Raw genomic sequence first — 82,548 nt, 5'->3', positions numbered from 1 at the left:
TTCGAATCCTGTCTGGGGCATTGCTTAAACAGTCGTTGATATACGGCTGTTTTTTTATTATATAGTCGTCAAAAAAGCGATCAGCACTGCTGCCGGTCGCTTTTTAAGCGTGCTGGTCATTGACCACTGACCTTCAGTAAAATCAGATAGCCAAACCAGATAATGCCAAAAACAAAGATTCCTAAAACGATAATCCGCATTGTCTTTTCAAACCATTCAGGCATCTGACCACCACCTTATAGTTTGATCATAACGAATTAATCAGTCATTTTCAACGAAGCCAGGATATTTTATAAGTCCAGGCACAGTTTTTGATCGTGGAGGACTTGAGCAATCTGATCGCGAACCTGAGGCGTGCCATTGAGCTTGGGACCGTTGACCTGATCAGTAAACGTGTCGATGCGTCGATTGGCATCCCGCAGATCATAATAGGTATTTACGATTTGGTCATAGTCTTTTAAGCTGGCCGGATCAATATCTTGATACTCATTTTCAAAAACGATCTTGTCCAATGGCAATCGAGGTTTCAGCTGCGGTTTTTGATCCGGTACGCCCAGCTGCAGCCCCAAGGTTGGAAAAGTATGCTTAGGCAGATGCAGCGTCTTGATGATCTTAGCAGGCTCATTTTGAATCGACCCCAGAATCACACCGCCCAACCCCATGCTTTCCGCGGCATTCAAAACGTTTTGCACGGCTAGGACGGTATCTTCATAGGCCTGCAGAAACATCTCGGTTTTTTCAATGCGACGATCGTCAAGATTTCCTTGATGGTGCCGGATCAGCTCATTACGATGCAGATCAGTGATAAACATCAGCAATTCGCCTTCCGCCCCAACATATGGCTGGGTACTGACGGCACGAATCGCGGCCCGTTTTTGCGGATCGGTTACGCGAATGATCGTCATCTGCTGTAGAAACTCGCTGCTGGAGGTCTGCCGTGCAACTTCAAACAGCGTTGTCAACTGTTCCTCTGTAAGCGGCTGATCTTTGAATTTACGAATCGTGCGGTGATTTAATTGATGATCGATAGTAAAGTTGTGAAGCATGCTTTCGACTTCCTTTTTGTAAGAGATTCTTTATACTTTAACGCCAATCCAGTCATTGTTCAAGCAGCAATTTTCGCCTAACTCAATCACATTTTTAACCTTAACTTATAAAGTCGTAAACTTTTCGCCGCCTTGTTCTTCATCAACATAGAGTTCAGTTCTCATGTTGAATCGCTAATCAGCCTTCTGGATAACATCCCCATGTACCAAAATCATTGGCTAAATTTACTGCTTCTTGCTGACGTAAAGATAGACTGGATAATCCAGCACGCAGATCAGCAGGTCGATACAGCCGCAAGCCAGCCCAATGACCATCTCCTCTGTACTGACGCTTCCATGCATGGTCTTGCTCATGCCAAATCCCATCAACCGTGCCCTAGCAACACCAATCAGCCAGGCTCGCCCACCCCTCAGTCAATCGACTTAGTTCTCGACAAGCGTCATTGACTACAATTATCGACTCGTTTATCATTGTCAGCATTGGCCAACCAACCGTGACTATCAAAACTGGCTAAAACAACTCATTTATTAATCTACAAGGAAGTTTTTCATGCTTAACACGATTATTTCGGCTGTAACTGCCTATCTTTCGACTAACCTGGACTATCTTGGCTTCTTAATGGCTTTTTTTGCGCAAAGCAAGGCGCCTAAAAAATACCGCTATATCCTGATTGGCAATGTGATTGGAATTATCATTTTGGTAAGCTGTTCTTTGATTTTAGGACTAATTCTGCATACCGTACCTGCAGAATGGATGTTGGGCCTTTTAGGCATCATTCCGCTGTATTTTGGCTGCCGACTGCTTTTTTCCAATGAGGACGACGATCAAAACATTCAAGCTGGCTTAACTGGCTTCAAACTAAGCAGTTACGTGGCTCTGCTTACGGTTACGTCATGCAGTGCCGATAATCTTGGTATCTATACACCACTATTTGCTGCCATGACAACTCTTGAAGAAATCTACGTTACCCTACTGATCTTTGCTTTAATGCTGATTATTGTATTTTGCTTTGCGATGAGTTTGGTTCATCTTCCAGTAGTAGCTGACATTTTAGAAAAACATGGCAATCAACTCAGCGCACTGGTCTATCTTGGCCTTGGCGGCTATCTTCTTTATGAATGCGGCACGTTAACTCATTTATTAGCATATTTTAGCTGACTAAAAGGCATGCCCCGATTTGAAATCGGTAGCATGCCTTTCATTTTTAATAGATAACTAGAGCTAAAACATTCGCTGCTGCATGCGTTCTTTCAAGCGCTGAATCTGTCCTTCCAGATAGTTTGCCTGACGATGCATGGATGCTGGTGTTGCATCCGGATCATTAAGTACCTCAAAGGCGCGATTGCGGTAGCGGCGGTGTTTTTCAAACTGCATTACGCCGATTTCTTCTGCGCTGGCCACCAGACCATCGTAACGCTTCAGCATAGTCTGCAGCTGTTTTTTAGCGCTGGTTTTTGTATCTATATTGGCATTCACTGGCCGCTGTTTTTTAGACTTGGTGCGCATTTTTGACCAATTTTTTTCATGTGGTCTTGTAGTCATGGGCTGCTGCTTTTTCGACTTGGCGCGCTGATGCTGCTTAGCTGAACCAGAAACTGGATTTGAAAGCGGCTGGTGATTGATCACAGCCGTCAGATTCTGAATATCTTCAGTTAAAAGCGGCAGCTGTGCCTGTTGACAAGCTACGATGCGCTGATAGTGAGGAATTGATTTACCAGCCTTGAGCGCCCGTTGGTACAGTTCTGCCGGGAAACCGATCCCGCGCTGATGCTTTGCTAAAATAATGGCCTGCTCGCTTGCCGAATAAAATGTCTGCCAGTTGTTCATAAAATTCTTCCTTAACTAGATTTGATTCTTTTAGCTTAACATAAAAATGCACCGTCATTTTCGACGATGCATTTTTCATTGCAGACTTCATTAAAGCATTATTTCGTGTAATCGACATTCTTGGTTTCTGGCGTTAATACCCAGGCAACTACCGAAACTACTGCCAAGACAAACATGTACATCCCAGCATAGTGCAGGCCAAACGCAGCAATTAGCCAAGTCGTGATCGTTGGTGCTACGGCTGCCCCAACCACAGCGGCCAGATTGTAGGTGATGCCGGCACCGGAATAGCGAACCTTAGTTGGGAAAAGCTCTGGCAAAACCGCGCCAACCGGGCCATACAGCGTGCCCATTACTACAAAGCCCAAGCCTAAGAACAGCAGCATGCCGACCATGTTGTGCTGACCTTCCAAAAAGTATGGGAAGACCAATGAGAAGACGACCAATGCGACCGAAGCCGTCATCAAAACTTTCTTGCGTCCAACCTTGTCCGCCAGAACCGAGGTTGTCATGATCAATACGGCAAATTCAACGATAGCTGCCATCAACAGCAGTAAGAACTCAGAATGACTAAAGCCCAGTGCCGTCGTGGCAAATGAAAGTGACCAGGTCGTCAGCGTAAAGAACATTGCGTAGGTGGCACCCATCAAGAAGGTCCCTTTTAAGATCTCACGCCAGTTTTCCTTAAAGACTACTTTTAAAGGCGAACGCGTCGTGTTGTCGCGTTCCTGGGCCAGCTTAAACAATGGCGTTTCCTGCAGACGATGCCGAACGTAAAGACCGATTACGACCAAGACGGACGAGGCCCAGAAAGGTACCCGCCAGCCAAAGCTCATCATCTGGGCTGGGGTCAGCATTTTTTCCAAGACATAGAACAAACCATTGCAGATAAAGAAACCGATTGGTGCTCCGACTTCAGGGAAAGCTCCATAAAGTGCCCGTTTGTCAGCCGGCGCGTTTTCCGTAGCAACCAAAACGGCACCGGACCATTCGCCGCCCAGGCCGATTCCTTGAACAAAGCGGCAAAGGCAAAGCAGCAACGCGCCGCCAACCCCGATGCTTTGATAGCCGGGAATAAAGCCGATCGCCACCGTGGCAACCCCCATTACCAAAAGCGATACGACCAGCGTCTTTTTACGACCCAGCCGATCACCAAAATGACCAAAGACAAATGAGCCAACCGGACGCGCGACAAAGGCAACCCCAAACGTCAAGAGACTCAGCAGCGTGGCTAATAATGGCGTCATCTGGGGAAAGAATACCTTAGGAAAATAGGCTGCCGAAGCCGTCCCGTATGCATAAAAGTCAAAAAATTCAATAGCTGTCCCCATCATAGATGCCAAAATTACCGTTTTAACCGGGTCGCGTTCCAGTTTTTCGTTATTCACTGTCATTCGTTCTGTTGCGTTTTCCATAGCCATCCTCCTGTGTTTTTAATTTGTAAGATCGTATTTCTGCAGCTTGGCTTCTTAATGTCGCTAATGTCGCTTTCCATAAAAATCACCCCTAAATAAAAGCAGCCGACTGTTTCATGAACAGTCAGCTGCTGGCAGACAACCATTTGCTGAACCGTTCGCATCATCGAGGGCGGTGATGCGAACACGTCAAAAGATCCGCATCACCTAGCTAATAATGCGAATAATAATAATATTGGACAATTGACTGGTCTTTTCAGCAAACATCATTTTCTGCCTCCTCTGTTTTGATGTTCTAAATTTACCATGCACTTTATTAGATGTCAATTATAAAATTAAAAAATAATGTGATAGTTTTAATCTAAACTCCGGCAAAATAAAAAACCGACTGATTTCTCATGCCGGCCTTCAGATTCAACTTCAATATGGATACGCATTGCGATAGCGCCGACTCAAACCAGTAATCACCAGTACCGTCAGCAAGCCATAGACGGCAGCCACGTAGCCAACGCTTCCTAAAGACAGATAATGCACCGTTTCGGCAGCCGTAAACGATCCCAGCGAGATGCCGATATTGGCAAAGATCGAGTTTAAAGAAGATGCCAGATCAAGCGACTGTGGATAGTCTTTTTCGGCAATGTCTAAAAACATCAGCTGCGTTGACGATCCATAACAGGCCACCATCACGCAAAGCATGGCAATCAGAGCCACGCCCAGCCAGCGATACTGAAAACTTGGTGCCAACCCTGCCAGACAAAGCGTCATTAAAACATAGATCTTAGGTAATGACTGGATGCCACGATGATCAGCCAAGTAGCCGCCAAACTTGTTGCCAAACATAAAGAAGATCCCCATACCAAATAAAAGCCAGTTCAGCCAAGTATTATCAAAGTCCATCATATTGGTAAACAGCGGTCGTACATAGGTGTAAAAAGTATAGTCAGCAGCACATACCAAAACGATAAACGCAACTCCCATCAAAACCCGCGAATCGCGAAACAGACTGAACTGTGAGCGCAGACTGCCTCGAACCTGTGGCGTATCGCGAGGGGCCAGCCAAGCCAGCATAACAAAGGTCAGAATCGTCAGCCAGGTAATCATCCAAAAACTGTCATGCCACGAAAAAGTCGTGCTGATCGTCGTTCCAATCGGCACCCCGATAATCGAAGCAATGCTAAAACCAGCAAATACCCACGAGACCAGGCTGGCCCGTTTATCGCGCGGTGCAATATAGTTGGCCATGACCAGTACTAACGAGATAATAGCCCCTGCTACCGTCGCCGTAAGCACTCTCGAACCCATCAATGACCAGAATCCCGTTGCCAGCGCCGTCCAGGTATTGCCGATAAAAAAGATCAGCAGTAAGACCAAGAGCACATGATAGCGATTAAAGCGGCTCGCTAATGTCGTGACGATTGGTGTCGAGATGGCATAGATCAGTGCAAACAGAGTAACGGTATAGCCAAGTGATGAAAGCGAGGCATGAAATTCTTTTGCAATATCGGGCAAGACCCCCACAATCATATATTCATTACAGCCCAGCATAAATGCTACAAAGACAAACAGCAGCGATTGTAAGCGATATTTAGTCATTTGACCCCCTTCACCGACTTCGGTATTCTAAAAAACACAGCAATGGCTAGTTTACTTGCTTTCATAATGATTTTCAAGAACTGTTTTCAAAAAAGCCAACTATATTTTGCATCAGGATAATTTTAATAAAATCAAGGCCTTGAACGCAGCCGCTCTGCTTCGTTGACTGCTAAGGTTCACATGATGATGGGTCCTATCGAATCAGCTGGCGGATCTTGTGAAGAAAATTAAGTTGACCGATTTTTACCTACTATGCATCGCTTTTTTGCTAAAAGTAGGTAATGAGTTTTTTTTCAAATATTTTATTCAGCTTTTTATGAATAGTGCTTCCCGTTGAGCACTTTGCCGCATGGTGGTTCAGCAATCCCCCACCAAAAATCAGCCGACCATTTTTCACCGAAATTGCGGTTGGCTGATCTGCGCATCGGTCCCAGTGACTTGCTAAAACAACCGATATTTAACTCCAACCAAAAAGGCCCGCCTCTTAATTGAGACGAGCCACTTTGGGAAGGAATCTGCTACTTTGCGCCAAGCATATAATTTTCATACTTAACTTAAACACATTTTTGATTCAATCTTCCGCAAAGCTGCATTATTTTTATTTAGTACTGGCGCACGCTGGTAACCACACAATTACAATCCGATGCTTCTGGTCACTCTTACGCTGCTTCTAGGCCTACTCGATGACTTCAGCCACCAGCTTCAGTCGAAACCGCATCACGCGCTTCGCTGAATATATCTCTTATCCTTCCACGCCTATAATATACCACATTCTGTAAGCGGTTGCAAGGATTCGCTGAAAATAATTTTATCTGCCGATTATAATCAAACTGCTATTTGATCACCGCTGGCAGAATTAAAAGGATGGACACCAGATTATTGATTAGATGAATCCCGATTGAATTGGTCAGATTACCCGTAGAGCGGTAAACGTAAGCCAGTACGCAGCCCATATAAAAATAGATCAGATAACTGATAATGTTGCTGCTGGCATGGACCAGCGTAAAAACCAGCCCTGACAGCAGAATCGGCAGCCAAAAATCGCGAGCGTTAAAAAACAGATTCATAAACAGACCGCGAAAAATCAGTTCTTCGGCAAACGGCGTCAAGCACACGGCTGAAAAACAGACCAGGACACTGACGATCGGGCTGCCGCTCATGGTGTCAATGATGGCTTGATTATTGGCTGTCTGCACTTGATGATAGATCAGCCGGTTGAGATTACCCAAAACGATCTCACCAGCTACAATTGCCATATAGCCGCCAAGAATCGTTTTGGCATGGGCAAAAAAACTTTGCGAGCGATGATTAAAATGGTCATAGCGACGATACAGTCTTTGTCCCCAGACAATAATCAGTCCAAAAAATCCTAGATACAAAATCACCCAAAGAATCGTCAGTCGGGGATGCTCGGTAATATTGCGCGAGGCTTCTGGCGGCATCAGAATCAAAATACAAAACGCCGAAAAAATCAGTAGAGCGCGGGGAAAGCTTGGTCGTCTGTCAGTCGGCATGCTGTCACTTCCTTATTGGTTTTTCAATCGTTGATCAGGGCCTCGATCCCAGCTTGAAAACGGGCAACCGGCTCATCACCGGCTTGCTGGCGCTGCGTGTCGATCAAGCGCTGCATTTCATCGGCCTGCGAGACTGCCTGGACGATCTTAATAGCCATTTTATCAAATTCAGCCGCGGCATAGCGATTTTCATCCGCAATCAGGCGCGGCTCATGCATTGTTTCATTAAATCCCAGAATCAGCATGTTATTTTCAAACGCCGCCCGCACGGCATCCAAGATCTCATCGCCTTGGTTGATATCCAGATAGATATCGCATTTTCTCATCAGATTGCGGGCCGTATCCATCTTAACGACTGGATATAGATAGACGTTTTCGTACTTTTGCATCCCCATTAAGCGATCGGACATCTCAGTTATCGCTGCAATATGAAACTCAAACTGCGGCAAAATCTTTACCAGGTTTTCTAGCTGCATGATCTGGTCTGAATTGGTCAAGATCAGAATCGCGGGCCGCAGCGAGTTTCCCCGTGGATGCGGATAGACGATGCCCAAATAGTCGGTCGCCACATGCTGATTGGTTTTAAAAAGCTTTTGCCGATTCTGCCAGACGCGATAATCCTGAACAATCACATGCCGCGTCCGCGTTTCATTTTGATAGATGTAGTCAAGATTGCCCGGTAGTTTATTTTGCACCGGTTCATGCCAAAACAACGTATCATGACCCGATTTAGGCAGCTTTAGCGTCGTTAGAAAACTGGTGCTTAGCGTATTATAAAAAATCCGGTCCAGATTCAGGCCGCTCTTTTGCAGATAGCTGCTGACAAAATCCGGCAGACTCTTAAAATGACGACGTTCCTGACGAGTATTCAAAAACAGGCTGCCATTGTCCAGGTGCGATTCGATTACTACCTGGCCCTGCTCGTCAAAAAATTGCTTCAGCCAGGCCCGATTATCTGCCCAGCTGGTTTTGGCAAACAAATGACCAAAGCGATCATACTCATCGACCCACTGCAGCTGACCGCTCTCATTTAGCCAGCGTACCTGCTTGACCTGCCGCGTATTGTCATTTTTGGTAAAAACAACGTCCGCGCGTTTATGATTCAGATCATAAATCTGCGCGCCCCTGCTGCTGCCAACGATTCGCCAAAAACGAGGCACCGGAATCTTATCAAAATAAAGCGGCTGACCTTCGTCTGAACGCGGACAATAGTACTGCAGCGGCGATTGAACTTTGCGCGGTAAAAAGCCATCATCATGAATTACCACCGTGGGAAGCTTTAATTGCGCAATCAGCTGGGCCAGTCTGAAATCGCGCGCGGCCTGATCCCATTTATCAAACAGATTTATCATTTTGCCACCTCGTTTACCAGTACGCGCCATTTTTGAGCGATCTTTTCATCCAGATATGGTTGGGCCAGTTCATAAGAGTGCTGACTAAAACCAGCTGCCCGCTGATCATCGCTAAAGAGGCTGACAATCGCGTTCGCCAGTTCCCTTACCTTGCGTTCCTCTGACCAATCTGCTTGATATGGCAGCCGATAGCCGTTTTGATCTGGATCAATAAACGTCTGATTGCCATATGGAACGTCAAAGCCAATCATCGGCAGACCCGATCCCACGGCTTCCATCAAGCTCAAGCCAAATCCCTCGCTGGTTGAAGCCGCAATATAACCAGCATAGTGCTGATAGATCGCGGTTAGATTCTGTTGTCCTTTTAAGTGAACGTATTCATTGGCCTGCAGCTCATCAATCAAGCGCTGCAGACTGGTGTTCTGTGCGCCTTGACCATAAATATCCAAAGAAACGTCTTGAATTGCTCGTTTAGCCTGCACGACAGCCTTGATCAGCCAATCAACATGTTTTTCGCTGGCCAGGCGCGAAGCCGTGATCAACGAATGCCGGCGCCGTTTCTCGTATGGCATCGGCATCAGTTTCGTCAGACTGCCCACCGGAATCGCGGCAATTTGCGGTACTTGATGCTGATACTTTTTCATCTGAGCAGCCAGGACGCGTTTTTGCGCTGGCGTTGAGACGATAAAACAGTCGGTCTGATCGGCATGCGTAAACTGGTACTCGTAATAGTTGTTCCATAAAATATTCGTCTGGTTGGTATAATGCTCATCATAATGCTCGGCATGCACTACAACGCCAAGTTTTGCCGGCGAATGCATCTGATACCACAACTGACCGCTGACCAGTCCGCGCCCGTCTTCACGATCCAAGATAACCAGATCCTGAGCAGTAAGCTTTAAACGGCGAATCATTTCAGCATACAGAGCCGTTTTAGAATAAAAGATCTGGTCTTTCAGCTCAAAGACCTCGTTGGTGCCATTAACATATTGATGATAGGCAATCGAGCCATCCTCATTATAAAAGTCGCGAGCATAGACATGATTGCCGGCGCTGAGGTATTCAGTTACGTATCTTATGTATGAATAAAATTCTCGCCGTACCATCTGGGAGTCAACCACGTATTCGGCGTAGTCAATGGCCTGCGTTGCCAGATCATAGATACGGACATTGATTCTTAGGTTTTCGTCGGGCAGCCAGTAGTGGACTACCTGCTTGCCATCCGCGAAATTCTGTACGGTAGCTTCAACATTGCGCTCCGCAAAATGCTGTGCGCGCTTAAACTCGTTTAGCGGATAGGTCGTGGGCGCGATCTTGATATCGGTAAAAAAATTATAGAGCCAGATTACGTCTTGATCATGAAAACCCAGATTGCGCGTCAACTCAGCAATATTATCAGCTAAAATCAAATCGGAAAAAATAAACTTTGTCGGAATCTGCATGCGGGAAAACACTTTAGATCGGTAGGCCTGTGCGTACTCAACCCCGCTGCTGGCCCAGCCAATCCCCAGATTTACATTATAGACTGTCATTTTTAAGACCTTCTTTTCCAAACGCTTAATAAAAGCGAGATCAAGTCATCAAAGACGTTGATCTCGCTTTTTATCATCGGTAACGCCAAAAAAACTGATTTTTGACTAGTTTTGACTGGCGGCTTCAATTTCTGCCAGCGTTGGGATTGATGGTAAAGCTCCCATCCGCTGAACCGTAATTGAGCTGGCCCGCTGAGCAAAGATCAATGCTTCTTTGATGTTGCTCATGTCAGGCTTTAATTGAGAACTCAAGGCACCAATAAACGTATCGCCAGCTGCCGTCGTGTCAACCGCGTGTACCTTAAAGGCTGGCACAAAGTCATAGCCGTTTTGCGTGCAGTAGAAAGCACCCTTGCTGCCGACCGTAATGATCAGGTTCTTGACCCCCATCTGTGCAAAGTGACCAGCAGCTTCAAGCATTGAAGTCTCGTCTGCAATGATAACGTTGGTCAGCGTGGCACATTCGGTTTCGTTTGGAATAATCAGATCCGTAACCTTCAAGATTTCAGGGTCGATCTTGGCCGCCGGTGCCGGATTCAGAATCGTCTTAACGCCATGCTGCTTAGCCAGTTTGAATGCTTCCAGCGTCGTTTCCTGCGGCGTTTCAAACTGCGCGATCACAAAATCGGCGTTTGCAATGGCAGCTTGGGCATTATCAACATCAGCTGGGGAAACGCACTGGTTAGCCCCGCCATAAACCAAAATACTGTTTTGGCCATTGTCATCGAGCAGAATCGTGGCCGAGCCAGTTCCGGCATGCTCATCTTTGGTAATGTAGCGCGTGTCGATATGATTTTCGCTTAATGAGTCAATCATAAACTGACCTGCTTGATCATTGCCAACCCGGCCAACAAACTTGGTATCTGCACCAGCACGCGCCGCAGCAACTGCCTGATTGGCCCCCTTGCCACCAGCGGCACTGCTCTTGCTTTCGGATGACAGCGTTTCGCCAGGCAATGGCATCCGCTTGATTCGCAGCGTCGTATCAACGTTCAGACTACCAACGACCGTAACTTTATTCGTCATTTCAAAGTCTCCTTTGCGTTTTGATGCACTCAGCAAATTAGTAAATGCTTTTATGTGTGATTAAATCAGTATTTCTTAACTACACTATTTTAGCATATCAGCTTATGTGCAAACAAGTCTATGCCTGCTTGGTACTATCTCTGACAACCAGCTTAACGCCGAAGTAGGAAGTCTGAATGGCCGTATCTGGGTTTTGAATCCGATTAAACAGCATCTTGGTAGCCTGTTCGCCGATTTCGCGGATCGGCTGCTGAATCGTTGTTAGTTTTGGCGTGACGTATTCAGCCAGGTCAATGTCGTCAAAACCCACTACTGAAATATCGTCTGGCACGCTGACGCCATTTTCGGCCAAGCCACGGTAAAGCCCGATCGCCATTTCATCGTTGGCCGCAAAAACTGCCGTCGGATGCTCTTCCAACACGCCCTTAGTACACGAATAGCCGCCATGCTTGGTCAGCTCGCCATAAATCACGTCGGTCTGCTCGTTAAAATCAACATGGTGCTTACGCAGGCCGTCAATCAAGCCCCGCAGCCGGTGATTCAAGTTGTCAGTCATGTTTTCCGGCATGATGCTGACCACATGCTGATGTCCCAGACCAGCCAGATGCTCAGCTGCCAGATAGCCGCCTTGATAGTCGTCGATCAAAAGTCGGTCCCCACCATTGGCCTCGTTTTGGTCGAACAACAGATACGGAATATCATTTGGCTTTAACAGCTGTTCAATCGTGTCGGTCGTAATCGAAGAACTGGCAATAATCAAGCCATCAACAGCCCGTTCAATCAAGCGGCCAAGATAGTAGCGTTCCAGTTTTTCCTCATGGTTGGCACTAAAAATCAGCGGCATAAACTCGGCTTGACGAGCTGCTTCCTGCACACCGCGAATGAACGTACTAAAAAATGGATTGCCAATGTTAGGTACCAAGACGCCAATCGTTTTAGAAGAGCGCATGATCAGATTGCGCGCATTAAAATCAGGAACGTAATTCATCTGATCGCGCAGTTCCAAGACTCGCTGCTGTGTAGCTTGGCTGAAGCGCTGCCCCTTGCCGTTTAAAATCTGCGATACCGTCGTGACCGAAACCCCAGCAGCCTTTGCCAGATCGCGAATTGTTACTTTGTGTTTCATAATGTGTGCTTTCCTCTTGTTTCATTAGTAAACCTATTTACGGATCAGTTTACCACATATTTACCTGCTGACCTTTAAATAATTGTAATAAACCAATAATTTTTTTAATTTTGGTGAAAAACGCCTTCCATAATCGCCTTGGTCTGCATAGCCTGAAAACCACGTACCCGCAGATAGTCAATCTGGGCCAGTAAAATATCATAGGTCCAAAGCGATGAAAGGTCATGCTCGTTATAATAATGCAGCGTCAAGCCGATGTGCGTCAATTCATGTACCATTCCCTCAAAGTCATCGCGGCCCTTGTATTTTTGCGTACCAATCACCACCGGCAGCTCATGGTCAATGGAATCTTTCAAAAGCGTGTTCAGCAAGTTGACGTGGCTAAAATCATGCTCACGCAAAAAACGCTGCAGGCCAAAAATATCAAAATACCCATATTCTTGAGCTACCTTGCTTTTATAAGAACAGGTCGTCAAATAGTCAGTCTGGCTTCTAACGGCATGAATGCTTTTAATGCGGACCAGCGTCAAGCCATTGATCTTGCAGTCCCAATCCAAAGTCATCAGTAAAACGAACAGCGGATCCATGGCAATCACGAATCCAACGTTAAAGGTATCGTCATCGGCAAAGTTATATACCTCAACTAAGGTTCCCTGCTGCTGGCTGATTGTCAATTGCTCGCGAATCTGTGGCTCATTCATGTGTTCAATCATTTTTAACGTCCTCTCAAAAATTGCTATTTTTATTTTGCCTGTTTCAAATGTAAACGGCAAATTTTTTTTGATGCGCTCAATTGCCCAGATGATGCCTTGTTGACTCGCCTTGTCTGTCAGTTGTCCACAAAATATGGATTTATTTTATGGGCAGGCACTATATTTTGTAGTAAGATGGTCAAGTTGAATTTTTATGTAAAGAGGGGCCAACATGGTGATTATTACAGCAGGAATGATTGGGGTCGGCAAAACAACGCTTACAGCTAAGATTGCCGATCACCTACACACGAAAGCCTTTTTTGAACCGGTGGGCGAAAATCCGGTATTGCCGCTTTACTACAAGGATCCGAAACAGTATGGCTTCCTGTTGCAGATCTACTTTTTAAACAAGCGGTTTTCCATGATCAAGCAGGCATTAAGCGATGACAACAACGTGCTGGATCGCTCAATCTATGAAGACGCGTTGTTTACCAAGGAAAACAACGCGGAAGGCAACATCTCTGATACGGAGCTGGACGTTTACCTAAAGCTGCTTGACAATATGATGAACGATTTGAACAAGCTGCCTAAAAAAGCGCCTGATTTGATGGTTTATTCAGAAACTTCTTTTGAGACCATTCTCTACCGAATCAAAAAACGGGGCCGCGACTATGAACAGATCGACAACAACCCTGAGCTTAAGGACTACTACTACAAAATGTGGAGCGCCTATCAAGACTGGTATCAAGAATACGATGCCAGTCCTAAGATGAAGATCGATCTGGATAAATACGACCTGGAAGATCCGCAAAACGTTGCCACTGTTCTGGGGATGATTGACGAGCGGCTGGCCCAGATTCGCTAAATCAATCGCTGCATTTAAACCGCTGATTGACTTGGCATTACCGATCAGCCAGCAGATTAATGAAACCATCGTTGGAGTCGCCTGACTACACGGTGGTTTTTATTTTAGATACATTCGCCGCAGCACCGCTAAAATGCCGACACTGCCGATCCCGCTGGCAACCGGCAGCCAGGTATGCTGATGAACGGCTTTTTGCGGCTGCTTTTTTTGCGTGGGTCTCCTTGATTCAACCAAGGCAGCCGTTTGATGCTGCTGATGACGTTGATCCGTTCCTGGGCGACTAAGCGACGAATTGGCTGCTTGATTGACTGGACGATCAAAACGCGTCAGCTGATAGGCTTCAATCAGTTGATTCAGCTTTTGGTCATACTTAGGATCCGTAGCATAGCGACCCTTTAAAAAACCGGTTGCCGATCGATAGGTAGGTGCATTGCTGCGATGAGCACCAGCATACATCGGCTGATCCAAAACGGCAGCATAATCGCTTAACGACGCTTTTTCATCGGTATAGCTCTTAAAGGTCCCTGTGACGATGGCTGGCTTACCACTGAGGCATTCCTGCGTCATCATTGAAACGCCATGACCATGCCAGGTTCCCTTGATGCCGAATAGATTATGATGAACTCGGCTTAACTCGCTGGTTCCCCAATTGCTTTCCAAGGCAGCCTGTGCAATCAGAACCGAAGCATAAAGATCATGGTTTTGGCCAACTTTTTGCGCGATTGGTCCCAGATGCGCGATAAACCGAGCCTGATCCCTGGTCGGACAAAGCGGCGCGTAATGCTGATTTGCGCTTGGCACTTCACTGGTTGCCTGATCAGATGACAGCTGAGCATTGTCTTGATCAGCTTCCTGTTCATTGCCTGCTGATTCATTGTTATCAGCACCGTGGTCCGCGGCTGTCTGATCATTCAAGACTGGTACGACATTTTGCTGCGATTCCTGCACGCGCTTTAGCCAATCAGCGTGCTCCAAGGCCAGCTGGCTGCCATCTTTAAAGCCTTGACAATAAGCCGTTTTAATCGGTTCTTGATCAGGCGGCAGCTGCGGCTTGTCGGCCATGGCATCCTGTAATCCCTGCTGATAGGCAGTTTGATATTTTGCCAGCCAGTTGTTTTTAAAGTCATCCCCTATGCTGCCATCACTTGAAGAATTAATGACCGCAGGCAGCTGAGCCTTAAAATCAGCTCCATTCGGCTCATTGCCTACTGCTGTCTGGGCTGCCAAAACCGGTGCCATCAGCTGTAAAACCATCGTCATCGTTACCAGACTCGTCAGCCAGATTTGTTTTTTGATCATAGTTAAATCATCCTTTCTTTTGCTCCTGATATTCCATATGTCAAAAAACACTGATTGGCACTAAAAAACCTGCCTCAATTGCTTGAGCCAGGCTGAAATTAATTAGCAAAATAAAACAACCGCACTGTCTTAGGCTCAGAAAAAGCTTGAGACAGTACGGTTTTTAATTAAATTGACTCCTAAAGTCCGTTATTTTAATTGGACACGGTATCATCAAAGCTAATAAACGATTACCGGTTCATATTGACTCAATGAATCATATGCCGTTCCCGCGTCACTGGTATGCATATTGACACAGCCGTTGGAACCGTTGTTCAGATAAGCCGTGCTTGACCAGTCCGTTCGCCAGCTGGCATCATGAAATCCACAGCCACTATCGGTAAACGGTGCCCAATAGCTGACTGGCGAAGCATAAGCTGAACCGTTGTCGCTGGTACCTCGTAAAGTAGTGTTTCGCTGCTTGTACATAATGTACCAGACTCCCTTAGGCGTATCATCGCCACTGCTATGTTTACCAGTAACCACGCTGGCATCAAAAACGCATTTGCCGTCCTTGTAAAACCAAACGTGCTGGTCGGAAATCGAGACTTCTGCGTAGGTATTACCGATACCATGGTTTGATGTCGTGCCATAACCAATGCCGCCAGTATTATAGCCAACTCCATAGACGTCGTTTTTGGCATTGACGCTGGTCTGATGGTTGATCAAGGCCTTGGTTAAAGTAGCCGCTGCTTTAGTCTCACTAAGCCGCCAGCCATATGAACCGCCCGTCGCTGTTTTGATCTGCTTGCCGCTGTGCGTGGTAAACGTAAAGCTCTTATCCAGAGTCGATTGATTCTTGTTCACCTTTTTGACCAGCTTGTCTAGCGCTGTGGTATCAAATTGATATTGGTGATTCAGATACGTAGCTTTGGTAATAATATCATTGGTCGTTAAAGTGTAGGTCTTGTTTTCGACTTGATAAGTCAGCTTTTGATTAAGCAGTGCCCTTAACTTGACGGCTTCCTGCTTAACCGTTTTGCTGCTGGCTGCCAATGGATGTTGATATTGCTTATGCAGCACGATCTTAACGTTGGCTGCATTTTGATCAAAGTCTTTTAAAAGCGCTTCGGTATCATAACGATTGCCTTTTTGGGCCGGCTTGATCGTGACTTTGCCATTTGCCAAAACCGCTTTGGCATCAACCGGCGCCTTGCGACCAGCATTTTCTTTTTCGATATTGGCCTTTAAAGCTGCCCGCATTGCTGCAATCCGCGTCTTATCGACATGACTTGGGACAACCTTGACATTCTTGGCCTTGCTGGAAGGAAAGAACGTGACTTGTTTTTTTAGGGCCGTTTGGAATTTGCTCAGATCACTCTTGGTAAATCCCGCGCTGCTGGATTGGCCTTGATAGATCACCTTGCCATCCAGCTTTACTTCGTTGGTCAGCTTGGTCTTGGCCACTTTGTCATAAGCCTGCTGCGCGGTTAAGCCCCCTACGGCCACGCCATTGATGGTTGTATTCTTATTAAAATGAGTTCTTTGATGCCAGGTCATCACGCCAATCACGATGACCAGCAGCGTTGCGATAATGCCCAAAGACATTTTCGTGCGCGAGTTCATATTCCTCAACTCCCTTACCCTTAACCTTGTGCAACGCCAATTATATAACATTCCCAAATTGAAAGATATTATAATTTCAGCCAGCCAATCATTCATTGATAAACAGTGGCAACCCCAGTAGTCTAAAACGTCTGGATGCCATCAACCAACAGCCGTCTGTTAATTTTTGCAGTTGCCTAAATAGTGTTTTGATACGATCGGATTCATTAATCCCATCAGTATTCACTACACAGTCACCGAAGCTCACCTGACTATGGCCTGTCAGCTACCAGCAGCTAAAGTCGATGGCTGGTGAGCAAACACCCTGGCACGCTGTTTCCTAAGAAAGCCGCAGTTACTGAGAACCTTATCGCAGCCTGGGCTAGTTCAGTTTTATCATGCAAATAAAAAGGACCTGGCAGATCAGCTGCCAGATCCTAGCTATTTTGAAAAATCAGCTTTCAAATGGTCAGCTATTAGATTTCTGGATAGCTTTCCATTTTAACGTTGAGTTTCTTATTGTTTTCATCGGTCTTAATAACCATGACGTCACAGTCGGCTTGACGAATTACGTAAGCAGCCGTAGAACCAACGATCATCCGACCAATCATGTTCAAGCCCGTGGCCCCAACCAAGATCAGGTCAACATCATGTTCTTTGGCATATCCTTCCGTCAGTTCCATCTTGGCGTTGCCGATCTTGACATCAGTTACGACATCACTGACCCCAGCAGCTTCGGCCTTCTTCTTCATCTCGGCCAGTTCCTTGGTCATTTCATCCGTAGCTTTCTTGTAGATGTCACGATCAACGAATCCATAGCCAACCGTGCTCGTGTTTGGATAGCGTTCACCGTTGACGATGCTCAACAGATGCAGCTTGGCGTTATTGCGCTTAGCAATGTCGATAGCTTTTTGAACCGCCATCTTGGATTGTTCGGAGCCATCAACACCAACTAACAAGTTCTTGTATTCACTCATTATTGCCACCTCCAGAAAACAACCTTATTAAGAAAATCTACATTGGTTTTCCTTGTTATTATTTTACCACGAAAACGGTTTCTTGAACAATATGTTTTCTTTATTCAACTACTAGGTCGTGGATTGCCTGCATATAGATGGCCATTGACTTGATCAGATCATCAACCGGCTGAAATTCATTTGGCTGATGCATCGTGTTTGGCGTATCCGGCATCAAAGCACCAAATGCTACCCCACGACTCATCAAGCGACCGTAAGTACCACCGCCAACGACTTCAGCTTGGGCAGTCTGATCGCCAGTCTGGTCAACGTAGGCCTTGAGGAGCGTGGTAACGATTGGATCATCGGCGTCAACATAATGCGGCACCTCACCTTGAGCGCGTGAAATGGCAAAATTGTGATCAGCTGCGACCGGCTTGATGCGGTTTAAGATCTCGTCAGCCGTGATTCCCTCTGGATAGCGGAAGTTCATATCAATGTGTCCGCCAGCCTGCTGATCAAACTTCAAGATGCCGGCATTCATCGTCATCTCGCCCATTTTATCCGTGGCAAAGGCGGCATTGAAATGATTGACGCGCGTATCCAGATGCAGATAGCTGGCCAAAAAGTCGATAAAGTCGCCAGCATGCCCCCGAATATCAAACTGCTTTAAAAACGTTGCCAGATAGGTCCCGGCATTGATGCCTTTTTCAGGTTCCATTCCATGAGCAGCCTTGCCAACCACGGTTAATTTAATTCCGTCAGCATCGCTTTCAATGCTCCCGGTAATCGGATTCTCATCCAAGAAATCGGTAAACGCAGTCGCCACGGCCTCATTGTCCACGGCTTCAATCGTGGCTTCAGCATCGCGCGGCACCATGTTAAAGCGCAGACCAGAATCAAAGTGCTTTAAGACTACTTCGCCTTCATTGCCGCCATCAATATCCAAGAGCAGTGAAACCTGTCCTTTTTCACCATTGATCAGCGGAAATTCAGCGTCTGGCGAGAAGCCATAGGTCGGCGCCGGCTCCACTTCAAAGTAGCGCTTCATTCCTGTCCAGTCGTTTTCTTCATCGGTACCAACGATAAAGCGTACCTTCTGCTTAAAGACGGCACCATGATCCTTCAAGTACTTTAAGGCATAGTAGGCAGCCATTCCCGGGCCCTTGTCATCGGAAACGCCGCGGCCATACAGATTGCCGTCCTTGATCACTGGGTTAAATGGATCGGTCTCCCAGCCTTTTCCTGCCGGCATGACATCCAGGTGGGCCAGAATTGCCAAGGTCTCGTCGCCTTCACCCCATTCGGCAAAGCCAGCCACGTTATCGATATTTTTAACGCGGAAGCCATCCTGCTCAGCCATTTCCAAGAAAGCTTTCAATGCCTGGGCTGGGGCAGGGCCAAGCGGATATTCCGGTGTGGCTTCATCATCATTGCGCACGCTGGGAATCTTGATCAGCGTGGTCAAATCGTTAAGATATTCTTCTTTTTGAGATTGTGCGGCTTTTAACCAATCCGTCATAAAAAAAACCTCCAATGTTAGTCAAATTCCTAGATTTAATGATAACATTATTTGGGTTGATTTACGGATCAATCGTCAGTGGATTTTATTGGATTAAATAAAGGGAGTATCAAATATGCAAAACTTGGATGAGTCAATTCTGCAAAAAGTCATTAAAGCCCGCCCACAGGAAAGCTTTAAAGGAACTTTTGGCAAGATCGTGCTGGTCGGCGGCAACGAGAATTTCGGTGGTGCCATCATCATGGCCGCAACCGCAGCAGTCTATGGCGGGACTGGTTTGGTTACGGCTGCGACCGACCCAGCCAACTCGGCAGCTCTGCATGCTCAGCTGCCAGAAGCCATGTTTGCCGATTTTAATGACGATCAGCTGGTTGGCGACCTGATCGTAGCGGCCGATACGGTGGTCGTTGGCCCTGGTCTAGGCGATAACGCGCAAAGCCTGCACATTCTTAAAAACGTTTTTGAATACGTGCACGATGGTCAGACCTTGGTAATTGACGGCTCAGCAATCACCTTGATGGCCCGGGAAAATCTGAAACAGCCAGCCTGCCAGATCAGTGTCATCTACACGCCACATCAAATGGAATGGCAGCGGCTTTCAGGAATCAAGATTGCCGATCAGTCCGTTGAAAACAATCAAAAAGCCGTTCAAAAGCTGAATGCGACCGTTGTCTTGAAAAAGCACCATACCGAAATCTATCATGATGACCAGGTCTTTAAGCTGCCAATCGGTTCTGCCGCGCAGGCTGTCGGTGGGATGGGCGATACGCTGGCCGGAATGGTCGGCTCGTTTACGGCTGAATTCAAGGATGCCGGTTTGGACGCGGTATTGGCCGCCGTTTACGCGCATAGTGCCGTGGCTGATCAGATCGCGGAAAATCAATACATCGTTTTGCCTCACCAAATCAGTCATGCCCTGCCTGCCTTTATGAAAAAGGTTGCCGCGCAGGATTCCAAAACGCATATTGGATTTATGGACTAAACAATAAAACCATGACGTCTCCTGAGCGTCATGGTTTTTTGATGGTCGAATTTGATTGCTTAAGCGGCAAATAAGTCATTGACCGCTATACTAATCTGCTTGGGCGTCAGATTATCCTGAACGATCTGACCCTTGGCGCGCAGTTCCAGCTTGGCGTCTTGCGGCTGTTCAGCCAGTTTGGTTAGATCGACTTCATGGTTGTCAGTGTCCGTAACGTCGAAATGAGACTTCTTCATCTGGTTAATCGTAGTTTCTTTGATTTCCATAATAAAATCAGCCTTCCTTTCTTGTTTACGACTACGTTTTAGCACGTCTCAATCATCTTGTTAAATATTTTGACCTTTTTTGACCAACAATCTTGGCAGTAAAAAAGCCCGTCCCAAAACTGAGACGAGCAGATTGATTTAATTCATATGCAGCCGTTCGCGCAAAAGATCAGCCCGCGCGCCCAGCAAATGATCAGCCAGTCGTGACTTCAGTGCCAGATAAGCATAAATAACACCACCAATGGCCACGCCAAGGATCAAAAGGAAGAATGCGGCATAGCGGCCATGCGGATTAACTAGATAGCCCAGGCCGAACATCACCAGCTTGGTAACCACAAACATGACCAGAGAAAAGGCCAGAATCTGATTGGTTGGCTTAGCCATTTCTTCAAAGTGCAGACCAAATTCCATATTAAACGAATGCAAAATCAAGTAGTTCATCACCACCATAGCCAGGGCCGTTGCCAATAGCGGGCCCATGCCTTTTAAAAGCCAGATGCATGGGAACTGCAAAATCAGCTTGATGATCATGCCGACTCCCAAAATTTTCATCATCTTGCGGTTTTCTGAAATCCCCTGCATCATCGCGGCCGCCACACTGTAAAGTCCCATGGCAATCGAAGCAAACGCCGCAAATTCCAAAATTACGATCCCAGCTTGATTATAACGATAAAAAACCGTGTAGACTTGCGGTGCTATGGCAACCAGTCCCAAGGAGGCCGGCACCATGATAAAGTAGAACAGCTCCAGTGCGTTTTCAATCTGCGTACGCATGCCTTCCTGATCATTTTTAGCGCGTGCATGAGCCAGCAGCGGAATCACCGTTGTTGCCATGGCCGTAGCCACCGCAATGATGATCATGTAAAGCTTGTTGGCATTAAAGCTGAACATGGCATAGACCGTATTCATTTGATAGTAGGTAAAGTGGCCAACCAATGGCATCATCTTAAAGAAGGTATATTGGTCAATCAGTTGGAAGATCGTGATCCCTGATTCAATCACGATAAACGGGATGGCTTGATAAACGATCTTGACAATCAACTGTATCGTCGAGATTTCTGGTGTCGCCAGACTGTTTTCCAGCATCGCCTCCATTGGCCGCCGGTAGTGAATCCGCGCCATGATCAAGACCGCGGCTGCTCCCAAGGCCCCGATAAAGGCAGCAAACGTAGACTGGGTAACCGCCAAGACCCAACTCCCTTTTTGGATCTTCATGACCAGATAAGTGGCCCCCAGCATGTAGATGATTCTTAAGAGCTGTTCAATCAGCTGCGAGATGGCAGATGGCGCCATCCAGCTGTACCCCTGCAGATACCCCCGCGAGATGCTGATGCTGGGAATCAAGAGTACGGCCCAGGCCAAAGAACGGATAACTGGAATCTCATTGGGGTCCCCGCCATCCAGCAGTGAAGCGCCAAACATCATGATCAAGGCCGCGATCACTCCAGTTGCCATTGAAACGTACATCCCGGTATGATATAGCTTTTTGCTGATGTTGGTCTGATTGATCCCATTATAATGGGCGACCAGCTTCGACATTGCGGATGGGATCCCCGCCGTAGCGATCACCAAAAACAGGTTGTAGATGTTGTATCCCTTGGCATAAAGCGCGTTGGCCTGATCACTGTAGGCCCCCATCCAAGTTACCCAAGGAATGATATAAAGTGCACCCAGAACTCGCGACAATACACTCCCTGCCGTCATCCAGGCCGACCCACTGAGCATTTTTGCCTTGGCTGCAGCCTGCTTGCTCGGGGCCGTTTTTTGTTGTGCATCCATAATTTGCTGCTTTCCTACCTTTTTAATTGTTAAAATTTCAAAAAATAATCCTAACTATTCTAGCTTGAATTGGCAGTCAGCGCAAATCAATTCACAATTTGTTAAGAAAACCTTAACGGGTCGCTGCTAAAGCCTGTTTGATATCGGCAATCAGATCAGCCGCATCTTCAAGACCAACCGACAGCCGCAACAACTTAGGCGTAATCCCCAATCGCTGCCGCTGCTCGACTGAAACGTCCGCGTGCGTCTGATAGTAGGGAATCGTAATCAGACTTTCGATCCCGCCCAGACTCTCGGCAAAGGTGATTACCTTAACGTGATCAAGCAGTCTTTCAACCTGATCAGCCTCTTTTAGATAAAAGCTGATCATACCGCCTTTACCTGGATAAAGCACTTTTTCGACTTCCGGCGCCTGCTTAAGATACTCAACGACGGCCTGGGCATTTTTAGTGTGCTGAGCCATGCGCACCTTAAGCGTCTTAAGACTTCGCAAAAGCAGCCAAGAGTCAAATGAATCCAAGGTATCGCCAGTCGTAATGTAGTAGTCGTAGTATGCCTGAGTCAGTTTTTCATCCTTAACGACCACGGCCCCGCCCAGCAAATCGTTATGCCCGGACAGATACTTAGTCGCGCTGTGAATAACCACGTCAGCTCCTTTTAGCAGTGGCCGCTGATAGATTGGCGTGTAAAAGGTATTGTCAACGATCACTTTGATTTGCGGATCATATTCATGAACGGCCGCTGCGACTGCTTGAATGTCAATTTCTTTCATGGTTGGATTAGAAGGCGTCTCCAGCCAGACGATTCTGGTTTTTGGCGTCAGCTTGGCAACCAGTTCAGCAATCGACCGGCCATCCCATTGATCAAACTCAATCCCGGCATGCCGATTCAGATAATCAAAGTAGCGAAAGTCGCCGCCATACAGATCATCCAGTGAAATCAAACGATCGCCGGTTTCAAGGATGCTTAATGCGAGCTGAACGGCCGCCATCCCAGAGCTGACTGCAAAAGCTGCCGTCCCGCCCTCCAATTTGGCCAGCGTCTTTTCAACGGCACGGCGATTGGGCGTTGAAAGGCGCGAGTAGGTATAGTCTTTGGTCGCATCAAAATTGATGGCCTCTTTTAAGGTTGGGTGACGATAATTAGACGACAGATAGATCGGCAGGGCCACCGCACCACGCTCATCTTCATGATTACCGGCCTGAGCCGCGATGGTTGCCAGTGACAGTTCAGTTTCCTTATTTTGACATTCACACATAAATAATTCCCTCTTTCTGGTATTTTCTGATTCATTCAACTGGTGATCGACTGTTTTGATCCATGCGTTCTAATGCTGCATGCCAGCGCTATAAAGACCTGCTGAGAATCAAACTGCCTTGGCTAATGCCTGATCAAGGTCCGCGATCAAGTCGCGCTGATCCTCGATGCCAACCGCTAATCTGATCAGCCCCGGCGTAATTCCGGCTTTAAGCTGCTCAGCTGGCGAAAGCTCTGCGTGGCTCATCTTGCTTGGCAGCTCAACCAGACTTTCCACTGAGCCTAGGCTGACTGCCAGTTGAAACAGCTGCAGCGAATCAACGAACCTAACTGCGTCTACATTGTCAGCCAGCTCGATCGAAAGCACGCCGCCCGCACCCTTGGCCTGGCTGCTGAGCGTTTCATAGCCTGGCTGGCCGAACAGACCGGGATAATAGATTTTTTTGACGGCTGGCAGCGGCTGCAGATGAGCAATGATTGCCTTGACATTGGCCTGCTGGCGATCCATTCTGACGCTTAAAGTCTGCAGCCCGCGCCGAACCAGATTGCTATCTTCTGGTGAAAGCACGGCCCCCAGCGCGTTTTGCACAAAGTAGAGCCGGTCGCCTAATTTTTCATCATTGGTAATCACCGCGCCCGCACTGACATCAGAATGCCCAGCCAGGTATTTAGTTGCACTGTGAATTACGATATCGGCACCTAAAGGCAATGGCTGACAAAGATAGGGACTTAAGAAAGTGTTATCGACGATTGTCAGCAAGTCGTGTTTTTTAGCAACCTTAGCTACAGCGGCAATTGAAGTCACCTGCAGCAGCGGATTGGTAACCGGCTCAAAATAAACGGCCTTGGTATTGGGCTGGATCGCGCGTTCAATGGCCGCCGGATCTCTGGTGTCAACCGGTGTTGCACTCAGTCCCCAGCGTTTAAAGAACTGATTGAGCAGCCGAAACGTGCCGCCATAGATCTGATCGCCAACGATAATGTGGTCACCGGCTTTAAAAATCGCCAATGCCGTATGAATCGCCGCCATCCCAGAAGAAAGCGCAAATCCCCGCGTGCCATGTTCCAGAGCCGCTAATTGATCTTCCAGGTACTGGCGCGTTGGATTGCCCGAACGTCCGTAGTCATACTGTACCGGTGCCCCAATTTTAGGATAGCGGTAGGTCGTTGAAGTATAGATCGGTACGTTGACGGCTCCCGTCTGATTGTCATTTTGGGCTGGTCCGTGTACCAGTCTGGTATTAAATTCTGTCATGTCTTTCCCCTTTCTCAAGGCAATAAAAAAGCCCTGAACCTAATTGATAGATTCAGGACGACGCAGCTGATCCGACGTGGTACCACCCGATTTTACCGCTGGATTGCCCACAGCGGCCTCAACAACACCAATTGATGTCTGGGATGGTAACGGATCCTGCCGGGAATTCAGCCAATTTGACCAAACGCCTTGCTCCAAGCTTATCTTCAGCTGCTGGTTCGTGCTGCCCTTTCACTAACGGCAGTCGCTGAAACACTAATAAAGCAGCCTACTCTTCTCTTCAACGCTTTTGTAATTATTATTTAATGTTTTTCTTAATTTTTACTCATTATAGTCACGTAGTTTTCTCATGTCAACTAAATTTTTTACTCTGTACTAAAAATTTAGTAAATCACATTCATCCATCAATCAATTAAAAAACGCCGCGGCAATTAACCGACGACGTTTTTACAGTTCATATTTTAGAGCATTCATCAATGACTATTTTTGATTAGTCAAAATGATGTCGCTAGCCTTAACCTCGGAACCGAAGTAAGGCTTCAACTCTTGATTGTAGTCTTTTTCAAAGAAGTTTTCACCGTTAAGCTTGGTGATTTCCTTGTTGGTCCAGTTCAAAAGTGACTTGTTCCCTTTCTTAACAGCTGGGGCGATGTATGAGCTCTTACCCAACTGCTTGATGCCGACCGTGTACTTAGGATTGTTCTTGACCCAAGCGTACAGGTAAGAGTTATCGTCAGCCAATGCCTTGGCCCGACCATTTTTAAGCGCGTTGAACTGCTGCGTCTTGGAGTCAAACTTCAAAAGACTGGCGCCGGTCTGGTGTTGAGTAAAGTATTGTTCCGCCGTCGTTCCCTTGTTGACGATCAGCTTTTGTCCCTTTAATTGGCTGACCTTAGTAATTGGATCGCTCTTTTTAGAAACGACCCCAACGGAAACCTTCATGTATGGCTTGGCAAAATCAACCGTCTGCTTACGTTCCGGCGTGACCGTAAAGTTGGCCAAAACCAGATCCGCCTTGTTAGAGTTCAGCGTGTCAACTCGGTTGTTGGCGTTAACCTGTACGAACTTGGCCTTGACGCCTAAGTCCTTGGCAATCCGCCGTGCCAGATACAGATCATATCCTACGCGCTTGCCATCCTTGTTGACCCAGCCATATGGCGGCAGGTCGCCAAAGACGGCAATCTTGATATAGCCACGCTTCTTGATTGCCGAAACCGAACTTTGATTATCAGCGGCATGGGCCGTCAACGTACCTGCCAATGGTGCAAATGCCAGCAAAAATGCTCCCAGGGCCAATACCAGCGTTTGAATCAGTTTTTTTAGACTCTGCTTTTTCATAATTAATTCCCCTTTTCTCAAAAACACTTAAAAATCCATACTCTCTAAGAACTTCTGTGCACGCTCGGTCTGCGGCTGCTTAAAGAACTGCTGACCCGGCGTATCCTCTAAAATATGACCATCTTCCAAAAACAGCACCCGATCGGCAATCTGGGCGGCAAAATTCATCTCATGGGTTACGATCAGCATCGTCATGTCTTCTTCGTCACTCAGTTTCTTGATGATCTCCAAGACTCCTCTTACCATCTCAGGATCCAATGAGGCCGTGACCTCATCAAACAGCATCAAGTCCGGATGCATCGCCAGCGCTCTGACGATGGCAATCCGCTGTTTTTGCCCACCTGACAGCTGCCGCGGGTAAGACTGCGCATAATCGCTCAAGCCAACCATGGCCAGCAGTTTTTTGGCTTCAGCTTCTGCCTCCTTTTGTTCCCGGTGCTGAACCTTGGTTGGTGCCAGGACGATGTTTTCTAAAACCGTCATATTTGGAAACAGGTCATAGCTTTGAAAAACCATGCCGATCTTTTGCCGCAGCTCTTGCCAATGCTTTTCATCTGGAATCACGTTTTGGCCTTCAAAAGTGATCTGACCGCTTTGAAAGTCCTCTAAGCCGTTCAACGTGCGAATCGTCGTACTCTTGCCTGATCCAGAAGGCCCCAGCAGTGCCAGCACCTCACCTTTTTTGAGATCAAAGTTAATATCGAACAAGACTTGACGTTTACCGTAAAACTTGTTTAAATGTGCTACTTTTAAAATTTCTTCAGTCAAAAGACATCCCCCTTAATCTGCTTGCTTGGCATCCATCTTTTTTGCCCAGCGCGACAGTGGATAATCCACCAGGAAATAAAACACGAAAATCAAACCATAGACCCAAAAGACCCCTGTTCGATAAAGATGATTATTGGCCTCGATAATCTGCTGACCAATGTTGATGACATCCATCACGCTGATCATCATCAAAAGTGAGGTCGTTTTAATCACCCGCGTTGCCAGATTGATCGTTGCCGGCATCTCCAGGCGAAATGCTTGGGGCAACAAAACATATCTAAACAGCTGGTGGCGGTTCAAGCCCAACGCCATACCCGATTCCCGCTGATGCTTAGGAACCGAGATCAAAGCTCCTCGAACGATATCGCTGAATTCCGCGGCTACCCATAAGGCAAAGGCAACAACGGCCATCAAAGATCCAGGGAGGTTGGCCACATGCATCATTCTTGGCAGGATGTAATAGGCCAAAAACAGCAGCACAACCGTGGGCACGATCCGGAAAAATTCTAGATAAAGCCGTAAAATCAAGCGCAGCAGCCGATTCTTAAACGTCCGCAAGATCCCCAGCAGCGCGCCCAACGCCAACCCAATCAGCAAAGATAATGCTGCGATCCAAACCGTGGTCCACAGCCCGCCTAGCAGTCGGACAAAGTTGTGGCCCTCAAACAAAACGTTAATTCCCGAATGTGCCATAGCGAACCTTCCTTTCCAGCCAAGTCAAAATCAAAGACAATGGGATCAAGATGATTGCATAAGCGATTACCAAAACAAACAAATATTCATTGGAGCGATAATACAGCCCGATCAGATCCAGAGCCGTATTCGTCAGTTCTGGAATAGCAATCACCGAAAAAATCGAGGTTTCTTTAATCAAAAAAATCACGTTGGCAGCCAGAGCAGGTACCGACAGTGCAAATCCCTGCGGAAAGACTACATAACGGGCCAGCTGCCAGCGGCTCATTCCCAGGGCCCTGCCGGATTCAAGCTGCGTCTTGGCCACGCCGTTAAAGCCGCCGCTGAACCCTTCTGCCATGTAGGCGCCCCCTAAAAAGATCAGACCAACGATCCCACAGGTAGCCGCGCTCATTTTCCAGCCAATTACCGGAAAGGCGTAGTACAAAAAGAACAGCTGAATCAAAAGCGGCGTATTGCGGGCCAGCTCAACATAAGCGCCCAGGATACCAGCCAGATACGGGACCTTGAAATACCGCACCAGACTGACGATGATGCCCACGACCATGGCGCCTAGAATTCCAACCAACGACAGCCACAGCGTCAGTCGAAAGCCCTTGGCAAATTCAGGCAGACTCTGCTGAATGATCGTCCAACTCAAAATTTCTCACTCCCCTTTTAGACAAATAATTGCATAATGTCTAATCTAAAAATGCATAAAAAAGGCCTGCTGTCTCTTCCTTCCTCAAACAGCCTTTTGAGTTCCCCAAAAATTCAGGAACCCAAAAAGGCCTCAAATCGATCAATCGACTGAGGATGAATTAACAACAGGCCATCATTGACACAAGGGCAGAAATTTTCCGTGATGCAAACTGATTATTCAACATGAAAATTCCTCCCTTCCGCAATGATTTAATGATTAAAATTCTCTTAAAAAATTAATGATTTTATTATAGCGAGCTGGTTTTCAAATGTCAACCTCTTATCTTTAGTAAGACATTTTACCAAACACATCCCGCTACGTTTAATTCCCGCCATTACGGCAATTAAGCATCTCAATATTTTTCCAGATCAACCTCAACCATGCGCACCTCATGATCAGGAAATGCTTTTTGCACCTGCTCAAGTGGGGTGACTTTTGGCGCCGGTTCAAAATGCCCTAATTTATCGTTGATCACGATTGCCAGACCCAGCTTGGCATTTTCAATGGCCTCATCCATGGTCTGCCCTTGCGTAAAAGCCTCTGGTACATCGGGAAAATCAACTTGAATCTCTTTTGCCGTCGGTGTAAAAACCGCTGCGTAACTGACTAATTCCATTTTTAATTCCTTTCTCAAAAGTAAAAAGGCCAGCTTCGACGATGCCGAATGCCGACCTTTTGATTAATCATCGCTTACTTCACCACGATGTTGACAATGTGGTTTGGTACGACGATAACCTTCTTGATTTCTTTACCTTCAATGAACTTTTGTACGTGTTCGTTGGCTAATGCCTTTGCTTGAGCCGTTTCTTTGTCGGCATCCTTTGGCATTTCGATTCGAGCACGAACCTTGCCGTTAACCTGGACGATCATTTCAACCGTGGCTTCTTCCAAGGCTTTTGGATCGTAAGTTGGCCATGGCTGGTAGGCAATCGTATCGGAAACGTGGAATTGACTCCAAAGTTCTTCGGCAACGTGTGGAATAACTGGTGAGATCATCTTGATCAGACCTTCCATGTATTCAACCGGCAGATCATCAACCTTGTAGGCCTCATTAACAAAGACCATCAGTTGGGAAATCGCCGTGTTGAAGTGCATCCGCTCAAAGTCTTCCGTAACCTTCTTGACGGTCTGGTTGTAGATGTGCGTCAGCTTGCCATCATTAAAGTTGGAAACACGGTCACGCAGATGGTTGTTGTCATCCATCATCAAACGCCATACCCGGTTGATCCACTTGTAGGCACCGTGCAATCCCTTAGTATCCCAAGGCACGGACTCAGTCAAAGGACCCATAAACATTTCGTACAGCCGCAGCGTGTCCGCACCGTATTGTTCTACGATGTCATCTGGGTTAACGACATTGCCCTTGGACTTGGACATTTTTTCGTGGTTGGAGCCCAGAATCATCCCTTGGTTAACCAACTTCATAAATGGCTCTGGCGTTGGCACGTAGCCCAAGTCATAGAGAACCTTGTGCCAGAAACGAGCGTACAGCAGGTGCAAGACGGCGTGTTCGGCCCCACCAACGTACAGATCAACCGGTGACCAGTAGTCCAGTGCCTCTTTGGAAGCAAATTCCTTTTCGTTGTGCGGATCCGTGTAGCGCAGCCAGTACCATGATGAACCGGCCCACTGTGGCATCGTGTTGGTTTCACGCAGACCATGACGACCGTTTTCGTCATAAACGTTGATCCAATCAGTTGCGTTGGCCAGTGGACTCTCACCGGTACCAGATGGCTCAATGTTCTTCATGTCAGGCAGCTTTAATGGCAGCTCGTCTTCTGGAACCAATGAAGTCGTACCGTCATCCCAGTGAATAACCGGAATTGGCTCACCCCAGTAGCGTTGCCGAGAGAAGATCCAGTCGCGCAGCCGGTAGTTGACCTTCTTGTGGCCGGCATCATGTTCTTCCAGCCAGTCAATCATCGCCTTTTTGGCTTCTTCAATCTTCATGCCATCCAAGAAGCCAGAGTTGATGTGCTCACCATCACCAGCATAAGCGGCTTCGGAAATGTCGGCATCCTTGATGATTGGCTTGATTGGCAGATCAAACTTCTTGGCAAAGTCCCAGTCACGCTGGTCACCGGCAGGCACGGCCATTACCGCACCAGTACCGTATGAGGCCAAAACGTAGTCTGAAATCCAGATTGGCAGCTTTTCGCCGTTAACCGGGTTAATGGCGTAAGATCCAGTAAATACACCAGTCTTGTCCTTGTTTAAGTCAGTCCGTTCCAGATCCGAGCGGCGTGACGTTGTTTCTTTGTAGGCTTCAACTTCAGCCTTGTGTTCAGGCGTCGTTAATTCATCGACCAGGTCCAGTTCTGGTGCCAAAACAACGTATGAGGCACCAAACAGCGTGTCAGGACGCGTCGTGAAGACCTCGATCTTGTCATCATGACCATCAATACCAAAGAAGACGGAAGCCCCTTCAGAACGGCCGATCCAGTTGCGCTGCATTTCCTTAACGCTTTCTGGCCAGTCAACCAGGTCCAGATCATCAATCAAACGATCAGCATAGGCCGTGATCTTCAAGACCCATTGCTTCATTGGCTTACGGTAAACTGGGTAGCCGCCACGTTCTGTTTTGCCATCAACGACTTCTTCATTGGAAACAACCGTACCACCCATAAAGTCGGGGGCCCAGTTGACCATGATCTCGTCTTCGTAGGCCAGCCCCTTCTTGTAGAGCTGTTCAAAGATCCATTGCGTCCACTTGTAGTAGTTTGGATCAGTCGTGTTGACTTCACGATCCCAATCGTATGAGAAGCCCAGCGATTGAATCTGATCTCTGAAGTGGTCGATATTTTGGTTGGTAAAGCCTTTTGGATTATGACCAGTCTTTAAGGCATATTGTTCAGCCGGCAGACCAAAGGCATCCCAGCCCATTGGGTGCAGCACGTTGTAGCCTTGCATCCGCTTCATCCGAGAAACCACGTCCGTAGCGGTGTAGCCTTCAGGGTGACCAACATGCAGCCCTTGTCCAGATGGGTATGGGAACATGTCTAAAGCATAGTACTTCTTTTGGTCCTTGTTGATCTCGGCCTTAAAGGTCTTGTTCTTCTTCCAGTAGCGCTGCCATTTCTTTTCAATCGTTTTGTGATCGTAAGCCATTGCTATTGCTCCTTTTAAAATCCTAATTTTCGGTAGGCTTGATCGTATAAAAAAACGCCCTGCAACAAATGCAGGACGAATCTAAAATCCGCGGTACCACCTGAATTCCACGCATTATGCATGGCACTTGAGATTCTTAACGCGAATTTCACGTTGCCGCCTACTATTGATTCAGCAGCAATTTTTTGAGGCCAGTTCACCAAGGTCTGCTCCGGACTTGCACCCCCGTCCGGTCTCTTTAAGCAGAAAAATCGGCTACTAACTCCTCTACGATCAAAGATTACAAACTATTCTAGCAAGGACTGTCAATAAGTGCAAGTCCCTTTTCTAATAATTTTTTAATTTTGCTCGTCGAGTTTCAGCAGCAAAGCGTCCAAAGCCCCATACAGATTGGCATCATTTTTAAACTTGGCAGGTTCGATCTTTGGCTTGACCATTTCTTTTTTGACGATTGGCATTGAGTCAACCAGCTGGTCATATTGATCATTGATGGTCTTGATCAGAACCGGCTGCGCTGAGATTCCGCCACCGATCACGACCTTGTTCAAATCGACGATTGCCTGCATGCTCAAAATCAAGCAGGCAATCTGGTAGCAATATTCGTTAAAGACCTTGGCTGCATCTGGGTTGCCAGCCTCAATCATCCGAAAGGCAGCCTGGCCATCGGCACCTTCTGGCAGGCCAGAAGCTTTGATAACGTCTTGGATCATCTTGACCGATGAGCCGTTAAAGCCGGCCAAGCGATCGGTTCCTTCAGCTTTAAAATTGGTTGGTACAAAATTCAGCATCCCGGCACCAGCATGTGCACCATAGTTTAATTGGCCATTGGTGATAATTCCTGAGCTGATGTCCGTTCCCAAAAGAATGGCCGCGGCATCCGTTTCACCATGCAGGTTGCCCAGCCAGGACTCGGCTAACGCTGCCGCGCGTCCTTCGTTTTCAACGGCAATCGGCAGAATCTTACGGTAATGTTCCTTAAACAGTTTTGGCAGATCCCAGTTCTTCAAAAACGGCAGCGTATCGCTAAAAACGACCACCTGCTTTTGCGGATCAACCTTGCCAGGAACGCAGATCGCCAATCCGCTGATCTGAGCTTGGTACTGATCAATAATTGCATAAAGCGACTTCATAAATTCAGTCAGGCTGCTGGTAGGCGTCGGTACCTTGTCTTTTTTGGTAATCTGACCGGCGTTGTTCAGCAAGGCATACTTAATCGCTGTCCCACCGACATCGATACTTAAGAATGAATGCATGACTCAAGACCCCTTCCTTGATTTAACCTTTACGGGTCCATCTTACTCGTTTTAAATGATTTTTACTAGAGATATTGTGAATATTTTCGCAATTATTTGACAAAAGTCGCGTAAACGAATTCATCGGTGTTTCATCAACTGATTTTAAAAAACTATTTTTAAATTGCTACCTGATTTTTTAGCTATATTTGTTCGATAATTAACTTAATTTTGCTCGTTTCTAAAAGCCCCGCAAGGTTATAATGACATTAATAAACCGCAAGCGTAGAAAGGACGACCTCAATGGAAAACAAAACCCCTCTTTGGTCAAACGATCATCCCCAAATTATCAGCAATCTGGCCCAGCATACCATCTCCAAAAGCTATTATGGTCTTGGCACCAACATCGTTTTAACGGCGTTTGGGAGTGCCGAGCAGCGCGATTTGGACGATGCCTATGCACTGATTGCCCATTATGAAGACATCCTGACCGTCAATCGCGATCATTCAGAGCTGATGGCCGTTAATCAGGCAGCCGGCCAGCATCCCGTACAGGTTTCTCATGCCAGCTACCATCTTGCCAAAAAAGCCATTGCCATCAGCCTGGAAGACAATGGCTTTGATGCCTTGATCGGTCCTTTGGTAAAACTGTGGCACATTGGCTTTGACGATGCTCATGTACCAAGCGAGGCGGAGATTCAAGAACGCCTTAAACTGATCGATCCGCACGACGTTGAGCTAAATGACCACGACATGACGATCTTTTTGAAAAAGCCGGGAATGGAGATTGATCTGGGCGCCATTGCCAAAGGATATATCGCCGATCGCATTCGTGACTTATGGCGCTCGCGTGATCTTCGCGCCGGCATCATTGATCTGGGCGGCAACATTCTGATGCACGGCACGGCACCCAAGCACCAAGACGGCTTATGGCGAATCGGCGTTCAGGATCCTAGTGCCAAGCGTGGTCAATCGATTCTGGTAGCCACTCTGCCGGAATGTTCAGCCGTTACCAGCGGAATCTACGAGCGTCATCTAGAAGAAAATGGGCAAGACTACCACCACATCATCGATCCGGCCACTGGTCACCCTAGAAAAACTGCCCTGGCCGGCGTGACCGTCTTTTCTGGTGAATCGATTACCGGCGAGATCGAAACCGGCCGCCTTTTCTTTGCCGGTCAGCCGCTGCCAAACTGGATCAATGATCATCCTGACGTGATGGGGGCCGTTTTTGTCGATCAGGCACGCCATGTTCAAGTTGTCGGTCTCAAACCAGATCAGGTTCGCATTATTGACCATAGCTACGACGTTCAGTTTATCAATGACTGATTTGAACTGCATCGTGATTTGGCATTAGCGGGCTTGTTTGACTAAGTCTTGATGATCATGAGTCAAAATGCCGGCCAGTCAAATAATCGCCAGCAAAAAAGCCAAGCTGCCGCATCTGGGCACTTGGCTTTTCTTTTGCTTTTTATCCTAAAATGGCTTTCAGTTCGTCAACCTTGTCCAGGTGTTCCCACGGCAGATCGATATCAGTCCGGCCAAAGTGACCATAAGCAGCCGTCTCTTTGTAGATTGGGCGCTTCAAGTCAAGCATCTTAATGATTCCGGCCGGCCGCAGATCAAACGTCTTGCGTACCGCCGCGATCAGTTCAGCTTCCGAACGCGTCCCCGTCCCAAACGTATTGATTGAGATTGAGACTGGCTGAGCCACCCCAATTGCGTAGGCAACCTGAATCTCCAGGCGCTTGGCATAGCCGGCCGCTACCAGGTTCTTGGCAATATAGCGGGCCGCATAGCTGGCAGAACGGTCAACCTTCGTCGCATCCTTGCCAGAGAAGGCGCCCCCGCCATGGTGAGCAGCCCCGCCATAAGTGTCCACGATGATCTTGCGGCCCGTTAACCCGGCATCGCCTTGTGGACCACCAATGACAAAACGGCCGGTTGGATTGATGAAATATTTGGTATCATCATCCAACAGTTCGGCTGGAATCACGGCTTTGATAACTTGCTCAATAACGTCGTGACGAATCTGATCCAAAGCAATCTCTGGGTCATGCTGCGTACTCAAAACAACCGTATCGACACGCAATGGCTTATCATTTTCATCGTATTCGACCGTTACTTCAGCCTTGGCGTCAGGGCGCAGATATGGAATCGTACCATCCTTGCGCAGCTTGGCGATCTTCTGCATCAGCTTGTGACTAAGCATCAGCGTCAGCGGCATATATTCCGGCGTTTCATCAGTAGCATAGCCAAACATCAGCCCTTGGTCGCCAGCACCAATCTTGTCTAATGGATCAACGTTGCCGCCCCGCGTTTCCAGCGAGTCGTCAACCCCTTGCGCGATGTCTGGCGACTGTTCGTCAATCGCTGTAATCACCGCACAGTTGTCGGCATCAAAGCCATATTGGCCATCCGTGTAGCCGATTTCACGAATCGTATCACGAACGATCTGCTGGATATTGACATAAGCCGTCGTCGAGACTTCGCCAAATACCAGCACCAGGCCGGTCGTGACCGAGGTTTCAACCGCTACCCGGGCATCTGGGTCTTGTTCCAGCATGGCATCCAAAATTGCGTCGCTGATCTGGTCAGCAATCTTGTCAGGATGTCCTTCCGAAACCGATTCGGATGTAAATAAGTGTCGTTCAGTCATTTTGTTAATTCCCCCATTTTCTAAACTAAAAAGTTCGGTTATTGCGGTTACAAGGCATCTTCACAATCTGTGAATCCTATCGGGAATTTGCTTTATAACGTTCACCATCCTAACATATTCTCGTGATAATAAGCAATTTTTTATGATGGAATTTGTTACAATAAGGAAAACTTAATTTTTGACCGCTCAGGAGGAATTTTTTTGCAAAACCCGTTATCGCATTTTAAGCTGCAAATCCAAGATATCGACTGGCGCAGTCTGCTGCCCAATGCTTTTTTAATGATGTGCTGCTGGTCTTACGTGCCCTTTGCCTATGCCATTCAGATCAAAACCACCGTCTTTTCTCATGATCTGTACAGTCTGTTTGCCTACCAGATCTGCATTGCCCTAGCCGCCGCCATTATTTTTGACCAGCAAGGCGGCTCGCTGACTTCGATTATTCCGCTGCTGATCAGCTTTTTATTTGCCATCAGCGGTTTTTTGCATGGCAACGTCTTTTTGTTTATCCTGCTTTTGCTGCCGCCTTGCTATCTGCTGATTTTTGAGCTTTATCTGCACGAATTTCAAAATCCAGTTGGTCTGCTGGTTTTCGGCCTTTTAATGACCCTCAGCATTCCAGTGGCGTTTACCTTCATCTCGGTTAAGTTTTTGTCGTGGAGCTATCTGCTCAAACTGATTCCGTTATTGATGATCTACTGTTTTTACTACGCCCCGCTTTTTTTATCTGATGACCCGCGTTTTCCAATGATTGAGGGTGGTCTTGGCGTGATCTTGATTTTAACGATGCTGACGCGGCCAATCAAGGCGACGCTGCTGTTAGCCATCGCATTGGTGATCTTAAGCTGGTGGCTGTTGCAGCGCTCGGTCGCAAACCCGCATAATCAAATTTTTTATACTCTGTTACAGTTGCTGACAACGATTCTGACTTTCTGGGTTTAAATTTTACCAGGCAGAATGCTTTTCTTTTCGCTAAATTAGAATTATTATTATCTAAAAAGAAACATTTTATTTCCTGATGCATTATCGACCTTGACAATGCTATAATAATGACTTGTCTAATCACTCGTCTGTGAAAGGAGGATGATCGTTGCAATGGCCAATTCAGAATATGAACACGCACTGCAGCATCTGCGTGAAAAACACGTCCGGCTCACCCCGCAGCGTAAACTGATTCTGCACTATCTGATCAATCACCACACGCACCCCAGCGTTGAGATGATCTACGCCGATTTAAAACAAGAAGCCGACAACATCAGCATGGCAACGATCTACAACACCATTAATCTCTTGGTTGAAGATCAGCTGGTCATTGAACTGAAAAATGGTGATGGCAGCTCCCATTATGACTACTTTGGGCACCCCCACTACCATGTCGTCTGTGACAACTGCGGTTTGATTCAAGACGTTTTTGATGATCATTTCGCGGCCCTGACCAAGGATCTGCAGCAAATTACCCGCGAAAAGACCAATTTCATGGTAACCCAAAGCGATATTGAAGTTCATGGCATCTGTCCCAACTGTCAAAAAAAGCTGGGCCTCGCATAGTCATAAAAGAGCAAACAAGAATGGGCAATTCATCATGTCCTTAAAAGCACGCGTTTCCCTGCCCTTTCTCAAAAAATCAATCAATCCTCGTCTCAGTCAACTGGGCCGAGGATTTTTATTTAGGCTATTTTTTAAAAATTGACAGGCATCAATTCATAAATTCAGCCGCCACCTTATGCTAGGAAACGAACAATTCAGAGAGGAGCTGAAATTATGTTTTTTTCGCAGCATAAAAAAGGCAGCGTCGTATTAATGACGATGCTACTGATTGCCGCTTATCTTGGCCGATTCAGCGGTCTTGACTGGCTGGATGATCTAAGTATGGTTGCAATCGCGGTTATCGGTGGTCTGCCGCTGATAGTCAGAGCAGCTGGCGCACTGCGATTCAAAATTATTTCAATTGAGCTTTTGGTTTCAATTGCCGTTGTCAGTGCGATTGCAATTGGCGAGTACAGTGAGGCGGGCATCGTCGTCTGGCTGTTTTCAATCGGTGATTTTTTGGAAGCCGTCACGCTCAAAAAAACGCGCAAGTCGATTCAAGAACTGGTCGATCTGGCACCCAAAACTGCACTGAAAATCAATCAGCCTCATGAGCGCGTGTTTTCCGAGGTAGATATTGACGAGATTGAAAAAGGCGACTATCTGCTGGTAAAAACCGGTTCCCAGATTCCAGTCGATGGACGCGTCGTGGATGGCAGCGGCTATGCTGATCAGGCAAGCATTACCGGTGAATCAAAGCCTAGTCGCAAAACTATCGACAGCAGCGTTTTTGCCGGCACGATTCTGACCAGCGGAACCTTGGCCGTGCAAGCAGAAAAAGTCGGCGAAGATACTACTTTTGGCAAGCTGATCGAACTGGTTGAGGAGGCCCAGGACAGTCAGACGAAAACGCAGCGCTTGATCGATCGTTTTTCGAAGTTCTACACGCCTCTAGTCTTGGCAATCGCTGCTGCAGTTGGTCTGATTACCAAAGACCTTAGGCTGGCCATCACGATTCTGGTCTTGGGCTGTCCTGGTGCTTTGGTAATCGGTGTCCCAATCTCAACGGTCGCCGGCATCGGCAGCGCGGCCAAGCAGGGCATGATTGCCAAGGGCAGTGCCGCATTAGACCAGCTGACCAAGATCGATACTCTGGTTTTTGATAAAACCGGTACGTTAACGACGGGACAGCCCAGCGTCGGTAAAGTTATCAACTTTAATGGCTCTTTAGCCGAAAATCTTAAAATTCTGGCCAGCATCGAGCATGAATCCGATCACCCATTGGCTAGGGCCATTCTTGAGTACTATCAAAAATCCGGCCAAAAAGATGCCGTCTATCCGATCAGCAACAGTCAGATTGTGGATGGACGCGGCATCAAAGCCACCGTTAACGGACAGTCGGTGCTGGTCGGCAATGAGCGTCTGCTAAAGGAAGCCGGCATTGCTGCCAATACCTCACAACTATCGGCAACCAGCTCGCATGTCTTGCTGGCCGTTAATGAAGAACTGCGGTTGGCCTTGGAAGTCAGTGATCAGCTGAGGGACGGTGTAAAAGATGCCCTGCACGACTTAAGAAAGCTCAAGGATTATCAACTTGTGCTGCTTTCAGGAGACAATCAAGCCGTTGCCGAAAAAACAGTAGCCGGTTTGGATTTTGACCTGGTCGTCGGCGATCTTTTACCCGTGGATAAGGCTGAATTCATCAAAAAATTGCAGGCAGCTGGACATCAAACTGCCTTTATCGGTGATGGCATCAATGACAGCCCGGCGCTAAGCATTGCCGATCTAGGAATTGCAATGGGCAGCGGAACCGAAGCCGCGATTGAAGTTGCCGATATTATTCTGGTCGATTCCAGCCCAACCCAGCTGCCAATTGCCGTTAAGTACGCCAAAAAAATGATGCACAACATGTATGAAAACATCACGATTGCCTTGCTGACCGTTTTATTGCTTTTTATTGGTCTCTTTACGGGTTATGTCTACATGGCATCAGGAATGCTGGTCCACGAGTTGAGTATTTTAATCGTAATTTTAAATGGAATGCGTTTAATTCGTCATAATTGATCAGCGTCAATTACTTTAGCGTAAATCTAAAATATGATGTCATTAATCAATTATTAAAGGAGCTGAATATCATGAAAAAAGTAGTCTTAAAACTAAACGATCTGTCATGTCCATCCTGCATGAGTAAGATTCAAAAAGCCGTCAGCCAGCAGCCCGGCGTAAAAGATGCCGTAGTAATGTTTAACGCTGGCAAGGTCAAGGCTGAAGTTGACGAAAAGCTGATCGCGCCTGAAAAACTGAGCAGCATCGTCAATCAGCTTGGCTATCAAGTCGAGAAAATCATCGTTAAGGAGGCCTAGATATGAATTCACTCAAAACCAACTCTGCCCAAGCATTTGCCAACGAACAAGAACGCAGCCAGCATGAGCATCACGTCCCAACTGCTGGTGCCATGATTGGTCATATTACCGCTAATCTGGCTGTGCATGCCCTCAAGATCGAACAAGCCATTTTATTTGCCAAGGGTCCCAGTGCACTGTTTTTAAATCAGCATGGCCGAAGCTGGCTTCAAAAAGAACTGACATTTTGGGAGCAGATCAACCGTGCCCTGTATGCCGAAGCTGATTTGGTACCAACTACCAGTCGTGAACTGTTAGAATACAGCATGCTTGAAGAAAACGGTGCTGCCAAATACGACAGCGGTGAGCAGCAGCTTTTTGATCTGATCAAGGATTTTGACACCCAGCTCTTGTTTATTGACCGCGCTATCAAGCTGACTGAAAAAGAAGCCCATGAAGGACAAAATCAGTTGATGAAAGAACTGTATCGCTGGATCAAAGAACAGATCGCATTGGCACAAAGCTTTTTAGGCAACGAGCCAACTAAGGGACTGTCGATTGCTGATGATGACGAAGACGATGACTAAGCCTTGCAGCTAGTTAAATCCCGATTTTCTTCACAAAGCTGACCAGCAGATTCTCGTCAAGATTGCTGCCAAACGTTCCTGCTTTCCAAAACCATCAAAACCAATCAGCGCATTAAAAAACTTCTCGATGATTGAACACCGAGAAGTTTTTTTTAGTTGTATCGATATTGTTTGAAAGTCAATGAAAGAATCGTCATAAATATCAGCCAGACTAACGCGATAATCAAGGCAATTCTGGTGTCAGGGCTGAACATCAAGATCACGCCCACGGCAAACAGGAAAATCAAGACCATCCAATCAGTAACCGGCGTTCCCGGCATCTTAAAGCCACTGCCTTCCGGATGCAGCTTACGGTAGCGCAGGTGAGCCAACACAATCGTTCCCCAGATAAACAGGAAACTGGTCGTGGCGACACTTGAAACCAGAGTAAAGACTTCGGAAGGAATCAAGTAGTTCAGCAGTGACGACATCCCCATCAAGAGAGCTGAGATGACGATCGCCGTAGCTGGAACCGAATTCTTAGAAATGCGGCTGATCTTGCGAATTGAAGGCCGTCGTGAAGTTGAGGTCAATTCGGCCAACATGCGTCCAGTCGTGTACAGGGCGCTGTTGCAAGATGAAGCGGCCGCCGTTAACACTACAAAATTGATGATTGAGGCTGCTGAAGAAATGCCAATATCCTTAAAGACCATGACAAACGGACTCGAATTTGGATCAAGCCGATTCCATGGATAGATGCTCATAATCACAAACAGTGCGCCAATGTAGAACAACAAAATCCGGACTGGAATGTCATTGATGGCCTTGGGAATGACCTTGCGGGGGTTAGCCGTTTCGGCCGCCGTCATCCCAACCATTTCAATTCCGGCAAATGAGAAGATGACCATTTGGAAAGACTTCAAAAAGCCATCCAGGCCGGTTGCGAAAAATCCGCCATATGATATCAGGTTGCTTGGTGAGGTAACGATGCCGTTGGGACTCTTGAAGCGCACCAGCATCATCCCGATCCCGATTGCAATCAGCAGCAGGATCGCAAAAATCTTGATCAGTGCAAACCAAGATTCGACCTCGCCAAATGCACCAACCGTAATCAAGTTGACACATAAGAGCACCGCCAGCGTAATCAAACCGGGTACCCATTGTGGACAATTCGGCAGCCATAATTGAACGTACATGCCGATCGCAGTAATCTCAGCCATTGCGATTGCGACCCAGCAGAGCCAGTACGTCCAACCAGTGATAAATGCAGCCCGTGAGCCTAAGTAGTCACGAATCGCATCCACAAATGAATTGTAATGCAAGTCAGCCAGCAAGAGTTCGCCCAGCGCCCGCATCAACAAGAAGCACATGATCCCCGTAATCAGATATGCCAGCAGAATGGAAGGACCAGCAACGTGAATGGATTTCCCGGAACCCAAGAACAGCCCCGTACCGATCGCACCACCAAGGGCAATCAGCTGTACGTGGCGATCCTTTAAGCCCCGCGACAGTGTTTGCTGATCCGGTTGCTTTTCCGCCATATTTAATTTCCTCCTTCTCTTAACCTGCCCAACATTTTTTGCTAGACTGGAGGGTAAAACCTAGAATCTTTATTGTACCACGTTTTTAAATTTTCGTTAGAGTTATTGGGGAGATTTTTAATTTTGCGTTCTTGGATTCCATTTATAATACTATTAATCATCTGGAGCACCATGTTTAACCGAGCTTTGCGTCTTCCGCTTCATGGCTGGCAATGGTTTACGATGCTGAGCGCCTTGATCTATACTTTGGCCATTGCCTATCTCTGCTTTACGCCAACCCAGTATAATTGGGGCGGCCCGCACAAGATTTTTTATCACGTCTTAGGTGTTCCCTGCAACGCCATTCCATTTCAAGCCTTGTCGCCTGATTTTTTCTTAAATATCGTTATGACGGTTCCGGCTGGCATCTACTGGTATCTGCTGAGTGCGCGGCATGATCTCAAGTCGGTATTGCTGTTTGGCATCTTACTGGGAATCTCAATCGAAACCACGCAATTTTTATGCGATCTGTTTTTCCATGTTGAACGCTTCGTCGATATTGATGACGTCATCACGAATGCAGCTGGCGTCTTAGCCGGTTTTTATGTCATGGTGCTTTTAAAAGCGACTGCCTTGGCTGATTGGATCGCGCAACTATCGATAAAATTTGTTAAACTGTAGTAATGAGGTGAATAATATGATCAGTAATGAACAACGCGCGCATGACATTGCCATCGCGCTGCTTCAGGCAAATGGCAAGGATCGCAAGCCAATCGAAGCATATCATGAATACATCAACACCTTGCTGCCCATCTTAAAGGAAATCGATAAAGACTTCCCTAACGGCATCAAGGAACACATCTAAACCGGTTTGAAACCGTAAAAAAAGCAGCCGCGAGTTCTCGCAGCTGCTCTTTTTATTCAATCATCAGTCCACACATAACCGCTTGACTGCCTCGGCAAAGATATCCATTGCCTTAAACATGTCTTGAAGCGGCCATTGTTCATTAGCCTGGTGCATAAAGTCAGGCGTAGTTGGCAGCATCGCCCCAAAGGCCACGCAGTTATGCATCGTCCGCGCAAAAGTTGCTCCGCCGCTGACCTGTGGCTGAGAAGCAACGTCACCGGTTTGATCCTGATAGACTGTCATCAAGGTCTTAACCAATTCAGTATCTTTAGGAACGTACAATGGCGCTACGTAGTCAAAATGCTTATATTGCAGATCGTATTTGGCGACGTTTTGGCTCAGTTTTTCAAGCAGCGCATCACGATCAATGGTAACCGGGATTCGCAGATCAATCTGCATCCGCGTTTCTTTCGGCGTGATCTTGAGGCTGGAAATGTTAAACGTTAAGTGGCCGGATGCTTCGTCCTTAACGTCACCCAGCAGATTGGTTCCCGTCGCATCCTCTTTAAAGCACTGACCGATAAAGTCCAGCGGCCCAAAGCCTTTAAAGACGTCATCCAAAGCAATTGCCAGTCTTAAGACCGCGTTGACGCCTTGAGGAGCCAGCATGGCATGAATCGCCTTGCCTTCCACGACCAGCTTGCCGGCTTCTTCATGATACTTGAAGCCGTGCTTTTCAAGAGCAGCCTTGACCTCATCTTGCTTTGGACCAGCATATTCTGCCCGATCTGGGACCGCGTTGAATGCACCGCCAGTTTCAACGTTCAGCAGCTCGGTTCCCGGCCCAACCAGGTATGACTGCTGCAGCCCTTTTTCAGCATAGGTAACCGGGAATTCAGCGTCTGGCGAAAATCCCAAATCAATCGGCGCTTCTTTTTGATTGTACTTGGCAATCCCGCGCCACAGCGTTTCTTCATCAGTACCGAAGATAAAGCGGATCTTTTTGTTGAAATGATAGCCGCGATTCTCCAACGCCTTGACCGCGAACAGAGCCGCAATCACGGGACCTTTGTCGTCTTGTACGCCGCGCCCATAGACCACATCGCCAAAAGTCTCGCCACAATATGGATCATGTTCCCAAGTACTCAAATCGCCAGCCGGCACCGTATCAACATGGCCAATAATGCCAAACGTCTCGCTGCCGGTTCCAGTTTCAGCATAGCCATAGTAGCCATCTGGATCCTCATAGGTTTGATAGCCCAGCTCATCACAGATCCGCATCAGCTCATCTAGGGCCTGACGAATCTTGGGTCCAAACGGCGCGCCTGGTGCTGGAGCCTCATTATACGATGGCTTGGCAACCAAACGCTTTAAAGCTGCCAATGCTTGTTGACGCTCATTTTCTTGAACCAATTCTGCTGCCATATTAATTCCCCCTGATATGATTGAAAAAGCTAAAGTACCGCGGCAATGCCCAAGAAGACGCAGGTAACCAGGAACAGGATTACCATGAACTTGGCCATCCACTTCCACCAGATACTGATGTTGACGTGCGCAATTGCCAAGGCCCCCATTACGATTCCGGAAGTTGGCGTAATCAGGTTGATCCAGCCAGAAGCTGCTTGGTAAGCCGTAATAACTAGACTGCCGGAAACATGACAGAAGTGTCCCAGTGGTCCCATGATTCCCATCGTAGCGGCAGCCAAGCCGGAAGTTGATGGAATCAGGAATGACATTGGAATGTAGAAGATGTAGGTCAAAATGATGAAGGCACTGCGCGACAGGCCGCCCAGTCCGACTTCACCCCAATGCAAAACGGTCGCCGTAATCATACCATTGTTCATGATAACCTGAATCCCACGCGCAACGGCCACGATAATCGCAACGCTGAGCAGATCGCCCATTCCCTTTAAGAAGGCATCGATAAATTCGCTTTCCTTCATATGAGCGACAAACATAATTACTACCGACATAAAGATGAACAGCAGCGTAATTTCGTTAAAGTACCAAGTCCCCAAGGCTGGAATGTCTTTACCGATCAAAACGCCCAGGAACGGAATGCCATGCAGCCAGTTGGTAAACGTGTCAAAGGCCGTCCAGTGCTTGTTCAGATCAGTCCATGGCACCAGCCCCATGATCATAATGATAAACGTGATCCCAAACAGCCACAGTACGCGTTTTTGTACCTTGGTTAATGGCTGCGTGTCCTGCGTCTTTTCAGAAATATCAAACCGTTTTTCGTCTTCAGCCCGCTGAGCGTAGACTAATGACTTGGTTGGATCTTTTTTGACCTGGTCGGCATAGTGCATCGTGTACCAGATACCAAGCGCCGTGACGATCACCAACAGGATCAGCCGTGGAATCAAGCCTTCACCTGGCGAGATCTTCAATGTAGCTGAGGCAACCCCAGTGGCAAATGGGTTGACCGTTGATGCCAGACACCCCAGCTGCGTACCGACCAAAGCCACGGCAACCGCGACGATTGAGTCAAAGCCGCAGCCGATCATGACTGGAATCAGCAATGGGTAAAAGGCCAGCGTTTCTTCACCCATGCCATAGGTCGTACCACCCAGAGCAAACAGAATCATCAAAATTGGAATCAAAGTCCGTTCGCGTCCCTCATAACGACGAACAACGGCGGAAATCCCATTGTTTAAAGCCCCGGTTTTGTTAACGACGCCTAAAAACCCACCGATTACCAGGATAAACAGCGCGATCTGAATTGCCCCTTCAGTCTTGCTGTCACCGATCATCCCAATAACCATTGCCATGAAGACATCCCAAATACCTTGTGGATGCGGCGAAACGGTATGGTAAGTATGAGCAATAATGTTGCCGGCTGAATCAGTAGCGTACTTACCGGCTGGAATAAACCAAGTTAAGACTGCCAAGACGACGATAATGAAGAATAAAATCGTAAACGCGGATGGCATCTTAAAACGGTGCTTTTTGGTTGGCTTTGCGTTTTCCAAAACGTTCCCTCCTTTAGCTATTAAGACAATAAAATAATTGCAAAGTTGTTAGATTGCACAAATTAAGTATATCAAATTCGTGAAAGCATTTACATAGACAAAATAAAAAATGAGTAGCAATTTAAAACTGCTACTCATTTAAAAACTATTTGTCAATTAAATTATTCGATTTCGATGTGAGTACCAGTGCCGGCTTCTGGTGCCAGCTTAGGCAGCGTCAGAACCAGAACCCCATCGCTGTAGTGAGCAACGGCCTTCTTCAGGTCAACTTCTGGCAGACGGAATGAACGGCTCATTTGACCATAGTTGCGTTCACTGTGCAAAATGTTGCCATCCTTGTCAGAAAGGTCGTCAAACGTGTCACGGCGACCCGTGATCGTCAGGATGTTGTTCTCATAGTTGATGTGGATGTCCTTCTTGTCAAAGCCAGGCATGTCGACTTTAACGACATAGTTCTTATCGGTTTCTGCAATGTCGGTCTTCATGTGATCTGCCTTAGCGTTGAAGCCAGAGAAGAAATTGTCGTTCAGCAAGTTGCGCATGCCCGCGCTCATTACGTCGTCAAACATGTTGTTATGACGTTGAATTTCATTAGCCATATCCAAAACTTCCTTTCCTATAATAACTCATATCATTTGTACACTTTCATCTTAGTTTGTATATTAAAAAATACAACCCTTCACTTTGCGAAATTCTCTGCTCCTCGGCAAAAATTATTTGACCTTTGCTGACCTTAACGATTGAACTCCTACTCTAGTAAGGGCTTTCATCGTTGGAACAATCACGTTTAAACGTCTTGTCAAATAAAATATTTTTGTATTATATGATTTTTCTTTCATTTGATAAGTCAGTATCATTCGAAAAAACGCCGTTATCTGTCACCAGACCAGGCCGGCAGATTGAGTTGGCCACGACACCAAAAATCCGTCAAACCAGTTTGGGATTGACGGATTTTATTTATGCGGTAGCGGTCGCCGATTCAACTGCATTCAGCGCTTTTTTGATCTCATCGACACCAGCCAGCAGCTCGTCTTGACTGGCAATCAATGGTGGCAAAAGACGCAGCGTATTGTCACGAGCCGAAAGTGCCAGAACATGCTGAGAATGGAGCTGAGCCAAGACCTGACCCACGGAAACGGCTTGATTAAGATGAATGCCGATCATCAAACCCAGGCCACTGATTGAATCAACCATATCCATTGGCAGCAGCTCTTTTTCCATAGCTTGATGCATTGCCGCGGCTTTTTGCTGAACCGCGCTCAAAAATTCTTGATCCAGCGTCTTTAATACCTGCTGAGCGGCCGCCATTGCCAGCGGATTGCCCGCAAACGTCGAACCGTGGCTGCCGGGACCAAAGTATTGACCAAGCTCCTTTTTGCCGATCATCGCGCCAACCGGAATCCCATTGGCCAGCCCCTTAGCAACCGTATAGATGTCTGGATCCAGGCCAAACTGTTCAAAAGCAAACAGCGAGCCGGTTCTGCCCATCCCAGTCTGCACCTCATCGATCAAAAGCAGCGCGCCAACCTCGTGACATTTGTCTTGAACGGCCTTTAGCCACTTGGCATCACCAGCAATCACGCCGCCTTCGCCCTGTACGACTTCTAGGATTACCCCAGCCAGATCCGGCTTGATCTCATCGATGGCCGCGAAGTCATTGTACTTGGCAAACCGCGCGCCGGGAACCAAGGGAAGAAAGCCTTCCTTGATGCCCTCGTTGCCCGTTACCGTCAGCGAGCCAGCCGAACGTCCATGAAACGAGTGATCAAATGCCAGGAAATCAAGCCGGCCCGTTGCCTTGCGCGCCAGTTTCAATGCCGCTTCATTGGCCTCGGTACCGGAATTGGAAAAACTGACCAGCATGTCTTGATGAACGCCCAGCTGTGCCGCCACGCTTTCCTGCAGCGAGCTCTCATACAGATTGGATGTGTGCCAAACTTGATGCAGCTGATGTTCAACGGCGTCATTGAGTGCCTTGACGTTGTAGCCTAGGCCGCAGACACCGATGCCACTGGTCAAGTCGAGGTATTCATTGCCCTGTTCATCAAATAGATGGGCTCCGATGCCTTTTACGATTTCAAATGGGAAACGAGTATAGGTTGGAAATAAATGGCTCATTGAATCACTCCTTGGTAATAATCGTGCCGGGATTTTGCAGACAATTGGTGATGGCTACCTGCTCAACTCCCGCGGTACAGGCAGCAAAGGCAGCTTTGATCTTTGGCTGCATTCCGCTACTGATGATTTTTTCAGCGACCAGTTTTTGTGAAACCAGCTTCGTTAAGCGCGGTATCAAATGGTGCTGATTCAAAACGCCGGCTACATCCGTCATCAGATAAAGCTTTTTAGCACCCAATAGACTGGCTACGTCAGCCGCGGCCTGATCGGCATTGACATTAAGCCAATTGCCAGCCGGTGTCATCGCTAATGGTGCCAAAACGCCGATATAGCTGTCCAACAGCGGCAAAAGCTTATCTTGATTAACGCTGACGACGGTGCCCACTTCGCCGTAGACGCTTTGATCCAAATACTTGCCCACCAGCATCTGATTGTCTGCCGCGTTCAAACCAACGACTGGCAGCTGATGATCGCTGAGTTTCTGCAGCAGTAATGGCTGAGCCTGCCCCAACAGCACCAGTTTGGTCAATGCCAGCGTCTGTGCATCGGTTACCCGCACGCCATCTTTTTTAACGACCGGCACCTGCAGCTGTTGGCAAAGCTTGGTAATCAATGGACCGCCGCCATGCAGCAGCAGGATTTTTTTACCCTGCGTGCGCCAGACTGCCAGCTGTTCGAAAAAATCATCCGTTAGCTCGCTGATGGCTTGACCACCGATTTTAATAATAATCAGATCCTTCATGAATGCCTCCTAGCTCCGGTACGAGGCATTGATCTGCACGTATTTATAAGTCAGATCGCATCCCCATGCCTGTCCCTTGCCAAAGCCATGATGCAGATCGACATCGATTTTGATCTGATCCTCAGCCAGTTTCTGCCGCAGCAGCCATTCGTCATAGTCAACGCCATGACTGCTCAAGACGATGTTGATGCCATTAAGCTTGATATCAACGCGATTAACGTCCAAATCAGCATCCGTTGCGCCAATCGCTCCCATGATCCGGCCCCAGTTGGCATCCTGGCCAAACAAGGCGGCCTTGACCAGATTGGAGCCTACGATTGCCTTAGCGACGTGCTGAGCATCCAGATCATTGGCCGCGCCCTTGACGTTGGCTTCAACCAGTTTAGTTGCCCCCTCGCCATCACGGGCAATCTCTTTGGCCAGCGCGCTCAGCACTTGATGGTAGGCCTGGGCAAAGACTGGATAATCGGGGTGGTCTGGCGTCAATGATTCCTCATCCGCCATTGCCAGCCCATTTGCCATGGTAACGACCATATCATTGGTAGAGTTATCGCCATCAACCGTAATCTGATTGAAAGTCGTGTCAACCTCCTCGCTTAACAGATCCTGCAGGCAGGCCCCGCTGATTTTGGCATCGGTCGTCACAAAGCCCAGCATGGTGGCCATCTTTGGGTGAATCATTCCTGAGCCCTTGCAAAAACCTGCCATCGTGCATTGATGACCCGCGATTTCAAACTTAACGGCAATCGTCTTGGTATGAGTATCCGTGGTCAAGACGGCTTCGGTAACTTTAGCCGACTTGGTTTGCTTCAGCTTGGCAATCCCCGCCTTGATCTTGTCCATTGGCAGCATTTCGCCGATTACCCCAGTTGAGGCCACCCCGATCAAGTTTTGGCTGACGCCCAGCTTTTTAGCCATCAGTGCCTGTTCTTTTAGAGCATCCAGCTTACCTTGGGGACCCGTGCAGGAATTGGCAATCGCACTGTTAACGATGATTCCCTGCAGCTGATGATCATGATTGATCGTTTCTTTGGTCAAGGCAGTTGGCGCCGCACAGAACTGGTTGGTCGTATAAACCCCCGCGGCACTGGCTGGTACTTTGGAAAACAGCCAACCCAGATCTGGTTTTTCAGCCTTGAGTCCTGCATGCAGCCCATCACTGTAAAACCCCTTAGGCCAGGTAAAGGCAGTTTCGACAATTGAAGCAACGTTTGGCGTAGTTTGCGGTTCCATCATATTAAAGACATCCTTTCATTATGGCCAGCTGGGAATCATTGGCAATCCCAGCGTCTCGTCCAGTTCAAACATATGGTTCAGATTTTGGACTGCTTGTCCCGCAGCCCCTTTCATCAGATTATCAATTACGGAAACGACCAGGATCGTGTGACTATTAGGATCCAGTGCCCAGCCCAGGTCGCAGAAATTCGAATGACTGACTTCTTTGATGCTTGGCCAGCCGTTTTTAATCAAGCGGACAAATCGTCGCTTGCCGTAGCATTCCTCAAAGGCCGCGGTCAGTTTTTCTTCATCAACGCCCGGCAATGGCTTGGCATAAATCGAAGCCATAATGCCGCGCGTCACTGGAATCAGCGTCGTCGTAAACTGCAGAGCTTTAACGCTTGCATCCCACTGTTGCAGCTGCTGCAGAATCTCTGGGATGTGCTGGTGCTGATTGACCTTGTAAGGCTGCGAGTTTTCGTTGATCCAGGCAAAATGCGAGCTGGTCGTCAGTTTCTTGCCCGCGCCGGAAAGTCCCGACTTGGCATCAACGATAATCGAGTCCAGGTCGATCAAATGTTTTTTGACCAGCGGCGCCAGTCCTAACAGCGTGGCCGTCGCGTAACAGCCGGGATTGGCAACATAGCCGGCATGCACGGGATTGAATTCAGCCAGGCCATATTGCGCTTTTGCCAATTGATCAGCTGGAGCCGGATCTTTGTGGTACCACTTGGCATACTCTTTGGGATCCTTTAAGCGCATGTCGCCGGAAAGATCGATTACGGGAAAATCGGCGTCTAAATAAGGCTGAGCCAATTTGGCAGTGACTCCCGCCGGCGTGGCGAAAAACACAACGTCATTTTCGGCCATAATTTTTCGGACATCATAAGGCTCAATCATGATTCGTCGGTCACAGAAAGCCTCTACTTCATCATTTAAAAAGCGCGGTGCGGCAGTATCTTGATGACCATACAGGTGAATGTTTTCAACCGCTGGATGCTGATTGAGCAGCTGGTACAAGACCGTGCCGCTATAACCAGTCACCCCGATGATGGCTGCGTTCATAATCTGTGACCTCCTTGTTCGTGATTGCATAAAAAATTAATAAAATCATTGGTGATAATATAACCCATGAATTAGAATTCGACAACCTTTTATTGGCTATTTTCTTATATTCCTTGAATAATAATTATCAAATACCCATTTAAGCGCTTTTAAAGAGAATATTATTTTAATAAATAAACAAGTTTAACTAACTGACTATGAGCTTCTCCCTTTAGAAAATTGTATAATATTCTAAAAATATACCGTAGTATGCAAAAAATAAAATGGATCCGATCCATCTAGATCAAACCCATTTTCAGATTTTTTACGGTCTTATTTTCACCGACTTGTCAGAACGCTAATAATCAGCCGCCAGTTTTTTTTCGCTGATCAGCCTTACCTTGGACAGCCACTGGGATCCGCGGTTGACAATCAACTAAGCTGGTGCCGTTCACGATCAAATGTCGCTGCCGGTGATATGACTTATCAAGCGGCTCGACCGCCTTTAACGCCATTTCAAGATTGCCTCGCCAACCCCATTATGATTGTTGTCGGCCGTAACCTGATCAGCAATCGCCCGCAGCTGTGAAACCGCGTTGCCCATCGCCACGCCAATTCCAGCTGCTTTTATCATTCCCAGATCATTTTGCTCATCACCAATTGCCATAGTTGCAGCCGGCTCAATCTTCAGCAGACCGGTCAGCTGTCTCAGCGCGGATTCCTTACTGGCTAAAGGATGCGTGAACTCCAGGTGGTCTTTTTGACTGCGCAGGACCGTAAAGCGCTGCTTAAAGGCTTTTGGCATGACAGTTTGCAGGTAATCCAGCTTGGCCGGTTCATCCAAGATCATGCCCTTGACTGGTATTAGATTTGGCAAAGCACGCATTTCTGCCAGCGTACGCGTCTGCAGCTTAATCTTAACCGTCGCCGCCTCTTTTAAGATGACGCTATTTTGATCGCCAGGCGTGACGTACATACAGACAGGCGTCAACAGACTGAACGCGGCTTGATTTTGGTGAGCAAATTCCAGCAGATCAAGATAGTCGCTAAACTGCAGCTGGTGACTCATCAACGTTTCTTGGGTCGTCGTCTGAATCAGCGAGCCATTATAGCTGATTACGTACTGATCCGCATGCTGCCAAAGTCCGAGCTGCTTAAGATAATCCGTCACGCCACAAAGCGGCCGGCCAGTACACAGCACGATTTTTTGCCCGGCTGCAGCTGCCTGTTGAACAGCTTGAATCGTCGCCGGCAGAATTTGGCCTTGATCATCAAGCAGCGTACCATCAATATCAACCGCGATTAGTTTTATCATTTTGATCCTTCCTTGTTAACCAATATTTAAGCCTGATCAAAAACAATGCCTGCTCGCATCAATCACCGGCACGTTTCTTAATCAGTCATCGCCCTTAAACCAGCGCGACCAGATGCCACGGTGCTTAGGCTGTTGTTTCTTGGCTGCCAGCTGCTCCATTGCTTTTAGCATCATCTCATCATGTTTTTCTTGGCGGGCAGCTTGTTTAGCAGACTGCTGGGCTTGAGCTTTAAGCAGCTGAGTAAGTTGATCCTGCTGATTTTCTTTTTGATGCAGCTGCTCATAGTAGCGTCTGATCAGCGGCTCGCCGACAAAATGGTCAAAGCGGTCGATGTCTAAGACCATGCCGTTGTCGTATTGATCAAGCGCTACGCCTGATTCGCGCGGAAACATATTATAGTAGTTGTCCAGCGTTTGATTGATGTTTTCATAGGTGCTGCCCTTGAGGTTGTTGAAAATTGCCTTAGAAACGCTGAATCGCTGGTCATCCCCTTCAGTAAACGCGACATGCTCAAAGTTGTCATCCTTGATCAGCATTTTCCAAGTCAGACGATTGCGATCAACCTTGTAGTCATAGTTTTGCCAGATGAGATCGGCCAATTCATCAGCCAGTCCGAACCGAGTCAGCAGCTCGTTTAACAGTTCTTTGGTCAGATACAGATAGTCCTGTACCAAGCGTTCTTCTTCCTGACCAGTCAGATCGTTGAGTCGTTCGTTCAAATGCCAGGTCATCCAGCGATAGATATGGTCATTGACGCTGTTGACCAAAATGTTGTAGTCATAGCGCTGCTGCTTGGGATCTTTCCAGCCCGCCTCAAACGAAAGATAGTAGACCCGCTTGGTGATTTCTTCCAGGTTGTTGATGGTTCGATCACCAGCATTATGGTTCATGGCAAATACGTTAACGTTGTGAATGTCAGTCAGCGTGTTGGACCACTGCTTGATGGCGTTGGTTGCCACCTTGCTATGCAGAAAGTTTTCATTTAACTCGTCAATGATCATCGGTGAGACGAACCGCTTCGACTGCAGGTAGCTGCCCAAAAACTCAACAGCACGGTTGGTATGCGCGCCATTGCCTTGATTGATCTGGACATACTGAACGCTTGGCGAATCGTCCCCAATAAACGGCTTGAAATAGTCGCGCACCAGCAGAGTCTTCCCCGTCGTCCCGCGGCCAATCAGAACCATGGAGACTGGCACCTGATCCGGACTCTTGGAGAAATTGGAATCCCGGTAAAGCGCGCGAATCTTCCAAATCAAAGGCGCCGTCATCAAATAGACAAACGCCGAGAGTGCCTGCTGACTTTCATCCTTGATTTTGTTATAGCGAAAACTCTTGATGATTTTGACAAAGTTCTCCACATCAGCTCTGGTTACCAAATCATCCGTGATCGTCAATGGATGATACAGTCCGTCTGCTTGATCCTGAACGATTAGCTGATCGCTTTGATATGACCACATTGGCCGTGGATAAAGCTCGCTGGCATCAGCTTCTTCAGAATGGGCCTTTTTAAACGTCCGATAGACCAGCTGCTTGACGGTACTTTTGGCCTGTTCCTTATTGCGCCGCCGATTGCCCTTAACGGTATAGATTGTCGACACCGTCTGCACGACTTCTGGCTTGACCGCGTAACTGATCTGCTCGCGCTTAGCTTCATCGACCACCTGTTCAATATCTTTAACATGTACTTGAATCGACTTATTATCCAGCTGCTCAAACGTTGCCTCAGTCAAGACGGCCGCGATCTCATCAACTGATTTGTCGTGCAGCTGGTTGATCAGCTTACGGCTCAGATATTCCGTACTGTCCTGATTAAAGTTTTGCTCAAACAGCTGCTGGTGAGCCTGATAGATGGCTTGATCGGCCGCCACGCTTTTATCACCGGTATACAGCCACATCATTTCGTGATTATCGTGCAGTGCCTTGTCCGTTAGATTCATCGAGCCGTTAAAGATCGCAAACTGAGTCTCGTTTTCAAAGATAAAATACTTGCTGTGAAATAAATGATCCTTGGTAAAATGCAGCTGCAGCGTTTCATCCGTGATTCGCCGCAGAAATTCCTCACTGGCATTCTTGAGTTCTTTCGTGCGCCGTGAAAGATCAAAAAACTGATTCAAGTTCTGGCCCGTCTTTTGATCCTCCATCCCCAAGATCAGCTTAATCTGTTTAAAGCGCGGCAACAGCTCTTGTTCAATAATCTTAAACGAGCCGACAAACGATACGCCGCTTAAGGTATCATAAGCCGTCGTCAGATCAAAGAATTCCGGCTGCGTCAGCATGGTTTGTTTTTTTAGGTCGTAAATGGTTAGCATGGTTCCCTCATTCATAATCGTTTTCTTAGATTGTACCAAAACTAAGCAAGGTTGGGTCAATTTCATTTGGCGGCTGATATCTTGAGGCGCCTTCTAAAAGCCCCAGCTCTCGATAAATTCGTTTAGGCAGCTGCCTTCCCGCCACAAAAAAAGCGACGCGCAAAATGCGGCCGCTTCTTTTGGTAAGGAAATATGTTTATTGATTGAGATCGTTTTTTGGGAAATCAAATGATCAGGGATGAGTTGGCATTGCCAAGCTAGATTTTAGTACCAGCCGTGGCTTTGCCAGAATTGTTGAGCAGCCGTCCAAGAACCGTAACGACTGGCAACGTAATTATCAGCCACGCGTTCTTGGTTGGCAGCTGAGTAGTCGCCATTCAGGTAAGAAGAACTCAATTGGTACTTACCGTAGTACTGACCGTTTTGCGCGGTGTAGCTGCCACCAGATTCACGAGCAGCAATCCAAGCCTTAGCAGCGGCATCGCTACCAGAAGCAGTGGAAGTATACGTTGATTGCGTACCTGCAGATGCTTGGCTGGCAGTTGATTGCGTTGTTGATTGCGTTGTTGATTGCGCAGCAGCAGTCGTTTGAGCAGCTGGCTGAGTTTGAACTTGGGCGACCGTAGTCTGTTGACCATTTTGATCGCTGACTACGACTTCACCATCGTCCTTGATCGTCAGCTGTTGACCAACAAAGATCAGGTTCTTGTCGGCGATGTTGTTGTTTTGGGCAAGCTGGTCAACAAAGTCCAGGTTGTGACCCAACTTGTATGAAATGCTGGAAAGCGTGTCGCCGGCCTGTACCGTGTAGGTCGTGTCAGCGTTGGCCGTAGTTGCTGCTCCCACCGTGCCCAATGCAACGGCACCAGCAACGGCTGCGGTAATCTTCATAGCTTTCTTGTTAAAATTCATATTTGTTAAATCCATCCTTTTTCGTTTGTTATTATCTTGCTTGTTTATCAACGGTGACTACTATACAGGTTCAACGTTACACGTGGGTTAATCGCAAATATCAAATTCCGCTATTTTCGTAATGTTTCGTAATGTAAGCCGGTTTCATCAATTTTAAACGATTGGTGTTGAAAACGTCATCGTCAGCGCCTGGTTTTGTTTTCATCAATGTTTCATTCAAAAAGTTAGGTGTCCCTCAATCTGTAATAAAAAAACCGTAAATTTGAAGATTTCAGCCCTCAAATTACGGTTTTTTCTTGAATTTTTGATTGATTTATTGCTGAACGGCACCATTATTGATGTCATAATTGGCAGCCGATATCGTCTTAGTCAAGCGACGCAACACCACCATCGCTCAACTGATCATCAAGTGCGTTAATACCGGCAAGACCGACTGAATCTTATATCCCCAGTCAATTCAGCAGCTGGCCTCCTTTACACTCAGTTCGCTACACTTACCCAATCCGCGTACTGCCCTTTTGAATCGCTAAACAAGCGGATGCAGCTGATTTAGATCTGCGTCAAGAGCGTTAATAAGTCAATTAAGGTTAGCACTCAATATTCCGAGCTGACAGAACAAGCATCCCACTGCCAGCTGTCATGAATTCAGTCGGCGACCATCTTTTCACCGCTAAGCAGCTGACTTTGTGAAGAAAATCGGGCTTAATCTGGCTCTGGGCTCTAAGACTACCTACTATTCGCTGTTTTTTAGCCAATAGTAGGTAGCTGCATATTCGATCGCGTCAACTTTACCTACTTATGGCAGTTTTTTTCTAAATAGTAGGTAAAGATGTATATTTTTAAGGCTGATTGTTGGGCGTTTTATACAGGTTTTTTGCATAAAAGTCGCATCTGGGGCATCTATCATCATTAATGAGCTGACCATCCATTACCGCAATCGATCGCACGACAATATCACACCTCAGCTATGATGTTTTACCGACAACCCCCGCCGACGTCTCAATAGCTCCCGAACCGCTAGTAAATCTGCCCGCCTATTCGCAACTCAAATGAGCCAACAAATCGCGCTCCTGCTGACGAACCGTGGCCCGTTGCGCACGCCGATCCTGATAGCCTGCCAACAGATATTTGGTTTCATCATTATCAGCAATCAATTCATCGTAGGCCAACCCCGACTCTGCTCCTGGCACTACATAGGTCAAAAAGCAGGTAAAGCCAACAAAACGTTCGCCAGTCATCAAGTGCTCGCCCAAAACCTTTACGAATACCTCAACCGACCGATGTCCCAGCCCAGTAACCACTGCTCTGACAATCATGGCATCCTGCAGGTGGAACGGCTTGACGAATTGAACGTGATCCATGGCCGCCGTAACCAAAGTAGCTCTAGCAACCCGCATTGCCGCGACTGAAGCCTCTGCATCCACGGTTTCCAGCAGGCGACCGCCAAACAGCGTCCCATGCTCATTTAAGTCACCATTCAAAATCCGATGTGTTGTTTCAATTCGTGTTTGTTGACAGTTGATTGCAGTCATCACAAATCCCTCTTCTCAATTATTATCTGCGTTTTATTCTAGCACTACTAGAAATCACCCGCACAGATGCTTTGAATAATTGCTTCCTTATAATGTAACAAACCATTCAAACATTTCGACTATCTAAATCTGTCCTAGCTAACCCGCCTGTAGATTCAAAATCAAACCCGCTTGCCATTTCAAAGCTGAACCGTCTTGCCAATTCAAAACAGTGCCCAGTCCTATGTCAAATCAATTCGCTTCAAAGCGGTATCCACCCCTAGATCAATTCCCTATCTTTTTGCAGCAGCGCCCAACTCACTGTCACCTGTCGCCCTAATCTATCAAACCGTCCCATTTCTCTCATATATCATAAAAATACCCCCAAAGTTGTGTTTCCAACTTTGGGGGTACGGGTCAATGGCAGAAAATCGCCATTGCTTTTTATTTTATCTAATTTAGTTAAGCTGATTTTTAGTACCAGCCATGACTTTGCCAGAATTGTTGAGCAGCCGTCCATGAACCGTAACGATTAGCAACGTAATTGTCAGCAACCTGTTCCTGGTTAGCGGCAGAGTAGTCACCATTCAAGTAAGAAGAACTCAGTTGGTACTTACCGTAGTATTGACCATTTTGTGCGGTGTAGCTGCCACCAGATTCTTTGTTGGCAATCCAAGCCTTAGCAGCTGCTTCGTCGCCACTGACCGTAGAAGTGTAGGTCGTAGTCGTCGTGTTGGTGCTGTAAGTGTTGGCACTGTAAGTAGCTGCTTGAACTTGCGCACTTTGTTGTTGAGCGGCTTGGGCCTGGGCAGCAGCAGCTTGAGAAGCAGCGGCTTGGGATGCGGCAGCTTGAGAAGCAGCAGCGTCACTGGCAGCCTGAGCAGCGGCAGCATCACTGGCAGCTTGTTCAGCACTGGTATCAGCAGCCGTTGATTGAGCAGCACTGTCAGCAGATTGCGCCGTGCTGTCTTGTGCCGTAGCCGTGTTTTCAGCCGTAGCACTTGGCAACGTAGCAGCTTGTTCTGAAGTTGCTGAGGATACTTCGCCATCATCAGAGATAACCAGTTTTTGACCAACATAGATCAGGTTCTTGTTAGCAATGTTATTCTTGGATGCCAATTGGTCTACAAAGTCTAAGTTGTGACCCAGCTTAGCGGAAATTCCAGACAGCGTGTCGCCGGACTGAACCGTGTAAACCGTGTCGGCATTGGCAGTAATTGCCGTGCCAACCGTGCCCAAAGCTACGGCACCAGCTACGGCAGCAGAGATTTTAACAGCTTTCTTTGAAATTTTCATAAAATAGATTCATCCTTTTTTATCTGTAGTTCAGGTTTTTTGCTCTTTATCTTTATCAACGGTGAATACTATAACCCCTCAGCTTTACCGTGCAATTACCGGAATATCTCAAAAATCGTGAATTCTGTAAAAGCGTGTAATGTAATCCGCTTTCATTTAGCGTTTTAGGTTGGCCTAAACTTGTTATAAATCGCATTATAATAGTCTTGTATCGCTTTGTTTTCATCGCGACCGAAAAATAGCTGATTTTGTAATATTTTAGAGTAAAAAAATTTTTATTTTTCATAAAAAAGGGTCATAAATCCTAAAATTTAGGAATTTATGACCCTTTTTGTGACAATTTTGTAATCTTTGATCGGCATTTTCGGTGCTAATTCACTGTTATTTCCCATCAAACAGCTTAACTGATAATTCAAAGACTACCTCGCCAAGCTCAAATTATCGCTTCAATCTTAGAACCTGGGTGACCAAGCTTCGCGTTTTTTGCTGATGCAGCATAACTTGGCAAGCCAGGTTGAAATTTCGACTACGCAAAATGCTTCCGTTCCAAAAATCAGCCGACCGAGCCTTCCATTTGAAAATCAATCAAACGATTCAATTCCACCGCGTATTCCATCGGCAGCTGCTTGGTGAACGGTTCAATAAAACCCATAACGATCATTTTGGTTGCTTCTTCTTCGCTCAGTCCACGCGACATTAAATAGTAGAGTTCTTCTTCAGAAACTTTGGATACCTTGGCCTCGTGCTCCATCGTTACGTCCCCAACTGCAACTTTATTATATGGAATCGTATCTGAACTTGAATTGTCATCCATAATAATCGTGTCACATTCAACATGCGAGCTTGAGCCGTGCGCGTTTTCATCCATCTTGACCTCACCGCGATAGTCACAGATGCCGCCTGCCCGACACAGTGATTTGGAAATTATCGTTGAATGCGTGTGCGGAGCCTGATGAATCATGCGGGCACCGGTATCCTGATCAATCGGACCATTGGCAAATGCAATCGACAGCATGGTTCCCTTAGCTTCACGACCCCGCAGATAGATGCTGGGGTACTTCATCGTGACTTTGGAACCCAGATTACCGTCAACCCATTCCATCGTAGCCCCGGCCTCGGCTTCAGCACGCTTGGTTTCCAGGCTGTAGACGTTGCTGGACCAATTTTGAATCGTCGTATAGCGGCAAAAGGCATTGGGATGCACAAACACCTCAACCACGGCCGCATGCAGACTGTCTTCCGAATAGACTGGTGCCGTGCAGCCTTCGACATAGTTAACGCTTGCGCCATCCTCAACCACGATCAGCGTCCGCTCAAACTGCCCCGTATTTTCGGCATTGATTCTAAAAAAGCTCTGCAGCGGCGCGTCAGCATGCACGCCCTTTGGTACATAGATAAACGTGCCGCCCGACCAGACCGCCGTATTCAGTGCCGCAAAAATATTGTCATCGGGATGAACCAGCGTCGCAAAATACTGTTTGACGATTTCGGGATGTTTTTGAACCGCCGTATCCGTATCCATGAAAATGATTCCTTGGCGTGAAAGATCCCGCTTTAGATTGGCATAAACAACCTCTGATTCATACTGTGCCGTTGCCCCCGCCAGATATTTACGCTCGGCTTCGGGAACACCCATCTTTTCAAAAGTCGTTTTCATTGCTTGGGGCACCTCATCCCAGCTGCGCGCCACATGATCGGTTGGCCGCTGGAAATAGCGCAGCTCATCCAGATTCAGCTGACTTAGATCAGGGCCAAAAGTCGGCAGCTTCATTTGACGATATTGATGATAGGCATCCAGACGAATCTTCAGCATCCAGTCCGGCTCATGCTTACGGCACGAGATTTCACGAACCGTTTCTTCCGTCAGCCCGACTCCAGTTGAAAAGATCGGCTTGACGTCATCATGAAAGCCAAACTGATAATGCTGGCTGGCAAATTCATGAATTGCTGCCTTGTCTGCTGCCTGTTGGCTTGCTTGATCACTCATGCTTTTCCTCCAATCTTTGCGCCAGTTCATCAACCAGATTTTCCCGCAGCTTTTGATCAGGAAACTGATTTAAAACCGGCAGTAAAAAGCCCCGCGTCAGCAGTACCTGCGCGTCATGCTCACTGAGGCCGCGCGATTCCAGATAATAGAGATCATCCGCGTCAACCTTGCCGATACTGGCAGCGTGCCCGGCATTAACGTCATTTTCTTCAATCAGCAGCACGGGATCCGCCTCGCCTTTGCACTCATCAGAAAGCGTCATAATGCGGCTCTGCTGTTGCGAATTGGCGCCATATGCCCCACGCTCGGTTTTGCCAACTGCATGAAAATTTAAAACTGCCTTGTCTTTGGCCACGCCGTTTTGGATGATATTACCGACCGTATGCGGACCATGATTAAGAATCTGCGTCTGAACGTCTTGCACCTGCCGACCACTGGCAATCGTAACCATTTTGATCTCGGCTGCTCCGCCTTGACCATCCAGATTGGCATAAAAATCGGTCGTCAAATCATGCTCATCAAACAAGGCCAGATACATATTCAAAACTGAATGCTGTGCTTGGTAGGCCCTGACTGTCTGATGATTCTGCACAGCCGAAAAGCGGTTGGACTGGTAGTAGTCGACCCGCGCGCCATCGCCTAAAAGCAGTTCCGTGCCAAAATAAGCCGGCTGTCTGCTTGTGGCGGTTTGATGCTCGACAATGGTTGCCTGGGCACCGGCACCGACGATCACCAGATTATGATAGTTAGGCAATGGACAGTCAACGGTCAGTTCAATGGGCTCTTTGACGATCGTGCCATCTGGAATATAGATGAAGCGGCCGCCATTCAGCAAGGCCAGGTGCATGGCATTGAGCTGACTGTCCTGCCATGAGATCGCCTTTTCCATCAGATTTTCCTGCAGCAATTCGGGATAGACGTTTGCAGCGGCAAACAAGGGCAGATTAACCCAGCCAGTCGTGTGTGGGACGGCAGCTTTAACCTGATCAGCATTTGCCTGCTCACCAACTGATTGCTCAAGCTGGGCGAGACTGGGATTTTCCAGCCAGGCAGCTATGATCTTTTCCGTGGCTGGCGTGCTTTTGAACCGTTCTTGAAGCAAAACCGCCAACTGTCTTTTTTTCATCAGCCAGTCTGGTGCATTCACACAGCTGGCCATCACTTGACTTAAAAGTTGTTGATTCATTGATATACCTAGGGCTGATTAAGCAAGGATACCCCATGATTTCAATCTGGGGAGGAATTGCACTTTCAGCCCCTTTTCCTTTCTACTGTATTCACTAAAATAAAGATGATCTAATAGTAATTGAAAGATAGGAGGTGAAACCATTGGAGCAATCAATTACCATCAAAGCAAAATTACTCAATATTGATAATGAAACTGCACAGGCCTTTGTCCAATCTATGGAGAAATACAAAGACGCTTGCAACTTTATCTCACAGTATGTCTTTGATAATAATTTTGAATTGTCACAATCAAAATTGAACAAAGCTCTCTATCATGAAATCAGAGATCAGTTCGGCCTTAAAAGTCAGATGGCACAGTCGGCAATCAGAAATGTTATTGCACGTTATAAGATTGTCAGAACGCAACTTAGTCAAAAGCCATATCGTTTTGATACTGGCAAAAAAGACAGCAAAGGTCATGCTATTTGGTCTCAAATTCCCCGTGATCTTGATTGGCTTTGGAAACCGATTGAATTCAAGCGTCCGCAACTTGACTTGCAACGTGGCCGTGACTGGTCTTACCTGTCTTCTGCCCAGCAGCTGTCTTTAAACACTCTGCAAGGCAGAAAGAAGGTCTCATTTGTATGCAAAGGCTTTGATCAGTATCTTGATGCTGACAAATGGAAGTTTGGATCAATCAAGCTTCTTCAGTCAAAGCAGAATTGGTACGTTCACATTAGCGCTACTACCTCATTACCGGAATATTCTCCAGAAGAGGCAGAACATGTCGTCGGGATTGACCGAGGATTGCACTTCTTAGCAGCTTGCTATGATGAAGCAGGCAAAACTCTGCTTTATAGTGGTGAGAAGGTCTTGCGAACTAGACGTAAGTATAAAAAGCTTAGAGCAGAGCTTCAGTCAAAAGGTACTAAGTCCGCCAAGCGTCGTCTTAAGCAAATTGGTCAACGAGAGAACCGCTGGATGAGTGATGTAAATCATTGCTTAACTAAGACACTCATTGACCATTACGGGGCAAATACTGTTTTTGCCTTGGAAGACTTAACCGACGTGCGTTTTGCAACTGAACAGACCGCTAAAGACAAGCGCTATGAGATGGTATCATGGGCGTTCTATCAGTTTGAACAGTTTTTGACTTATAAAGCCAATCTGAACTCCTCAATAGTGGTCAAAGTTCCGGCTAAATATACCAGTCAGCGTTGCCCGAAATGTGGGCGAATCCGCAAGGAAAACCGAGATCACAAGCAGCATTTGTACGTTTGTGATCGTTGTGGCTACAAGTCAAACGATGACAGACTAGGTGCGATGAACATCCAGCTTTTGGGGACGCTTTACCGCAGTGGTGAAGAAGCCCCACAATTTAACAAACAGGCATCTGCTGAGTAATACTTGGCAGATAAACGGGCACCGTCAACTGTCCGACGATGCGGTCTCACAGGTGGGAGTCGCAAGACGCTATGACCACTATCTAGCAATAGATGAGACTGCAAACCTCAGAATTTATTCTGGGGTAGTTGATTCGCTCACGCCATTTCTTCTGATTTTTTCATACTTGGCATAGCCGTCTGCTTCCAGCTCGTCAGCCAGTTCCGGTCCCGCCGTCTTGACGATCTGACCATCCACCATGACGTGAATCTTGTCTGGCGTAACGTACTCCAGCAGCCGCTCATAATGAGTGATCAATAACGCACTGAATTCAGGACCGCGCAGATGATTGATCCCTTTAGCCACGATTCGCAGCGCGTCAATATCCAGTCCCGAGTCGATCTCATCTAAAATTGCCAGTTTAGGCTGCAGCATCAGCATCTGCAAAACCTCATTACGCTTCTTCTCACCGCCAGAAAAGCCTACGTTTAAATAACGATCGGTAATATCATCGGGCATTTCCAGCAGCGCCATGTTTTCCTGCAGGCGTTGGATAAACTGCAGCACTGGCAATGGATCATCCTCAGGACGCTGAGCATTGATTGCCGTGCGGATAAAATCAGCATTGTTGACCCCTTGAATCTCGGCCGGATACTGCATCCCTAAAAACATCCCCAGTCTGGCACGTTCATTGACTGGCAGACTCAAAACGTCTTGACCATCAAACTCTACCGTACCTTGCGTAACCTCATAGGCCGGATAGCCCATGATCGTTTCTGACAGTGTTGACTTTCCCGTGCCATTGGGACCCATGATGGCATGAATCTCACCGGTTGGTACCGTTAGATCAACGCCTTTTAAGATTTCTTCGCCGGTTTCTTTGATAATGGCATGCAGATGATTGATTTTTAATGTCATAATGGCCTCTTTTCTAGTGAACCAGCTTATCCCAGATAACGACTTGGTTGGCTTTTAATGATTTCTGCACGTCGATGATGCGCTGGTTGGCACTGCCACGAAACTGCAGCGTCAAATCCTTTTGCCCTTCTAAAAAGCGGCCGTCAACCAAAATATCGATCAGGCTCAGCATTTCCAGTTTGTCATATGATTCCTGCTGCAGCTCTTCCCAGGTGTAGCCCGACCATGACCAGATGTCTTTAGTGTGACCAAACTCCTTGCGCACACGCTTGATGATCTTTAAGCAGACCTGGGTGTTCAAGAATGGTTCCCCGCCCAACAGCGTCAGTCCTTGAACATAGTCATGATCCAAGTCTTCGATGATCTGATCTTCCAGTTCCTGTGAATAGGGCTGACCATAGTGAAAGTTTTGCGCAGCCTTGTTGTAGCAGCCAGGACAGTTGAACAGGCAGCCGCTGACGTAAAGACTGCAGCGCACCCCTTCACCATCGACAAAGTTAAATGGCTTGTAGTCAGCAATATATTGTAAGGAATGATCCTCGGCCAGCCATTCCTTAGGTTTAGGATTCTTGGGGAGTCTGATTGGACGTTCTTTTGCCATGTATATCTTCCTTTCTAAAGCAATAAAGGCCCGACGTTCGGTCTAGCCGAATGCGGACCCTTAGCGGTATTCACGAGTTGTTTAATTTTGATTGAAACGCGGATGCTTAATGTGGCGTCATTTTAAGTCAGCAATATTTTCCAGCCATGCTGATCATTGCACCAATCGTCGCGTGGTCTTTAAATTGCGGGCACCGAATTTTCCAAGACACGGATTCAGCACTTTGATTCTCTAAAATGCAGACGCAGCACCTTGCCTAAAGCCGAGCTGAGCATTTTGCCGACTGCTTAAGATGCTGAACCAGACGCTGGCAGCCTGCTAGATCTGGTCGCCGGTGATGTTGGCATGCGCCTTATCATCCAGCTGCCGGCTCCGTTGAAATTCAGCGGCCGTCTTGATCATCCCGGGATCCATGTGCTTAGCCCGGTGAATGATTTCTTCGTGACGACCATGAACCATTGGCCGCGCTTGAGGATTGCCAAGGTAGCCGCAAGTCCGCTTAACCACGTCACAGGTTGCGGGATCGGTGTTGCCGCATTGTGGACACTTAAAGCCGCGCGCCGTGGCCTTGAACTCGCCTTTAAAGCCGCACTTGAAGCATTGATCGATGGAGGTGTTGGTTCCCAGATAGCCGACATGATCATAGGCCCAGTCCCAAACGGCTTCCAGTGCCTTAGGATTCTGACGCAGGTTTGGATATTCGCAGTAGTGAATGAAACCGCCCGCCGCGTACTGAGGAAAGTCTTCTTCAAACGTCAGCTTTTCAAATGGCGTCGGATGCTTGCGAACGTCATAGTGGAAGCTGTTGGTGTAGTATTCCTTGTCAGTGACGTCTTCAACCAGGCCAAACTTCTTTTCGTCATCTCGGCAGAACGTGTCCGTCAAAGACTCGGCTGGCGTGGAGTAGACGCTGAAGTGGTAGCCTTCTTCTTTTTCCCATTGCGCACAAAGGTCATGCATCTGTTTGACGATTGAAACCGCAAAGTCGTGAGCTTCTTTGTTGTGTTCCCACTTTGGACCGTAGAACGTTGAGCAGACCTCATACAGACCAATGTAGCCCAATGATACGGTCGCACGGCTGTTCTTGAAGACCTCATCAACGCTGTCGTCTTTCTTCAGCCGCTTGCCAAACGCACCATACATGTAAAGCAACGGCGCGTTTTCCGGCTTGGCTTCCTTAGTCCGCTTGATCCGGTAGTCCAACGCGATCTTGGCAATGTTCATCTTTTCATCAAAGATCTGCCAGAACAGCTGCTTGTCGCCATGGGCCTCCAAGGCGATCCGGGGCAGGTTGACCGTAACCACGCCCAGATTCATCCGGCCAGAGTTGACCTCTTTGCCATTTTCATCTTTCCAGCCCTGTAAAAACGACCGGCAACCCATTGGCGTCTTGAATGAGCCCGTAATCTCCTTGATCTTGTCATACATCAGCAGGTCAGGGTACATCCGCTTAGTCGAGCATTCCAGCGCCAACTGTTTGATATCGTAGTTGGGATCGCCTGGCTTGAGGTTCAGACCGCGCTTTAAAGTGAAAATCAGCTTTGGGAAGATCGCTGTCCGATGTTCCTTGCCCAGCCCTTTGATGCGAATCTGTAAAATTGCTTTTTGAATCTCCCGGCAGATCCAGGAAGTTCCCAAACCAAAGTTGATCGTCGTAAACGGCGTCTGCCCCTGACTGGAGTAGAGCGTGTTGATCTCATATTCCAGAGCCTGCATCGCGTCATAGATGTCTTTTTTGGTTTTGGCCTTGGCGTAGGCTTCCTGCTTGTCTGGTGCAACCCATTCCTTGGCATCTTTCATGTGCTTTTCATAATTAAGCTTGGCGTATGGCTCCAACAGCTGGTCGATGCGGTTGGCTGAACAGCCGCCATACTGCAGTGAGGCCACGTTGGCAATGATCTGTGACATCTGAGCCGTCGCCGTTTGAATGGAACGTGGCGATGAAACCCAGGCATTGCCAATCTTAAAGCCGTTTTTAAACATTTCGTCAAAGTCGATCAGACAGCAGTTGGTTTCTGGCATTACTGGCGAGTAGTCAAGGTCGTGCCAGTGGATGTCGCCACGCAGATGAGCCTTGGCAACGACTTCCGGCAGCATCTTTAAGCCCAGTGCCCGACTGACCACGCCGGCTTCCAGGTCCCGCTGCGTGTTAAAGACGCGCGAATCCTTGTTGGCATTTTCGTGCACGATATGGGAATCGCGGCCAAACAGCTGATGGAGCTTGTTCATCGGATTAGTGGCCTCGGCAAAGGCTTCTTCATCCTGTTTGCGGTATTCAATGTAGCGCGTGGCCAGATCATCATGACCCGCCTGGCGCAGTCCATCAACAAAAGTTTCAGCGATCTCAACGGTCGTGGCGCTTGCTTGATCCTTAAAGGCCTGTGACAAAGCTTGGCAGACGGATTGTTGCGTTGCCCAATCCGCGTCAAGTGACTTAAAGATCAAGTTCAGCTTATAGGCATAAAAAGGCGTTTCAGTTCCATCCCTTTTAACTACCTTTAAATCAGCCAGACTATTCAGCCCGGTGTTTTTTTCCGTCTGCAGTTTCATAGCCATCGTCCCCCTCTTAATTAACATGATCTATATTAACGCAAAACACAACATCTAGTTAACCCTTGACTTTTGCATCACTATATGTTGTAGTCGGCGATTTGTTATTGCAGATCAAGGTTATAAAATAGATTTCATAATCGTACGTTAAGGCGATCAAAAGCATGTTAAAACTCAATTCTTGATTTGGCATGAATCGCATATCGAACTGAATTCAATGTATAATTTAACGCTAATTTATCGTTTGATACGTTCAAAAATCGCCCTAATTTTTTCTGGATATATGATAAAAATCCCATCACTTCCAAAAAGAGCCAAAGACTATCTTAGTTGCTAATCATTGATATATCAAGGCTTGACAAGAATTTTGCATCGAGTAAAACGTGACAGTTATGATTGGATCAAGCTTTAAAAAATTTTTTGCGAGCCAGCTGCCGCCACGATTTTTAAATTTTTTCTACTATATAAATAACAGCCCGACCATTGCGATCGAACTGTTATTTTCTATTAACGCTGATGCTTGCGATACCAGGCAATCGTCTCCTGCAGGCCAAGCGCAAAATCTGTCTGACTCTTCCAATGCAGTTGGGTTTCAATCTGGCTGGTATCAAGCGAATAACGCAGATCATGGCCAGGCCGTTCAGCAACGTGACGAATCAACTGATCGGAAAAGCCTAATTCTGCCTGTACCATTTTCGTAACCTCATTATTGCTCTTTTCTTGATGCGCACCGATATTAAAGATCTGGCCCAACTGACCATGACGCAAAACCAAATCAATGGCCGCGCAGTTGTCTTTGACGTACAACCAGTCACGCCGGTCGGTACCTTGACCGTAAATGGTAAGCGGCCGATTGCGCAACGCATTTTGAATCAGCATGGGCAATAGTTTTTCATGATGCTGACGAGGGCCAAAGTTGTTCGTACTGCGCGTAATGCAGATTGGCATGCCAAACGTGTGCACCATCGCCATCGCCAGCATATCCGCCCCTGCTTTGCTAGCAGCGTATGGTGAACTGGGATACAGCGGATCGGTTTCCTTAGCCGCTTGTCCAGGCGCCATCGTACCATAGACCTCATCAGTTGAAATCTGAACGAATTTTTGAATATTGGCCTGATAAGCAGCATCCAATAAAACCTGCGTGCCTAAGACGTTGGTTTTGGTAAAGAGCTCCGGATTTTTCAGTGAATTGTCAACGTGTGACTCGGCCGCAAAATTAACGATATGATCAATGGCAAATTCCTGCAGCAGCCAGTCAACCAGTTCTCGATTGTTGATGCTGCCATGCACGAAATGATAGCGAGCATTGCCAGCTGCCTGCGCGTTGTTGGCAACGTTGCCGGCATAGGTCAAAGCATCCAGGTTTACGATCTCAATGCTTTGATCGTGTGCAAGTTCATAATCAATAAAGTGACTGCCAATAAAGCCGGCCCCACCAGTTACCAATAGCCGCAAAAACATCATCTCCAAAAAAATTCCAATTAAAAAGAGCTGCCTTGGATTTAACCGAGTCAACTCTTTTAGTTTAGAACATTCAAACTATATTTTAAATCTTATCAACAGGCTGCCAAGCATCAGCTGTCGTGCCAATCTTCATTTCAGACATCACCTGCTTAAGATAGGCACTGGCATCCCCGGTCTGAATCGTTCCTAACACATTGCCTTTTTCATCCGTCAGGCTCTTTTTATCAGCCGTCGTATTATTGTTGAATTCGATAAACCGTACATCAGGATGATAGGTAATGTCAACCGTGCTTTGCTTGCCACTAGCATCTTCATACTTGCCTGTCCAACCCCCGAACACGTTTTGCGCAAGATCACTCGGCAGCTGACAATTAATAAACGTGACTGCTGAAGACGTATTCGTATATCTGGAGTCCTTAGTATTTGGATCGTAAGCCGTTAGAATCGTTTTGCCGTTTACTACTTTGCTGGTCGTTTGGACAGTCGTTTGCCATGGCCGGGCTAAATAGATGACCGCGTTACTGCCATATTGATTATCAACCGTCAGCTGGCAATTATTAAATACCAGACCAGTTTGGCCCTTAGCAGTATTTGGCGCTGCAAAGTATCCCGTCTTGCGTCCAGGATAGTAGGCCATATTAATCGCAGCATTCTCAATCAAGGCATTCGCATCACCAAAGACAAAGTCGACCGTTCCTTCAATCTTGCCGCCATTAATGTAGACCCGATTGCCCTTGCCTTGCAGATAAACCGTATCCTGCCGACCAATCAAGCTACAATTCTTTAAATAAACCTGATCAGCTAGAGAATCAAAAGCAACTGCCGGCGTCTGTTCGCCTTCTTTCGTATGATCAGTAACGTTATAGCTGTTTTCAAACGTAATGTTTTCCGCGCTAAATCCGGTTGCCGCAGCCGTAACGATCACCGTACCGCACTTAGAAGTACCAAGATCATGACTGTCTTGCGGCACAAAGTTTCCATTGGCATCAAACGTATTGGAAGAATAGTTGTTGTACGTAATGACAACGGCTTTTTGACCAGTTGAATCGGCATTCTTAAAGACGACGCCGGGTTTGTTTACCTGAACCGCTTCCGTATAGGTGCCTGGATCAATTGCTAAGACCAGCCGATCCTTTAAACTAGATTGATTAGCATCCAATGCACTTTGAATCGTTTTGTATTGTTCATTGGCACCAACTTTAACTACATGGGTCTGGTACGAGTCATCACTGAGATAATCTAGATCAATGCCGGTCAGATAAGCGCTGCCTGTTCCGGTAACTGTTAGTTTCAAATAACGAGCCGTCGTTGCATCAAGCATGACTGGCGTTCCCAATGTAATACTTTGACCATCCAGTGTCAGCGTCTGGCCATTAGCGGTGCCAGATACTTTTAACGTTGCTCCCTTGGCATCTTGATAAAGCGGAATGTAAATAGCCGTACCGCCGTTAATCTGTGTATCACCGGTTGCGCGCGGACTGAACTTGCCATTGCGAGCATCAATCTGCAGGCCATTATATGACGTCGTTGACTTTTCTGCGCTTGGCCGATTCCCGGCTTGAGCCAGATCCCAGCTGATATCTTCTGACTTGCCAGTTGGCAGTGCCCCAGGGAAATCATTCGTCGTATCGCTGCCATAGTCAACGGCAATGGCGGTCAGATAGGCGCTGCCCGTGCCGCTGACCAACAATTTTAGGTAATGAGCTGACGTACTGTCAACACTAATCGCTTGACCTAACGCTATTGTTTGACCATCCAGTGTCAGCGTCTGACCATTAGCCGTTCCAGAAATCGTCACTTTGGCGCCCTTGGCATCAGCCGCGATTGGGATGTAGATAATCGTACCGTTATTAACCTGCGTATCCGTTGCCCGCGGTGCGAATTTACCGTTCGTCCCATCAATCTTTAAGCCATTGTATTCGCCTTGATTATTTTGCACGGTTGGTCGGCTATTGTCGTTGCTGAGATTCCAGTCAGCATCCTTGGCCGAAACCGTTGGCGTGCCTGGATAAGCAACATTGTAGTGTACTGCAATGTCGGTCAGATAGGCGCTGCCCGTACCGGCAAATTGAATCTTCAAATAGGTTGGCGTTGATGTTGCATCAATTTTAATTTCATTTCCCAGCGTAACTGCTTGATTGTTTAGCATAATCGTCAAACCAGCTGACTTTTGCCCCGTTAGTTTGAGCGTTACGCCATTTTGATTGGCCGCGATCGGGATATAAATAATCGTGCCACTATTGATTTGAGTATCAAGGCCGGTACCATCATTGTTATCGCGAGGCGCAAACTTGGCACCAGCTGTTGAAGCATCGATCTTAAGACCAAGATACTCAGCCCGACTGTTTTGAGCTGCCGTAATCTGCTTGCTGCCAGCCGCCAGGTTCCAATCAGTATCTTCTGCCTTGACGTTGCTTGGCGTGCCTGGATATTCTTCAGGAGCTTGGGTCAGATAGTCAACCTTTAAGTTCTTAAGGTAAGTCGAGGAATTAAAGGTAACGCTAAATGTACCATCCGTAGCCATTGCAGGTACTGTCAAGGTAAACGTGCCCTTCAATCCAGTTTGCGATCCTTGACTAGTCGTCAGATCAACCGTGCCACCTGAAAGCTCAATTGTTATCTTGGCACCATATTGATTAGCCTTAACCGGTACGCCGATTACGGTATTGGCGTTGACCTGGGTATCGCCGACGTCACGAGGACTGAATTTTGCGCCTGGTTTCGAAGCATCAATTAACAGTCCATTATATTCTCCGGTCGTTCCTTCAATATTTCCCAGGTTATTTAATTCTGAACTGTTCTTTTTATCAAAGTTCCAGTTATCAGCAATCGTCACAGCAACTTTGGTACCAACGCCATTCGCATCAAATTGCCATTGCTCACCGGCGATTGTCAACTGCTGATTCTTAACCATCTGTCCCTGCTGATCAAAATAATACGTTTGATTGTCATTGATCCAGAATTGACTAAGCAATGCCTGACCATTATTGCCGACAAAATTATAAGTCTGACCGTTCAACGTTTTAAGGCCCGTTTCTTTAGCACCAGTTGCATCGTTGAAGTAATAGTAGTCATTGCCTACTTTCCCCAAGCCATGCAGCATGCCTTGACCATTGCCGGTGCCATCAACGTCATAGTAAACGCGCCGACCATCTTCTAAGGTATACCAGCCACGAGCGGTATTGCCATTATCAGTTTGGAAATGATACCACTTACCATTGATCTTTTGTTCGCCATACTGCATCTGACCGTCCGCATTGTAGTAAACCAGACGTCCATCTTTTAATGTTACGAAGCCGGTCTGCATTTGACCAACAGCATTAAAGTAATACCAATGATTGCCAATCTTAGCCTCACCGTTTTTCACCATAATCGAATTAAAATAGTAGGTTTGATTATCAACAACCTGTAAGCCAATCTTTTCATCACCATCTGAAGCATCAAAATAATATGATTGATTATTAATTTGATTAAGGCCATACAGCATTCCTGTGCCGTTGCCATCAGCATCAACATCATAATAAACCCGTCGGCCATCTTCCAGAGTATACCAGCCACGAGCCATGTTCCCATTGTCGGTTTGGAAATGATACCACTTATCATTGATCTTTTGTTCACCATACTGCATCTGACCGTCTGCATTATAGTAAACCTCACGACCATCATTTAAGCGTACAAAGCCGGTCCGCATCTTTCCCATGTCATCAAAGCAGTACCAATGACCATCAATCTGCTTTTCCATTCCATGAACCATGGCAGGAGCAAAATAATATTTTTGTCCGTCAATCATTTTCCAACCACTTGTCTGCGCGCCAGTGTAAATGTTAAAGTCGTATGTTTGACCATCAATCGTTTGAACACCATGCAGCATGCCACGACCTGTTCCGTCATTAGCAACGTCATAGTAGACTTTGCGGCCATCTGCTAATACATACCAGCCCTGCACGACTGCACCGCAATTAGTATCAAAATAGTACCACTGATTGTTGATTTGATGTTCGCCATACTGCATTTGATTATTCTGCGGATCATAGTAAACAATTCGGTTGTCCGTCAGTTTTTGCCAGCCATTTAAATAATTTCCCTGGAAATCTTTTAAATACCAATGACCATCTTGGTGGACTTCAGTCGTTCCTGAGACCTGGTTTACTGGCAGCGTACCGGTTTGACCTCGGACCACTGTATTAGAATCTGATGCGCTTGTAGTTGCTGATTGAGTATCTTTTGCAACAGTCGTGTTCTGGACATTATTGTTTTGATCATCAGTTGTCGCCTGCCGACTCACTGACGATTGATTATCAGACGCCACTGCAGCAGCTGATTCATTCTTCGTTGGTGCTCCCTCATTATTAACAGAACCGCTGATTGAATCAACCTTGCTAGACTCGTTGGTTTGATTCTCCACTGAAGAAACAGGTGTGGCAATCACGTTGGGGGCTGTTGACTGCATGCTGTTTCCCGTATCAGCATAGGCATTTGCTCCCCCAATTAATAAACTGATAGCGGCAATTCCGGCAACAATCCAGAGCTTACCGCTTTTATACATCTTAAAGTGCATTTTATAATCAGACATTTCCCAATATCTCCCATAAACTAATTATTAAATATAAATTAATTTATAGTTTAACACTTTATATAACAGTATATAACAACTAATTCAGTTATTATATTAATATAAAAATAAATGCTTTTATAAAAAAGAAGCCTTGCCACGGTAATACCGTAGTAAGACTTCTTTTAGTTTAGTATCCAGTATCATAACTGGTTGAATCGTCAGTGGAGTACGAACCATAAGTCGTATCAGCACTATACGTCGTTCCATAATTTGAACTGCCGCTTAGCGAAGAGCTCGACTTTTTAGAGGATGAACTGATCGTATTGCTGGTACCACTGCCAGGCGTATTGTAAGAAGCGCCGTTTGGCAAGACAAAATTGGTGTTGGTGTAGCCATCATAAGTCGTCTGCAGATTGTACATCTTGGTTTCATTGTTAACGACTTTCTTAGCCTTCAAACCTAATTGATTCCGAATCAGCTTCGAAACCCGGTTGATTTCCTTTGGCGAGGCGATCTGGAAAGAGACGCCCTCAATTGTCGCATCCAAGCCTTGGAAATGTTCAGTCTTAATGTTCTTCAGCGCAACATGATAGTTGGTGTATAAAGTTGCCACGTTGTCAATCGGAATATTGGTCTTAACCCCATCCTTGACAGCGTCCATAATCTTGTTGGCAGCCGAAATTGAACCCGACTCCTTGAATTTCTTCATAACGCTCTTCATAACCTGCTGCTGCCGGTTTTGACGACCATAGTCACCTTTAGGATCATCATAGCGCATCCGGGAATACTGCAGGGCGTCATGACCATTCAAATGCAGCTTACCCTTAGCAAAGTGCTGGCCTTCATAATCAAAGGCAAAGGGGTTGTTGACATCGACCCCGCCAACCGCGTTAACGACTTTCTTCAAAACACCCATGTTGACAACGGCATAGTAATCAATTGGCACGCCCAAGAGCTCTTTAACCTGCTTGATGGTCTGCTTAGCGCCACCGATCTGGTAAGCAGCATTCAGCTTAACATAGTCCGCACCTTCATCAGTATCCACCTTGATCAAGATATCGCGTGGAATACTGGTCATAGTAACCGTCTCTTTCTTGGGATTAACGGTAACAAGCTCAAGCGTATCAGTATTACCACCCTTATTCCCACGATTCATGGCACCAACGTCAGTCCCCATTGCCAGAACCGACACCGGCTTACCCTCCTTCAGCTTCTTGCTGATCTTGCCTGAACCGTCAGAAAAGACACCTTGAGCAGTACTGTGAATCTTATGATACTCATAAGCACCACCGAGGCAGAGCAATACGATGATCAAACCAATAAAGCGATAGACCCAGCGCAACTTATTACGCGGCTTTTTGGGACTGTTTTGTGACTGATTATTTTGATTGTGGTCGTGTCGATATTCGGCACGTGTTTGATAGTCGCCATTCATTGTCTTGCTATACTCCAATAAACCAATTTTTTATCATAACTAACCCTCTAACTTTAGCAGATGTAAAGCGCTATCGTCAAATTTTGTTAAAAGATTTAAAGAATCCGTAAAGACTAATAAATGACAAATTGTAAAATTCGCCATGTCAACTCATGTTTATGGGCTATAATGATATTATTATATAATCGTTGAAAGATGAAATAAGGTTAGAAAATGTCAAAACTATCAATTGTAGTTCCCTGCTACAACGAAGAAGAATCGATTCCACTATTCTATCCAGCCGTGGAAAAAGTCGTTCGCCAAATGAACGATTTACAAATTGAATATTGGTTTGTCAATGACGGTTCATCAGATAACTCACTAGTCGAAATGCGCAAACTACACGAACAAAATCCCGAGCGCGTCCATTACATTTCTTTTTCGCGCAACTTTGGTAAAGAAGCCGGACTATACGCTGGATTGCAAGCCGCCACTGGCGATTACATCGTGGTAATGGATGTTGATTTACAAGACCCGCCGGAATTTTTGCCAAAAATGTATGAATTACTCCAAACAGGTGAGTATGACTGTATTGGAACGCGTCGTGTCGATCGTGCTGGCGAAGCTAAATTCAAGTCTTTTTTGAGCACCCAGTTTTACCACATCATTAATCGACTATCCCAAACTAACATTGTTCCCGGTGCGCGTGACTACCGGATGATGACGCGGCAGATGGTTGATGCCGTTCTATCATTGAAAGAATATAATCGTTTTTCAAAAGGCATCTTCAGCTGGGTCGGATTTAAGACCAAATATCTGGACTACCATAACGTTGAACGAGTAGCTGGCAAGACTGACTGGTCAACTTGGAAATTGTTCAAATATGCTTTTGATGGCATTGCTGATTTCTCGCAAGTACCACTTTCAATTGCGGTGTGGTTGGGAACGACTTCATTTGTACTTTCAATTATTGGCCTGTTGTTTGTTATTATTCGGCGGATTGTTGAACCGGGCAGCAGTGTTTTTGGTTGGGCTTCAATGATTTGTATTATATTGCTTTTAGGTGGCTTACAGCTGCTTTGTATTGGCATTTTAGGAAAATATATCGGCCGTATTTATCTACAAGTAAAGCAGCGACCAATCTATATTATTAAGGAAAAGAAATAATGATAAAACGAAAAAGCCTGCTGTTTTGGTCAGCAGAACTATTAATTGTCGCGACTTTAATTTGGGTTTGCACTAAACTGGACTTTCTGTTTCATCCCATCATCGTTTTCATATCAGTAATCTTTGTACCACTGATCGTTTCAATATTTTTATATTACATGACGAGTCCGGCCTTTCGTCTGTTAATGAAGATTCGCTTAGGCAAATGGCAGATGAAACGTGGGATTGCCAGCATGGTGATCGTCTTGGGACTCTTGCTGCTGATCGTTGGCAGTCTCGCCGTCTTGATTCCCCCAATGATTAAGGAACTTAATCAAATGATTCACTGGCTGCCAAGTGCTACCAACGACATGCAGCATTGGCTCGCGCAAGCTTCCCAAAAACATGAGTGGATTCGCAAGATCGACCTGGCAGATTACTATCAGCAATTCAACAAGCAGATTACCAAATACGCTGAAAAGCTGTTGGCGAGTCTAACCAGCAGCGTTGGCTCAATCATCGGCACGATTACCAGTGCAGTTGTCGTAGTCGTAACTGTGCCAGTCATGCTCTTTTATATGCTGAAAGATGGCGATCGCTTTGTACCAAACATTCAGCGGTTCTTTTCTGAAAAGCATGCCAAAGAAGTTACGGAACTGCTGCATCAGATGAACAAGACGCTTTCTTCCTACATCTCTGGACAGATGATCGAATGTATCTGTGTTGGAATTGGTACCTGCATTGGCTATCTGATTATTGGCGAACCAATGGCAATCGTTTTAGGTCTGGTAGCTGGGATCACCAATATCATTCCTTACATTGGCCCTTACATTGGCATTGCCCCGGCTTTGATCGTTGCTTTGGCAGTTGACCCGCAGAAAATCATCTGGGTTATTGTGGTAGTGATTGTCGTTCAACAGATTGACGGTAATATCATCTACCCAAATATTATTGGCAAGAGCCTGCAAATTCATCCATTAACGATTATTATTCTGCTGTTGGCCGCTGGTAACATCGCTGGTTTGCTGGGGATGATCTTATGCGTGCCACTGTACGCGGTAGTTAAAACAATGGTTGATTACTGCATGACGATTTATCGTCTGGAAAAAAATGATGCAAAATAAAACTTTAAATTACAATTCTCGAAAGGAACATAAAAATGACTGATTCAAAAAAATTGGCAGAAGCTGTTAACAAGCGCCGGACGTTTGCGATTATCTCGCACCCCGATGCTGGGAAAACGACGATTACTGAACAGCTGCTTTTATTCGGGGGCGTCGTCCGCGAAGCTGGGACGGTTAAAGGACGCGGCAGCAGTAATTTTGCCAAGTCTGACTGGATGGAAATCGAAAAAAAGCGTGGAATTTCCGTTACCAGTTCTGTAATGCAGTTTGACTACCAGGGCAAGCGGATTAATATTCTGGATACGCCAGGGCACGAAGACTTCTCTGAAGATACTTACCGAACTTTGATGGCCGTTGACTCTGCCGTCATGGTAATTGATGGTGCCAAGGGTATCGAACCACAAACCAAAAAGCTGTTCCAAATCTGTAAGATGCGGGGAATTCCAATTTTCACGTTCATCAACAAGTTTGACCGCGATGCCCGTGAACCGCTGGATTTGTTAAATGAAATCGAAGACGTGCTGGGTATCGAAACCTACCCAATGGACTGGCCAATTGGGATGGGACGGCAATTTATGGGGGTTTATGATCGTTATAATCATCGAGTTGCCCTTTCCCGCCCACAAGATTCTGCCAACCCTTACCTGCCATTAGATGAAGATGGTCAGGTAATTGGCGAAAACCCATTGGCTGGTGAAGGTGAATGGAAAGACGCCTTAGATGGAATGGAACTGATTGAAATGGCTGGTAGCGAGCTTGATGAAGAAAAGATCGCGAAGGGGGATCAAACTCCTGTCTTCTTCGGTTCAGCTCTGACCAACTTTGGGGTTAAGACTTTCCTGGAAACCTACTTAAAATTTGCTCCAGCCCCTTCAGCACACAAGACAGAAGACGGTAAATCAATCGATCCACTGGCACCAGAGTTTTCTGGCTTCATCTTTAAGATTCAAGCCAACATGAATCCTAAGCACCGTGACCGGATTGCTTTCGTACGGATTTGTTCTGGTGAATTTACCCGGGGAATGGACGTTACCTTGGAGCGGACTAAAAAGCTAATTCGTCTATCAAACGTGACCGAATTTATGGCCAATACGCGCGAAAACGTTGAGAATGCCGTTGCCGGTGATATTATCGGGCTTTACGATACCGGAAACTTCCAAATTGGTGATTCAATCTACACTGGTAAACAAGACATCAAGTTTGAGAAGCTGCCTCAATTTACGCCAGAACTGTTTGTCCGCGTAACGCCAAAGAACGTTATGAAGCAAAAATCATTCCATAAAGGGATCAACCAATTGGTACAAGAAGGGGCCGTTCAGCTCTACACTGGCTATAACTCCAACGACTATATTCTGGGTGCCGTTGGTCAATTGCAGTTCGAAGTGTTCAAGTTCCGAATGCAAAACGAATATAATTCCGAAGTTATTATGGAACCACTAGGTAGTAAGACAGCGCGCTGGGTTGATCCAGAACAGCTTGATCCTAAGATGGCTTCTTCACGGAATATGCTGGTTAAAGATCGTTATGGTGCTCCTCTATTCTTGTTTGAGAACCAATTTGCGGAAAACTGGTTCAAGCAGAAGTATCCAGACGTTAAATTAACTGCAAAACTCTAGGAGACTATAATGTCTAACGCAAAATCACAATTTTTAAATATTATAGAACCATTTATTTAGATATTAAAAGAATTAATGAATTACCTCACTAAATAGTACTTATAAATTTGTTAAATATATTATTTAAATTTTTAAGGAGAAGCTTTTAAATAATGGACAACTTAGCTGTTTTAATTCCTTGCTACAACGAAAGTCAGACAATCACTAAAGTTGTTAAGGATTGTCAAAATGCCATTAAAGATATCCCAAATTCAGCGGTGTATGTATATGACAATAACTCTTCTGATAACACCGCTGAATTAGCTCGTGAAGCGGGTGCTTGTGTCCGCTATGAATATAAGCAAGGTAAAGGAAATGCCATTCGTCGCATGTTTCGTGAGATTGATGCTAAATGCTATATTATGATTGATGGTGATGATACGTATCCTGCTGAAGAAATCCCCAAAATGGCACGATATGTGTTAGAAGAAAACTATGATATGGTTATTGGTGATCGACTTAGTTCAAGTTATTTTGAAGAAAACAAACGTCCTTTCCATGGCATTGGCAATAAAATGGTTCGCGGCAGTATCAACTTTTTCTTTAAAAATGATATTAAAGACATCATGACTGGCTATCGGGCCTTTAGCTATGAATTCGTTAAAACCTACCCCGTGCTGTCAAAAGGATTTGAGATTGAAACAGAAATGAGTATTTTTGCAATCGTTAATAACATGGCAATGAAAAACCATGTCATCGATTATCGAGATCGTCCTGAAGGAAGTACCTCCAAACTAAATACGTATTCCGATGGGTTTAAAGTATTAAAACTCATTTTCACTCTTTATAGGAACTATAAGCCATTGCGATTTTTTGGAACCTTAGCTTGCTTGTTATTAATACTATCATTAGCTTTCTTCATTCCAGATGTCTGGCTCCCTTATCGCGCAACAGGCAAAGTTTTACATTTTCCAACTTTAATCGTTTGTGGATTTTGTACTATTGCTGGAATTCTATCTTTTTATAGTGGTTTGATTCTTGACGCTATCCAGCGCAAGGAACATCGAGAATTCGAATTTAGGCTTCAAGAAGTTCATAACGTTAAATCAAAAAGATAATCAAAGGGGCTACTATATGCAAATATTCTTATCAATTTTTAATAAAAAACGTTTTATGATATCCATAATCCTTGCTTATTTAGCATCTGTCGGGATTCAATTTCTACTTAAGGATAATAATTTACAACTTGCATACTCAAACAGTATTATTTCTTTAATCTTTTTTATCGGTATTTTCTCGTTTTATTTTTATTTTTTGAAAAAAATAAAATTCTCAAAGTGCGAAGTAACAACATCTATTTTCTTAGGCTTTTTCTTTTCTCTTTCACTCATCGCAGGAGCTAATCTCTATAGGATAGGTACTGTTAATATAGCTAATTTAAAAACCTGGCTAAAAATCCTAGCAAACGTCCCATTGTTTTCTTTCTTATTTTTATTTTTGTTCAACATTTTTTTCCCAAAAATAAATTATTTAATGAAGTTATCCTCCAAGTTAGAAAATTTCATTAACAGTTTAAGTTACAAAAAACAATTCCTACTTACTTGGATACTAATTTTTATTGGTTGGGTACCTACACTTCTCTCTACCTATCCTGGTAATTACGTATATGATGCTGGATATCAACTTTATTCTTATATAGAAAATGGGTACTTAGACCTGCATCACCCTATGGCACATACCCTAATGCTATTCTTTTTTGTAATTGAACTAGGAAAAAAAATATTCCATAGTGTTAGAATTGGACTTCTTTTATATACTTTATTTCAAATGCTTTGGCTCTCATTATCCTTTTCATTAATTATCACTTATATGAAAACAAAGAAAATAGTACCGCTAATAAGGATACTTTTCTTAGGGATAATGATCTTTTCTCCTTATATCGCTTTATTATCCGTATCAGCTACAAAAAATATTCCCTATACCGCTAGTTTAATCATATTTGTTTTGGTAATTATTAATCGTAAAGATATTATTGAAAATTATGGTATTTGGAAATACTATTTTCTATTTATTTTTTCTGGATTTATAAATGCTATATTCGAAAATCAAGGTCTATATGTACTTGTCTTTTCAATGTTACTAGTATTGTTGATCAAAGTTCCTAATAAAAAAGAATTACTAATATTAAGCAGCCTAATTTGCCTATTAATGTTATTTTATAATGGTCCACTAACCAAAAGCCTTAACGGGCAACTAAATAAAGATGACCGATATAAAGAAATGATGAGTGTACCGTCTATACAGCTATCAAGTGTTATAACAGATAAACAGGCTAAAATTACCAAAACAGAAAAAAAGGAAATTAAAGAATATATCCCTACTTACGCTGAATATTCTGATTCTTCAAAACAATCATTGGCAGATGATTATAAAGGATCATTTAATACAATACTATTTAAAAAAGATAAATTTAAATTTTTTAGGCTTTGGCTAAATGTTGGTATTAAAAACTTTTCTGATTATATTGACTCTTTTGCTAAGCTTACATTAGGATACTGGTACCCTGATACCAATTTTCCTGATCCTAGAAGTAACCATAAGGCATTGCTAGAATTTTCTACATTCTTCCCTCCAAACAAAGATTCAGAAATAGGTTGGTATAATATAAAAATATCACACATTAAATCTTTTACGTGGTTGTATAATATGTACAATTCATTTGTAAATAATTATCAAACACAAAAATTACCAGTACTATCTATGATTTTTAGCATTGGTTTTAATGTATGGTTAACTTTTACTTTTATTGGTTGGTGTATAATTCACAAAAGTAAAGATTTTATTTTTATAATCGGTTTGTACTTCGGATTATTGGGTACCTTTCTATTAGGTCCTGTTGTACTTTATAGATATGCCTTTTCTATAATTATGCTCGTACCTATTCTGATTACTATTATGATTTCAGATTATTCTTTAGTTTCAACAAAAGATAATATAAATACGGTAAGCACATCATAATGGTACGGGTCGAAAAATACGGGTCTTTATCAAATCGTATTGGTGAAGATCAATTGTAAGCACACCATATTGAACCGTGTTGCCTGCCAAGCAGTAGGCAATTTCAAAAATTAAAGAATAAAAAAGCAGCGGTCGACCGGCGCATTTCTGCGTGGTCGACCGCTGTTCATTTATCAACTAGGCTTTGCAGCTTTCTTGAATTTCATGAGCCCATGGCAAATAAGCCTCTATTTCTGGCGTTTCGCGTTTTGTAAAGGCGCTAAGCAAGGTCTCTAAATATTTAAAGACATCCAAATGATTTAGTTTTGCGGTTTGCACGATGCTATACCAGATCGCATTGGCTTTGGCCCCAGCCGTAGACTTCGCAAACAGACTGTTCTTTCTGACCAGCGTGGTGGGACGAATCAGTTGCTCATTGTGATTATTATGCAATGGCAGCTCTCCATGCTTGAACATCTGGTAAACCCGCTTCTTCAATTTGAGGGCATTTTTGATCGCATTGCGTAGCGGTTTGAGTGGCGATTTCGTCAAGGCCTCTTCAATCAGCTGATAGAAATCATCAATCATCGCTTTTAAATGCTGACGCCTTTGGGCTGCCTTCTCACTTGCTGATGAATATTTCAACCGTTTTTCGACGTGAAATACTTTGGCAAGGATCCGCACAGCGTCACTCGCAATACTTTGCCCTTGAAAGCGGGTAATCTTTGGTGTCGATGGCAGTCTTAAAATGTATGAAAATGGCAATCTCAAATTGTACATTTTCAAATTGCCATTTCTGTACAATTTTTAATTGCCCTTGACATTTGGATCAAGCAGTCGCTTAAATTGGCGATTGATATGAACCAGACAGGTCCCCCAATACGCTTCTGGTAAGCGATTATCAGAATATCCACTAAACCCATCACACATAATACCGCCAGAAAAGTCATCACCTAAGATTTCTGTAATAACCTTTCCTGATCGCGAAGGGGCATAGTGGAAATACGATACCTGATGCGGACTGAATTCTTCCGTAGAACAGGCTGACCAGAAATAGCCGTGTGATTGATCAAGATCCAGAACTTGAAATGGCGTCTCATCAAGCTGCACCACAGGTGCTGCCTTGATTTCTTGACGCAGACGTTCATAAATCTTTTGCCCAAACCTTTCGCCAGCTTCAATTACCCCACGAGCCATATGTTTACTGGTGATTGGAAGCCCGAGGCGCTCCCAATACTGCGTCTGGCGGGTAAACGGTACTGCCAGGCCAAACTTTTCAAAAAGTACTTCGGCGATTACCGAGCTTGAAAGGTAACTGTGTGGAAACAAAGGCTGTGGCGTCTTTGCCTGAACAAGTACATCATTGCCGGTTTCCGGATTTTGACAGTGTTCGCATCTAGCCGTTTCAGTACATACGATTTTGCAGCACAAGTGGGCAGAAACTAGTTTAACTTCACGATACTGTTCATGTTTGCCAATAACCGTCATCATTTGACCGCATTGATCACAAGTCAGTTCTTGCTTACTCAGCTGATGAAGTTCTTCAACTTGTTCTAAGCAATCAAGCCATTCTTTACGTGATTCCTTTGATTTGCATTTTCTCTGATGACTGGTAACGGTACTATACCCTGTCCCAGTATAAGCCTTTGAAGCGGTCATTACGATTGCCACAAAACAGGAATAGCGAATCATTATCTAATTCCAAGCCATAATTCTCTGCGATCACCATGGCCAAACCGTCAATGCCCTTCCACAGATCGGTCTTGCCACAAACTATGTAGACGTGCTGAGGAGCACTCCAGTTAACCAGCATAAGCGGCTACTGCTTTAATGATCTCACTAACCAGAGCGGGATCTGCTTCTTGGTAGACATTAATTTTTACTTGGTGCAGTGAAACGATAGCTGTCAAGCGTGAGTGCTTAGCAACCGGCTTCTTTGCTCGCGGTATATCAACTTCGACAAAATCTTGCTTCATAAAAAAGTCCTCCTCTTTGAATATGTCTTCAAGTATGGGAGGAGAGTGTCAATAATTTTGTG

General features: G+C 46.2%; 67 protein-coding genes, 1 pseudogene, 1 riboswitch and 1 other annotated feature. Of the genes and pseudogenes, 17 read left to right on the top strand and 51 right to left on the bottom strand.

The features are described from left to right. Positions 1 to 290: 290 nt before the first annotated feature. Positions 291 to 1,046, bottom strand: a complete 756-nt coding sequence (locus FC47_RS06960) for an NADPH-dependent oxidoreductase (protein WP_006500105.1) — start codon at positions 1,044 to 1,046, stop codon at positions 291 to 293. A gap of 225 nt (positions 1,047 to 1,271) precedes the next feature. Then, the gene (locus FC47_RS11030) at positions 1,272 to 1,400 is read right to left on the bottom strand and encodes a hypothetical protein (protein WP_258442827.1); all 129 of its coding nucleotides are present in this window, start codon (positions 1,398 to 1,400) and stop codon (positions 1,272 to 1,274) included. Between the two features lie 196 nt (positions 1,401 to 1,596). On the opposite strand from FC47_RS11030, the gene FC47_RS06955 reads away from it, so the two are divergent. Next, on the top strand, positions 1,597 to 2,205 hold the full coding sequence (locus FC47_RS06955) for a cadmium resistance transporter (RefSeq protein ID WP_033934488.1): 609 nt from the start codon (positions 1,597 to 1,599) through the stop codon (positions 2,203 to 2,205). Positions 2,206 to 2,268: 63 nt separating this feature from the next. On the opposite strand, the gene FC47_RS06950 is transcribed toward FC47_RS06955, so the two are convergent. From FC47_RS06950 to FC47_RS06910, 9 genes are all read right to left on the bottom strand, one after another. Beyond that, positions 2,269 to 2,874 carry a hypothetical protein gene (locus tag FC47_RS06950; RefSeq protein ID WP_056968481.1) on the bottom strand — a complete coding sequence of 202 codons (606 nt, stop codon included), beginning with the start codon at positions 2,872 to 2,874 and terminating at the stop codon, positions 2,269 to 2,271. Between the two features lie 98 nt (positions 2,875 to 2,972). Then, complete coding sequence (locus tag FC47_RS06945) at positions 2,973 to 4,289, bottom strand: MFS transporter (RefSeq protein ID WP_033934490.1); 1,317 nt, start codon at positions 4,287 to 4,289, stop codon at positions 2,973 to 2,975. Between the two features lie 420 nt (positions 4,290 to 4,709). Next, positions 4,710 to 5,882 carry an MFS transporter gene (locus FC47_RS06940; RefSeq protein WP_006500111.1) on the bottom strand — a complete coding sequence of 391 codons (1,173 nt, stop codon included), beginning with the start codon at positions 5,880 to 5,882 and terminating at the stop codon, positions 4,710 to 4,712. 833 nt (positions 5,883 to 6,715) lie between these two features. Beyond that, positions 6,716 to 7,396 (bottom strand): CPBP family intramembrane glutamic endopeptidase, encoded by a 681-nt coding sequence (locus FC47_RS06935; RefSeq protein ID WP_056968480.1) that lies wholly within the window; start codon positions 7,394 to 7,396, stop codon positions 6,716 to 6,718. 23 nt (positions 7,397 to 7,419) lie between these two features. Then, positions 7,420 to 8,748, bottom strand: a complete 1,329-nt coding sequence (gene gtfB / locus FC47_RS06930) for an accessory Sec system glycosylation chaperone GtfB (protein ID WP_056968479.1) — start codon at positions 8,746 to 8,748, stop codon at positions 7,420 to 7,422. Continuing rightward, positions 8,745 to 10,280, bottom strand: a complete 1,536-nt coding sequence (gene gtfA / locus FC47_RS06925; protein WP_056968478.1) for an accessory Sec system glycosyltransferase GtfA — start codon at positions 10,278 to 10,280, stop codon at positions 8,745 to 8,747. Before gtfA ends, gtfB begins: the two co-directional genes overlap by 4 nt. A gap of 105 nt (positions 10,281 to 10,385) precedes the next feature. After that, on the bottom strand, positions 10,386 to 11,306 hold the full coding sequence (rbsK, locus tag FC47_RS06920) for a ribokinase (RefSeq protein ID WP_033934494.1): 921 nt from the start codon (positions 11,304 to 11,306) through the stop codon (positions 10,386 to 10,388). A gap of 118 nt (positions 11,307 to 11,424) precedes the next feature. After that, on the bottom strand, positions 11,425 to 12,432 hold the full coding sequence (rbsR, locus tag FC47_RS06915) for a ribose utilization transcriptional repressor RbsR (protein WP_045025307.1): 1,008 nt from the start codon (positions 12,430 to 12,432) through the stop codon (positions 11,425 to 11,427). Between the two features lie 104 nt (positions 12,433 to 12,536). After that, entirely contained in the window at positions 12,537 to 13,145 is a 609-nt protein-coding gene (locus tag FC47_RS06910; RefSeq protein WP_006500117.1) for a hypothetical protein, read from the bottom strand. A gap of 211 nt (positions 13,146 to 13,356) precedes the next feature. Here FC47_RS06910 and FC47_RS06905 point away from each other — a divergent pair, with 211 nt between their 5' ends. After that, positions 13,357 to 13,989, top strand: a complete 633-nt coding sequence (locus FC47_RS06905) for a deoxynucleoside kinase (RefSeq protein WP_056968477.1) — start codon at positions 13,357 to 13,359, stop codon at positions 13,987 to 13,989. A 99-nt stretch (positions 13,990 to 14,088) separates the two neighbouring features. Here the strand turns inward: FC47_RS06905 and FC47_RS06900 are convergent, their stop codons facing one another. The 4 genes from FC47_RS06900 to pepV form a co-directional block, all read right to left on the bottom strand. Further along, positions 14,089 to 15,288, bottom strand: a complete 1,200-nt coding sequence (locus tag FC47_RS06900) for a glycoside hydrolase family 73 protein (RefSeq protein WP_056968476.1) — start codon at positions 15,286 to 15,288, stop codon at positions 14,089 to 14,091. 219 nt (positions 15,289 to 15,507) lie between these two features. Continuing rightward, positions 15,508 to 16,893 (bottom strand): L,D-transpeptidase family protein, encoded by a 1,386-nt coding sequence (locus FC47_RS06895; RefSeq protein WP_056968475.1) that lies wholly within the window; start codon positions 16,891 to 16,893, stop codon positions 15,508 to 15,510. A gap of 455 nt (positions 16,894 to 17,348) precedes the next feature. Further along, positions 17,349 to 17,849, bottom strand: a complete 501-nt coding sequence (locus FC47_RS06890; RefSeq protein WP_006500121.1) for a universal stress protein — start codon at positions 17,847 to 17,849, stop codon at positions 17,349 to 17,351. Between the two features lie 100 nt (positions 17,850 to 17,949). After that, positions 17,950 to 19,350: a dipeptidase PepV gene (gene pepV, locus FC47_RS06885; RefSeq protein ID WP_006500122.1), complete on the bottom strand. Its 1,401-nt coding sequence runs from the start codon at positions 19,348 to 19,350 to the stop codon at positions 17,950 to 17,952. Positions 19,351 to 19,465: 115 nt separating this feature from the next. Between pepV and FC47_RS06880 the strand changes: the two genes are divergently transcribed. Beyond that, complete coding sequence (locus FC47_RS06880; protein WP_048345284.1) at positions 19,466 to 20,332, top strand: NAD(P)H-hydrate dehydratase; 867 nt, start codon at positions 19,466 to 19,468, stop codon at positions 20,330 to 20,332. A 59-nt stretch (positions 20,333 to 20,391) separates the two neighbouring features. On the opposite strand, the gene FC47_RS06875 is transcribed toward FC47_RS06880, so the two are convergent. From FC47_RS06875 to FC47_RS06825, 11 genes are all read right to left on the bottom strand, one after another. Next, a complete protein-coding gene (locus FC47_RS06875) occupies positions 20,392 to 20,598 on the bottom strand; it encodes a hypothetical protein (protein ID WP_006500124.1) in 207 nt (68 codons plus the stop codon). Between the two features lie 138 nt (positions 20,599 to 20,736). After that, entirely contained in the window at positions 20,737 to 22,377 is a 1,641-nt protein-coding gene (locus tag FC47_RS06870; protein ID WP_006500125.1) for a putative polysaccharide biosynthesis protein, read from the bottom strand. Positions 22,378 to 22,489: 112 nt separating this feature from the next. Next, complete coding sequence (locus tag FC47_RS06865) at positions 22,490 to 23,635, bottom strand: trans-sulfuration enzyme family protein (protein ID WP_048345283.1); 1,146 nt, start codon at positions 23,633 to 23,635, stop codon at positions 22,490 to 22,492. 108 nt (positions 23,636 to 23,743) lie between these two features. Next, positions 23,744 to 24,889, bottom strand: a complete 1,146-nt coding sequence (locus FC47_RS06860; RefSeq protein ID WP_056968474.1) for a trans-sulfuration enzyme family protein — start codon at positions 24,887 to 24,889, stop codon at positions 23,744 to 23,746. A 480-nt stretch (positions 24,890 to 25,369) separates the two neighbouring features. Beyond that, positions 25,370 to 26,227 (bottom strand): transporter substrate-binding domain-containing protein, encoded by an 858-nt coding sequence (locus FC47_RS06855; RefSeq protein WP_056968473.1) that lies wholly within the window; start codon positions 26,225 to 26,227, stop codon positions 25,370 to 25,372. 27 nt (positions 26,228 to 26,254) lie between these two features. Then, positions 26,255 to 26,995 carry an amino acid ABC transporter ATP-binding protein gene (locus FC47_RS06850; RefSeq protein WP_056968472.1) on the bottom strand — a complete coding sequence of 247 codons (741 nt, stop codon included), beginning with the start codon at positions 26,993 to 26,995 and terminating at the stop codon, positions 26,255 to 26,257. 12 nt (positions 26,996 to 27,007) lie between these two features. After that, positions 27,008 to 27,688, bottom strand: coding sequence for an amino acid ABC transporter permease (locus tag FC47_RS06845; RefSeq protein WP_056968471.1), 681 nt, complete (start codon positions 27,686 to 27,688; stop codon positions 27,008 to 27,010). Continuing rightward, a complete protein-coding gene (locus tag FC47_RS06840; RefSeq protein WP_033934504.1) occupies positions 27,669 to 28,328 on the bottom strand; it encodes an amino acid ABC transporter permease in 660 nt (219 codons plus the stop codon). The genes FC47_RS06845 and FC47_RS06840 overlap by 20 nt, the downstream gene beginning before the upstream one ends. Positions 28,329 to 28,722: 394 nt before the next feature. Beyond that, complete coding sequence (locus tag FC47_RS06835; RefSeq protein WP_056968470.1) at positions 28,723 to 28,986, bottom strand: type II toxin-antitoxin system HicB family antitoxin; 264 nt, start codon at positions 28,984 to 28,986, stop codon at positions 28,723 to 28,725. A 74-nt stretch (positions 28,987 to 29,060) separates the two neighbouring features. After that, positions 29,061 to 31,478, bottom strand: a complete 2,418-nt coding sequence (gene leuS, locus FC47_RS06830; RefSeq protein ID WP_056968469.1) for a leucine--tRNA ligase — start codon at positions 31,476 to 31,478, stop codon at positions 29,061 to 29,063. A 68-nt stretch (positions 31,479 to 31,546) separates the two neighbouring features. Then, positions 31,547 to 31,761 (bottom strand) — a binding site (T-box leader). Between the two features lie 55 nt (positions 31,762 to 31,816). Next, positions 31,817 to 32,731, bottom strand: a complete 915-nt coding sequence (locus FC47_RS06825; RefSeq protein ID WP_056968468.1) for an ROK family protein — start codon at positions 32,729 to 32,731, stop codon at positions 31,817 to 31,819. A gap of 282 nt (positions 32,732 to 33,013) precedes the next feature. Here FC47_RS06825 and FC47_RS06820 point away from each other — a divergent pair, with 282 nt between their 5' ends. After that, entirely contained in the window at positions 33,014 to 34,039 is a 1,026-nt protein-coding gene (locus tag FC47_RS06820; RefSeq protein ID WP_056968467.1) for an FAD:protein FMN transferase, read from the top strand. A 142-nt stretch (positions 34,040 to 34,181) separates the two neighbouring features. On the opposite strand, the gene metK is transcribed toward FC47_RS06820, so the two are convergent. Then, positions 34,182 to 35,369, bottom strand: a complete 1,188-nt coding sequence (gene metK / locus FC47_RS06815; RefSeq protein ID WP_056968466.1) for a methionine adenosyltransferase — start codon at positions 35,367 to 35,369, stop codon at positions 34,182 to 34,184. Continuing rightward, positions 35,367 to 35,472, bottom strand: a riboswitch (SMK box riboswitch). Its footprint overlaps the gene before it by 3 nt. 98 nt (positions 35,473 to 35,570) lie before the next feature. Between metK and FC47_RS06810 the strand changes: the two genes are divergently transcribed. The 5 genes from FC47_RS06810 to FC47_RS06790 all read left to right on the top strand — a co-directional run bounded on the left by FC47_RS06810 (position 35,571) and on the right by FC47_RS06790 (position 39,822). Continuing rightward, positions 35,571 to 36,308 carry a hypothetical protein gene (locus tag FC47_RS06810; RefSeq protein WP_056968465.1) on the top strand — a complete coding sequence of 246 codons (738 nt, stop codon included), beginning with the start codon at positions 35,571 to 35,573 and terminating at the stop codon, positions 36,306 to 36,308. A gap of 153 nt (positions 36,309 to 36,461) precedes the next feature. After that, entirely contained in the window at positions 36,462 to 36,914 is a 453-nt protein-coding gene (locus FC47_RS06805) for a Fur family transcriptional regulator (protein WP_033934613.1), read from the top strand. A gap of 213 nt (positions 36,915 to 37,127) precedes the next feature. Beyond that, complete coding sequence (locus FC47_RS06800) at positions 37,128 to 38,957, top strand: heavy metal translocating P-type ATPase (protein ID WP_056968464.1); 1,830 nt, start codon at positions 37,128 to 37,130, stop codon at positions 38,955 to 38,957. Positions 38,958 to 39,028: 71 nt separating this feature from the next. Continuing rightward, entirely contained in the window at positions 39,029 to 39,256 is a 228-nt protein-coding gene (locus tag FC47_RS06795) for a heavy-metal-associated domain-containing protein (RefSeq protein WP_033934508.1), read from the top strand. A gap of 2 nt (positions 39,257 to 39,258) precedes the next feature. Next, positions 39,259 to 39,822 carry a ferritin family protein gene (locus FC47_RS06790; protein WP_056968463.1) on the top strand — a complete coding sequence of 188 codons (564 nt, stop codon included), beginning with the start codon at positions 39,259 to 39,261 and terminating at the stop codon, positions 39,820 to 39,822. 152 nt (positions 39,823 to 39,974) lie between these two features. On the opposite strand, the gene FC47_RS06785 is transcribed toward FC47_RS06790, so the two are convergent. Then, positions 39,975 to 41,342 carry an amino acid permease gene (locus FC47_RS06785; protein WP_056968462.1) on the bottom strand — a complete coding sequence of 456 codons (1,368 nt, stop codon included), beginning with the start codon at positions 41,340 to 41,342 and terminating at the stop codon, positions 39,975 to 39,977. Positions 41,343 to 41,513: 171 nt separating this feature from the next. Between FC47_RS06785 and FC47_RS06780 the strand changes: the two genes are divergently transcribed. Together FC47_RS06780 and FC47_RS10755 are read left to right on the top strand one after the other, a co-directional pair. Continuing rightward, complete coding sequence (locus FC47_RS06780; RefSeq protein ID WP_006500144.1) at positions 41,514 to 42,002, top strand: VanZ family protein; 489 nt, start codon at positions 41,514 to 41,516, stop codon at positions 42,000 to 42,002. Between the two features lie 16 nt (positions 42,003 to 42,018). Then, positions 42,019 to 42,186 (top strand): hypothetical protein, encoded by a 168-nt coding sequence (locus FC47_RS10755; protein WP_006500145.1) that lies wholly within the window; start codon positions 42,019 to 42,021, stop codon positions 42,184 to 42,186. Positions 42,187 to 42,249: 63 nt separating this feature from the next. Here FC47_RS10755 and FC47_RS06775 read toward each other — a convergent pair whose 3' ends face one another. The 14 genes from FC47_RS06775 to FC47_RS06710 form a co-directional block, all read right to left on the bottom strand. Further along, positions 42,250 to 43,593 (bottom strand): M20 family metallopeptidase, encoded by a 1,344-nt coding sequence (locus FC47_RS06775; protein WP_056968461.1) that lies wholly within the window; start codon positions 43,591 to 43,593, stop codon positions 42,250 to 42,252. 29 nt (positions 43,594 to 43,622) lie between these two features. After that, positions 43,623 to 45,101, bottom strand: coding sequence for a YfcC family protein (locus FC47_RS06770; protein ID WP_109588019.1), 1,479 nt, complete (start codon positions 45,099 to 45,101; stop codon positions 43,623 to 43,625). A 200-nt stretch (positions 45,102 to 45,301) separates the two neighbouring features. Beyond that, entirely contained in the window at positions 45,302 to 45,739 is a 438-nt protein-coding gene (locus tag FC47_RS06765) for an Hsp20/alpha crystallin family protein (protein ID WP_006500148.1), read from the bottom strand. Positions 45,740 to 46,097: 358 nt separating this feature from the next. Further along, entirely contained in the window at positions 46,098 to 47,258 is a 1,161-nt protein-coding gene (locus FC47_RS06760; protein ID WP_056968460.1) for an acetylornithine transaminase, read from the bottom strand. A 4-nt stretch (positions 47,259 to 47,262) separates the two neighbouring features. Then, positions 47,263 to 48,000 (bottom strand): acetylglutamate kinase, encoded by a 738-nt coding sequence (gene argB, locus FC47_RS06755; RefSeq protein ID WP_056968459.1) that lies wholly within the window; start codon positions 47,998 to 48,000, stop codon positions 47,263 to 47,265. Positions 48,001 to 48,009: 9 nt separating this feature from the next. Further along, positions 48,010 to 49,236 (bottom strand): bifunctional glutamate N-acetyltransferase/amino-acid acetyltransferase ArgJ, encoded by a 1,227-nt coding sequence (gene argJ, locus FC47_RS06750; RefSeq protein WP_155519156.1) that lies wholly within the window; start codon positions 49,234 to 49,236, stop codon positions 48,010 to 48,012. A gap of 18 nt (positions 49,237 to 49,254) precedes the next feature. Beyond that, positions 49,255 to 50,283, bottom strand: a complete 1,029-nt coding sequence (argC, locus tag FC47_RS06745) for an N-acetyl-gamma-glutamyl-phosphate reductase (protein ID WP_056968458.1) — start codon at positions 50,281 to 50,283, stop codon at positions 49,255 to 49,257. Positions 50,284 to 50,767: 484 nt separating this feature from the next. Beyond that, the gene (locus tag FC47_RS06740) at positions 50,768 to 51,577 is read right to left on the bottom strand and encodes a Cof-type HAD-IIB family hydrolase (protein WP_056968457.1); all 810 of its coding nucleotides are present in this window, start codon (positions 51,575 to 51,577) and stop codon (positions 50,768 to 50,770) included. Between the two features lie 81 nt (positions 51,578 to 51,658). Next, positions 51,659 to 53,890 (bottom strand): phospholipase D family protein, encoded by a 2,232-nt coding sequence (locus FC47_RS06735; RefSeq protein ID WP_033934515.1) that lies wholly within the window; start codon positions 53,888 to 53,890, stop codon positions 51,659 to 51,661. Between the two features lie 264 nt (positions 53,891 to 54,154). Further along, the gene (gene apf, locus FC47_RS06730) at positions 54,155 to 54,802 is read right to left on the bottom strand and encodes an aggregation-promoting factor (RefSeq protein WP_056968456.1); all 648 of its coding nucleotides are present in this window, start codon (positions 54,800 to 54,802) and stop codon (positions 54,155 to 54,157) included. Between the two features lie 1,034 nt (positions 54,803 to 55,836). Beyond that, positions 55,837 to 56,334, bottom strand: coding sequence for an acyl-CoA thioesterase (locus tag FC47_RS06725; RefSeq protein ID WP_033934517.1), 498 nt, complete (start codon positions 56,332 to 56,334; stop codon positions 55,837 to 55,839). Positions 56,335 to 56,787: 453 nt separating this feature from the next. Continuing rightward, the gene (apf, locus tag FC47_RS06720) at positions 56,788 to 57,609 is read right to left on the bottom strand and encodes an aggregation-promoting factor (RefSeq protein WP_006500158.1); all 822 of its coding nucleotides are present in this window, start codon (positions 57,607 to 57,609) and stop codon (positions 56,788 to 56,790) included. A gap of 553 nt (positions 57,610 to 58,162) precedes the next feature. Beyond that, on the bottom strand, positions 58,163 to 59,596 hold the full coding sequence (gene sufB, locus FC47_RS06715) for a Fe-S cluster assembly protein SufB (RefSeq protein WP_056968455.1): 1,434 nt from the start codon (positions 59,594 to 59,596) through the stop codon (positions 58,163 to 58,165). Continuing rightward, entirely contained in the window at positions 59,589 to 60,722 is a 1,134-nt protein-coding gene (locus FC47_RS06710) for a SufB/SufD family protein (protein WP_235804001.1), read from the bottom strand. Before FC47_RS06710 ends, sufB begins: the two co-directional genes overlap by 8 nt. Before the next feature lie 203 nt (positions 60,723 to 60,925). On the opposite strand from FC47_RS06710, the gene FC47_RS06705 reads away from it, so the two are divergent. Next, positions 60,926 to 62,167 (top strand): RNA-guided endonuclease TnpB family protein, encoded by a 1,242-nt coding sequence (locus tag FC47_RS06705; protein ID WP_056968453.1) that lies wholly within the window; start codon positions 60,926 to 60,928, stop codon positions 62,165 to 62,167. Between the two features lie 114 nt (positions 62,168 to 62,281). On the opposite strand, the gene sufC is transcribed toward FC47_RS06705, so the two are convergent. The 6 genes from sufC to FC47_RS06675 form a co-directional block, all read right to left on the bottom strand. Continuing rightward, positions 62,282 to 63,067, bottom strand: a complete 786-nt coding sequence (gene sufC, locus FC47_RS06700) for a Fe-S cluster assembly ATPase SufC (RefSeq protein ID WP_056968452.1) — start codon at positions 63,065 to 63,067, stop codon at positions 62,282 to 62,284. A 10-nt stretch (positions 63,068 to 63,077) separates the two neighbouring features. Next, positions 63,078 to 63,665: an anaerobic ribonucleoside-triphosphate reductase activating protein gene (nrdG, locus tag FC47_RS06695; protein WP_006500163.1), complete on the bottom strand. Its 588-nt coding sequence runs from the start codon at positions 63,663 to 63,665 to the stop codon at positions 63,078 to 63,080. Between the two features lie 318 nt (positions 63,666 to 63,983). Continuing rightward, positions 63,984 to 66,215 carry an anaerobic ribonucleoside-triphosphate reductase gene (gene nrdD / locus FC47_RS06690; RefSeq protein ID WP_056968451.1) on the bottom strand — a complete coding sequence of 744 codons (2,232 nt, stop codon included), beginning with the start codon at positions 66,213 to 66,215 and terminating at the stop codon, positions 63,984 to 63,986. A gap of 507 nt (positions 66,216 to 66,722) precedes the next feature. After that, complete coding sequence (gene rfbB / locus FC47_RS06685) at positions 66,723 to 67,670, bottom strand: dTDP-glucose 4,6-dehydratase (protein ID WP_202812958.1); 948 nt, start codon at positions 67,668 to 67,670, stop codon at positions 66,723 to 66,725. A gap of 91 nt (positions 67,671 to 67,761) precedes the next feature. After that, positions 67,762 to 72,252: a pectinesterase family protein gene (locus FC47_RS06680; protein ID WP_056968449.1), complete on the bottom strand. Its 4,491-nt coding sequence runs from the start codon at positions 72,250 to 72,252 to the stop codon at positions 67,762 to 67,764. 169 nt (positions 72,253 to 72,421) lie between these two features. After that, positions 72,422 to 73,669 carry an LCP family protein gene (locus tag FC47_RS06675; protein ID WP_056968448.1) on the bottom strand — a complete coding sequence of 416 codons (1,248 nt, stop codon included), beginning with the start codon at positions 73,667 to 73,669 and terminating at the stop codon, positions 72,422 to 72,424. Positions 73,670 to 73,882: 213 nt separating this feature from the next. Between FC47_RS06675 and FC47_RS06670 the strand changes: the two genes are divergently transcribed. From FC47_RS06670 to FC47_RS06650, 5 genes are all read left to right on the top strand, one after another. Further along, positions 73,883 to 74,815 carry a glycosyltransferase family 2 protein gene (locus FC47_RS06670; protein ID WP_033935273.1) on the top strand — a complete coding sequence of 311 codons (933 nt, stop codon included), beginning with the start codon at positions 73,883 to 73,885 and terminating at the stop codon, positions 74,813 to 74,815. After that, complete coding sequence (locus tag FC47_RS06665) at positions 74,815 to 75,918, top strand: AI-2E family transporter (RefSeq protein ID WP_033935272.1); 1,104 nt, start codon at positions 74,815 to 74,817, stop codon at positions 75,916 to 75,918. The genes FC47_RS06670 and FC47_RS06665 overlap by 1 nt, the downstream gene beginning before the upstream one ends. A gap of 35 nt (positions 75,919 to 75,953) precedes the next feature. Next, entirely contained in the window at positions 75,954 to 77,534 is a 1,581-nt protein-coding gene (locus FC47_RS06660) for a peptide chain release factor 3 (RefSeq protein WP_056968447.1), read from the top strand. A gap of 152 nt (positions 77,535 to 77,686) precedes the next feature. After that, positions 77,687 to 78,631, top strand: coding sequence for a glycosyltransferase family 2 protein (locus FC47_RS06655; RefSeq protein WP_056968446.1), 945 nt, complete (start codon positions 77,687 to 77,689; stop codon positions 78,629 to 78,631). A 16-nt stretch (positions 78,632 to 78,647) separates the two neighbouring features. Beyond that, a complete protein-coding gene (locus FC47_RS06650; protein WP_056968445.1) occupies positions 78,648 to 80,531 on the top strand; it encodes a DUF6020 family protein in 1,884 nt (627 codons plus the stop codon). 177 nt (positions 80,532 to 80,708) lie between these two features. Here FC47_RS06650 and FC47_RS10920 read toward each other — a convergent pair. The 3 genes and pseudogenes from FC47_RS10920 to FC47_RS10605 form a co-directional block, all read right to left on the bottom strand. Then, positions 80,709 to 81,998 (bottom strand): annotated as a pseudogene (locus FC47_RS10920) (IS66 family transposase). A 133-nt stretch (positions 81,999 to 82,131) separates the two neighbouring features. After that, the gene (locus FC47_RS11125; protein ID WP_420896568.1) at positions 82,132 to 82,239 is read right to left on the bottom strand and encodes an IS66 family insertion sequence element accessory protein TnpB; all 108 of its coding nucleotides are present in this window, start codon (positions 82,237 to 82,239) and stop codon (positions 82,132 to 82,134) included. Positions 82,240 to 82,312: 73 nt separating this feature from the next. Further along, on the bottom strand, positions 82,313 to 82,486 hold the full coding sequence (locus FC47_RS10605; RefSeq protein ID WP_155519153.1) for a hypothetical protein: 174 nt from the start codon (positions 82,484 to 82,486) through the stop codon (positions 82,313 to 82,315). Positions 82,487 to 82,548 lie beyond the last annotated feature (62 nt).

This window comes from Limosilactobacillus mucosae DSM 13345, assembly GCF_001436025.1.
Taxonomy (GTDB): domain Bacteria; phylum Bacillota; class Bacilli; order Lactobacillales; family Lactobacillaceae; genus Limosilactobacillus; species Limosilactobacillus mucosae.
This window is presented reverse-complemented; position numbering and strand designations above follow the sequence as displayed.

Bases quoted from the DNA above. Each gene is read 5' to 3' on its own strand.
- FC47_RS06960 (WP_006500105.1), bottom strand. From the start codon at position 1,046: ATGCTTCACAACTTTACTATCGATCATCAATTAAATCACCGCACGATT.
- FC47_RS11030 (WP_258442827.1), bottom strand. From the start codon at position 1,400: ATGAGCAAGACCATGCATGGAAGCGTCAGTACAGAGGAGATGGTCATT.
- FC47_RS06955 (WP_033934488.1), top strand. From the start codon at position 1,597: ATGCTTAACACGATTATTTCGGCTGTAACTGCCTATCTTTCGACTAAC.
- FC47_RS06950 (WP_056968481.1), bottom strand. From the start codon at position 2,874: ATGAACAACTGGCAGACATTTTATTCGGCAAGCGAGCAGGCCATTATT.
- FC47_RS06945 (WP_033934490.1), bottom strand. From the start codon at position 4,289: ATGGAAAACGCAACAGAACGAATGACAGTGAATAACGAAAAACTGGAA.
- FC47_RS06940 (WP_006500111.1), bottom strand. From the start codon at position 5,882: ATGACTAAATATCGCTTACAATCGCTGCTGTTTGTCTTTGTAGCATTT.
- FC47_RS06935 (WP_056968480.1), bottom strand. From the start codon at position 7,396: ATGCCGACTGACAGACGACCAAGCTTTCCCCGCGCTCTACTGATTTTT.
- gtfB (WP_056968479.1), bottom strand. From the start codon at position 8,748: ATGATAAATCTGTTTGATAAATGGGATCAGGCCGCGCGCGATTTCAGA.
- gtfA (WP_056968478.1), bottom strand. From the start codon at position 10,280: ATGACAGTCTATAATGTAAATCTGGGGATTGGCTGGGCCAGCAGCGGG.
- rbsK (WP_033934494.1), bottom strand. From the start codon at position 11,306: ATGACGAATAAAGTTACGGTCGTTGGTAGTCTGAACGTTGATACGACG.
- rbsR (WP_045025307.1), bottom strand. From the start codon at position 12,432: ATGAAACACAAAGTAACAATTCGCGATCTGGCAAAGGCTGCTGGGGTT.
- FC47_RS06910 (WP_006500117.1), bottom strand. From the start codon at position 13,145: ATGATTGAACACATGAATGAGCCACAGATTCGCGAGCAATTGACAATC.
- FC47_RS06905 (WP_056968477.1), top strand. From the start codon at position 13,357: ATGGTGATTATTACAGCAGGAATGATTGGGGTCGGCAAAACAACGCTT.
- FC47_RS06900 (WP_056968476.1), bottom strand. From the start codon at position 15,288: ATGATCAAAAAACAAATCTGGCTGACGAGTCTGGTAACGATGACGATG.
- FC47_RS06895 (WP_056968475.1), bottom strand. From the start codon at position 16,893: ATGAACTCGCGCACGAAAATGTCTTTGGGCATTATCGCAACGCTGCTG.
- FC47_RS06890 (WP_006500121.1), bottom strand. From the start codon at position 17,849: ATGAGTGAATACAAGAACTTGTTAGTTGGTGTTGATGGCTCCGAACAA.
- pepV (WP_006500122.1), bottom strand. From the start codon at position 19,350: ATGACGGATTGGTTAAAAGCCGCACAATCTCAAAAAGAAGAATATCTT.
- FC47_RS06880 (WP_048345284.1), top strand. From the start codon at position 19,466: ATGCAAAACTTGGATGAGTCAATTCTGCAAAAAGTCATTAAAGCCCGC.
- FC47_RS06875 (WP_006500124.1), bottom strand. From the start codon at position 20,598: ATGGAAATCAAAGAAACTACGATTAACCAGATGAAGAAGTCTCATTTC.
- FC47_RS06870 (WP_006500125.1), bottom strand. From the start codon at position 22,377: ATGGATGCACAACAAAAAACGGCCCCGAGCAAGCAGGCTGCAGCCAAG.
- FC47_RS06865 (WP_048345283.1), bottom strand. From the start codon at position 23,635: ATGTGTGAATGTCAAAATAAGGAAACTGAACTGTCACTGGCAACCATC.
- FC47_RS06860 (WP_056968474.1), bottom strand. From the start codon at position 24,889: ATGACAGAATTTAATACCAGACTGGTACACGGACCAGCCCAAAATGAC.
- FC47_RS06855 (WP_056968473.1), bottom strand. From the start codon at position 26,227: ATGAAAAAGCAGAGTCTAAAAAAACTGATTCAAACGCTGGTATTGGCC.
- FC47_RS06845 (WP_056968471.1), bottom strand. From the start codon at position 27,688: ATGGCACATTCGGGAATTAACGTTTTGTTTGAGGGCCACAACTTTGTC.
- FC47_RS06835 (WP_056968470.1), bottom strand. From the start codon at position 28,986: ATGGAATTAGTCAGTTACGCAGCGGTTTTTACACCGACGGCAAAAGAG.
- leuS (WP_056968469.1), bottom strand. From the start codon at position 31,478: ATGGCTTACGATCACAAAACGATTGAAAAGAAATGGCAGCGCTACTGG.
- FC47_RS06825 (WP_056968468.1), bottom strand. From the start codon at position 32,731: ATGCATTCATTCTTAAGTATCGATGTCGGTGGGACAGCGATTAAGTAT.
- FC47_RS06820 (WP_056968467.1), top strand. From the start codon at position 33,014: ATGGAAAACAAAACCCCTCTTTGGTCAAACGATCATCCCCAAATTATC.
- metK (WP_056968466.1), bottom strand. From the start codon at position 35,369: ATGACTGAACGACACTTATTTACATCCGAATCGGTTTCGGAAGGACAT.
- FC47_RS06805 (WP_033934613.1), top strand. From the start codon at position 36,462: ATGGCCAATTCAGAATATGAACACGCACTGCAGCATCTGCGTGAAAAA.
- FC47_RS06800 (WP_056968464.1), top strand. From the start codon at position 37,128: ATGTTTTTTTCGCAGCATAAAAAAGGCAGCGTCGTATTAATGACGATG.
- FC47_RS06795 (WP_033934508.1), top strand. From the start codon at position 39,029: ATGAAAAAAGTAGTCTTAAAACTAAACGATCTGTCATGTCCATCCTGC.
- FC47_RS06790 (WP_056968463.1), top strand. From the start codon at position 39,259: ATGAATTCACTCAAAACCAACTCTGCCCAAGCATTTGCCAACGAACAA.
- FC47_RS06785 (WP_056968462.1), bottom strand. From the start codon at position 41,342: ATGGCGGAAAAGCAACCGGATCAGCAAACACTGTCGCGGGGCTTAAAG.
- FC47_RS06780 (WP_006500144.1), top strand. From the start codon at position 41,514: ATGTTTAACCGAGCTTTGCGTCTTCCGCTTCATGGCTGGCAATGGTTT.
- FC47_RS10755 (WP_006500145.1), top strand. From the start codon at position 42,019: ATGATCAGTAATGAACAACGCGCGCATGACATTGCCATCGCGCTGCTT.
- FC47_RS06775 (WP_056968461.1), bottom strand. From the start codon at position 43,593: ATGGCAGCAGAATTGGTTCAAGAAAATGAGCGTCAACAAGCATTGGCA.
- FC47_RS06770 (WP_109588019.1), bottom strand. From the start codon at position 45,101: ATGCCATCCGCGTTTACGATTTTATTCTTCATTATCGTCGTCTTGGCA.
- FC47_RS06765 (WP_006500148.1), bottom strand. From the start codon at position 45,739: ATGGCTAATGAAATTCAACGTCATAACAACATGTTTGACGACGTAATG.
- FC47_RS06760 (WP_056968460.1), bottom strand. From the start codon at position 47,258: ATGAGCCATTTATTTCCAACCTATACTCGTTTCCCATTTGAAATCGTA.
- argB (WP_056968459.1), bottom strand. From the start codon at position 48,000: ATGAAGGATCTGATTATTATTAAAATCGGTGGTCAAGCCATCAGCGAG.
- argJ (WP_155519156.1), bottom strand. From the start codon at position 49,236: ATGATGGAACCGCAAACTACGCCAAACGTTGCTTCAATTGTCGAAACT.
- argC (WP_056968458.1), bottom strand. From the start codon at position 50,283: ATGAACGCAGCCATCATCGGGGTGACTGGTTATAGCGGCACGGTCTTG.
- FC47_RS06740 (WP_056968457.1), bottom strand. From the start codon at position 51,577: ATGATAAAACTAATCGCGGTTGATATTGATGGTACGCTGCTTGATGAT.
- FC47_RS06735 (WP_033934515.1), bottom strand. From the start codon at position 53,890: ATGCTAACCATTTACGACCTAAAAAAACAAACCATGCTGACGCAGCCG.
- apf (WP_056968456.1), bottom strand. From the start codon at position 54,802: ATGAATTTTAACAAGAAAGCTATGAAGATTACCGCAGCCGTTGCTGGT.
- FC47_RS06725 (WP_033934517.1), bottom strand. From the start codon at position 56,334: ATGACTGCAATCAACTGTCAACAAACACGAATTGAAACAACACATCGG.
- apf (WP_006500158.1), bottom strand. From the start codon at position 57,609: ATGAAAATTTCAAAGAAAGCTGTTAAAATCTCTGCTGCCGTAGCTGGT.
- sufB (WP_056968455.1), bottom strand. From the start codon at position 59,596: ATGAGTGATCAAGCAAGCCAACAGGCAGCAGACAAGGCAGCAATTCAT.
- FC47_RS06710 (WP_235804001.1), bottom strand. From the start codon at position 60,722: ATGAAAAAAAGACAGTTGGCGGTTTTGCTTCAAGAACGGTTCAAAAGC.
- nrdG (WP_006500163.1), bottom strand. From the start codon at position 63,665: ATGGCAAAAGAACGTCCAATCAGACTCCCCAAGAATCCTAAACCTAAG.
- nrdD (WP_056968451.1), bottom strand. From the start codon at position 66,215: ATGAAACTGCAGACGGAAAAAAACACCGGGCTGAATAGTCTGGCTGAT.
- FC47_RS06680 (WP_056968449.1), bottom strand. From the start codon at position 72,252: ATGTCTGATTATAAAATGCACTTTAAGATGTATAAAAGCGGTAAGCTC.
- FC47_RS06675 (WP_056968448.1), bottom strand. From the start codon at position 73,669: ATGAATGGCGACTATCAAACACGTGCCGAATATCGACACGACCACAAT.
- FC47_RS06670 (WP_033935273.1), top strand. From the start codon at position 73,883: ATGTCAAAACTATCAATTGTAGTTCCCTGCTACAACGAAGAAGAATCG.
- FC47_RS06665 (WP_033935272.1), top strand. From the start codon at position 74,815: ATGATAAAACGAAAAAGCCTGCTGTTTTGGTCAGCAGAACTATTAATT.
- FC47_RS06660 (WP_056968447.1), top strand. From the start codon at position 75,954: ATGACTGATTCAAAAAAATTGGCAGAAGCTGTTAACAAGCGCCGGACG.
- FC47_RS06655 (WP_056968446.1), top strand. From the start codon at position 77,687: ATGGACAACTTAGCTGTTTTAATTCCTTGCTACAACGAAAGTCAGACA.
- FC47_RS06650 (WP_056968445.1), top strand. From the start codon at position 78,648: ATGCAAATATTCTTATCAATTTTTAATAAAAAACGTTTTATGATATCC.
- FC47_RS11125 (WP_420896568.1), bottom strand. From the start codon at position 82,239: ATGGTGATCGCAGAGAATTATGGCTTGGAATTAGATAATGATTCGCTA.
- FC47_RS10605 (WP_155519153.1), bottom strand. From the start codon at position 82,486: ATGAAGCAAGATTTTGTCGAAGTTGATATACCGCGAGCAAAGAAGCCG.